The organism is Legionella quateirensis (assembly GCF_001467955.1).
GTDB lineage: Bacteria > Pseudomonadota > Gammaproteobacteria > Legionellales > Legionellaceae > Legionella > Legionella quateirensis.
This window is the reverse complement of sequence record NZ_LNYR01000006.1, coordinates 65,172-180,514: the sequence shown is the minus strand read 5'-3', so window position 1 is coordinate 180,514 and position 115,343 is coordinate 65,172. Positions and strand designations below refer to the sequence as shown.

Below are 115,343 nucleotides of genomic sequence, written 5' to 3'. Positions count from 1 at the left end.
GAATGAGGTTTAAAAAATTGTAACGCAGGTACTGAAAGTACTTTCCAGCATGTAATTTTTGATACTCATCACTAAATTTTGCAAATGCAATCTCTGCCTGCAAGGATGGGGTATTAGCCCAGGTTAAATGTGCAGATTGGTCATTTCTATTGATTAGGTAGCTATCAGGATTTGTATTTCCTAATACCGCTAATTCCACACAAGATATGCGCTCATTTCTTTCTTTAATAATGTTATTGTATGCCTCGATCAACTTTATTTCGTCTTCTGTTTGCTCACTTTTTGATTCTATATTCAAGATATAACTTCTGACCAGTTGTAGCGTCTGTTCCTCGAAGAAGGGGATAGCTTTCCGATCTTCTTGTAACTTTTCATTCATATATTGGATTGCTACTAAAGGATTTCCATGCTCAATTAAGGAATAGTTTAATGCTCTAATCGATTCATTAAGCTTGTTCAAATAACTATCGATTTCCTGTTCTTCTTTAGGAGCATGCTGTTTGTTTGTTCTAACCACCAAGTCACAAATCAATTGAGGAAGAATTTTAAGATAGCCAAAAATGTTCGATTTAATTTGATTTCGCAATTCGGTCTCATCATCTCTATAAGCTAATAATTGATTTAATTTGGTATAATATTCTTCGTTTGGTGTACGATTGGCCTCTGTTTGAACATGTTTTATTGCCTCTGGATCACCTTCTTGAGCTTTTGAAACTACAGCAGCTGCCGAGTAGACCGCTTGTGGGTTGGTAAGAAAAGCATTAGAAGCAGGATTCTCAACTGTATTTTCTGTCCATTGAAACATATGAGCCATTTCTTTTGGTGCCCCCGCGTTTAATATTTTCATCGAGGTTGTGGAGCAGTTCTCTTTAATTAAGTGAAATTCAGATGTGGTGGCAGCGAGCTCACTGGCAGTTTTTAACATGTCTTCAATATTAAAATCATGTAACGTTACATTTCTTGTTGGTGCTCCTCTGATTATTTGATCACTACTTAATTCTTCACCGTTTGATTGTAACTTCATGTCCTCAATTTTTTTAGCAATAAGGCTTACTTGTTCCTCCAGTTTTTTTATATCTTCTTCCATAATGTGAATCATTTGTTCGGCATGAGCGATATTCTTAATGTTCCAACAGTGTTCATTAGAATCCACATACTTTAGATTTCCAAAAGATTCTCTTTCTTCGTCCGTTTTTTGGTGTACTTCTGATGTCGCGTATTTAAAATCAAATGAACTTCCCAACAAATTTTCCTGGAGTTTTCGCTGATCTTCCTTGATAATCTCGATTAATTTACTTAGGTCTTCTTTACTTTTTATAGACCAATGACGTTCACCTCGTGATGGATATATTAAATTTCCATACGTATTTTTTTCTTCATCAGTTTTCGTTCTCTCTTCGATCTTACCATAAGAAAACTCTATCGGTTTAACTTGAAGCTTATCTTGATGTAAGGTTGCAATTAACTCTTTAATGTCCTTGGTGCTAGAGAGTTCCCATATCGTGTCCTTACTGTCTGGAAGAGATTTATTTCCATATCGCGCGATTTCTTCTTCAGTTTTATCTCGGTTATAAATAAATTTTGTTGGTCTTGATAGTTTGCCTTGCTCTGCATTCTTCTTGTCTTCTTTTAAGATATTCAACAGTTCAACCAAATCTTCTTTACTTTGAAGATGCCAAAAGTTTCGTGTATCACCAAATTGTTCTATTTCCTTTTCGGTGCGAGATTTGTGATATTTGTATTCAATATCCATGCCCTCAGTTTCAAAATTGTATTCTTCATTAAATTCATCATAATATTCTAATGCTTCCTCTAATTGTTTTATTGTATCGTCAATCTTAGCGATTTTTTTTCGTTGTCTTTTTTCTACTTTTACAGATATTGATTCAAGTTCATGTATTTTTTTGTTAATTCGTTCTTGAGAAGCTTCTTTGTCGGCATCATACTTTGTTAATAATTTTTCCAGATCTTGAATCTTGTCATGACAATATGCTGCTGATTTGCTAGTCTTTTCTTTTTGATTATCTGTTGTTTGACGAAATTCATTTATTTTTGATTTAACATATTCAATATGAACATTTTTTTCGTCAATTTTCTTGGCATAAATACCTCCTACTTCTTTCTTTGGAGACTTATATATGGCTTGTAGTTTTTCGTCAGCTTTACTGATTTTTTCTCTTAATTCATCTTCGTTGGGAAGATCATCTATCAGTTTTGCAATTTTTAACTCTAATGCATTTATTTTCTTTTGTGGGTCTGGTTGCTCAAGTATTTTTTTTGTTTCCTCCTCAGAAAATTCTTGAGTACTCATCCACTTCTTCAGTTGTCTATCAGATACTTCACCATTATGTTCCTTTTTATATGTTTCAATTTCATTAGATAAGTCCTTCAATTGTTTATGTTCAGCCAAATTTTGACGCCATACTTTAATTTCTTTTTTGAGTTTTTTAATTTCAATTGCTGGTGTATAGATCTCGTTCGATACTCTTTCAATTTCTTTGGATAGTTCAGTTCTTTCTCCCCATTTTTTTTCAAATAATCGTAAAAGCTCGTTATTAATATACTCTGCTTGAGCTCTGGTAATTTTCTTGTCTACCAATATCTGGGCAATCAATTTTTTATCCGACATTTCATTTTTAAATCGTGCCAATAATGTTAGAAAATTTGATGAGGGCTTAATGCTTTTTTCTTCCCACGCCTCTGAGTCAGGGAAAAACTCACAGCCTTTACTAAAATAATTTTTATTTAATATGGCCAGAGCGTGTTGCTCTTCTCTATTTTTGTATCTTGTTAATTTCAAATTTATAAACTCTTGATGCAATTGATCGTAAGATTTTGTTGGTACTAATGGAACAGCGACCGGTGCAAGATTAATTGTATGTTGATTTTGAAATAGATCTTTTGTATTTTTTTGAGATATGTGCCGTTCCTTCAATTCAAGAGGCATACTGTCTAGTACATCAGATTGTGTTTTAAATTCAAAACCGCTGCGCTCATTATCAATATCGTACTTCCGTGTCTGTAATTGATCTGGCCAATAACTCCAATAAATTTCATAGACCAGTCCATTACCTGTACGTTTAATGGAATGAGGTATTTTTAACCCGCCATTCTCATGCAAACAGTATTTTTCAACCAGCGCTTTATTTTCTTCATTGACAGGAATTTTTATCATTAATGAAGCATGACCAATATTTTCTCCTTGAATCTTTTGCCGTATCACATTGCGTAACCCATTACTTAGCTCTTCCCTGGTTCCCCAGGTCCTTAACTCAACGGTACTTTGAGGCACCTCTTTATAAAACTCGCTGCGAAAGGCGGCAAAATCTTCTAGTGATTCTGTAAAGGTTCCTTGCTTAAACTGTTCGATCCACCTCAATGGACAATGTTCAAGAAGACGGTTGGTTAATTTTTCTTTATTGGGAGTGCCATCAGGTAAACTATCAATGCTATCTTTTAACGCAACAATTTGTTTTAAATATTCAAAATTTAATCTGCAAGCTTCTTGCATCGCTTCGGAAGTGTTTTGATTTAGTAAGCTCGTTATCTTTGCTTTTTCTATACCATCGGTAACTAATCGATCAAACTCAGAAATACACTCTTCAATGGTTTGCATTTTCTTTCTCCTGACACATGAAGTACAAAGAAAGGTCTTTGTCTGTTATTTCTTATTCTATTTGTTCAGGATTAATGCTGAGTGACGAATGGAAGTTAATTGATGTATGAGGTATGCACAATGTGTATATCGTTTTTATTTTTTATTCTGCAAAAAGGGTAAAATGCTCTCTTTCTTAATAGCTCTTTGATTTGTTTAAGAAAAATTATTGAGTTCATTCGGGGAGCATAAAAGTTAGAATCGTCTGTACCAATGAGTTGAAACCTAAAGCGGTTTAATCAGAAGAACAGGCTTGAATGATTTAATGTGTTGAGCGAAAGGAGCTTTATCTATTTATTTACTTGAATAAATTAAGATGTATAGAGATACGTACAAGAGTTGATATTCAAAAATAAGGAAAGAGTGCTTCAGCTTGGGATTTTAAGGGGCTGTAAGCATTTTACCTTCTGCCTATGTGCTGTGGGTTTATCTCTGAACGATTATAATCTTTTATATATCACTCTCTGCGCTCCCCTCACTCTCTGCGCTCCCCTCACGCTCTGCGCTTCCTTCACGCTCTGCGCTTCCTTCACGCTCTGCGCTTCCTTCACGCTCTGCGCTTCCTTCACGCTCTGCGCTTCCCTCACTCTCTGCGCTCCTCTCACTCTCTGCGCTTCCCTCACTCTCTGCGGCTCCCTCACTCTCTGCGGCTCCCCTCACTCTCTGCGCTTCCCTCACTCTCTGCGCTTCCCTCACTCTCTGCGGCTCCCGTCACCCTCCGCGGAGGCGGAGGGTCCATGTATGGTAAGTCCGATACTAAAAACCCATAAAAATATATACATATCAGTACATTGCAACTTATAAAGCAGGGAACGTTGTATACTATTGTTCTATTCAAATTGATTAAAAGGGTTTGGGTACACATGAATAGAGCAGTGATGTGAATCACAAACAAAATGATAAAAAATGGACCCTCCGCCTTCGCGGAGGGTGACGATAATGGGGTAGGGACGGTGAAATGTCACCAGCCCCTAGTCTTTATTTTTTTCTATTTGTTCCAATTTGTGACCATCCAGATGTCGTTGGTTGCGTTCATCGTCTTGTTGCTCTATCTGCTTTTCTTTTTTGGTCCTTCCGAATTTAACGCGATTTTCAGAAGCTTTTTTTTCCTTTTTTACTTTATTTTTAGCTTTTCTTTTCTTATTTAGATTAATCACGTCTGCCATAGCATTCTCTATCAAAAGATGTTCATTTTACTATAGCGTATATCCTCCATGCAGTTCACGTACAGTTAATTAATTTTTAAAAGTCTTATATTTGTTTTAATTGATATTTTGCAGATAATTTTTATTGCTGGTTTAATCAATAAAATTTGGTTGCTCTAATTCACTCCCTGGCTCAAGCGATTGATCATGTTTTTCAGGAGATTGTTTTAATATAAATTTCATATAACGATTATTAAAAAATTAACCCCAAACTTAATACTCAGCTCATTTTACTTATATAGAATGAATTAATTAATGAATTTACCTTCGATATTTGATTAACCAGGTCTCCATTTTTTAATCTGGTACTGTACAGAATAAAGTTGAGTTAATCGATTGATAGGAGGTTAAGTAGTTAAAAAATTTTAATCTAGGAGTAAAACATGTTTATGTTTCGAGCTAAAGAAAAGAAGCAAACCGGTATCGAGTATTTGAACTCCTTTAAGGTACGAAATGAAGAACATAAGACCATACAGCCCAAAATTAATCAAGCGGATTTCGACATCTTGGTTTTTAGAGCAACCGCCCATTATTTTCAACGGGAGTTTTCACCAATAACCCATATTTCGACAATAATGCCATTTAGAGATATGTACAAAAAATTAGATATAGCTTCCCCAACCTTAGATTCGATATATGAAGACCTTGAGGAAGATATTGAAGACAACAAATTGTTATCAAATCCTATCGAGAGAATAGTAGCTTTTCAAAAAAGTTTCATAAAGGAAATAAACGCGTTGTTTCAATCAAGTCTATCCTATACCCCTTATACGAAAGAAGTACTTTCCGAAAAAGTTCTCCCACGGCCAGCATCTTATATTGAAATTGCAAATTGCTTCCACAGCGAAGGGCCTTTAAGAGTAGCTCGAGAATTATTAAATGATTACACTAAGGGTGATTCATCTATTGCACGGTTTTTTTCTGGTCATTGGAATAGACACCATACTAAGGAAATTGCAGACGTCGTCAGAGCTATTGATAGCGGCGTTATTAAAGATGTTCCACAATTAATTCAGGTGCTTAAACTTATTCCCCTAGAGAATAACCAGGGTTCTCTTGCCAAAAGAATTAACTTTATTGAAAGAGATATCCTGAGAGAAGCTCTTGATGCACAAAACTCAGCTGCATTAAAAGGGTTTAACCCTATTTAATGTTGGCTCAACAGTACGTTCACAATACCGAGGACGATAGCAACAGCCCAAGTGAGCATGCAGTTAAGGAGCGCCCGATGCCGCAGCAAGAAATATAGTAAATTAAAATTTAAACGATCTCCTGTAAAGCATGAGCAATCGCTTGCGCCAGGGAGTCAATTAGAGCAACCAAATTTTATTGATTAAACCAGCAAAAAAAATTATCTGCAAAATTTCAATTAAAACAGATATATAAGACTTTTAAATTTTAATTTACTATAACTGCATAAGTGAAGCAAAAAATATCCTATGTTATACAATACATATTGACTTAAGTGTCTGTTACCTCAAAAATGATCTTACAATCAGAACATGGGCATATCTTTAACCTGGACGTTGATGGCAAGATCAAAAGGTATCATGCGTTATGTGACTTTAGGGCTTCTGTTATTAAGCGGGTCATTATATGCCTCGTTTATTGAACAAACACTTGGAGCAGCTGTAGTTAAGGACGCTACCGCTGTTTATTTTAATCCGGCAGCTTTAACTGTTATTCCTCATCAGCAACTTATCCTTTTGGGCACACTGGCACGAGCACAATCTCAATTTACCGGGAGCGCTCAACAAGTACCGTTTGGTATTACCGAGTTCGGAACAGTCACGTCAAAATCAAATTTTTCTTTACCTTCCATGTACGTCAGTCTCCCCATAAATGATCAATTCGCTGCAGGTTTTGCTATCGTAGCCAATGATTTTGATCGGGATCTGGATGATCATTCTGTTCTTCGTTACGTTCAGGCACGTAATCAAACTAAAGATGTGGATTTAGTACCGGCGATTGGCATTAAAATCAATGAATTCCTTTCAATAGGAGGAAATCTTAATATTACTCATGCCCACTTAATTCAAGAGCCTGTTTCAGGCGTGACCCGTTTAAATATTCCTGATAGCCGAAGTCTGAATAATAGTAAAGCAAATAGTTTAGGAGGTGATTTGGGGATTTTGATTCAAATGAGTAAAAGTACCACTTTGGGTTTTAATTATCGCAGTGCTATTACTTATCATTTTCATGGTACCAGCACAATAACCAGCCCGCAGTTTATTTCTTCGGATGATTTTCATTTTAAATTCTGGACTCCTGCGAGAAGTGTTCTCTCGCTAAGTCATTTTCTAAATGAAAAACTTGGTTTTATAGGAACCATTCAATACCTCCAGTGGAATATATTTAAAGAGGCTTATATTTATAATTTTGCAACTCAATCGGGACGTCGGGCCTTTATCGTTCCTAAGGCTCGTATAGACTATAATTTTTACAACAGTTGGCTTTTGACCCTGGGAACTATTTATAATTTGTCGTCAAAATGGAAGTTCAGAGTAGCGGGAACCTATAATCAGTCCCCTTCAAACGGGAGGTTTCAAATAGGTACAGGTGATAGTTTGACTGTTGGTTCTTCAGTTGGGTACCAAATTTTGGAAAATCTAAGCATGGATTTCAGTTATGGCCATGCGTTCTACCAGAATGAACTTATTAATATCAAAACAGCGCAGAATATCATAACTGGTGTCAATCATAATACTCATGACGCTGTTTCCTTAAAACTCACATTAACTGCATGATAAATAAGGCTTTTATAATACTTATATCCCTTTTAAAGATTATTTTTTACTTTTTACAATACTCATGGCCGTCGCAACTAATCCTCCCAGATCTGCCAGGTTGCCTGGTAGTATGAGTGTATTGCCCTCTTTTGCAACACGAGCAAAAGCTTCTACATATTGTTCTGCCACTTTGAAATTAACTGCTTCCATACCACCGGTTGATTGTATGGCCTGCGCAATTTGTTGAATGGCTTGGGCATTTGCCGAAGCTACTGCTTTAATGGCCTCAGCCTCACCTTGTGCGCGGTTAATTGCAGATTGTTTCTCACCTTCTGATCTCTGAATAAATGCTTCTCGTTCACCGGTGGCTATGTTAATTTGCTCCTGCTTGCGACCCTCTGAGGCGGCGATTAAGGCTCGCTTCTCACGTTCTGCAGTAATCTGAGCCTGCATTGCGTGTATTATTTCCTTGGGCGGGGTTAAATCTTTAATTTCGTAACGTAATACTTTCACACCCCAGCTCGTAGCTGCTTCATCAAGTGCGGCAACGACAGCTGCATTAATGTGTTCTCGCTCTTCAAATGTTTTATCCAGTTCCATTTTTCCTATCACTGAGCGCAACGTGGTTTGAGCGAGCTGAGTAATCGCCAACACATAATCACTGGTGCCATAAGATGCAAGTTTGGGGTCAGTTACCTGAAAATATAAAATACCGTCTACTTGTAACTGTGTGTTGTCCTTAGTGATGCAAATCTGGCTGGGAACATCCAAAGGGACTTCCTTGAGCATATGTTTGTAGGCGACTCTGTCGATAAACGGGATGACGACATTCAATCCGGGTAATAAGGCCGCATGAAACCTTCCCAGTCGTTCAATTATCCAGGAATTTTGTTGTGGCACAACCTTGAGTGCCGTAACGATAAAAATAACGGCTACAATCAAAATCAACAGTGCAATTTCCATAATGCCTCCATACAGTTAATCAGTAAGTCAAATCGGTTTTCGAATTGATAAAATAAGAACAGAACCTCGTATATCCTTTATATAAAAACCACCTTCATGCCCAATCTCTTTTGTTTCCAGTTCTGCATTCCATTCTGTACCGCGATAAAAGACACGTGCCGTTCCATCATCTTTCCAGGTTAACACTTCTACTGGCTGACCAATGTCCAGGCTTAGAGCTGATGCATCAGAAGTATGTTTGCTCTTCCAGCGGCGCAACACAACGATACCCGCGAAACTTGCCAATCCTGCCAGTGCGAGTTGCGCCGAAAACGTCATACCAAATAAAGCGAAGGTACCACCAACAGCCATCGCAATAGCTACGATTAATAAATAAAACGTTCCAGTTGCCATCTCCAGACCAAGTAGAATCAAAGCCAGCAAAAACCAATATATATATAATGTCATGACGTTCCCCAGAAATAACTTAAACTTGCTCAATCATCATCGCATCGTCAGAGCTAAAAAAATGATATTCAATATACACTTTAATACTATAAGACTTTTGGTCGGCATCCCATCGAAATGGGTCATAAAAGTTGTGTTACATTATGAAATGAGAGCCTCAGGGTTATAATTTATACTGTTCCATTTTATTAAGTTCATGAGTCATCCTTTAGGGTGTGTTGACAATTCATCTATTTATTTCCAACGTCCCGCGACTTGTTCGTGGGATCCAGAGATCAAGTATCATTTACAAACATAATGTATTCATCAAGATCGAACTGGATCCCGCGAACAAGTCGCGGGACGTCGAAATTGAAAATGTCAACAGCCCCTAGTACAACATTAGCATTATTATTGATTATTTGATAGAAATGCTTATCTTGGTTCCTGGATTAGGGTATTATTAGGATTTGTTATTTATTGAACAGTTATACTGTGTCCAATTTTGATTTTGTAAAGGATTGTTATTTTAGATGTTAGTGCTCAGAGTGATACAGCTTATACAGGAATTAGGAGCGTCAGGTACATTAATTCCCTGTGATACCCGATTAAATAAATCCATCATTGCTCAGTTTAAAGATAGAAATCCAGAGGATACTATTAGTACTGCAGATGTCCAGTTTTTATTGAAATCATATAAAGAACGCTGGATCAGTGTAATTGATACTGAAGATGATTATACGTTGAACTGCCAAGGGGTAAATCAGATATGGATTTGTTTTGCCCAGGAGTTAGCTGAGTATACCAAAAAGCACCTTTATCAGATATTGATTCCTTCTATAACTAACTTCAAAGACTTCAACAATTTAACTTTTTTAACTGAAACAACCCGAATGGAAAACTTTTATGTAGGGCATGGAGGAAAAACTCTGTACCGTAAGAGAGGGTTTTGTGAGCATTTGTTAAATAATGGATTAAGGCTGTCTACTTATCGGGATATCTCAAATACCAAATTAAATCTGGTAACCATAGACGAGCTAAGCAGATTAAAATCCTGTAAACAAACTAATGGTGAATTTAAAATCGGCAGTGAAGTATTTGTAAACTTCTGGGATTTTATGAATAGAAAAGTTTTTCCTCATCTTTTGGATAAGGGGGAAATGCCTTTTGAGTTAGTACCGCGTTTATTAGGGTTGGTAGAAAAATATTATATCTTGAAATTTTCCGGGGCAGAGTATGCGACTTTTAAAAAAGCTGCCAAAGATTTTTTTAAGCTCGTATCACACGGCGATTTAAATAATATTAATTATTTTTATGGACAACACATTTCTTTTCAATCGCGGGACTATTATTTACTGGACTTTTTAATCGCTATAAATATGTCTCGTGGTTATGATTTGGATAATTTGCTTGAAGCATTGTTGTTATGGCTATATCGCATGCATCCAGCATTGAAGAGTTCTCTTGGGGTTTTGGAATTTGTATACAGCTCCTTGCCGGATCACCAATCCAGCAGCAGTAGCAGCAGTCAGCCTGTAGCATCTTCTTCTTTACCTTATAATGATCATTTGCATCAATGTTACTGCTTAATTGTATCTTTGATGACTACTGCCTTTGAAATGTGGCCTTTTATCGGAGGGACAATCAGTTTATGGGATCAGGACAATTATGTTTTTCCCGAGGCGAAGGAAATTTATCACTATTTTTTACCTGCACTAACTGAAAACAGAGAGCATGATTTAGAGGGCAACTATTTATTGGTGAAGGAACGTTTTTTTGCTCCGGCTCCTGTAAGAAAGGGTATACTTTCGTGGATTTCACATTTTTATTCTACAACGATGTGGTATGAGTATGTAGGACAAGGAAGATTGGATAAGCTTGATATATTTTGGTATGAACCTGAATTAATGCTGCATGCCTTATTGCATTTTAAGCCGACTAGCCCTGTTATAACGCCGTATATTAATCATTTTCTTGATGATTTAGTCCAGACCTACGCGCAGAATTGCAGTGATTTATTGAAACGCTTTCGTGTGAATATACTTTTTACTAATTTATTGAAGAAATTCGATCCTCAGGATAAAGCCAGTTTGAGAATTTTACTGCAGTTGTATGACTTAACTAGAGCCAGGACTATTTTTCTGGATAATTGTGTTAATCATATTGGAAACAGATTAATTCACATTAATTTGAACCAGCCAGGACGCTCAGTGTTGTTTTATGCGTTTGTTAGTAGGGCAGATAATTCAAAGGTAACCATTTCAATGACTGGTTTAAAACTGGTCAGTAGTATTATCGATGCCTTTAAAGAGGCCTTACATTCTCCTAATCTGAGCTTGAACGAGAGCTCACGTCAATTGATGTTTGAGTATCTGAGAGGTCTGGGTCGCCCTATTTTAACGGTTGGAGAACTAGAGGCGGCTAGAAATAGTGCTGTGTGCTTGGATTATTTGGGTGCTCCAACATAATCTGAACTATAAAATCAGCAATTCATAGTGCAAAGCCGTAACTATTATCAAAACTAACTGAGGGTGGGGAAAAGATTTTTCAGACAGTACTTTAGCGATAAGCTTGTTGATCAATTGTTTTATAGTATCACTAAGGTCAATTTACCGAAAAGAACTTCATCACTTCTTTGGGTTTGTACTAATTTTAGTTTATTTTGTCAATAAAAATGCATTGAGAGCGCAATTTAACCTCAATGCCATCAAAAAACACCCTTTGTCAATGTTTGATTATAAAAAAATCATTATAATACAAGTTAGTATTAATAAAGTAACAACGGATGAATTATGTACAGTAAATCTGAACCAAAAGCAGGTGGCGTGGATGAGACCGCTTCAGCGACACCAGCACAAGGATTTGCTTCAAATTCAAAACCAACGTGTTCATTTTTGCCATCAGCTCAAATGATGTACCAAAAAGGATGGGATTTGGCAAACTTTACTTCACTGGCTTTTTTTACCAGTGCCAGTATTGTTGCAGCACAAGGTCCATTTAAAGCCATGCTACTGAGTCAAGCTAAAAATGGTACGTTAATCCCGCTATACTCTGGTGGTGTTTTCGGATTACTGGGAGCATTATATCGAGGAACTAGCGTGTCACTTTCAGGCTCAGCAGTAAGGACTGTGTATGTAACCGGTGCAAAGAGCTCAAAGCCCATAGAAGAAGGATTGATTAGAGAAGAAGGATTTACAAAGGAAAATAGGGCCCTTATTGAAGAAAATAAGCCTTCGAAATTAATAAATCTTGCTCATGTAATGAGTTTGGCTGCAGGTGAGGTGGTGATAACGCAGATACCGGAGTCACTCTCACAATTGAAAAAGGTGCCAGGCCTTCTTCCTGATGATTTTAAATGGAACACCATTCATAACTCGAGCAGATTGTTGGCCGGTGGGTTTACTCCAAGGTATGCCTTAGGGGTAATTAACTTTGCTTCCTTATGTGTGCTTGAAGATCAAATTGCGAATAAATTACCAATAAAAGATGAGTGTATGCTGCATTTTACTGCGGGTGCTTTAAGTGGCGTATTTGCAGCTGGCCTTACTTTTCCATTAGCGGCATTTAAGGATGGTTTAGCGGTCAGGTCAACTGTTGTGGATGGTAAGCTGTATAATAAAAGCACATTTAGCCTGGTTAAAGAATTTTATTATCGCTTTAATGCGGATCCCAAGCTTGTTTTAAAAGAGTTTGGTAAAAATGCAGCAAAACAATTACCGCTTCGCATGGGACTTAACGCGGTAATCTTTTCGCTAGTTGCCGGGGTTGGGAAAGTGTTGGGCCCTGAACCACTCGAACGTGTTGTACCGAAAAAATATCATCCAAATTCCGTGTCCGACGCACCTCAAAGCTTCTTTAGTTCAGCGAAGGCAAGCAGTCGAGTTTTAGACAGTGAACCAATAAATGATGTTCTGGATAAACCCGATCAAACTGGACCCATATAAGAGCCTCCTTTTATCGGTGAGCCGAAAATGCCTCGTGCACCGAGTCAACCTTTAGGTGCCCCTGACTTCAGAGAAACATCCGCTTCTGAGCCAGCAGAAACATCTCAAATAAATCAAGGGATGTAGGCCCTTCACTTCATACCAGAATCATCTAATTAAATGCATATATAGAATATGCATTTTTTATTTTTATGCTTTATTTATGGCGTTTATCACTCTGATTTGAAGTTGGCTGAACTGCATTTAGAATTTGTTTTTGCTAAATTGAGTACACAGTTTTATGAAGTTTTCATACCGTCTCATAGATACTGTGCCATTCTTTACCGCTTCAATTATGGCGCAGTGAGGGGTATCTATATGGGTACAATTACGAAACTTGCACTGCGACAGGAATGGTTTAAATTCAGTATATCCCTGAGCAAGCAGGGACGTATCTATATCCCAGAGACTAAATTCTCTAACTCCTGGCGAATCGATTAAGGCACCACCACTCGGTAAATGATAGTACCGAGAGTTGCTTGTGGTATGTCGTCCTAATTCACTACCGTCAGAGAGTTCGTTAGTCGCAATGCCTTCTTCATGAGGAAGAATTCTGGAAATTATTGAAGATTTACCTACACCTGATTGCCCTACAAAAACATTAATCTGATGGTTCAGACTTTGTTTAAGCTGTTCAAACCCTATGACGTCTTTTGTATGGGTCATCATTATAGGATAACCCAAGGCTTGATAATCATTGATTAATTGTGATCTCAGATCATCACAGGGGAGATCGGTTTTATTCAGGAGAATAACCGCGTGAAGATGAAGGATTTCGGCCATGATGAGGTAACTGTCGAGCAATGGCCAACTGATTTCAGGTTTAGGAGCAATAACAATGATCAGTTGCGTTATATTTGCTGCCACCGGTTTTTTCAAACCGGTGCTGGTTGGTCTTGCCAGGATACTCCCTCTAGGATACAGGCTAACTACTACGCCCTGTTTCACTCCTTCTGTTTGCCAAACAATGCGATCACCAGCAACCAACGTATCCAGATTGGGTCTGATGGAACAGCGAATTCGATTGCCCTGGTTGTCTTCAATTTCAACATGTCTGCTGAATCGAGTAATAACTAGACCATCAGCCAGAGAGTCAGGATTGTTTTCTTTTTCCTCTTGATAATTTTGCTGTATTTTTTCTATGCGTGCTGATTGTTGTTTATTAATCCGTCTTTTACTCATGGTGTCGATCTATACTATAATTGTTTCGTTTATTAATGATACAGTATGAAGGTAAATCATATTTAATGAAAGTCTACTTGGTGGGTGGTGCCGTTCGGGATCAATTATTGGGTATTCCAGTTAAGGAACGTGATTGGGTTGTTGTTGGTTCAACTCCGGAACAATTGCTCAACAATAAGTTTAGACAGGTGGGTCGTGATTTTCCTGTTTTTTTGCATCCGCAAACCAATGAAGAATATGCTTTGGCAAGAACGGAACGAAAATCTGCTCCAGGGTATTATGGTTTTGATTGTGATTTTAGTACCACAGTAACCCTTGAGGAAGATTTGGCTCGTCGTGATTTAACCATTAATGCGATGGCAATGGATGAACAGGGCAACTTAATTGATCCTTATAATGGACAACAAGATATCAATAACAAAATATTACGCCATGTTTCCCCTGCTTTTATAGAGGATCCGGTACGAGTTCTCAGAGTCGCCCGTTTTGCTTCCCGATTTCATAGTCTTGGTTTTACCCTGGCTAATGAAACGCGGTCGTTAATGTATGCAATGGTTAAACGAGGCGAATTATCCCATTTGGTTCCTGAACGTGTTTGGCAGGAATTTCAGAGGAGCCTTGAAGAAAAGAATCCTGAACAGTTTATTACTACCCTGCGTTCCTGTGGTGCTTTGGAAGTGATTCTTCCTGAAATTAACTCCTTGTTTGGGGTACCCAATCCTTTTCACCATCACCATGAAATTGACAGTGGTGTTCATAGTTTATTGGTCTTGCAGTCTGCTGTAGCCTTAAGCCCGGATCCTGTTATTCGCTTTGCGGCCTTAGTTCATGACTTGGGTAAACTATTGACGCCGATTCGCGAATGGCCAAAACATTATAGACATGAAGACTCTGGGGTGGCGGTTATAGAAGCTTTGTGTACGCGATTGCGAATACCGAATGATTATCGTGTTTTGGCTACGCTTGTATCAAGATATCATCTGATCATCCATCGTTTATTTGAATTACGTGCCAATACCATAGTGGATGTATTGGAGCGTACAGACGCTTTTCGAAGGCCTCATCTGTTTCATAATGTACTTATCGCGTGCCGGGCTGATGCAGAAGGGCGTGGAAAACCCGTAGATTATAAGCAAATGGAATTATGGTCTAAAATTTTAGCCGAATGTGTTAAAGTAAACCCCAAAGAATTAATAGCGCAGGGTTATGAAGGAAAAGCCATAAAAGAGGCTCTGCATGCACGTCGCGTAGCCAGTGTAAAACAATTACTAAATTCCTGGAAATGAAATGAAAAATAATCAAAATTTAATATGGATAGATTTGGAAATGACAGGTTTGGAGCCTGAGCAGGATAGAATTATAGAAATGGCCACTATCGTTACTGATCCTCACCTGAATATTTTGGCAGAGGGGCCTGTTATTGCTGTATCTCAACCTAAAAGCTTAATTGATGGAATGGATGCCTGGAATACGAGGCAACATAATCAGTCGGGCTTGGTTAAACGGGTATTGGAAAGTCAGATTGGTGAAGCGCAGGCAGAGCAATTGACCATTGATTTTTTGAAACAATATCTGGATAAAGGTAAATCACCTATGTGTGGGAATAGTATTTGCCAGGATAGACGATTTTTATATAAATATATGCCTGAGCTTGCTGCTTTTTTTCACTATCGAAATCTGGATGTAAGCACTTTAAAAGAACTGGTTATTCGTTGGAGACCCGAGTTATTGAGTGGACTGGTTAAAGAATCCAAACATCTTGCTTTAGATGATATTAAAGATTCAATTAACGAGTTAGCATATTATCGTCAGCATTTCATCAACATGCCGGAAGTAACAAAATGATACAAAGAGAACGACTGGAGCTGCCTAATGGCGCAAATAAATTATTATTACATTCCTGCTGCGCACCATGCTCTGGAGAGGTAATGGAAGCATTGGTCTTTTCAGAAATTGAATTTGCCATATACTTTTATAATCCCAATATCCATCCGGTACAAGAATATGAAATCAGGAAACAGGAAAATATAAAATTTGCCGAAAAGCATAATATCCCATTTATCGATGCTGATTATGATAAAGATAATTGGTTTGAGCGAGCCAAGGGATTAGAATGGGAGCCGGAGCGCGGTAAACGATGTACTATGTGTTTTGATATGCGTTTTGAACGAACTGCTTTATATGCACATGAGCATGGGTTTCCAGTTATTTGCAGTTCACTGGGGATATCGCGCTGGAAAGATATGAACCAAATTAACGATTGTGGTGTTCGTGCAGCAAGTCATTATCCGGAGCTGGTGTATTGGACTTATAACTGGAGAAAAAATGGCGGATCGGAACGAATGTATGAGATCGCCAAACGGGAAGAGTTTTATAAACAGGAGTATTGTGGTTGTGTGTATTCTTTAAGAGACACCAATGCCTGGCGAAAACAGAAAACTCGTGACAGAATTAAAATAGGGATTAATTATTATACCGATGAGCAGCAACAATAAGGAACATTATGAGTAAGCATTCGCATGAGGGAGCAGATAACCATCATGACCATCATGGTCATAGTCACGGTGAGGTAACTTATAATAAGTCCTTTTTAATTGCGATTATTGCGAATAGTGTCTTTGTGGTGTTACAGATTGTCTATGCGTATATAGCCAATTCGACCAGTTTATTAGCCGATGCGTTTCATAATTTAGGTGACGTACTGGGTTTAATTCTGGCTTGGATTGCTATAGGCCTAATGAGTCTTAAACCGACAAAAAAAGCAACTTATGGTTTGAAGAAAACGTCCATATTGGCCGCTTTGGTTAACGGTGGGTTACTGATTTTTACTTGCGGGATAATTGCCACTGAGGCAGTGTATAAATTAATGTCTCCTACGGAAATTCAAGCGGTGTCCGTAATGATTGTTGCGGGAATTGGAATCATTGTAAATGGTACTACGGCCTTATTATTTTTGCGCGGCTCCGATGATCTCAACATCCGTGGAGCTTATTTGCATTTGTTTTATGATGCCCTGGTTTCTGTTGGCGTAGTTTTTTCTGCTGCATTATTGTATTGGACTGGCTGGTTGTGGATAGATCCGGTTGTGGGCATATTAATTGCCTTGGTCATTCTAAAAGGAACCTGGTCCTTATTTGCTGATAGTTTCAGATTAATTATTGACGGAGTTCCCAGAGCGATTTCCTGGGCTGCGGTAAGCGAGTTCCTGATTTCCTGGCCAGGTGTTCAGAGTATTCATGATTTGCATATCTGGGCTATGAGTACTAAAGAAAATGCTTTGTCAGTACATCTCTATATGCCTAATGATTTTCTAACTGACGAGTCTCGAGCAGAAATGGTTGAGCAGTTGAGAAAACAATTCGGGATACAACATGTGACGATTCAGACCGAAAAGACAGAAAAAGATTGTAATGATGCCTGTCATTCACCAATGTCCTGGATTTAACTGATTCAGGAATTACGAAACACGCCAATCTTTTCGTTAACAGAACTTTATCTTAAGTCCTGGTACAACGTGTCACTGGACAGAATTAGTGAACCGTTGTACTAAGATTGCCTCTTGACACTTTCAGGTTTTGAGGGGGGTGCTTACTCAAGCTTATTTATCGCTAACTCCAATCCCTTTCTGAAACTCTGACATGCCAGAAAAGGGTCGTTCAGTTTTTCGTAAAGTTTACCCAGTTCATTGTAAGCAGAAGGGGTTGGGTTTAATTCATTAGATTGTTCCAGATATTGTTTCGCTTTTCCCCATAAATGTTGGGCTATACAGAGCCGTCCTAAACATAAATACAAGGGAGCTGAATGAGGATTTTTTTTAAGCAATGATTCAGCAAAGGATAATTGATGTTCATCATTATAAAACAAACCGTATAGCTCAATGAGATGAGAATCAAATTCTTTGCGAAGACTACGTCTTAATAAGGCTTCTGCCTGGGCATATTCCTGCTTTCCATATAAGTAGCGGACATATTCAGAAACTATTTCGGAATTATAGGTTAACGATTTGGGGAGTGAATTAAAAAGATTGGATACAGCTTCGGATTGATGCTGTTTGGTTAAATCAATTATTGCTTGCTGATAGGTATTTTTTTGTAATTGATCAAAAGCACTATCGGAAATCACATGATATTTTTTTAAATCGGGTAAAAGTGCTATTAATTGAGGCCAATCCCGGACTTCTTCATAGAGGTTCATTAACAATTTCAAAACATAGGGATGTCGAGGCGCCAAATCTTGTAAATGTCTTAGCGTTGCTAGTGCTTGCTCCCATTGATGATTTGCAAGCTGCAGCTGTGCCTGGGTTAACTCCACAGCAATTTTAGCTTCTGGCATTGATTGTTGGGCTTCACGTAAATAATGGTCTCGTAATTGACTGTCTCCCATCTTTTGCGCGGCTCGTGCAGCCGTTAAATAATTAAGCAGAGGAGTGTCTGTATTGGGTAGGGCCTGGATTAAATGATTTTTTGCTTTTTGCCAATAGCCTTCGCTGTATTCAATTAAGCCTTTTCGGGTTGTCGCCTGGGCTTTTTGAGCTAACCGTCGAGAATTCCATTTGCTCAGAGCCCCAGGGGTTCTTGCAATTTTATGACAAAATTGTAAAAAAATATGCAGTATCATAAATAAGAACAGCAGACCAAATAGCGTTACCCATAAAGTGGTTTCGATAGTCCAGTGATTAATTGCGATCAACACATAGCCTGGATCGTAATTGAGTTGAATTCCCAGATATACCGAACCTAATAAGATAATAAATGCAACGAGAATTCGTATCATTATCAGTTCACTCCCTTCTCGCTGTTATTTATTGGATTGTCCTGTGATTCATTACTTTCAATTATCTGATTAAGCTGAGGCAGGGCAGCACCTGTAACTGGTTTTTCCTGCATTATTTTAATGTGCTGTAATTCTGCTATTTGATTTAACAAGGCAGCAGTATCTTGTGCTTTTTCATCAAATATTCTTTTAATGTTATTACTGGCTTGTGTCAGTGCAAATTGGTAAACAGTCGAGTTGTTATTCAGTAAGGCCCATTGCGCTTCCTGGAGACTCAGTCGAATGTTCTCTTTTAATGCGGATTCGAACAAGGGAGACATGAGTGGTTTGATGTTTTCATCGGTGCGGCGGACAATAACCACTTGTTCTAATAATTTGAGACTGTTTTTTAACCGTGCTTTCCAGCTTGAGGAATCGGATGATTGAGACAATTCCGTCTGGTCAGTTAATTTATTTTTTTCGAGAGGAGATTGGACGGTCAGAGTGTTGACACTGAGTTGTGCTGCATCCAGCTGGCTCAGTAATCCTGGAATATCAACAGTTGGTACAGCTTTTAACTGAGCAATCTCTTTAGCGATTACTTGTCGAATATCAAAAATCTGAGGGTTGTTTACTTGACTTAACAGCTTGTCGGCTTGCTGAAGCAGGGAGATCGATGCGTTATAATTATCGCTCCAATGAGTATTGATTTGCGCTAACTCCAGGTAATATCGTGCTTTGAGAAGGAGCCAATCCTGATTTTGATACAGGCGTTGTTTCATAGCAATTTGCAGCTCTTTATTTAAACCTTCAATTCGGATTTGCAAGTTGTTATGTGCTTGTTGTATTTTATTTTCTTTCTCAGTGAATTGATCCTGGATGTTGGATTGATTTTGCCCTAAATCTTCAACTTGGCTCATCAGGGTCTTATTCTCATCTACTAAATGCGTTTGTAATTTTTTATTGATCTGATTGTTATAAAGATTAATAACTATGGCTACAATGGCAATAATCAGGGCAGAACTTGATAGTAATGAATTGTTTTTGTTATTGGTCAAATTACCGTGTTCTTGTACTGGATTATCAGGCACAGTCTCAGAGTTATGCTGTACTTGAGTTGTTCCTTTTGTTTCTTCTTCATTGCTATTTGCCATGGATTAATCCTTGATAATAATCAAACAATGTACTCATCATCCTGTCAGGATGGCTTATTATAATCTGTGTAATACCACTTAATGCAGCTGAGTTAGCAAGTCGCTCACTTAGAACAATAGTGGGTTTGTTTTTTAACCAGTCATGTGCGTCTTTGCAGAACATCTTAAAAAGGTTATGCATGGACTGTTCACTTGTTAACAGTATAATATCCACTAAATCTTCGCGCCATAACGAATTGATAAATTGATGTTGAACCTCAGGCATTACTCGTTTGTATACTGCCAGGCTGAATAAATTGGCTCCCTTTTCTATTAGCGTTTGTTCAATAAGCGGCCTTCCACCTTCCCCCTTAAATAATAGCACGGTTCGATTTTTTAATTGTTGTAAACAATGGAGTGCTAACAAATGTTCGCTATCTGGAACTTCAGGAATATCATTGATTTCAATATGAAACTTACTTAGCTCTTTTGCACTTCCCTGCCCAATGGCGATGACATTAATATGCTTGGGCCACACGATTTTATGACGTAATAATTGAGTAAAACAATAATGCACCGCGTTAGCGCTTATAAATATAGCATGACTCACGGTTTTTAAATCGGGTAATGAGTTTATCCATTGAACTTCAGATTCAACGATATCCAGAGTAGGGCATGCAATGGCTATTCCACCAGCTTCAATAATTGCGTTATTGAGCGCGTAGGCCTGTTCTTTGGGTCGAGTATTCAAGACGCGAAGCCCATGCAGTGACTGGCTCATTCTGACAGAGTATCCAGTAATGTTGCCGCTCCTCTGTTTAAGAGATTTTGACTGCATTGCATTGCCAATTGATGGGCCTGTTCCATCGTTCCTGTCTGAGTGTTGTCGATGATCTGAGAGCCATTCGGATTTAAAATTTTTGCTCTCAACTGGAGTTGGTTGTTGGAGGTCATTTTACAAAAAACAGCGAGTGGAACATGACAATTACCACCGAGTTGAGCATTGACTGTTCGTTCAGTGTGAACACAAAGTGAAGTAACCGGGTCATTTAAAATGCTAATTATATTTTGAATGTCTTGATCATCGGATCGGCATTCAATACATAAAGCGCCTTGACCGCACGCGGGTAACATGATGTCTTCCGATAGCAGCTCGGTAATCGATTGCTCCAGCCCCATACGCTCAAGTCCGGCTGCTGCCAGGATAATGGCATCATATTCACCCGCTTCGAGTTTGGCAAGTCGGGTATTAATATTTCCACGTAAGGTTTTGATTTGAAGATCTGGTCTGTACGCCAGTAACTGAGATTGACGTCTAAGGCTTGAAGTACCCACAATCGCTTTTAGAGGAAGCGCATCACAATTGGTGAATTTCGGGCTGACCAGGGCATCATAAGGATTGTGTCTTTTACAAATCGCAGCCAGGCTAAGTCCAGAGGGGAGTTCAGCGGGCATGTCCTTTGTAGAATGTACTGCTAAATCCGCTCTCTTATCCAGCAATGCCTCTTCAAGTTCTTTAACAAATAAACCTTTTCCTCCGGCAACTAATAATTTATCTTTAAGAAATTTGTCACCTGAGGTTACCATGGGCAGTAATTCGATATTTAAGGATGGCCATTTCTTTAATAGAGTCTCTCTGACATGATTTGCTTGCCATAAAGCCAGTGGACTTTGACGTGTAGCGATTCGAATGGTTTTTTGCTTCATGGATTATCGGATGCTTGTAAAATAAGCGTTGATAATAGCATTGATTCTTTCATTCTGCTAAGGGAATGGAGTTAAGTCAATTTAGAATTCTGGCCAGACTGGATTGAACAGTTTGTCATGATGAGACAGGATGTTTTGCCAGAATAAATTATTTATTTAGAGCATTGAACCTGGGTTTATTGACACCTCCGTTTAAGACGACCCAGACTTTTTTGCGGAACTAAGGGAATGAATTGTCTACACACTTTTTAAAAGGAAAGGGATTAGGGATGTGGCAAATTAAGAAAATTGTAAGGCATTTAGATGAATCCATGCAGCGAAGCTTATCTAACTCAGCTCATCAATTGGTTGCTGTTGGCGCCATAGCATTTTTGGGATTTCCATTTTTTTATCTGATTTGGGTGTATTGGTTCCCACAAGCATATGAAAGCCTGCTGTTACGTCTTATTGGCAGCTTGTTAGGTCTGGGATTAATGCTGACTCCTTACTGGCCAGCCCCATGGAAGAATTATTTATCCTGGTATTGGTTTTTAACCTTATTGTTTACCTTACCGTTTTTTTTCACTTTTCTTTTTTTGATGAATCAGGCCAGCGTTATCTCAGCAATGTCTTTGCTATGCAGTGTATTTTTGCTGGTGTTGCTCGTCGATTTATTGAGCTTAACCATCGTCTTGAATTTAGGTGTTGGCATGGCTTTAATAGGATATTACTGGCTATCTCCGCACATCTATTTCGGCGAAGAGCACATAGAAATGGCTTTAGTCATCCTCTTTACTATAATAGCAGGCTCTACATTAAATTATAAAACCGCCATGCTGCAACAGCAACGTTTAGCCGGGATGGCAGCTGCTGCTGGAATGATTGCTCATGAATTGAGAACTCCTTTATTGGGAATTAAAAGTGGTGCCCAGGCTCTGGTTCAATATTTACCAGGATTAATTCAAGGTTATCAACATGCGAAAGAACATCAGTTGATACTAACGCCTTTGAAAGAGCGGCGATTGCTGCAACTGGAGGGCGTTAGTGATCGAATTGTAAGTGAGATTGATTACGCGAATACAATTATTGATATGTTATTGGTTAAGGCTGGTCGCGAGAACACCATACAGAATTGTATTATGGAAACGTGCTCCATGGCAGATTGTTTAAATGAAGCAATTTCACGATATCCTTTCTTATCACCACGAGAGCGAACTTTAATTTCCTGGGAAGGGGATTTTCAATTTAAAGGATCAAAGTTGCTCATGCAGCATGTCTTATTTAATTTAATAAAAAATGCACTCTACATGATTGCAACCGCTCAACGCGGCGAGATTCATATTTGGACTGAATATGGTGATAAATTCAATTATTTACATTTTAAAGACACTGCTAAAGGGATGACCAGTCAACAAGTTTCTCGTTTGTTTAATCATTTCTATACCACGACGTTCATGGGTACAGGTATAGGGCTTTCTTTTTGTAAATTAGTGATGAATGGCTTTGGTGGTACTATTACTTGTGAAGCTGAAGAGGGACAATATGCCTTATTCAGCTTGAGTTTTCCAATTATCGATTAATTTTTATACTCAGGGATAGAATAATGAAAGGAACTAAGTTACTCCGTTTAACACACCTGATTTTATTTATGTGTTGCTCCAATCTTCTGTTTTCGGGCTCACAGCCAAAATTTACTATTATCCCTACAGTTGTGAATAGCAATATTGTCCAGGTTTCAAGCATTGGTAAAGCGGATGTAACCTATCTGATTACTAATAAAACCAAATTGCGTCGTGCGCTGGTGATGACGCCTATTACGGGTATTAGCATGATTCGCGGTGGCGTATCGAACTGCGCCGATACTTTCGTGCTTGACCCTCAGCAGTCCTGTGTATTGAAACTTGAAATTAATGGAAGTCAAATACCCGCGAAAGGACATTTTGGTGGGCCGATTATTTGTAAGAGAAATGACAATGGCTCACCCGATCCATTTTTATGTTCAGAACCCTCACAACCCCAGAGTTTGAATATTTCTGTTATTTCGCCTGGATTGGGGCGGTTTGAGTTTCGTCAGAATGGGGTGCCAATTCCTGGAAATACCATAAGACTGGTTTCAATTGATTCAGGAGCTATTGAACTGTTTAATTCAGGAACTGGAATCATTCATAATATAACCCTTTCTTATCCAGCTGGTTATTTTACCAGTACTTGTGGTTCTACTCTTGCTCCCAATCAAGGATGTTTTCTTAATTACACCATTCCTCCCCTTCCACCATCGGAAACCTTGTTCATCATCGCCAATGGTCTCAATGCGAGTAATAGCCCACAATCTTTGAAGGTCGTCGTTAATCCAGGATTTGCTTATATTACTAACTCAAGTAATGGCAGTGTGTCTCAATGTGGTTTTTTACCTGATGGACGATTTAGTATGTGCAATGATTCCGGAGTGGGTAATGCGTTTAATGGCCCAGGTGGAATCGCACTCAATCAGAATCTAAACATCGCTTATGTAGTCAACTCATTCGGAGGAACGGTTTCACGTTGTATGATGAACAGTAATGGAAATTTTGTTTCATGTACTGACTATAATGGAGGGAGTACACCGTTCGTAAGTCCTGAAAGCATCACTTTGAACAATGCGGGTACCCGCGCTTATGTAACTAATGTCAATTATGTATCAGTGTGTTCTCTGGATTCTAATGGGGCGTTTATTGATTGTCTTAATGCGGGAGGAACGGGGGTACCTTTGACCGCTCCATTAGGGATTGTTTTAAACGAGCTGGAAACTTTTGCATATATAAGCTGTTGTGATGAAGTAGTTAAGTGTTTAATAAAATCTGATGGTACGTTTGGACTTTGTACTGATTCAGGACCTGGTAGCATTTTTACCTTGCCTAATGGCATTACCCTTAATAAGCGAAATTTTATTGGCTATGTGGCTAATCAGGGCAGTCCTGGAGAAGGCGTCTCATTATGCGCAGTTTCAGGTGGGAACTTTACGGCATGTACTTTATTCACGTCCTCGTTATTCCAGAATCCAACGTCAATAGAATTAAATAATTCAGAAACTTTTGCTTATGTAACTGATCTGAGTAATGTCGTATTAGTCTGCAGGATGAATGCTAATGGTGGTCTTTTGAGTTGTGTGGATTCAGGAGGTGTCTTTAATGGACCTTTTGGAATTGCATTATCACGTTAACAGTTTAACTTTGGAATGTAACGGCGTCATTCTAGATTGAAATAAAATGACGCCGTTATTTAATTGATCAGTTTTATAATGCTTTTAGGACTGTGAAGCCCGTAGGGATAGGGCAATAAAAATATAGGTCCAGCCATTGACTATCATCTCGATAGCAATAAACAGTCCAATTACCCAGAGACCGCTAATAGGCCATTGCGCTAATATCAGTACCCCAAGAATTATTGCGGTGATACCTGCTAACAATAACCAACCCCAACCTTTGGATTCTCGCAATACTAAAGCCATAATAATACGTGTGAATCCAATAACGATCAGTACAGCAGCTAAAATACCTGTGATTAAGGTTGATGCCAGGAATGGGTCATAAAATACCAGACATCCTGCTGCAATATATAATACTGCAATTAAAGCCTGCCAGATAATCCCTTTCCATTCTTTATGTTTAAATACATCAATAATATGAGTTATACCGGAGACGACTAGAAGTGCACCAAAAAAATACATACTTACCAGGGTCAAGCCAACCACCATACCTAGACCTATACAGCCTAAGAATAGAAAAAGTATTCCCAGTCCTAAAATCCAACCCCAGTTACGCTTCAATTCACCAACTATTGGTTGGTAAACTTCGTTTGAATTAGCCATAAAATATCCTTATTAAATTACACAGATTGTAAGCAGCGATGACTTCGAATTTAAGAAATAAGCAATGAAGTCACTTTAATATAGACTAATTATCAATGAGTTGTCGAATGTTCTCTTTGAGTAAAACCAGGTTTTTGAGTCGGTTGAAATGAGTCGTTAAAGTCGAAACCATTTAAAAACAGGTACTCTACATTGATTTATGCATATAAATCGCAAATGATTTGGCTAAAGTAGTCAATCATGATATTTTATAGACAGGTTTGCAGCTTGTGTGTGGATTTGATTTATAAAGGATTTAGTGCGTTTCAATAGGATTTGTTTTCGTATCGTTTTGCTCAGGAGGAGCTATGCAACATTTCTCTATACCTACCTGTTACTTCCCAAGTACTGCGGTATTTGTAGATGATAGTCGCGATTTCTTGCTCAATTTTGTTCTGCATTTAGATGAGGGATTGGCCTATCGAGTCTTTGATTCTCCATTTAATGCATTGGAATGTATACATAAAAAGCGTTGTGAACTGGAACTATTGAGTCAGCGCTGCATCAGTGAATATACAGAAGCTAAAAATTGTCCTTTGACTAATCATACAATCAATTTGGATTTAGCTGCGATACATGCTGAAGTTTATAATTCGAGAAGATTTTCAGAAATTTCCGTAGTGATTGTCGATTATGCCATGCCGGGAATGGATGGTCTGGAATTTTGCAGACGAATTGAAGATACCAATATAAAAAAGATCCTGTTAACAGGCCAGGCTGATGAAAAACTTGCGATTGAGGCCTTTAATGAGGGATTAATTCATCGATACATCAAAAAAAGCGATCCCGATGTTGCTGGTCTGATAATCAAGAGCATTCATGATTTGCAATTGCAGTACTTTCAAAGTATGTCCGATATGGTTGTTCGTATGCTCTCAGTAACTTCGCCAAGCTGTCTTCATGATAAAAAATTTGCTGAATGGTTTTGGGATTTATGTAAAAAGAAAGGGATAGTGGAATTTTATCTTGCTGATAATTCAGGTAGTTTTTTCATGCTGGATGATGACGCCAATATCAGTTTTTTAATTGTAAAAAATGAAGCCGATATGCGTCTGCATTATGATTTGGCTTTGGATAATGGAGCCAGTGAAGAGGTTTTGGACCAATTACTCAGTGGCGAGAAAATCCCTTGTTTTTGGCAGTCAAATTCGGCTACCCCACAATGGAACGAATGGACCAATTGTTTAGTACCTGCTCATAAATTTGTTTCTGATGAAACCTATTATTATGCTTATGTGCAAGGCGCTGTATTATTTGATGTTCGCCTGGATAAAATTTTATCCTATCACCAATACCTTGAAGAGTTGGATGCGGAGGAAATGTTTCTTACTTAATAGACAGGTGATTTGTTAACGCACTCTATTTAAAACCTGAATATATTAAGAGGTGTTGGTGGTGAATAAATTGATGAATTGTCACCGTCCTCTAGAGCGCCAAATGATTTAAATTGAACAAATTAAATTCGACTCTTAATAAGTCAAAAATAGTAACTCATAATCAATTTCGACGTCCCGTGGTCAAGCCACGGGACGTCGAGACTACGATAGGTGTATGTATTTAAATCATTCGGTGCTCTAGTCGAACGCAGGTTTTATAATCTATTGTGTTGATAATTGAAAAAAGGAATATCTCGTTTATGCTCCGCTAATTTGAGTAAGCAGTCAATAACTCGAATCAAATCCTTTTTTTCGTGATTGGAGCTAATGGATAAACGAATCAATGTTTTATTTTTGGGGGTGGCTGGAGAACAAAATACAGCCCCAAAAATATCTTCTTTTTCCAGTTCATTGCGTAACCAAATCGTATTTGCTTCGTTTCCCGTCATAATTGGAATAATTTGTGATGTACTGTAACCGATATTAAAACCGTGTATTAAGAGGGCTTCTCGTAAAAACGTTGCATTGGCATGTAATTTTTCTCGACGCCACTCTTCTCTCGAGATAATCTCCAGAGAAGATGAAAATCCAGCCAAATCATGAGGAACCAGTGCGGAACTAAATATTGCTGGAAGTGAGGAGTAGCGAACAAATTCAATTAGCCGTTTTTTTCCTGCAATTAATCCACCTCTACCTGAAAAAGCTTTCGCCAAACTTGCCGTTATGACATCAACCTGATCGGATAGACCTAATTCGTTAACCAATCCTTTTCCATATGGACCATATGTTCCAAGTGAGTGCGATTCATCAACAATTAACAAGCAATTGTATTTTTTGGCAATTTTGACAAATTCCAGAAGTGGACTGATTGTTCCCGTTGTACTGTATATGGAGTCAACTGCAATAATACCTGGGCCATGCCGTTCCAATCTTCTGCATAAAGACTCTATTGAATTATGATGAAACGGAATGGGTTTGGCATTAGCTGCCTTTACACCAGCCCAAAACGACATATGTGTATAAAAATCCAAATAAACCGGCGTGTTTCGTTTGGCCAGAGCCTGAATGATACCCACATTGGAACACCATCCTGACTGAGTTAGTAAGCTTGAGGGATAATTTAAAAATGTGCTAAACCGTTTTTCGCAACTATCCAGCAACAAACTGTTATTACTTAAAAATACGGCTGATTGCATTTGGCCATTACCGTGTTTTTGCATGGCGTCCATTTGAGCATTAATTAATTCAGGGTGCTGGCTTATATGTAAATAATCATTACTTGAAAAAATAAGTGCTGTAGGAGTAGGTGTTTTTCCATTAAGAATATGCCTTCCTTGCCAAGATTTTTTCACTCGCTCTTCAAAGTAATGATCCATCGCATCATTGATGAAACCAGGATAGTGTTCTGTTTCTGCTCCAGATTCCCAATTCGATGACTCTGAATTATTAGTTTCTGTGTTGTTCTCTTGAATTCCCATCCCTAACTCAGATTCTTGTCCATTGGCGGCAGTGTAACATGGCTTTATCAGTTCCCCCAATAATCCTGTTCATAGGTAGGTAAAGAGAAGCAAAAATGCTTGAATGCAGGGATACCTCCGTAATGCAAAATCCGCATTTATTTCTATATTATATACAGTGCATTGTTTGATTGGATGGGCTAAAGCAAATGGCAGAATATATGCTGGATACATCGAGTGAATCTTCCTCGTTGATAATTTTCAGAATCTGGTTCCCGGAACACAAGAGTCGCCCTTTATCGATCGTTATAAGCGTGAGTTTTTGAATGATGAACGTGCAATGACTCAAATGAGAAAACAGTCGTTGAATGAGTTTCCTCCTGTTTTGTCATTTAGAACAGTGTACTCTGGATGCGATGGGTAACATCATGTGCTTACATGCCACCGAATGGTTGGCGGCATGTAGATGTAATTACCTTTTAGCCTGCAATCTTCTTATTTATAAGAAATTGGGAAAAGGAACAAAATTATTTAAACACGAACCTGAATACCAATATAAGGCCCATAATAAGTGACATAATTTAATCTTAATGGATCATTCGTACTCGATGCAGCGCGTCTGCCATGGATATCATTGTAATAAATGATTTTAAACCCGCCTGAAATCCCTGCATCATATTTACGAAAAACCGCAGGCATACGGTATAAAAGACCGAGATCGAAAAAGCCGTAAGGCACCAGCCGATCGCGATTAAAACTTTGAAAGTCGACAAAATTGATCGGTTGAACAGGGGCATCATCAATGTCTCCTACCGTTCGCATATCCGATTGGCCGACGAGAAAACCAAGAGTCACATCATTTTTCAGGGTGAGCCTATCCAGTAAAGGATACTGACTTTCAAGACCAACCACAGGGCCAAGCCCTTTAAACTGGCTCGTGAGTCTATGGGTAAAAGAACCACCTACACGATAAAACCGTTGAATCAGTCGATCATTTTCATCAACGTAATGAAGTCCAGTATAGGGTCTTAATCGCCAACCTGTTTGGGTGGCGTTAATTACTGCACCGACGGTTAATTCATAATTATTGAGATCGAAAAGAACGCTTCCAGAAGCCTCATCAAAAAAAGTACCGGAAACAAGGGTGGCGTTGACTACCAACAATGCATTTGGGGCTACAATAGAAGACCCCTTCTCATGATCAAAATGTGTTGTTCTGAATTGAACATCGGTATGTTGGACCGCCAGATCATACTTGATAAATGCTGACCAGGATGGTTCGTAAGAAGCATGAACATAATTCCCACTCGCGGCCACGATAGCGGGGGTTACAAAGACCATTTTCGTCGCGTAATCAATCATCGCACCATCAGGTTTTAAAAATGATAGTTCACCGCCAATGGTCCATCGACATGAGGAACCAGACATGCAATCGTCTTTTTGCAGACCCATTTCTCCAGCAGTCCCGGTCATTATGAAGGACAATAAAAGCATTCCAAGTACATACTGTTTCATCTGTGTTAAAACTCCCTTTTTTTCGTGGTCAAACTTCACATTATTAACTGTCTGTGCAGCATTCTATTTCATTTTGAATGGCTTTTCTAAGCTTATACTGCTTGAAAAGCCATTCAAAATGGCGGGAGAAATACTATCATATACATTAAGTTAAGTCTTGAAACTTGGTTCCAATTATTTTCCTTGTGTTTTGCCATGTAACAATCATCAGAACAGAAATTTTATGAAGAAGAGCCACGAAATCGTCAGCTTTTTTCTGTATACTTCTTTAAATGGTGCTGGAAAAAAACGTCACTTGTCGGTATGATTTTTGAATTGTAATCTTGAGGGCGCATCCATGAGGTTGATTAGCGTAGCGCTGTTAACAGTGTGTTCATTTTCAATTTTTGCTTTGGATGATATAGACAGACAGCAAATACAACAAAGAATTCAACCCATAGGTAAAGTCCGAGTTCAGGATCAGGGTAATGATACTTCTGAAACCGTGACAAAAAATGAATCAACTGCTAAAGTAGAAAACAAAGAGCCTGGTCAGGAGACGTACGAGCAATATTGTATTGTTTGCCATCGTGATGGATTAGCCGGAGCACCCAAATTTCGCGATAAAACCGATTGGGCGCCTCGACTATCAGGTCGAACAATCGATGAGTTGGTCTCCTCAGCAACAAAAGGATTGAATGCTATGCCACCAAAAGGAACTTGCGCTGAATGTACTGAAGGAGATCTTAAAGCGGCTATCCAGTATATGTTGCCAAAATCATGACTAAATTTGCTTATAGAAAAACTCAATCGTTTCTGGCATTAATTACACTTTTTGTATTAATGTCATCCTTTTATTTTCAATATATTATGGGGCTTCAGCCCTGTCCTTTATGTCTCATGCAACGTGTATGTGTTTTTTTGTTATTGGGTATTATGGGACTAAGTCTTGGTACTTTGAAAAAAGCTCATTTTGTTAGTTTTTTGCAGATTATAATAGCCTGTGCCGGCTTGTTTTTTTCTTTAAGGCAACTTTGGTTGCAATCATTACCTGCTGGCCAAGCTCCAGCCTGTATGCCTGGATTGGATATATTAATACGTTATTTTCCCTGGCAAACTGTAGCTAAAGCCTTATTTTGGGGGGCAGGAGATTGCGCGGAAACTACCTGGAGTATGATGGGAATTTCCATGCCGGGTTGGGCCGCCATGTATTTTCTTTTTATGGCCATTACAGGATTATTCTTGTTTTTACGAACGCGATCTTTAATTTATTAACTGGTAATAATGATTTGATTTGGCTATGATTGCTCTTTTTTTGAGTTATCTCTATTTAGATGAATAAATTTTCTTGCGAAGTGCTTTACCGGCATGCCGGCACTAAAGCACGTGTTACCCGCGTTACTAGCCCTCATGGCGAGTTTATTACTCCGGTGTTTATGCCGGTCGGAACTCGTGCGGGAGTAAATAACATGACTCCAAGAGAATTATTATCTGCAGGCAGTCAGATTATTTTAGGTGGGAATACCTATCATATGCTGTGCGCTCCAGGGATGAACGTCATTGAAAAAGCGGGTGGTATGCATCCGTTTATGGGATGGCATGGTCCCATGTTAACCGATAGCGGCGGTTTTCAGGTCTTCAGTTTATCCAAAAATAAAGAGATTTGTACTATTGATGAGGAAGGTGCTCATTTTAAACTTCCTGGCAGCCAGGGTCTGATTCATATGACTCCAGAGATGTCGTTGGAAACACAAAAAATCATTGGCGCAGACATCATCATGGCCTTTGATCAATGCACTCCAGATAGTTGCTCCAAAGACGAAGTCGCTCACATTATGTCACGTACACATCGTTGGTTAAAACAGTCCGTGAATTATCATCTTGAGCATCCAGATTCACGTTATGGGAATCAACAAGCTTTATTTGGTATCGTTCAAGGAGGTATTTTTGAGGATTTACGACGGGAATGTGCTGATTTTGTTGCTTCAATGAATACAGACGGAATTGCAATTGGTGGTGAGACTATAGGTTTTGATATGAAAACCACAGTTGATGTTATCCGTTGGGTTCGCGATTTCTTGCCTGAAAATAAGCCTCGTTACACTATGGGCGTAGGAATGTCGCCACAGGATCTTTTGGATGTAGTTGCAGAGGGAATTGATATGTTTGATTGTGTAGCTCCGACACGCAACGCGAGGCATGGGGCTTTATATTGTGGTGAGTTGGTGCAAGAGGGGAATTGGTTACGTTTTTCCAGTGAATATGAGAATGAACGAATTCAAATTAAAAAATCCTGTTTTTCAGATGATTTGTCCCCTGTAATGGCGAGTTGCTCTTGTTATACCTGCCTCAATTATTCACGATCGTATTTACATCATTTATTTAAAAGAAAAGCCAATTTATTTACGGCTCTTGCCAGTATTCATAATATCCATGTACTTCATGATGTTTGTGCTAAAATGCGGGCTTTGGTAATAAATTCGTAACTTCTCACTAACCCGGGGAATTTCAACATCATGAGCGCCGTGAAGGATCTCCAAATACGGACACCAAGTCGGTTTCAGGAGATCTTGCTTCGTTCTAGATGACATCTATCGGACTTATTGAGACGTTGCATCAATACCTAACAATTTAAGATTTAACAGGAGATATAATGGTTGTAATTAGCACATCTAAAGGTGATATTCATCTACAGTTAGATACAGAGAACACTCCAGGAACAGCAGAAAATTTTCTGAAATACGTTCGAAGCGGTTTTTACAATGATACGATCTTTCATCGGGTTATAGACGGATTTATGATTCAGGGCGGAGGCTTAAATGCGGATATGCAGCAAAAGTCTACAGAGGAACCCATCAAAAATGAAGCCAAAAATGCCAAGCCAAATAAGCGTGGAACTATAGCAATGGCAAGAACTATGGATCCACATTCTGCTACTGCTCAATTTTTTATTAATGTCGCAGATAATGGTTTTCTTAACTACAGTGGCGATCATGCCCAAGGCTTTGGATATTGCGTATTTGGTGAAGTTGTTGAGGGTATGGATGTTGTTGATGCGATTGCGAAGGTAAAAACAGGACAGAAAATGGGGCATGGGGATGTGCCTGTGGAAGAAGTAAGCATTATAGCTATTAAAGAAGTTTAATAGGGGTGATTCCGTAGTAGACAATAAAATTTATTGCAATACCTTCCTTAGGTCCGTTATTGTCTTAAGCAAGTAAAGTGAAGCTTATGCACGCGACGACCTATATATATTGCGTCGCCTTCCGCAACTTCGTCGTTCTCGGCAACTTCGTTGTTCTCCGACAACTCGTCACCCTCCGCGAATGCGGGGGGCCCATGAATTATTATCAGGCTTTGCTATTCCTGGACCCTCCGCATTCGCGGAGGGTGACGAGTTGTTGGAGGGTGACGAGTTGTTGGAAGCTGCTAGCGGAGATTGGAGCTGCAGCAGGGCGAATTTGGTTTGCTACGTCACCTGTCACTACCATTGATTTGGGCTAAAAACGTAGTTCCGGTTATTTCTTTTTCCGCTTTTTTATACTTTCTGAATAATCAAATATGGGTATTTCTATATGAAAGAAAATCGCCAATAACCGCGCAGTAAAAATACTGATTAGAGTAATAATGATATTCAGGTTATGAGGAAACTGAAAATGAGCAAGAGTAATAAACAATACCGCACCAGCGAGAGCAATTACCGCATACAGTTCTTTTCTTAGTACTAATGGAATGTCATTACAAAGAATATCTCGCAACATTCCTCCACAAATACCCGTCAACATCCCACTGATTACTGCTACGCTGGGTGGCATTCCGTGAGAAAGGACTTTTTGCGTTCCAATGATAACGAAAGCGGATAGACCAAGGGCATCAAGAATTAAAAATACTTTCATTATTCTGACGAGGGAATGAGCAATAAATATGGTCAGAAATGCACATATTGAGGTATATAATAAATATTCTGGATGAGCGACCCAAGTGGTAGGGTAGGTATTAAATAACGCATCTCTTACTGTGCCGCCACCTAAAGCGGTAATACAAGCTATAAGCATCACACCAAAAAAGTCCATTTTTTTTCGTCCGGCAGCTAATGCACCAGTTATAGCTTCTACACAAATGCCCAAGAGGAACAGGTAATGAAGTAGCATAGGATTCACTGTTATTAAAAAAAACAATGATAACACTATTAAAACAAATGGCGAAATACTGTACTTCAACTAGAATTATACATAAAGAGAATTATTTTCTACACGGAGCACATTGATGGAACCCGATACTCAAATTGAAGCACCAGTGACTCACTCAACACCTGGTGAAACCATACCCGAGAACATTATTAATCTTGAGCGGAATTTAAGGGGGCTGCGTGCAGAAATTGATGTAAAAATCCATAATTTTTCTGCTTATGAGGGCGAGAATCGAGTCGCCTATTTAACCAGCCTGGACGCCATTGCAAAAGAACTGGACAGTGCTTTAGAGGGTTTAGACACTCTTGTTAGCCTGGTGAGTATTCAAAGCCATGAGGAACAACAAGCATTTTATCAAAGTGAAACCATGCAGAAATTTTATGGGATAGTAACTGAGCAATTAGATGAAATGTCGCAATTAAGGAAGAAGCTCTAATTCTTCAGGTGTGTTAACTATTTATCATCTTTTCATTTAGATGGCGAGACAGACCAATTCAGGACTTACGAAAAACGCCCAAACACTTTGTTAATCCAATCTTTCCTTGACTATAGAGTTTTTCATAAGTTCTTTTGTTCGTTCATATAAGATTTTTTATGTCGATTTTTGATACTGAACAGTAAAAACAGGCTTTTCAGAATCCATCTGCGCAATCTGATAAGTGTTGATGCCTTTTCGATAACGACGAGCCAGAAAACGAACATTAATAAGGACTGTAGTAGCCAGTACCATTATAATAATGCCTGGGGAACTGGGCATATGAGTTGTTCTCGCCAGATAATCAGCCAATAGAGGTGGTAATCCAGCTGCCAGACTCGCTGCAACTGAATAGACAATAGAAAGAGCCGTGCAACGTATTTGCAAGGGGAACAACTCAGTTAAGAGTACTGTCGATACACTGTAATAACATGCACAGGGAATGGAAATAATTAATTGCATTAAAAAGAAGTACCCTGTATTGCCATAATTGATTATATGCATAAAAGGGTAGGTCATAATAAGTAATCCACTGCTGGCAAAAATCAACATTTTTAATCGGTCGTGTTTATCTGATAACCAACCAAATAGTGGAATAAGCATTGTGACACACAGTAAAGAGAGAATGTTGGACATCATGATCAGGTTGCGCGGTATATGGGCATACTGAATGGCGTGCAACGGAATATACAAATAGAAGAAAAATCCTGTTGTAACGGATAAAAACACAGAAAAAAATGCAAAATAAAACATAAAGGGGTATTTTTTTACAAAATCCAGTGATTGTTTATAGATATCGCGTGTTGAGGGTTTTTTTCTGTTTGCATAATAAATAATGTAGGCCAGGCTTTCCGGCATTTTTGCTCGGATATAGAAACCAATCAGGGTCGTTATTAATGCAAATAAAAAGGGGATTCGCCATAGATTATTGAATTCCGGATTGGTTTTTGAAAAGTAATGAAAAAGCTCTGCAACCAGGCAGGCTACTAAATATCCAGCCTTTACTCCAACTGATGACCAGCACCCTCTAAAACCTCGTTGACTGGTATCTCCACTTTCAACCAGTAACGAAGATGAATTTAAAAACTCAGAGCCAAGCGCCATGCTCTGAATTATTCTAAAGGCTAATAAACAACCGGCAGCAAGTATGCCAATCTTATCATAAGCGGGTATTATGCCTATTAGGGAGGTGGATACACCCATGATTACAATTGAAGCCATAAGGACATTTTTTCGACCATATAAGTCAGAGAGTAGCCCCAGGAAAAATGCACCTATTGGTTTTGCCAGATATGCGATAAAAATAAGGGATAGCATTACTGTTGGTTTCCCTCGGGTATCGCCTAACAGGTTACGGGATAGTTCTGCTGATAAAAAATAACAGATGGACATATCGTAAGCTTCTACAACATTTCCCATCAGTCCGCCTAATATTACTTTATTTTGATGTTTCATAATGAACCTGTAGCGGTAAATTCTGCGCAGACACAGCGTCGCAATAGTTAAATAGAGGATTAAGCATATTCGAACAGTATTGACCAATTTTATAAAAGTCATCGTGCTGACTAGTGAACAGTTCCTGGGTGTGAGGGCATGATTTACGGCTTGCCAAAGAATAGATCACGTAATCGTTATCTATTTTAGCCGCCATTGATAACCCCAGCGGGAAAGCGTGTTTAATCTGCTTGAGGTAATAAAGCTCGTCATAACGCTCTGGATTGTATAAATTTTGCCAGAAAGCCTGCCCTCCCAATTTAAACCATTGAGGATTGTAGGTTTGATCAAATTGCCATAGGGAGCTGCTGAATAAATTAAATTCCATCGAGGGGGTGGATGATAAAGACACCAGTTCATTATGTTCATTGATGCGTGTTAAGGCAATATGATGAATTTCATGTATCCCCAATACATCCCTGAATACGTTTGAAAGTTTACTTTTAAAAGCAAATAGAACTTCCAGATGCTGTGGGTGCAGCATCAGTTTACGGCTATTTTCCATGAATACTTCTCTACGTTCCATGCGGATGGCTAAAATGCTTCACTGAAGCTAAAGCCAGGTCAATAATTTTTTTTGACTGCTCTTCGTTGGCGTTGATCAAACTGACGTCGTTAATCAATTCCATCAAAAAATCAGGCACTTCATGTTCCATTAAATCGCCATTATATAGACATGCTGCTCTTGTGAAAATATAGTGAAGCAAATTCCTGCTGATTGTTAATTTATCTTTCGATAAGCTGGAGTCATTATGAGCATCTCCAAACAAGAGCCAGCCAGGGGAAACGTGTAGTTTCGCGGCTATTTCAACAAGTTTCACTGGCTCTGGTATGGCTTCTCCACGCAGATATTTTCGACAAATTTGAACGGAGTAACCGGTGATTTCAGCTAATTTGTGTATGCATACTCCAGATGTTGAGCGTTGTGAATTAAATCCGGCTGCAATCATTGCATCACGTAAGCGGTAAGCAAACTGTTTTGTTAAGTTAACTTTTTCCATGGGGAGGCAATGTTCCTGATCTCTTTATGCTGAGTAGAGTGTAACAAAGGGTAATAAAACCTGCAAATAGAGAAATATATGGAAACTTTGAGTTTCGTTTCGAAATTAATTGTTGACAAAGGAAATCAAATGATTATAATGACCGACGAAACGCATGGAAACAGTTTCAATAGTCCAAACATGGAAGCACGTGATACCGGATGGAACCGGTATCACACCAACGTCCAATTTTGATGGAACAGTGGTATAACCATAGCGGTTAACCTCGCAAACTAATGGCTTGAATGGCTCCCTTCCATTCAGGCCTTTCTATTTTTTGACAGGAAGTTTGAGTTCATTTATCAATCGAATTAAATTATCTGAGAGCGGAACCTTCACTTGTTTATGGCGACTCCCTTCCCCTCGGATTAATTTGCAATGAGACTTGGGTAATTTGAATAGCTTCGCTACAAATTTTATAAGTTCCTTATTCGCTTCACCATCTTGTGGTTTGGCATGTAGTGCTATATGCAAGGCATCATCGGTAATGGCCTGCAACGCTGATTGTTTTGCATTGGGTTTGGCATAGATTGATAGAGCCACATAATCATTTTCTATTTTAAACCACATCGATTATTCTGCCTGTTATCTGAATGTTAATCTGTGTTACTTATTAGTATAACGAAATCACTTAGAAGTAGTTTGAAGTTGTAGATAAAATGATTTGCTTTATAATACATCTTTATTATATAATTCAAACCTATTTGAATACAGGTCGAATTCTAGGCACGTAGCTCAGTGGTAGAGCACCACCTTGACATGGTGGTGGTCGGTGGTTCGATCCCACTCGTGCCTACCAAGTAACTCGAAAGATACAGTAGAATCTACTTAAAGAGCATCTGCTGCACTGAATATTAAAGTTTTAACCCTGCTCTGCAGGGTTTTTTTTTGAAGTGATGTGCTTGACGGACGGAATGACGGACAGAACTATGCCAAACATTAAATTGCCTGATGGAAGTGTGAAACATTTTGAAGCCCCTTTGACTATTTACGATGTAGCACACAATATTAGTCCCGGATTAGCGAAGGCTGCGCTGGCCGGTCGTGTTGATGGCCGTTTGGTTGATACCAGCTATCTGATTCAGGACGACTGTTCTTTGGTTATAATCACCGAAAAACAGGATGAAAGCCTGGAAGTCATAAGACATTCTACAGCACATTTATTGGCTCAGGCCGTTAAGGCATTATTCCCAAAAGCTCAAGTGACTATAGGCCCTGTAATTGAAGATGGGTTTTATTACGATTTTGCCTTTGAGCGACCTTTTACGCCGGAAGATCTTGAGTTAATTGAAGCAAAAATGCAGGAGTTGGCGAAAGCAAATTATCCTGTTACTCGCAGAGAACTACCTCGTGACGAAGCAATCCAGTATTTTAAAAATATAGGCGAGGATTATAAAGCCAAAATTATTGCGGATATTCCCGCAGGTGAAGTGCTTTCATTATACCGACAAGGTGATTTTGAAGATCTGTGTCGTGGCCCACATGTTCCATCTACAGGATTTTTAAAAGCGTTTAAACTGACCAAATTGGCTGGTGCTTACTGGCGCGGTGATTCCAATAATGAAATGCTGCAGCGTATTTATGGCACAGCCTGGGCTGATAAAAAATCATTAGCTGAATATTTGTTTCGCCTGGAAGAAGCCGAAAAGCGTGATCATCGTAAATTGGGAAAAGCACTCGGATTATTTCATTTTCAAGATATTGCCCCTGGCATGGTTTTCTGGCATCCCAACGGCTGGATTATTTATCAGGAGTTAGAACGCTATATGCGTATGCGTTTGGCTGATTTTGGATATCAGGAAATTAAAACGCCTCAGTTAGTAGATAAAGTATTATGGGAAAAATCGGGTCACTGGGAAAATTTCAGAGATGAGATGTTTGTCACTGAGACAGAAAATCGTCATTATGCCGTAAAACCGATGAATTGCCCCTGTCATGTTCAAGTATATAATCAAGGTCTGAAAAGCTATAGAGATTTGCCCTTAAGGCTCTCTGAGTTCGGTAATTGTCATCGATGTGAACCCTCCGGTTCGTTACATGGATTGATGCGAGTACGGAATATGGTGCAGGATGATGCACATATATTTTGTACAGAAGATCAAATTCAATCTGAAGTTGCGATGATGTTGGAGTTGGTTCAATCTGTATATACAGATTTTGGTTTTAAAGAAATTAAATACCGCCTTGCTTTACGTCCCGAAAAACGTGTCGGTTCTGATGATGTATGGGATAAAGCGGAGAATGCATTAAAACAAGCTATGCAGGGTAGAGGTATTGAATGGATGGATGCTCCAGGTGAAGGTGCATTTTATGGTCCAAAAATTGAGTGTTCTTTATCTGATTGTCTGGGTAGAATTTGGCAATGTGGTACAATTCAGGTAGATTTTTCTATGCCTGCTCGTTTGGAAGCAAGTTATATTGCTGAAGATGGCAGCAAACAGACGCCTGTCATGTTGCATCGTGCGATTTTAGGTTCCTTTGAGCGGTTTATGGGAATTTTAATAGAACACTATGCTGGAAAATTGCCACTTTGGTTATCTCCAGTACAGGCGGTAGTGCTTACAATAAGTGAAAAACAGAACGCATATGCGGAAAAAGTCACACGAATTTTACAAAAAAGTGGTGTTCGGGCACATTTAGACTTGAGAAATGAGAAAATTGGCTTTAAAATCCGCGAACATACTTTACAAAAAGTGCCTTATTTACTAGTTATAGGCGATAAAGAGGTTGAAAAAGGTCTGGTAGCCGTTCGTTCACGTGAAGGTGTGGACTTGGGCGTGATGACAATAGATACAATTTGTGATACCTTGACGCAAGAAATTGTCCGTAAAGGATCTCTGTAAATAACGAACTGGAGGAATAAACCATTAGTGCACCAACTAAGCGTGAAAGTGATCGCGCACGAATTAATGAACAGATCAATGTACCTGAGGTACGCTTAATTGATGTCGATGGTAACCAGGCAGGAATTGTATCAACACGCGAAGCCCTTCGGGCTGCGGAAGAAGGTGGACTGGATTTGGTGGAGATATCTCCAACAGCCAAGCCTCCTGTATGTCGCATTATGGATTATGGTAAATTTCTTTTTGAACTGAGCAAAAAACAAGCTGAAGCAAAGAAAAAGCAAAAGCAAATTCAGGTCAAAGAGTTGAAATTCCGTCCTACGACGGAAGATGGAGATTATCAGGTCAAGCTACGCAACCTGATCCGTTTCCTGAATCATGGTGATAAGGTCAAAATCACGCTTCGATTTCGTGGTCGTGAAATGGCTCATCAAGAACTCGGTATGAAAATTCTGGAGCGCATCCAGCTGGATACAGCTGATGTAGCAGTTGTAGAACAACATGCAAAACGCGAAGGAAGACAATTACTGATGGTTTTATCACCCAAAAAAACTAAGTAACAAATGCGGAGTATATTGTTATGCCGAAGTTAAAGTCACATCGCGGAGCATGTAAACGCTTCCGCAAGACAGCAAGTGGTGCGATTAAACGTCGCGGCGCTTACAGGAATCATATCCTCACCAAGAAGTCTACTAAGCAAAAACGCCATTTACGCGTAGGTGCCAGTACTTTGAAGCCATGCGATGCGCGTTTGGCAGAGCGTATGTTGCACGGTAGTTAAGGGGAGATTGAGATATGCCAAGAGTAAAACGTGGTGTGACCGCTAAAGCGCGTCACAAGAAAATATTAGATCAAGCAAAAGGTTATTACGGCGCACGAAGCCGGACCTATCGCGTAGCAAAGCAGGCTGTAATCAAAGCCGGCCAATATGCTTATCGTGATAGACGTCAGAAAAAACGACAGTTCCGTGCTTTATGGATAGTTCGTATTAATGCACAGGCTCGTGAGTGTGGTTTGTCATACAGCCGTTTGATTGATGGTTTGAAAAAAGCTTCAATTGAACTGGATAGAAAAATATTAGCTGATATGGCAATTCATGACAAAGTAGCTTTTGCTGCCGTTGCTGAACAAGCTAAAGCTGCATTAGCAGGCTAAGCAGTCTTTTTCTATCGATGCAATGAGAATGTACTAATAAAATTATTTAGGAGGCTGCGGCCTCCTTTTTACTTGTGGGTATAAAAATGCAGGATATCATCACCATACAAGAACAAGCCTCTGAAGCAATTAACCAGGCGTCTGACATTGCCGCACTTGAGTTAATTAGGGTCGATTTTTTGGGAAAAAAAGGTAAACTGACTGATATTTTAAAAGGCCTCGCGAATTTATCCGCTGAAGAAAAACCCAAAATGGGTCAATTGGTTAATCAGGCAAAGCGTGAAATCAGTATGTTGATTGAAACGAAAATGCTTGAATTAAAAGAAAAACAATTGCTGGAAAAATTATCTGCAGAACAAATTGACGTAACACTTCCAGGTCGTAATCGAGAATCGGGTTCGTTACATCCAGTTACTCAGGTAAAACATATAATTAATGAATTTTTTAGCCGTCTGGGCTTTGATATAGTTGATGGTCCTGAAATTGAAACAGAATTTTATAATTTTGAAGCTTTGAATATTCCTGGTCACCATCCAGCGCGTGCAATGCACGATACCTTTTATTTTGGTGATGGCAGACTTCTAAGAACACATACTTCTCCGGTACAAATTCGTACTATGGAGCAACGTAAACCACCTTTTCGCTTAATCGCTCCAGGTCGAGTATATCGATGTGATTCTGACGTGACTCATACACCCATGTTTCATCAGGTTGAAGGTTTATTAATTGATAAACAGGCTACTCTGGCTGGTTTGAAGGGGTTGCTTCATGATTTTTTTGCTCATTTTTTTGGGCGCGAATTGGCTCTTAGATTCCGGCCATCCTACTTTCCGTTTACCGAACCCTCTGCCGAAGTAGATATTGAATGTACTCAATGCAGTGGAAAAGGGTGTCGATCCTGCAAATTTACCGGATGGTTAGAAGTTCTAGGCTGTGGCATGGTTCATCCTAATGTTCTCAAAGCAGTAAATATTTCTCCTGATGAGTATCAGGGATGGGCATTTGGTATGGGGATGGACAGGCTGGCCATGTTGTATTATGGAATAGATGATTTGCGCATGATGTTTGAAAATGATTTAACATTTTTAAATCAATTTTAATCATTTAATACCGGTCATTTCTCTCTCTTACTATGAGGTCGCTGCGGATTATATCTTACAATCCTGAATTGTAGTCCGTATGGGACGTAAGGCATGGGCATGAGAGGCTACAATTGAATTATGGGGACTATAGATGAAATTAAGTAAGTTATGGTTACGTGAATGGGTTAACTTCTCATTAACAGAACAAGAGTTAGCCGATCAATTGACTATGGCTGGTTTGGAAGTAGATGCAGTTAACCCTGTTGCAGGTGAATTTTCTCATGTGGTTGTTGCAGAAGTTATCAGTACGAAACCTCATCCTGATGCGGATAAATTGACTTTATGTGAGGTCAATGTAGCTGCTGATAAACCATTAAAAATTGTTTGTGGTGCAGCGAATGTCAGAGCCGGGTTAAAAGTTGCATTGGCGATGATTGGTGCCAAATTACCAGGTGGTCTCCAAATCAAGGAGTCCAAACTACGAGGAGAGTTATCTCAGGGAATGCTATGCTCCGTTACTGAGTTAGGCCTTGCAGAACATTCTGAAGGCATTATGGAGTTAGAGGAGGATGCCCCTGTAGGTATGGATTTACGTGAGTATCTCACCCTTGATGATCATGTGTTTGATGTGGATTTAACACCTAATCGAGCTGATTGCTTTAGTGTTCTGGGTATAGCTCGGGAAGTTGCGGTATTAAATAAACTACCTTTGATAGAACAACCCGTTGCGACGATTACTCCAACTATAGATGATGTACTAGGGATTCATTTAACCAATTCCGAGGCATGTTCCAGATATTGTGGTCGAATCATACGAAACATCGATACTCAGGCCAAAACGCCTTTATGGATGAGTGAGCGCTTACGTCGGGGTGGAATCAGAATACTTCATCCAGTAGTTGATGTCATGAACTACGTCATGCTCGAACTAGGGCAACCTATGCATGCATTTGATCTGACTAAAATTAATGGTGAAATTAATGTCCGTTTTAGTAATGATTCGGAGCAATTAAAATTATTGGACGGTCAGGATGTCTGCTTGACCGACAAGGTTCTGGTGATAGCGGATAAGGAAAAGCCTCTGGCTATGGCAGGTATCATGGGCGGTGCTGATAGTGCGGTTCAAGCACATACAACGGATGTGTTTCTGGAAAGTGCCTTCTTTAATCCGGTTACCATTGCCGGTGTTGCCAGAAAATATGGTTTATTCAGTGATTCATCTCAACGATATGAGCGAGGAGTTGATCCTTATCTGCAATTGAAAGCCCTCGAACGAGCAACTTCGTTAATTTTATCTATTGCAGGTGGAACAGCGGGACCAATTATTGAATCCTGTGATACGACGCATTTACCGAAACGAATCCAATTTACTTTTGATACTACAAAAGTGAAGCAGCTGACCGGATTGACCATATCGCTACAGGAAATGAGAAGTTTACTGGAGGGATTAGGTATCGTTATTACTCATGAAGCCAATACAAAATTTGATGTTACTGTTCCTTCACATCGATTTGATATACAGCAAGATGTTGATTTGGTTGAAGAAATCATTCGTTTATATGGCTATGACAATTTAAAAGCTGAACCGATGAATACTGTAGTACAGGCAGGTTCTACCAGTTCTAATGAACGAATTGCTGCCCAATTGTCACACTGGTTCAGAGGCAAAGGATACCATGAGACCATCAGCTATAGTTTTGTGGATCCAGAGATTCAGGAAGCTCTTTATCCTCAGAAAGAGTTTATGCAGTTACTCAATCCAATTTCATCAGAATTATCGCAGATGAGAGTTGGGATGTGGCCAGGATTAATTGCTTCAATGATTTATAATGTCCACAGACAACAAAACGCGATTAAGTTTTTTGAAATAGGGGTCGTGTTTGATGTTGAGAAACAGAATTTAACAGAGCGTTCCTGTATTGCCGGTTTATTGATGGGGGAACAGGGTGGTCTGAATTGGAATGAAACCAAGCGATGTTTTGATTTTTATGATTTGAAAGGTGATCTGGAGTCGCTATTTTCATTATTAAAATTAAATAATGCGGCGTTTATCCCTGCAGTTAATGATGCTTTGCACCCAGGTCAATCAGCACAAATCACAATAGATGGCCAGCATGCAGGATGGATTGGGGTATTACATCCACGATTGACAGATGCCTTAGATATTTTTCAAGATGTCTTATTATTTGAATTAAATTTGGATGTATTGAAGAATCCAGTTTCGCCATTGTATAAGACGATTTCAAAATACCCACAAATAAGAAGAGATCTGTCCTTTTTGGTTGATGATAAGATAAATGCAATGCAGATTGAACATGCTGTCAGATCAGCAATAAAAGAAGATTGGTTAAAATCTTTTGATGTCTTTGATGTTTATGTAGGTAAAGGAGTTCCAGAGGGAAAGAAAAGTCTTGCTGTTGCAATGACCTTACAGGATGATACAAGAACATTAGTTGATTCTGAGATCAATTTATTAATTGATGCTATAATCAAAACACTGGAAAATGAATTTTCAATCATATTGAGGGACTAATCATGAACGCACTAAGCAAAGCAATAATGGCTGAATCCTTGTGTGATGATTTAAAGCTTTCTAAACCTGTAGCCAAGGAAATGGTAGAAAATTTTTTTGAAGAACTACGTCATGCTCTTGAGCATGGTCAGCATGTGAAATTATCCGGATTCGGTAATTTTACGTTAAGAGACAAGCCTCAAAGACCAGGTAGAAACCCAAAGACCGGGGAAGAGATTCCGGTGGTTGCCCGAAGAGTGGTAACATTTAAACCCGGTTTGAAATTAAAAACAAAGATAGAAGCAATAGGAAAGTAAATCCTTGACTTATTATACCAAGCACATAATGATATGTACCAATCAAAAGGCTGCAGGCAAACAATGCTGCGCCAATAGTGGTGGCGAAGAATATTTTGACTATCTGAAGTCACGCTTGCTGGAACTGGACATGCATGGCCCCGGAAAGTATCGTGTGAGCAAGTCTGGTTGTCTTGGGCGTTGCAGTTCTGGTCCTTGCATAGTGATTTATCCTGAAGGTGTGTGGTATTCTTATGCTTCTTTTGCGGATATTGATCAAATCATTGAAAGCCATTTAATTGCGGGAGAAACCGCAGAACAGCTTTTAATTGATAAGTAAGTTATTTATTTTGGATGTAGAACAGTTGTAGTTAAATCACAGGAATTATTTCACATATTCATGTGAAATTTGATGTTTTTATATGGATTTAAGTAATTGTTAATAAATTTTTATCCTTTTTACTTGTAGGATGTTTCTGTTTTGGTTAAAATCGCCCGTCCATGATAGAAAGATTACCAATTTAGGCGGTTCGGAGTTTATTTAATGAAGACAATTAGTGCCAAAGGCCATGAAGTCAAACGTGACTGGTTAGTGGTCGATGCCAGCAATAAGGTTTTGGGTCGCTTAGCTACTGAGATTGCCCGTCGTTTGCGTGGCAAACATAAAGCTGAGTATACACCCCATGTTGATACTGGTGACTACATCATTGTTACTAACGCGGAGAAAGTCACAGTGACTGGCCGTAAATTTAAAGACAAGATGTATCATCGTCACACTGGTTTTCCTGGTGGTATCAAATCGGTTACTTTCGAAAAAATGCAGGCAAACAATCCTGTAAAAATTATCGAGCTTGCTGTAAAAGGCATGTTACCAAAAAATCCATTGGGTAGAGAGATGTATCGCAAACTGAAAGTATATGTTGGTAGCGAGCATCCGCATACTGCACAGCAACCCAAGCAACTTGAGATTGAGGAATAAGTATTATGGCTGAAATGAAGCAATACTATGGCACCGGCCGTAGAAAAAGTTCAACAGCTCGTGTGTTTTTACGTCCTGGTAAAGGTGAGATTAAAGTTAATAATCGCACTCTGAAAGAATATTTTTGTCGAGAAACTTCTTGTATGGTTGTAATGCAGCCTTTAGAAACTGTTGACCTTCTTGATAAATTTGATATTTACATCACTGTAGTTGGTGGTGGTGTTTCTGGTCAGGCAGGTGCTGTTCGTTTAGGAATAGCCAGAGCATTAGTTGCTTATGATGAGCATGGACTGGCAGAAGATGCTGAGCCAAACCCTGATTCATTCCGTAGAAAGCTTCGTGCTCGTGGTTTGTTAACTCGCGACTCACGTCGTGTGGAAAGAAAGAAAGTGGGTCTGCACAAAGCACGTCGAGCTACTCAGTACTCCAAACGTTAATTATTTCTTTTTTAAAAAAACCCGCTTTATGCGGGTTTTTTTTTATTTCTATCAAAATTGTCCATCAATCCGTTTGAAAATGTGTATTTCTTTGTTATAAATAAGTTTATCTTAAATCAGGACGACATGACGGTGAGTGAAACTACTGATCTGAACCAGGAAGTGGATAAGAAACCAGAAAATCCATTAGATGAAGAACGACGTCGATTTTTGTTAACTTCTACCTGTGTTTTGGGCGGCGTTGGCGCCGTTTGTGCTCTAACTCCTTTTGTGTCTTCCTGGTTGCCTAGTGCTAAAGCACAAGCAGCAGGCGCACCTATACAGGTTGATTTGTCTAAAATGGAACCTGGGGAGCAAGCCATTGTTGAATGGCGGGGAAAGCCAGTCTGGATTATCAGGCGAACGAAAGAAATGCTCCAACACTTAAATGGCGATGACACACGATTGCGCGATCCCGAGTCTTTAGTAGAACAGCAACCTGAATATGCTAAAAATAAATACCGATCAATTAATCCTGAGTATTTGGTTTTAATCGGTATTTGTACCCATCTGGGGTGTTCTCCTAAATATAAACCTGATTTGGGCGAGCTGGGACCTGATTGGCCAGGAGGCTTTTTTTGTCCATGTCATGGATCCACTTTTGATCTTTCGGGCAGGGTTTTCAAAGGTGTACCTGCACCTATAAACTTGGAAGTACCTCCATATCACTTTATCAATGAACATACGATAGTGATCGGTGAGGAAGCAAAATAAGGATTGAACCATGAGTGGGCTGGTCAACTGGTTAGATGCGCGTTTTCCCCTGTTAAGCACCTGGAAAAGTCATTTTAGTACTTATTATGTCCCGAAAAATTTGAACTTTTTTTATTTTTTTGGTTCCTTGGCCTTAGTGGTTTTGGTCAATCAATTGGTAACCGGCTTATGGCTTACCATGTTCTATACCCCCAGTGCGGATCAAGCGTTTTCTTCTGTTGAATATATTATGCGTGATGTTAATTATGGTTGGTTATTACGCTATATGCATTCAACCGGAGCGTCTGCCTTTTTTATCGTGATCTATCTCCATATGTTTCGTGGTTTGCTTTATGGATCCTACCAAAAACCAAGAGAATTAGTATGGCTATTAGGCATGTTTTTATATTTATTGCTCTTGGCCGAAGCATTTTTTGGCTATTTATTACCTTGGGGGCAAATGTCCTATTGGGGGGCAGAAGTCATTACATCGTTATTCGGTGCAATACCCTACATCGGTAAAAGTTTGGCTGTTTGGTTAAGGGGCGATTTTTCTGTTGCAAACGCTACCTTGCAACGTTTTTTTGCCTTACATGTCATTGGTATTCCTATTTTAATGTTAATTCTGGTGTTTATGCATATAGTAGCCCTGCATAAAGTAGGTTCAAATAATCCTGAGGGAATTGAAATCAAACACAGTGTCGATGACCAAGGAATCCCATTGGATGGAATCCCTTTACATCCCTATTATTCAGTTAAGGATTTTTCTGGAATTATTGTGTTTTTAATCGCGTTTTTTGCGGTTGTATTCTTTGCCCCTGAGATGGGCGGATATTTTTTAGAGCACGCGAATTTTGTTCCAGCGAATCCTATGGTAACCCCTGAGCATATTGCTCCAGTCTGGTATATGGCTCCGTTTTATGCAATTTTAAGAGCGATTCCAGATAAACTCTGGGGTATTACCTGCATGCAATCAGCCATATTCATTTTATTTTTCATTCCGTGGCTGGATCGAAGCAGAGTTCGTTCCATGCGATATAAGGGAATGTTTTCCCGAGTGAGCCTTGCTGTCTTTATCTTGAGTGTTTTGCTTTTGGGATATTTAGGAACAGCTCCGGTTACTCCGGTTCGGTTATTGTTGGCCAGAATGGGAACGGTTATATATTTCTCTTATTTTATTTTCATGCCATTGTATAGTCGATTGGAGTCAACGAAACCCGTTCCTTCCCGAATAGGTGAATCATGATAAAACATATATCCTTAGTGATTGTCTTTATCCTTTTGTTCAATATGGCTCCGATGGCAAAGGCAGAAGATAGGCCAATGCAATCCGTGACAATAGACTTAAAAGACAGAGAGAGCTTGCAACGAGGCGCAAAGCTGTTTATGAATTATTGTTCCGGTTGTCATTCATTAAAATACATGCGTTACAATCGAATGGCGACTGAATTAGGCTTGACGACTTTTGATGGCGCTCTTGATGAAGACCTGTTAAAAAATAATTTGATTTTTACTGAGGCAACGATTTATGACCCCATCCGTATTGCTATGCCTCCTGAGGATGCAAAGCAATGGTTTGGTATGGTTCCTCCTGATTTATCTTTAAGTGCTCGCGATAGAGGTCCTGAGTGGATTTACACTTATTTAAAGAGTTTTTATTACGATGACTCGAGACCTTTTCGTACAAATAATCTACTTATTCCTGATGTTGCCATGCCCAACATTTTAGAGCCATTGATAGGAACTGTAATATTGAAGAAAAATTCAGCATCACATTCCTCGGATTTAATACTTCTGGAACCGGGTGAAATGTATCAGGCAGAATTTGATAGTGCGGTAAAAGATTTAGTTACCTTTCTGGTATACGTCGGTGAGCCAGCTAAAATGGTTCGCTATAAGATAGGTGTATTTGTCATACTGTTTTTATGTGTTCTTTTTATTTTTGCGTATCGTTTAAAGAAGATTTACTGGAAAAGAATAAAGTAAAATGCGTTCATGGTTATATTCTGATTAGAATAATATATTTGCAAAAATGAATTAGATTTTGGCATAAAGTCACCCAGAAGGGTAAAAATGTGGTAGAATGTTGCTCTTTGAACTGTAAAATACGGAAGCTATTTTTCGGGCTTTCATGAATCGATAGGAGTTGCTAATGGCAATTGTTGCAAAGCGCACCATAATGTCTTTATTTTCTGATGTTGACGATGTTTATAGTCATCAGGTACGGATAGTTTTAGCTGAAAAAGGCGTTAATGTAGAAATTCTTGCAGTAAATCAGAACGAGCCAGGTTCAGATCTATTAGCGATTAATCCATATGGGACAGTTCCTACATTAATTGATAGAGAGTTGGTTCTTTATGAAGCGCGAATTATCATGGAATATCTGGACGAGCGTTTTCCTCATCCTCCATTGCTTCCTGTTTATCCAGTTGCCCGTGCAGAAACACGTAAAATGATGCATCGGATTGAGCAAGACTGGTATTATTTAATGAATTACATTTTAAAAGATGAAAATGCCGAGCAGGCTCGAGCCAATTTGCTCGAGAGCTTAACCAGCCTGGATCCGGTATTCGCTGATAAGCCTTATTTTTTAAGTGATGAGTTTTCTTTACTGGATTGCGCTTTAGCTCCATTATTATGGCGTTTACCAAAATTAGGTTTGGAACTTGCCCCCCAATTTAAAGGAATAATCTCTTACATGCAGCGTGTATTCAAACGTGATTCGTTTCAAACGAGTTTGACCGATGCCGAGAGACAAATAAGAGCCGCATAACATGCCAATGACACCAAATAAACCCTATCTGATTCGCGCTTTTTACGATTGGATTGTAGATAATGAGTTGACACCTTATATTCTGGTTGATGCGACTTATCCTAATGTTCAAGTTCCCAAGGAACATGTTCGTCATGAGCGAATTGTATTAAATATTTCACCATCTGCTACTCGCGGTCTTTTATTGGAAAACGATCGTATAGTATTTACCGCTCGATTTTCTGGTCAAACGGAACAGATATTTGTAGTTCCGAACGCGGTATTGGAAATTTATGCTAAAGAGAATGGTCGAGGCATTGCTTTTGCAATTGAAGAAGGTGAAGAGCCCCAACCACCCGCAAGCCCACCGGATTCAGAAGCTGCCGCAAGAAAAAAACCATCATTAAAATTAGTAGAGTAAGTTATCCGGGTTTCTGAGCAATGAGGAACCCGAAGCTTCCTGATATGTTGTGATATTGGATTTCTTCAAGGTAAAAATTCACCATCTTATAGTTTTCAGGTGAATAAGTACTCTTCAAGTATAGATTTCGGAGCAACAGGTGACCAAGCCAGAAAATGCCCTTTATCGTTGTGAGCACATAAGAGCCTGCGAACAGCAAGCCATGCATTTATATCAATTGGATGAACATGAATTAATGTCCCAGGCTGGAGCTGAGGCATTTATGTTCGTTCAGGGGCATTTTCCTCATATTCGTCATATAGCCGTATTTTGTGGCTCAGGAAATAATGCGGGCGATGGGTACGTATTTGCCAGGTTAGCCCACGAGCATGGATTATCGGTAGTTGTTTATCAATGTAAAGCCATAGCCGATTTACCGCCTGCAGCCAAAAATGCTGCAAATAAAGCCATAGATGCAGGTGTCGATTGCCAGTCTGCAGATGAGCCTTTGGATAGCGAAGTTGAATTAATCGTCGATGCACTTTTGGGGATCGGATTAAATGGTCCCGTTCATGGTGTTATTGCCACCGCCATAAATCAAATCAATTCCAGCGGATTACCCGTTGTATCTTTAGACATTCCCTCTGGATTAAATGCAGATACCGGGCAAGTAGAGAATTTCTGTGTGCAAGCAACTGCAACACTTACTTTTATTGCGCTTAAATCAGGAATGTATACTCTGGATGGGCCTGATTATTGTGGTGACATTTATTGCAGCACTTTAAATCTTGAATCTTTAGTTGAGAAATTTCCTCCCTATGCAACTCTGTTAAGTGAATCGATAGTGCCTTTGCCATTACAACCGAGAAAAAGAAATTCTCATAAAGGTGATTACGGTCATGTTTTGGTTATAGGTGGTGGACCGGGTATGCCGGGGGCTATCAGTCTGACTGCAAAAGCAGCCTTGCGAATTGGTGCTGGAGCCGTAACCATTGCTACCTGGCCTGATTACGCAAAAACTGTTTTACCTATGATACCGGAAGCCATGATTTGGGGGGTAAAATCAGCACATGATTTAACTCCTTTAATAGATAAAGCCAGCGTCTGTGTTATTGGGCCAGGGCTTGGAGAAAGTGACTGGGCAAAAAACCTGTTTTTAGCTGCAATTACTTCACAATTACCCATGGTTATAGATGCATCGGCATTACGTTTACTTTCAGAACATCCTCAAGTGGATGATAATTGGGTGTTAACACCTCATCCTGGCGAGGCAGGAAGTTTACTTTCCTGTTCAACTAAAGAAATTCAAAAGGACAGATATCAGTCCGCGATGACAATACAACAACAGTATGGTGGCGTTGTTGTATTAAAAGGGACAGGTACAGTAATCCAATCGGCTGAAGGACATCGTTTTATTTGCCCTAAGGGGAACCCTGGTATGGCTACTGCTGGAATGGGAGACGTATTGAGTGGTATTATTGCTGGACTGTGTGCTCAAGGATTGTCACTAATTGATTCGGCAAAGCTGGGCGTCTGGATTCATGCTGATGCTGGAGATCATTGCGCAAAAAGCAAGGGTGAGGCAGGTCTCCTGGCAAGTGATTTGCTGCATGTCCTCCCCAATATATTGAATTGTATTAAGCCATGATAAATAACGATATAGATAAAATAATGATACTGGATTTGCCCGACGAACAGGCTAGTGTGCGTTTTGCAAATCAATTGGCCTCATGTTTGGCTCCTCCATTAACACTGTGTTTTAGTGGGGAAATAGGTACTGGCAAGACAACAATAATTCGAGCAATGCTAAAAAGGCTGGGAATACAGTCTGCGATTAAAAGCCCTACTTTTTCATTGGTAGAAAGTTATTTATGTGATGATGTTCCTGTGCATCATTTTGATCTGTATCGTATACACCATGAAGATGAATTAGAGTATTTGGGATTCCGCGATTATTTTTCCAGAGACAGTATTTGTTGTATCGAATGGGCAGAACATGCTGGAAATGCATTGCCACAGGTTGATATTCGTTTTAAATTAGTTATTAAAGGGGCTGGTCGCGAAATGCAAGCCGTTGCATCAAGCGTAGCTGGTAAAAGAGTTTTAGCTTGCCTGGCAGGTGAATAATGAATATGCGAGCATGGGTTTTTGGTTGGCTATTGTGTATAAGCTCTGCTTCAGTTTGTGCCGCACAATTAAACAATATTACGGTATCACCACAAGCTGGAAAAACGTCACTGTTTATTACAGTGAATGGTCCGTTTACTCATCGGCTGTTTACCCTAACTAGTCCAAACCGTGTTGTATTGGATATGAATTCGACACGTCTGGAGTTTAATCTGAAGCAACTCGGATTAAACGGAACACTTATTAAACAGATTCGCAGTGGACTATCTGATTCTAAAACTTTAAGATTGGTTTTTGATGTAAATCAAAATGTTCAGGTAAGGTCTGTGCCCTGGGAAAATAAGGGAATTCGCATTGATATAATAGCCTCAGGCACTTCTCCTGTTGTACATCAGACCATGCCGAATAAGCCTGTTAAACCCACAGTGAAACCCGCATTGGCGAATAATACAGCCCCGATTACAAACACTCCTCAAGTCGTGAGCTCCAATCAACCAGCAATAATGCATACTCAACCTATAAAAGTCCCTCACAGCCCATCAAATAAATATTTAAGAGATGTTGTGGTGGTTCTTGATGCCGGACACGGAGGTAAAGATCCTGGTGCACGAGGTCCTGGTCGGAGCAGAGAAAAGGATGTTGTTTTGGCAATTACGCTCAAATTAAAACAATTAATCGACAGACAACCAGGAATGAGAGCGGTATTGACCCGTTCTGGCGATTATTATGTCGGGCTTAGACAGCGATTGGATATTGCCAGAAAATATAATGGAGATGTGTTTGTATCCATTCATGCCGATGCGTTTAACAATCCTCATTCTAATGGAGCGTCAGTATTTGCTTTATCTCAGCGAGGAGCAACCAGTGAGGCTGCGCGATGGCTTGCAGAAAAGGAGAACTATTCTGAGCTGGGAGGAGTCAATCTTGGGGAGCTGGATGATTCAAACGGAGTCGTTCGTTCTGTATTAATTGATTTATCTCAAACAGCAACAATTAACTCAGGTCTGCAAATGGGTGGCAGGGTATTGAATCAATTGGATAATTTTACTAACTTGCATAATAACAAAGTAGAGCAGGCGGGTTTTGTTGTCCTTAAATCAACTGATATACCTTCAATTCTGGTAGAAACAGGATTTATTTCAAATCCCAGAGAAGAACGTAATCTGACCAGTTCCGCCTATCAATCTCGTTTAAGTCAGGCGATTTTTCAAGGTATTAAAGGGTATTTTTGGGATAACCCACCTCATGGCACTCGTATAGAGGCAATGACTTCAACTCATTATCACATCGTCAGATCTGGGGATACTTTGCCGGGGATTGCTTCTCGCTACCATGTAACGGTTGAGGCACTGCAAGCAATGAACGGTATTTCAGGTAAATCAGCCCTTAGACCAGGTCAAAAATTAGTGATTCCTTCTGCATGGGTATGAGAATACATCAATTACCTGCGGTAATTGCAAATCAGATTGCCGCCGGAGAGGTTATCGAACGACCCGCATCAGTAGTTAAAGAATTGCTGGAGAACTCATTAGATGCAGGTGCCAACAGCATCATTATAGAGATCGGATATGGCGGCTTGAATCAAATTAAAATCAGCGATAATGGCACTGGTATAGTCGCAGAAGATTTGCCTTTGGCTGTAGCGGCACATGCAACCAGTAAAATTACAAAACTTGATGATTTATATGCCATTGACAGCATGGGGTTCCGAGGAGAGGCTCTGGCCAGTATATCCTCTGTAGCTAAAGTCACTATAAGTTCAAGACCTGCTCATCAAGAGCACGCTATGATGCTGCGGATTCAAGGCACCGATATCAGTGTATCCCCATGTGCGCGAAATGTAGGAACTACTATAGATGTTGTTGATTTATTTTTTAATGCTCCGGTACGAAAAAAATTCTTGAAGGGAGAAAAACTGGAGTTTCAGGCCATAGAAATGGTGGTTAAGCGTTTCGCATTAAGTGCTCCAGCTATTGCCATAACTTTGAAACATAACAATAAACAGGTCTTGTCTTTAGCTCCAGCATTAAATGAGCAGGCAAAAGTAAACCGGATGACAAAAATATTTGGCTCTGCTTTTATGAACGATGCTCTTTATCTTAATGTCGAAATGGCCGGAATGAGTCTCCAGGGCTGGATAAGTGGCCCTGGATATCAACGCAGTCAGAATGACAGGCAATGGGTGTATATTAATCAACGAATGGTTAAGGATAAATTAATCAATCACGCACTTAAACAGGCTTATGATGGTCTTTTGCATCCAGGCCGGTTTCCTGCTTGTTTATTGTATTTTGATCTGGGTAGTGCTGAAGTAGATGTGAATGTACACCCAACAAAACATGAAGTACGATTTCAACAACCGCGTTTAATTCATGATTTCTTTGTTTCCCAGTTGCGCAAAGCTTTAGGTACAGCTGCTGTAACCAGTCATGTAGAATATGAGCATATTACTGAGTCGAATACAGTCCAGATGCCAGGTATTTCTGAACCGGTTTCCTATATAACTGAGCCGAGAAGAAACACGACTGTGCCTAATTTTTCTGCTTTAAGCGAGTTAAATTCCGAGCCTGTTTTCACTCCATCTCGAAATGGCAGAACCACTGTATTGGGAGCTTCATCTGAACTTGAAGCCTCCTGGGTTATTTTAAATAATCAATACATTCTGGTCTTATTAAAACAGCAACCCTATATTGTTGATATCGTGGCCTTTCATCAGAAATGGGTCCAAAGTCAGTTAGGTCATGCAACGTTACCCTTAGAGAGCAGACCATTATTAGTGCCAGTTACCTGTTCAGTACCGAAACAGCCTAGCCTGGGAATGGATGAGTTAAAATATTACCTGGCTCAATTGGGAATTCAGATGGAACTCTTTAAAGAGAACAGTATACTCATTCGGACAGTACCCATTAAATTACCTTATTTAGATCTGAATATGTTTATTCATTCGTTTTTTGAATTGAACGAGATTCATTTTAATACATTGCTTGAACTTTTGAGCAAGAGTCAGATTTTTGATCCAAAGTATTTTAGCCTGGAAGAGCGCATGGAATTAAATAACCTGTTGCTGCACGCTCAACATCAGGAAATAAAATATCAGGATGCCTTTAAAGCCTTAACTATTGAGGATTGTCGGATGTTGTTGCATGACTAATTTGATTTTTTGTTTGATGGGACCAACTGCTTCAGGAAAAACGGGTTTAGCCTGCGAACTGGTGCAGCATCTCCCCTTTGAAATTATCAGTGTTGATTCAGCCATGATATACAGGGAGATGAATATTGGCACCGCGAAACCGTCAAACCATGAGTTGCTACGTGCGCCTCATCATTTAATTGATATTAAGGATCCTGTTGAATCGTATTCAGCCGCTCAATTTTGCACTGATGCGACAACCCTTTGTGAGTCAATCATCAAAAAAGGCAAAATACCCTTACTTGTGGGTGGAACCATGATGTATTTTAATGCGTTGCAAAAAGGTTTATCACAGTTGCCTGAAGCTGATGAATCCATGCGGAAGCAATTAGAGGATGAGGCTGCCCATAAAGGATGGGGCGCTCTTCATCAAAAACTGCAGGAACTGGATCCGGAAACTGCACGTCGTATTCATGCTCATGATGCACAACGTATCCAAAGAGCGTTGGAAGTTTATTATCTATCCGGGGTTCCACTATCTCGTTTTCTTGCTCAAGAGAAGACGCAAACAAAATTTCGTTTTGTTAATTTTGTTCTGTTTCCTGAACAAAGAACCTGGCTGCATGAGCGAATCGCTTTGCGTTTCAAGCAAATGTTACAGGATGGGTTGGTTGAGGAAGTACAACAGCTGCAAAGTCGTTGGAATCTGGATCACGATTTACCATCCATGCGTTGCGTTGGTTATCGGCAGGTGCTTGAATATCTGCAAGGTGACTTTGATTATTCGTCTCTGGGCGAAAAAGGTATTGCTGCAACCAGACAATTAGCTAAACGACAACTTACCTGGTTGAGACATTGGGAAGATGTCCTTCGTTATGATCCGCAAAATATGACTTTTAGCGATGAGATTCTAGCGAAAACAAGGGAAATATTAGATAATGAGTTTTCTTAATTTATATCATGCCGCAAAGGAACAACATGTCAAAATCAACTAAAGAACCGGCAAGCACCAAAAAAAATTATGTCGTACATCGTAGTGAGTTACCACTAAGTTGTCCAACGGATGAAATGGAGTTATGGAACGCGCATCCCAAGGTGTATTTACCGATTGAAAAAACCGGGGTAGAAGTATGTCCTTATTGCGGTTCCCGATTTGTGTTACAAAATGATTAAGTCCATTTGTATTGTCAGGCTCTCTGCTTTGGGAGATGTCCTGATGCTGGTTCCATTAATCAGAACTCTGCAAGCCAGTTTTCCAGATACTCAATTAACCTGGATTATTTCCCGACCAGCTTATGATCTAGTAGAAGGCATGGAGGGTGTTGAGTTTATCGTTATTAATAAACCCCAAAAAATTGCGGATTACTGGCAATTTAAAAAACAGATGAGTGGACGTCAATTTGACATTTTATTAGCGCCACAAGCAAGTCTCCGAACCAATTTACTTTATCCTTTAATCAAAGCAAAACGTAAGATTGGTTATGATTCTCATCGTGCCAATGATGCACATGGATGGTTTGTGAAAGAGCGAATCAGTCCAGGGCAGGAACATACATTAGAGGGGTTTTTAAAGTTTGCGGAACCTTTGGGTATTCAGGAAAAAGTAATTCGTTGGGATTTACCTGTTTCTGCCGCTGATTATGAGTGGGCGCAAAATCATGTGCCATTGAAAGATCCCATCCTGGTTGTTAATCCTGCTGCCAGTAAACCAGAGCGAAGTTGGCCAGTAGATCGGTACATCGCACTTTTACAACAGGCTATAGAGCGATGGCAGGTTCAAATAGTGCTGACAGGGGGACCAGGAGAATACGACCGTTTGTTGGCTGATCAGATACTTCAAGTCATCCCAGCGACAAATCTGGTTGGAAAAACCAAACCCAAGCAATTACTGGCGGTTATCAGTTCAGCAAAGGCCGTTCTTTGTCCAGATACCGGTCCATCACATATGTCTGCTGCTGTAAATACACCTGTTGTTGCTTTGCACGCAGTCACCAATCCGTTAATTTCAGGACCATATACATTTCAGCATTTGGTTGTTAATCGATATCCACAGGCAGTGGAGACCGTTTTGGGGTGTTCTCTTGCTCAGAATGTATGGGGTACACAAGTGCATGGAGATGAAGCCATGAAACTCATTACTGTGGATGATGTGATGGAACAATTAGCCCGAATTTTTTAACCACTTTATAGAGAAAGGTGACTTTTCTCTATGATCTGATTTCTCAGGAGCTTAGGATGCAGCTTTCTAATGATCAATGTGATTTCTTTTTCACTAATGGCTATTTGGTAATTCAAGATTTTTTTACAAAAGAAGACTGTGATATTTTGCAGGATAGAATAAAGACCCTTATCCAGAATAATCAAGATGAAATTCCCAAAACAGTGTTTTCGACTCAAACTAACGAGCATGCTAAAAAACAGTATTTTTTAGATTCAGGCGATAAAATCCATTATTTTTTTGAAGCGGGCGCTTTTGATGAGCAGGGAGTTCAAACACGTCCTTTCGAGCAATCAATTAATAAAATCGGTCATGCCTTGCATGAGCTCGATCCGATTTTTAGACAGTACTCTCGTGATGAACGGATTAAAAATATTGGCCATCAACTCGGTTTGAAGACGGTAGGATTGGTTCAGTCCATGTATATTTTCAAACAACCAGGGATAGGAGCAGAGGTCCTTTGTCATCAAGACAGTACTTATATTTACGGGCAAAATAGTGATGCTCTTGGGTTCTGGTTCGCTCTTGAGGATGCCACTTTGGAAAACGGTTGTCTTGAAGTGATCCCAAGTCCTGATAATACTCCCTTAAAGCAACGCATGTTTCGTCAGGACAATGATATTTACTTTGAAGAGTATGATGAGTCGCCCTGGCCTGAAAATAACAGTATTCCCTTACCTGTTGCAAAAGGAACATTGATTTTATTGCATGGAAGAGTTCCTCATAAAAGTAAGGCAAATTTATCAGCGCTATCAAGGCATGCTTATACTCTGCATTTGGTTGATTTAGCTTTGCCTTACCCCGAGCACAATTGGTTGCAGTGGCCAAATGGAATTCCAACTTTATAGTATGAGTGTAAGATTAAATGGAGCCTTGCTCTGGCTCCTTGCATACTGATAAACGGGAATTGTCTGAGTTGTTATCGTTAATTCCAATTAGTACTTGGAACCGGATGTTTGACTTGTGTTGTTTCAATTAGGGCTTGGTGATGTCCTTCGCAAATGTTTATTGTTTTCACAAAATAGCATGGTACTTCCAATAACTGCTGCAGGCATGACCAGGATATTTACTATCGGTATAAAACTGACCAGATTGATACATGTCCCAAAGCCTAATGAACGCATTTTATTATTTTTTACATTCTGTTTCAGGTCTTGAAAACTCACTAAATTATTATCCATAGCGAAGTCTTGATATTGGACACTGATCATCCATGAGGTGAACAAAAACCATAAGAAAGGATACACAGGTTGGATAAAGGGTACGAAAAATAAAAGACAGATACCGAAAAAACGTAGTAAATAGAATTTTAAAAACTCTCCTTGACGTTTCATTGTACGAAGTGCCATTTTAAAAAAAGGAAGTGATGGCGGCCTACTGTTGTAAAGAATAATTTGGGTTTTTTCTGCTAATAAGCCATTAAAAGGAGCCGCTATTACATTAAATACTACCGTAAACAAGGAGAAAAACAGTAAGAAAAAACTGATTATAAAAATAATAAAAAATATCCCACTGAGAACGCTTAGCCAGGAGGGTAACTTGTCCAGATAGTAGGATGTGAAAGAGAACACATAATGATAAGTAAAATAAAATAATCCCGCGAACAAGATAAAATTTAAGGCCATTGGCACGATTATAAATCGCTTCAGACCATGAGTGAGAAGATGCTGAAAACCTTGTAGTAAATAGAGCATGCCATGAAAAAATTGATTCATTATAACTCCTGAAATTTGTGATTATTCTAAACTATTTAAAACAATTTAATACTGAGGAAGAAATTGAATACTGAATTTAGTCAGGCCTTGGTGCAAAATACTGTTATCTGAACTACACTAAACAATATAATTTTTTCAAGGATGATTACAATGGCCTCTACAAAATCAAAAGTTGATATTAAAAATAGAAATACCAATAGTTCTCATGTTGCTGCAGCTGCAGAAGATTTAATTAACGAAGGCAAAAAATTTGCTAACGAAGTGTATCAAGAAGGCGTTCATAAAGTATCTGATGCTGAAGAAGTCGTTAAAGAGTACTCAGATAAACTAGTACAGAAAATTCAAGAAAAACCGCTTACTTCAGTACTCGTTGCTGCAGGAGTAGGAGTGTTATTGGCTGCATTATTAAGAAAATGATCAAAGTATTGGAGCATTTAGAAGGTTATATTTCTGAATATTTAAATCTTTATAAGACTTTTTTAGCATTACTAAAATGTGAGGCCAGACTGGCAGGGCAGAGTATTTATCCCTTAGTTTTAACTATTTGTATGATATTCGTTATCCTTCTTTCAGTATGGTTTTCAACAATGATATTGTCAGGATATTATTTATTTAGAGTACTGGGAAGTTTTGCTCTAACCTGTTCTTTAATATTGGTTGTCAATGTCATCATCTTATTCGTTTTAATGAAATACTTAAGTATTCATTTAAAAAATATGAGTTTTGTAAATACCAGAGAATTTTTTTCTAATAAAGAGCCTAATACACATGAACTCACGGAAGAAAACGAAACTAGAGATAATGCTAATAACAAATCGATTAAAAAATCACCAACATCGATTACAAATGCATAAAGTGTATTTAAGAAATGTCATTCATCAATACGGTGTTCTTATCGCCGTAGTTTTAAGTCCAACTATTTTTATTGCAATTAAATATCGTAAATCAGGACGCTTCTTCAGTGTGTTATTTAATACACTTGCTGTAACGGCACCTCGTTTGTTGGTAAAAAATCTTGGGAAAGCGAATACTGTGCCCATTATTTTAATTCAAACATTGGTTACCGCTGGATTTACGTTCCTATCGAATAAAATAAAGCGATAATGTGATCCTGGAGAACTGTTTATGGGCGTTTTAAGACAGAATTACTCTCAACTTCATTCAAATCAATAGTCAGATGATCGGATACAGAGGGTATAAAACAATGTGCTAACCCTCTCGCAGCAGGTTTCGCCAGACACATTCCAACGCACAGACTCACGAAAAAGGTAACCGGTATGGTGCAGATAAATGTTAATTGAGTAGAGGGGGTTGTTTCGGCCGCTTTAAGAATAAAATAGGTTCCTACATGTAAACCACTGAACATCATAGAAAAAGTACATGATGAGACTTTTACGAAGCATTCACTTGAAGAGAGCCTCTCGGTACAATCATCAATATTATCATGGCGTTCTTGTTTTTTTTCTTTATAAACAGTTACTTGCTCATCGACCTTTTGCTGTATGGTTGCATTAACATAATCATCGTGTATTTCAGGTGGCATACCTTTGTTGTGCAGGGTAAAAAATAAACTGGGGTTTGTTTTTGCGATTGCATTGGCTGACAGAATTTTTAAACTTTGAATTCCAGGTTTTTCTTCTGCGGTTACTAACTGATTCACTACTTCTGCTGGCATTAAAATCAACCTCGTCTATTTTTTGCCTTATTGTCACTTTTTTGATATCGAATTGCAATGATGTACAGTAATTGATTAAGATGTCTTCTGTGGTTTATCAATGGTGCGGTTTATTCAACTTGCCATCCCTGACACGCGTTATAAAATGCATGGTTCTGTTTGAGCTTAATTAAGTTTGGATTCACTCATATCAGATATTACATTCTAAACCAGATCTATCTTCTGTATTTTGTTGCACTTTATTCGCTTCAGATTGAGGCGCTGATACAATCTTCCATAGATACCCCGAATTGAGGGGGGGGGAGTTAGCCTCAGTGCTATTAAGTGTCTCAAAGTATTCATTAGATGCTGTGATCTGATGGACTGGTGAGTGTTTCTTTATCACTTGATGAGATGAGCCAAATACCTCTTGAGGCTGTTGTGTTTCCTGAAGTTGTTTGACCGGTTGTTCTTTAAAACGATAGACATTGAGCAGAATGAGACTGGCTTGAATTGCCATTAATGCGACCCCAACTGCTGGATTCAGGGTAATTCCAACAGCTACCAGTAACCCTCCAGCGACCAGTACCGCGGCTATATTATAGCCAAGACTAAAAAGTAAATTCTCTTTTATATTCGATACCGTTTGTTGAGAAACAGCAAAGGTACTAATTATAGGCAATAAGGTGCCATTTTGGATTACTGCACCAGCATGTTGTTGGGTTAATTCATCACTATCCTGAGAGAGCACGGCAATGCCCAGATCACTGGCGGCTATGGCTCGGGCATCATTGGCGGCATCTCCCACCATGGCTACTTTATGTCCTTTGAGCTGTAAGCCTTTTATGTAAGCAGGTTTGGATTTATCGCCATTTTCCAGATCAGTAGCAACAGCGTTTGCATGGATGTTGGTTATGCCTAAGGCCTTGGCATAGCGTAATGCCGTTTTTTCGTCGGCTCCGGTACATAGATGTACTACCTTGCCCATGTCAGTCAATGTTTTGATGGTTTTAAATGCATCTTTTCGTAGGGGATCGGTAATAATAATATATCCAATCAGATTCTTTTCTTCAGCCATAAATACAAGGCTATCTCCAGCTTCCAACTCAAGATTTGCTTCTATGGATGTTGTTGAAATACCAATCTCATTCATTAGAGAAGGACTGCCTATGGTGTAATCTTTGCCATTGATGCATCCAAAGATGCCTGAATGATGTGAGTCATTGGGTTTTGTAACAGAAAATGTTCGAGAACTGTTTTTATTGCAATAAGCATGGATTGATTTACCTACGGGATGTGTTGAGCTTTCTTCCAGTGCGGAGCACAGAGCCAGAAAATCATCGGGAGAGATATTGGCGTTATTAATAACAGAATAACGTTTTACTATTGGAACTCCTGTAGTTAATGTACCATTCAGATCAAATACTATGGTATCTATTTGCTCCGCTTCTTGCAGAATTTTAGAATTTTTAAAGTGTACTCCATGCTCTGCTGCTTTATGAATTCCAGTTTTTACTGCCAGAGGGATAATTAAGCCTAAGGTGCAAGGACATGCTGAAACCAGGACAGATATGGCACATTGTATTGCGATTGCAGCAGGGAAGAATATACCTATTATAATACCGGAGGTAATGGCCAAGGTGATGACCGCAGGAATAAAATAGGCAAGAAGTTTTCCTGTTTTTATCTCCAGTGGTGCTTTTTCATTGATGGATTGTTCGATACCCTCATCAAGTCGTGCAAGATAGGATTGTTTTGCTGGTCTCAGCACGCGAATTTTTAAAGAAGGAACCTCATCTGCCAGCCGCATACCCGCAAGTACTTTTTCTCCCGCACGAAAATGTCTGGGCAAAATTGCGCCGGTAATGATCGTGGTATAAATAATACTTTCATTTTCACAAAGTCCGTCCATTGGGATAATTTCACCTGGAAATAGTACAATGAAGTCATCCTTCTTAATTTGATGCAAATCCATATCTTGCGTACCGTCAGGCAATGACAATCTCACTTGTTTTGGGGCTCTGTCTTGAAACTGTGCTGAACTGATTTTTTCTTTGATAGTTTCTTCTATAGCAATCCCAATATGTCTAAAGCCATAAATAAGCAATCCTGCTTCAAACATCATAGGAAGCCATGGTATAAAAAATGAAGTAAGGGATACCACAATCACAGAAATGGTGCTTATGGCAAATAGAGTGTCCATGGTTAAGGTTTGGGTAGTAACGAATTTTTTCCATGCTTCAGAATAGGAACGCGCTCCAAGCAGCAGTGTTAACACGATACTTAGGCCAGCAAGCGGGAGCATGGCAAGTAATGGTAATCCTCCCATGGTCAGAGACAGTACCAGTAACGCTATTCCGGAAATACATCCTGATGCCCCGAGAAACCAATGAGACGCAAGAATTTTTTTTCCCAAATCAAATAGCGTGTTGGAGGATTCTTTTTTTGGATTGGTATTTTGTTCTAGTTCTGGAGTGGTCGTTTTTTCCTGGGCATTATGTTTGTTATTTGGACTGTAGTTATATGTTTCGCACTTGTACCCAATATCTTCAATATGGCCTTTAATATCGTTCCAAATGCGTTGGTGATTTTCTTTAGCAGGGTCAATCTCGGGGTTTTTAAGTATTATCGTCGTTTTTTTGGGATCCTGAGTTGAGAAATCAACATGAAAGGAGTCAATTTCCGGGATTTTAGTTGCTTTTAGATAAGCTTCAATTCCGTTACTGCAACTCGCGCAGCTCATCCCACTGATATAAAAAACATAGGGTTTGGACATAACTGCTCACTGATATAAGGGTTAACTCATCCTGAGATTAATTATTCCTTTGCAGGTAATTTCAATATTCGTTTAAAATTTTGATTGGAATAATACCATATCAGCTATTTTTTGCACCTCTGTTTTACTGATTTTCATTAAAGTGAATCAATTAATGCACATTCAGAAGAAAATCAATTTGGAGAATTTTTCTTGTTCAGCAACAAAAAAATGCTATCCTGGCAATTTAATGCAACCATTGCTTAGGAAATCCGATGTGACTTTCAAGTGACATACATCGGTTTTTTGCAGATTTAAGCGTTTTGATTCGATTATTGTGTACGCTAAAATTGTTTTGGATGAATAAGCTCCTGGATTGTTCCAGGAGCTTCAATGAGGATATTATTCACTGGTATCTGAAGTAGTGGACTCAGCATCACTACCTTGAGTGCTAAAATCGGCAGATGGTTCACTTGCTTTTAAATTCTGCATCAACATGATTGTATTCGTTAATAGAATTCGCTCCTGCAATTGACGATCCAAATACATTTGATAGTTAATTTCTGCCAGTAATACGGCAATTTCTTTTTGAATTGTCGCTGAGGAAGCTGTATCCAGCTGCTGCATCCACTGTGTTGGGAGTCCATCTTTGCCAGTTTGTGCTTTAGGATTCAATATTCGCCATGTTGCCATATTAAATTCACTTAATGCCTGCGATACCACTGGTGAGCTATTGCCGCCTGGAGAGGGTTGTTCTTGAGGCAATCGTTTGGACATTATATAGTATAAATTGCTAATACCAACGGAGCTTTGCGCAGCGTACACTCTCAGGTTGTTAAAGTAGCTGCTCAATGTGGCTTGGGCTTGCATTTGCTGAGCATCAGGAGGATTGGCTCCAGCGTTTTTGGTTGCCAATATATATAAATCGCCATAGTCCTTCAATTTGGGCAAAGAGGATGGTGATACCATTCCAGAAGCATAGCGTATGAAGTTATTTGCTATCTGAGCTTGATTTTGTGCAGTTAAACCTGGAGATGACCCTGGTTTTGACACGGATTGCATTGCATCTGAGGAGGGAATTTGATCGTTTGAATAGAGTAATGGGGCTATCAATGAGTTGCTATTAAGTTGATTGATGAATTTTTGATTGTAGCCATAACTAAAGAACTCTGTTGCTTGAGGAATATAGCCAGCCGTATTATAGATTACTTTATCTTGATACTTATACTGACAATCTCCTTTATTCCAGGCAGAAGCATCATTATTCATACAATAAGAAAAATCAGGGGTGCCTAAAATATTAAAAATTGCCTGACTTACCGGGTCTGGTAAGAATGAACCTTTATTTGAGGTTGGCTGATCAAGCAAAGGAGAAGCAGTAACATTATTATTGTTTGAGGAGGAGTCGCCAGCATAATTCTTGAACGTTGTATTGGCAAGATCGTTTAAACCCTTGGCACCAGGAGTAGCGGTTGGTACAAATTGTTTTACTACTTGATTCATCGCGTTTACAGGAAGAGCCCCAAAAAAGGTACTAAATAGATAATTTTGAAAGAGACTGGCATCGACTTCGTTTAGTAATGCTGCAGTATAATTTTCTGGAGGGGTTGGAGGATTTTTAGTTGTTAAGTCAAAGCCCAGATAGTTTCCCAGATTTTTTAAATACGTGGTCAAATCACTGTTATTTGTGGTTGGAATTGGATCGTCCATAATATTCCCTGTAGCAGTAACAACTACAGAATAACTGGTAAGGCAAAACAACGTAACTAGTGAACATTTTGACATTAACTTCATTATTCATCCCCTTCAAGTGCGCGTAAAACGAGTTTCAGGCGGTATTGACAAAAAACTCGCGACAATAAACGTAAACGTTCAAATACTATATTTCTTTTCAGGAAAAAGCCGGCAGGATCATGACTGCCAATACTGGTTTCCTCGGCATGAATTAATACCCTGGAAGCACTTCCGGGGTGAACAGTATCTATTGCCTGAAGTAAGCGTAGTCCTCTACCTGATTTAATGTTTCCTACAATACGGATAAATTTTTCTTCTTCAGCCATTATTCCCAGGTCAATTTTTTCGATATCATCCAGTTCTTTACCCAACTGAGTCATTGCTTCTTCAAACTCAGGATTTCCATCAAGAGTCCAGTCTTCAACACTTTCCATAAAGGTAATTACTCTGTAAATCATGGGGTCTAAATATTCAAACCAGTATTTAGCAGATGCTTCGTGACTGAGATCAGGCATTTTTTACTCTTTTTTTACTGTGATAAGTTGATGGACGAATCCACTACATACTACTATAGTATATTATGAAGGGTAAAAGTCCATTATTAAAAAAGTAAAAAATATGAAAAAGAAATCAGGTACTAGGATTGGTAGTATTTTCAAGCGAATCATCAACATTCGCGCATGGTCTGATTGGGACAGAATGAAGGCATTTACCCTTTATCTTCTAAATGGATTCAAGCGTTTATTCGTAACTCAGAAGGAAGTTGAAGTTGAATCTTTTGATTCGGCTGTAGATAAGCTGAAATTATCTGATGCTGACTTGGTAATAAAACAAAATGCATTATTGCGTTTAAGCATTGTTATGTTAGCAGCTGCCTTTATGATTTTTATTTATATGGGATATCAATTATTTTACGGATCGTTTAAAGCCACAATTGTGAGTCTGGTTGTTATGCTGATCGCACTGGTTTTGGCATTTCGTTATCATTTTTGGTATTTCCAAATTAAACACAGAAAATTGGGTTGTACTATTAAAGAATGGTACAGGCAAGGTATATTGGGGGAGAAAGAATGAATAAACTGGTTTTAACTGTTCTCCTGACCTTGTGTCCCGCTTTGCTTTTCGCTGCCGACTCCGCTGCTTTGAGTTTTGCTCCTCCGGCAAGTGATCTTTCCGTCATTTTTCTGGGTAATCTATTTGGTGTGGTTGACGGCGTGCTGCATGGCACAGGAAGCCAGATTATGGGCACCATGTTTGGCGTATTCAACTCCGCAGTATTAGCATTGGGTGGAATCATCATAATGTACACCCTCCTGGTGTCTACTATGAATACTGCCCATGAAGGGCAGATGCTTGGACAAAAATGGTCTTCAATATGGATCCCTTTGCGTTCCACTATGGGATTGGCTTTATTAATTCCCAAAGCCTCTGGCTATTGCTTAATGCAGATTTTTGTCATGTGGGTCATTGTACAGGGGATTGGTGCAGCAGATAAGGTATGGGAAGCTGCTTTGGGTTATTTAAATCGGGGAGGGGTCATCATCCAGGCGCAGACGAATCCAGCAGATGCGTTGACCGCGTCATCGACTGGTGGTGTTTCCGATGGGGCAATGACTATTCTTGCGGGCCAAGTGTGTATGTTAGGCTTGCAAAATAAAATAGAAGCACAAAGGAAAAGTTATCTGGAGTCGCAAGCGAGTGATGTAGGCCCTTGCTCAGGAAATCCTACTACCGCCATGGATAATTTTTGCAAAACATCAGTTCAAGATTTTTTAGGAACAGTTAATGCGGTGATGACACAGAGTAATAATAAAGGAGCTAACAGTTTTACGCTTCCAATGCCCAATTTTGATTCCACTTCACCTTTGTATTTTTTAAATGGGATTTGCGGAACCCTTAAATGGAACACGATAAGTGATTTGGTCGATCCGAATAAAAGCTCGAGTTCTACCAGCCCTAATCTTTATAAGCAACTTACAGCCTCTCAACTTGAAACAGCGCAAATGTCGAGAGCGATTGCAATTCAGCAAATGTATATAAGTTTATCTACCGTGGCTCAGGTTATCGTTAATAATGATCCTGACTTAGCCAGTACGAATCCTGGAACTACATCAACAAATTTCTCAAAGGTTGCCAAACAACAATTCGGTGTACCTTATACCGCTCAAGGTCAAATATGTACTGATTATTCACAAAATTGCGAGATTTGGGGGCCAGTACCGACGCCAACAGGTACCAATTCAGGCGTACTGTTTAACGGAACGGAATTTTTAGGTGCGATTACTGATTATAACGCCATAATGATGCCAACGCTTAATCTTATAAAGCAGGCAAATGATGTAAACAATGATAATTCTTCACGTGATTTTATCAATAAAGCGACAAATCAAGGTTGGATTCTGGCCGGCTCTTATTTTTTCGATTTGGTGAAATTAAATGGTAATGCAATAACTGGCTCCAATCAATTCGATACTAATACGGGTTTGGATACGAGTACTTTTGATCCTACAAATTTGGTTTCGAGCTTTGGTGAAAAGAATAGCTGCTCTGGACCCTATGCTTTATTATGTACCTGGTTTGCAGGTGATAAGTCTCCTTTGGATAAAGTACAGGCAGTAATTAATGGGTCTACGATAGGTGATTTAGTTCAGAAACCCAGTTTGAAGGATGATGCTCAACGTAAGGTAATCGGCAATCTGCAGTCATCAACTGTTTATGGGTTCGTTAATAACTCTGTGATGGTTCGATTACCAGGGCAACCAGGGATAGCACCTCTTCAATTTGCCAATATGATGAAGTTCAGCATATCTACTGAACAATATTATTTGCCAAAAGGTGATTTTGATTGCGGTCGAGTTAGAATATTGTTCTTCTCCTTTTGTTTAGGAAGGATGTTTGGAAATTTATTTTATAATGCCATTTTCAGAAACTTATATAATATGCTTTTGAAAATGTTTTCTGACATTATTAACCAGGTGGTTATGGCCTTCTTGATGGTTCCTTTGGAAGGAATGAAGGAAATATTTAAAGCGGGATTGATGAAGGTTTCCGAGCCGGGGATAAACCCGATCGTTGCTCTGTCGAATATGGGAATCTACTACATTAATTTCTCGGCTAATCTATGGCTTATGCTAGTTAATATAGCCGTAAGTAGTGCTATCTTGTTTCCTTTTGGATTGTTTATATTTGCGTTAATCGGATTAGCCATGCCACTGTTACTGGCATGGGTTGGAACCATGGTTTCGGTAGGATTTGTTACCGCTTATTATATTCCGGTCTTGCCCTACATGATTTTTACATTTGGAACGATTGCCTGGCTCATTGCGGTGATCGAGGCCATGGTCGCGGCGCCTATCGTTGCTTTAGGGGTTACTCATCCCGAAGGTCATGATGCATTTGGTAAAGGTGAAGCAGCCATTATGATTTTGATGAATGTGTTTTTAAGACCCTCCATGATGATCATTGGATATATTTCAGCAATTGCATTGTCCTATGTAGGCATTTGGATACTGAACGCAGGATTCGATCATGCGATATCGTTTATTCAAACAGGTAATTATGACTTGGATAAATCCGGTACCAAATACGGGGGTTTCCAATTGCCGGGTAAGGAAAATTTTGATACTGGTGGTTCCGGTACAGGAGGTTATGGTTCAATCGGTTATACTGATTGGGCAGGTGTTTATGCGTATTTCTTCTCTATACTGATATATACCACCACATACCTTATTATTGTTCAAAAAGCATTTACTCTGATTTCATATTTGCCAGACAAGGTATTAAGATGGATAGGCGGTACGCCAGAAAGTTTGGGGCAGGAAGCCGCTGGTTGGGGTGATGAGTTGAAAGCCGGGGTAAAAGCAGGTGCTGAACAGACTCAAGGCGCACAAGCACAAATGGGACAAAAAATGGGGGCTATTGCCGATAAGAAACTTGGCATAAACAGTCAAGCTCTTTCTGGAGGGGGCGATGCGTCTGCTTCAGGTAGCAGCTCTTCATCTGGTGGTGGAGGCGGCGGCGGTGGCGGCGGTGGTGGCGGCGGACCTGCGAAAATGCCAGGCGGTGGAGCTGGTGCCGAATAATATCAAATCAATTTATAAGGCAATCGGTCACATGGATCGATTGCATTCTTACCAGTAATTGCTTCCTGCATCCGATGAATAATAAAACTTGTATCTGTATATTCTATTCTATATAGTTTGTTTTTTTATTCTTAAGAATCAACGTGATAGTAACAAATGAAATAGAATATATGGACGGTAAGACCGTATGTCGAGGCTTTATTGCTTACGATAGCAATTTGACTCAACCTCTTTCTGCTGTGATGGTAGTTCATGATTGGGTTGGTCGTAGTGAAACTTTTTGTAATAAAGCCAGACAACTTGCGGCATTAGGATATGTCGGTTTTGCAGTAGATATGTATGGGCAAGCCCGAACAGGAGCTGATAAAACAGAAAGAAGAGCCTTAATGGCTCCTTTGATGCAGGATAGATCTAAATTAGCCGCACGTATAAACGCAGCGGTTGATGTATTGACTCAATTACCTTGTGTAGATAAAACAAACATTGCGGCCATAGGTTATTGTTTTGGCGGGTTATGTGTGTTGGATTTGGCTCGTTCACAGGCAGATGTTAAAGGCGTTGTCTGTTTTCATGGCTTGCTTACTTCCCCTGAACATTCGAACTATCAACCGATTAACAGTAAAATACTCATTTTACATGGTTATGATGATCCCTTGGTTAAGCCCGATCAAATAAGTCATATCGCAGGTGAAATGAATGAAAGAAAAGCCGATTGGCAAATTCATATGTATGGGCACACGCAACATTCGTTTACTAATCCTGAGGCCAATGATGATGAGATGGGATTGCATTATAACGAGAGTGCTGATCATCGTTCCTGGATAACTACACTGGATTTTTTACGTGAGCTCTTTCTTTGATCTTATGAATTCGCCGTGGGTTTAAAATAGTTCAAGAGAGATGGTTGTGTTACCTGGTTTTGAACCGTATTAGATCATAACTTCAGAATATTTAGTGCATTAAGAGATAGAAGTTCTTTTTTTCGTTGCTCCGATAATTTCAATTCAGAGAACACGTGTTCTGAATAATCAATCCAATGTTTAATATCCATTTGATCGGTTTGTCCAAGATCTGAACTGTATATGACTCGTGGCAACGAGCTGAGTACTTCACCAAAATCTTCTTTAGTTTGATGCTCTAATACATAGGTCAACAGAGTTTGCTCTATCCAGATGAATTCGTGTTTGGCTAATTCTTTTAATTGTGTGGCATTTAAATTGGTGAGCGGGTTTGCTGGTTGATTAAGCAATAAAGACCTTACATTGTATTGGATACAGGCATCTACCAATTGATAGAGTTCATCAGCTGATGCATGCCCGGTAGAAAGGACAATGGGATAATCTTTTGCCATCTTTAATACATCAATTACTTCATCCCGCAGTTGGTAGTGATCATTAAAAAGTGTTTCATGTCTCAGACTATACGGGGCTAATTCCGGATGAGTCACTGTTCGAGACAATCGTGATTTGATTTTTCGTCCCGTTATCGTGGGGAAATGTACAATCATTCGGGCAGGTATTAGGGGTTGATATTCATTCAGCGCCTGGAGAACCGCCCTAAAATTTATTCCACCTGCGATGTGATTTAATACTAATGAGGGCAAGACAGGTAACCCTATTCTTTGAGCCAGAGTCGCCTGAATACTGGTTGCTCCCAGATGACTTTTTAAAACGACAGCTCCATTGATGCTTTGATAGATTTTACCTGCTTCAAGAGCATCCCAACGGCGCAGATAAAGATCGGGATTGGCATGATAGTGAATATCAATCAACTTATAATCATCAAGAGCCTGCAAGATAATTCCTTATTTTTTATCATCTAACCAAGGTTGATCGTAGTGAAACCTGGTTCTGGCCTGTTTAAGAGTACTGCCCGATTTAACTGCAGATTTTATCTTGTCTTCGGTTGATTTAATATTTTGCACCTTATCGATAACTTCTGCTAACCATTGTAAGGGAATTACAATGACTCCATTATCATCTGCAACTATCATATCGCCAGGATTGATGGGTACTTTATTAATGTTTAATGAACATTGTTCCCCTGTTTTGTGAACACGATTTTTACCTGAGCGCATAGAAACATCAGTACAAAATAAGGGATATGTAACAGTGCGAATATTTTTTACATCACGAACTGCTCCATGAACTACAGTACCTGCAATATGATTTTGCAGAGCAACCTGTGTCAGAATATCACCCCAAACAGTACAGTCATTTTGACCATGATTATCGATTACAATTACAGAATGAGGGGGGACTTTATCGATATAATTCGCAGCATTTTTGAAAGTTGATGATTTGTTTTTATTCGGTTTATACAGGACAGTATAAGCGGGTCCAACAAGCTTCAATCCAGGTGTTAAGGGTTTAATATGCAGTAATGCGCCTTCAATACCACAGGAATCAAGCGCGTCTGATATCTCTGAAGTACTGTATTCTTTTAGTTTCTGGATGGTGGTGGATAATGAATCCTTCTCCTTGAGAGTAAATGAAGCGTCTCCACGTTCGACTTGTATTTGCGTATAGTGATCAATAATTGCCTTAGCCATATCCTTCGTCGTGCTAAAGCCTCCCAAATCATAGGTAATAAAACGTCCTTCACGGACAACCGCGGCTACCGAATCACTAATTTTTTTTGCTTGCACATTAAAACCAAAATGATTCAGGAGCATAGAAATTGTCAAGAACATTGCACTTGGATTGGCACTGTGAGTTTTCATTTGTGGTCCACTACCATGAACCGGCTCAAAGTAACTGCTTTTTTCGCCAATATTGGCGCTGGGCGCAAAGCCTAAGCCTCCCATAACGCCAGCCCCAACGTCAGATAATATATCGCCAAACATGTTTTCGGCAACTATTACTCCAAATTCTTCTGGTCGTTTAATCAACCATAAAGCTACTGCATCCACATTTAATATGTCTGCATTGATGTGAGGATAGTGACTGGCAATATCCTCAAATAATTCTCGGGCAAAATTACTGCTTTGGCGCAAGACATTGGGTTTATCTGCAAAGGTAACCCGATTAATGCCTTGAGTTGATGCGTAGTCAAAGGCAAATTGAAATAATCGGATTAATCCCGATTTTGTTTGTAATCTTAAAGTACAGCTGATCTCATTTGCTGGAATAGTGCGCCAGCGTTCGTTTTCATAGATTAAATCATTGATTGATTCAGGCAAAGGATAATAATCAAAGCCCGAATAAAGGCCTTCTGTATTTTCACGGATAATGCAAAAATTAAATTCTCTTTTTTCGTCTTTAATAGAAAAACATGGTCTGATATTGGCAAACAGATCCAGCTTTTGTCTTAATTGAATAATAGGTGAAAGATAATTGAGTTTGTCATACTGAAATTGAGTTGCCAGTTCTTTGATAGCCTCTCTTTGAGGTTTACTGGTGATTGCTCCTAATAATGTGGTATCTGAATTAGATATGAGTTGCCAGGTTCTCGCGGGGATTGGCGTGCCTTCCGATTTCCAATAGGACCATCCGATGTCCCCAAAACTCAGACGTATAGGGAGTTGCAATCGTTCAAATATAGGAATTGCTGCGTGGGTCACTTCTGCGCCGATTCCATCACCAGGTAACACTGCAATGTTTAAGTGCTTATTAGCGTTAAGCATTCAAAGCCTCCCATAGTGCTGTTTGACAATAATGGGGGTTATCTCTTAATACTCTCATTCCTGCTTTGGGAACCTGAAGTACGGTGCCTGTTTTAGGTTCAACTACATTGTCCTTGTTTACTAAATGAGATTGCTCTCCGATTAAATGCAGATGATTGACGGTACATGATGTAACTATAGACGTTGAATCACTTTCCAAAACTCGATTTAATCCATAGATCACGCGATTTGCCGATGCTGGATTGTTTAAGGATTCATGGGATTGTTGGGGGGCGTCATTGGGATAATAAACGTGTTGATAAAGCCTTTGGAGCGCCAGATCAACCTGATTGTTTTTACACAGTGCAATGACCTCTTCAAGTTTGTTTCTGAGGGGAAGATCAGCATACGTTGGCGTTGAAAACAACACTATGGGTTTTCCAGTGTTAGCGAATAAAGAAAAGCACTGTTGAATAATGACTCCACCAAATGAAAATCCAAAAAAAGCATCATATTGAGGAATGTACTCGTTTAGTTTTTGCGCCCATAACTGGTAAAAGGATGATTTGGGAACGTCTTCCATAATACACAGTGAGTCAATGGGGTGAATACTGTATTCACTCTCAAGAAAGGTTAGTGGGTTGACAACTAATTCAATGTACGATGGGTCAGGAGTATCCGGGGTCAGGACCAGTATTTTCTTTTTTTTCATTATTATCTCATGTGCAAATCCAGAAAAGGTTAATTTCCAGGAATAAGTTTTTGCGTCAATGATTTAAGATCGGCGGTTGAAAAATCGGAAATTCCTCTGATAAACTCATCCATTTCAATAGCCTCATGACCAATATTAAGTGCATCCCGTACGTAGTTTGATGCAGTTAACACCGCTTGTAAATCATATTTTTTAATATTATTGGCATGCAGGTAGGCAATGAAAAACTCTGTTTTAAGGTTTCCTGTTCCTTTGCCCATACCGGCAAGAGAGGCATCAATAAATTGAACTCCTGAACTTAGTGCCGCCAATGCATTTGATTGGGCTAAACCAATATTATCATGGGCATGAAACCCAAAGGGAATTGAGTAATTCGAAGTATAGCGCTCATAAATTGCTTTGATCCGCTGAGGTAAAATGCTGCCATTTGAATCTGCAAAATATATTATATCGGGTTTGTAGTGACTGACCTGCTCAACCACTTCATCTAATTCGTCATCTGTATAGTAGGTCATATGGATGAAATTCACCGAAATCAGTAATTTCAATTTTTGCGCCAGTTGAATTACAGGAAAGGCTTCAGCTAATTTATTTTTGGCAATACAAATTCTCAACAATCCCACACCGCACTCTTTAAGCTCTAACAAATCGTCTTCAGAAACATTATTGGGATGTGCCATGACGGCGATCGTTGAATTTTTAATTAACGATTGGCAAAAGAGGAGATAATCTCTGTCCGTTACTCCAGCCCTGCCTATATTTTCTATAGGATGCAAAGAGCCATTGCGGTAACCAATTTCAATGAATTCTACACCAGAATTATCAAGTGGCAGCAAAATACCGCGCAATTCATCATCAGAAAAATGGAAGTTAGTTCGATGTCCTCCGTCTCTTAAGGATGCATCTAATAGCTGGACTGAGTTCATTGATTACCTCTATTACACCATGGAGTATTTCGTAAGATCCGTATATTTTAATTATAGTACTTATGCATTTAATAATCTTGGAAAACAGGATATAAAATACGGGTATTTAGCTGTGACAAACAGCTTGGAGCAAAGGTATCAAACTGCTAACCAATACAATACGCCCAAAATGACACTTACTGTAAAGGCTCTCATATAAAAAGCCGTTGGTCTATGTGTATAGAGGGCATATAAATAACTGAATGGGTGGCGGTAGATAAAAGAACGCATGATAGTTTTGGTTACGAGATGCGGTTTACCCGTTAACGGAAGTTCGTGAATACGAATACTGGGTCTATGATTGACTTCAATTATTACGCCATGGGATTGGCTTATTGGAATATTGATATCAGTACATTCTACGTCAATACCGGCAAGGCCCAGATTTAATATTGAAGCAACCCTGCTCATTAGTTTACGATTTTCCTTGCACATCTGATTCCCCAAAGACTCATAGGTACCTCCTCTGGTTGCATTGGAGGTGTATGCCAGTATTACACGCTCTCCTACAGACGGAACATAATCGGTACTTTTTCCTAGATCGTTCAGTTTGATTTTACCCTCATCATCAATAACAATCGGTCCTAAAAAGTCATTAATTATTTTTCGTTGTTTATTAGTCAGTTCAACCAGTTCTTCGATATTATGTGTTCCATCACCAGTAACGAAGGCGGGATATCTTTGGACAACTCCTATTACCCGTCTGTTAAATACCAGAACTCGATATGAATTTAAATTTCCGTGAAACTCTTCGATCATTAAAAATTCATAAATGGAAAAATAGTGATTTAAAAAATATATGAGCTGGTCGATAGACTGAATATTGCAAAGTACATCTTTGCCTTTAGAACCATCTAATAAGGGTTTTAAAACTAAAGGGAATTTTAGGCCGGCAACAAGTTCCTTAGTTTTATTTTGTCGAAAGTCATCAACATGCATAGCGACAGCATTAGGTACAGGAATGCCTGCTTTTTCCAGTAATTTGCTCGTACAATATTTATTAGCTGCTATGTTTGAACTGCTGATGTTATTAAATGGGGTTTCACTCTCTCGAAACAGATAGTGACGAGATCCCAGTTTTAGCTCAAAACCATTAATTTCAACTACTGGTTTTACCGGCAGAAATAAAGCCTTAGAGCTTTTATAATAACGTTCAGCGTTCCTGTCTATGGTGATTTCTCAGTGATGATTTAGTCAGTTTTTACGAGAAACACTCAATCTCTTCGTTAAAAGGAATTTAAATTCGGTCATTTTGTTTGTCTAAGCTCCCTTATTAAAAACTCCTTTTGCCTCGGTCTTGGGGTTTTTCGTAAATCCTGATAGTTCATAGGTATAATAATCTTATCATAATTATTAAATCCCAGTAGTGGGAAGATTGGTATATCCATTGATAAAATAAGTAAAATTAGGATTTGGTGACAACACACTCTCTGTTTCAGATGAAATAACCAATGTGTTTTTTGCTTTATTGAATCTGCTGATCCTACTCATCCTACCTGCACAGGCAGGATGAGTTATTAAGTTCAGGGTTAGTGGTTTTGAATTATGAAACTCTTTGTATTCTACCTTCTATGGTTGCAGTGAATGGTTGCGGTAATTTTTTAATATAATTCATGACGGTATCCTGATCGCTTTCACCTACCTTGATAATTGTTCCTCGTGCCATTACTGAAAATACACCGCCTCCAGTAGCCAGAAAATTATTAGTGGCGATTGTATAGGTTTTACTCTTAATCAGTGGTTTATTTTGATGGTGTATGGTGATGACTTTATGTCCTACAGGTTTTGCTGGGTCATAACTATAAGTCAGTCCTGAAATTTGCAGCATGTTATCATAGGGACCCATCCATTGTTGCTCAAAGAGATCATAGAGATCCTGCCCTGTTAACGTAACATTGACTATAGTATTGCCAAAGGGCAGAACGGCATATACATGCCCCCAGTTAACAATGCCGGATTTTATATCATCGCGCATACTACTCGGATTAGTCATGCCTATATCGGCATCCATTTCTGCTTTAAATGCATCAGCTACAAGATTGCCCAGGTTTGATTCACCTTCATTATTTTGTTTTCTTGATAAAGTATTTTGTGCTGTTCCTATATAGCTGTTTATTATGGGTTCTACTGTGTCTTCTGCTAATTTAACCAACTGCAGTGCTTTTTCATCGGGTTGTGTTCCAGGCCCACGGTTGGCATAAGTTGTGATAATTCGAGCAGATTTTTGTTTCACTTTATGGCTCTTAGCATCGACTTTCAAGGTTACTTCTGCAATAGCGGCACTGTAACTGTATGCCTGGGTAACCAGAATATTGACCCCATGATGATTGGGAATATAGGCATTCAAAAATTGATGGGTATGACCGGCCATCACCACATCCACATCATCGTCTAATTGTTCGATTACTTCATTAATTCCACCTTCAACATGAGAGTTGGTCTTGGTATCTCCTTCATAGGGAGCCTGATTGCCTCCTTCGTGGATTAGCACAATAATGATTTGAGCTCCTTGCGCTTTCATTTTCGGAACATACTGATTAATGGTTCTGGCTTCATCCAAAAATTTAACCCCTTTGGCATTATCAGGGAACATTGAACCCGCTGCATTCTTTAATACAGCACCGATAAATGCTACTGGCACACCATGTATCGTTTTAATGACATAGGGTGGGAACAGTGGTTTTTCGGTTTTTTCATCAACTATATTTGCAGAAATAAACGGATAGGCGGCTCCCGGATAATTCGGCAAAGAAATCCAGTTATCTGTTGGTGGGTTATCCGTGCCATAAATCAAATCAAACATGGCTTTTTGACCTTTATCGAATTCATGATTCCCAACTGTTGCAACTATATTACATTGGGGATTCATCCGAGCTTCTGTACTGCAGTGTGTATTGCCCAGGCTGTTAGTAAACAGAATACTTGGTTCATCATGAAGTATTCCGGAAGAAGGAGGGGAAGCTCCTACCTGATCTCCCATGATGGTGATTATCGTCCGATCTTCCATACCGGCTTGTGCCTGCTTAATGTATGCCGCGAGAACAGCAGCTCCTCCGACCGGCTCATTTTTAACCATTCTGCCCGTACTGATTTGACCATGAAAATCATTAATTCCCAATATTTTTATATCAATCAATGGGGGATTAATGGTGGAAGGAATGTCTGCAGCATTAAGAACAGCGAATGGTATTACACTAAATATTAAAGTCAGGGCACTGACTAATTGTTTCAACTTATTATTATAAAACATGATATTTCATATCCTTGAAAATATAGAGCAGGCAGTTATTTTTAAAAAAAACAGGATGAGCGGTATTGTTTACAATTCTTTCAGACCATCCTGAACGCGAAGAATAGTATCAGTCTTGACCTAAAATAAACAGAGAGCTGATTGAGATAACAGTGATAGTAAAAGGACACCAATAGGGGGGCGGCTAAGTAATCCCTCCTAATATGGAACAGGGATTAAGTGCTTATGCAACAAACAAATTGAGTTATCAAAGGCCATAATTGCGAGCCGAGGTATCCCCCATCATTCTAGTGAGGATAATTATTTACTATTCAGTAGAAATGTTCGTCTTTGCGAGCAACGCGAAGCAATCCAGAACACATATCCAATAAGGCTCCGTTGTGGATTGCTTCGCGTTGCTCGCAAAGACGGGTATTTATATGATCATTAAGGTATAAATAAATATATTCTCGGTGTTATAAATTAAGGTATCCCCTCATAATTCTAGTGAGGATAATGATATACGATTCAGTATAAACGTTCGTCTTTGCGAGCAATTCGAAGATCGATCTGTTATTACGCATGCCATACACAAAATTGTCTGTTCAAAATGTGTGGGGATTTCTAAAGGGTGATGTTATCGATTACCTTGAAGCGAAAATTAGTGTTGAGAGTGTGTAAAAAGGGTAGGTCTGAAAGAAAAACGGTAGGATTCACAAAACAGCAGCCTGTTGCTATTGCTGATAATCTTTGGCTCCGGCAATAATGAGCTTGTATACACGTTCACTAATAATACCTTGCTCAAATTTTGCTTTAGCGTCCCAAGTCATTAATTGACCTTTTTGGCGTACTAATTTACGAGTAGCAGAAGTGACATCATTAGGATCTCCCTCAAGAAGAATGTCTCTGACTTCTTCATCAAAAACCAGATATTCTCGTAATGCAACTCGTTTTTCGTCAACAGTAGGAACCAATTTTTGCCAGATACACAGCCTTATGGTTTCCAGAATATCAATGGTTCTTCCCAAGCGCTCTTCGCCTGAAAAGGAGGTAACCAATCGACGCATGGTTTCCGCAACTCCTGATGTATGCAGTGTTGTATACACAGGATGTCCTGTTAGAGCAGCCTCAAGCGCCGCGCTTATTGTTTCAGCATCCCGGCACTCCCCGACCATAATCAAACGGGGTTTTCTTCTTAAAGCATTTCGTACTCCATCTGCGAAGCTGGGCAGATGACGGGGAATTTCAGATTGGCTGACCACAGAAGAAATGGTTTCAATTTCATCATAAACGAATTCTATAGGTGATTCATAAGTTAACACTTTTCGGTTGGAATCAGCAGTTTCAATTAATTCTCGAATGATGGATGCCAGAAGAGTTGATTTACCCGAACCCGTTGCTCCTGTGATGAATACAATACCTTCCTGAGGCGCAATGGCTTCAAGTATGTTATCTGGTAAATTCATACTACTGAGATGAGGAGGAGTGGTTGGGATGGTTCTGAGTGTCAGCTGAATGGCATCATGTCCCTCAACCAGACAGGCTGTACCGTTGACCCTGTATCGATAACGAACACCACGATTTGGACGAAACTCGTAGTGAGTATCGATGTCTTTTCCTGATAAGAGTTGTGTGGTTGCATTGGGGCCATAGATTGCGTTGATCAAATCGCCCAATTCGGTATTAGATAATCGTCGATTGGTTATTTTCAGTAATTTGCCGTAGACCTCTGCATAAATGGGTTCACCGGTCTGTATGGTAATATCCGATGCATTCAAACTTTCCGCATGCTCCAGCATTCTATCCATAAACACTGGAGTAAATCGTGTAGGTTCATCAGGCATTAAATTAATATTACTCATAAGTCATCATTAATTTACTGGAGCTATGGTGGGCTGCCAAGATTTATTCGTTATGATAATTTTAGACTGATTCGCGAGTTTTTCCATGTTTTTAAACTGTTCCAAAGCATTTTCGTCTTTGGCAACAGCGGCTTTCCATTCACTACTGTTAATATTCAGTGCTGGCAATGCAGTAATTCGCAGGACTCTGTCATCAATATGGATTTCAGAACCATCTCCTGTGACACCCAGATCTGTATGAGAGACGTAAGGCGGAGTTACCATATTCATGGCCAGCAATTTTCTGTAGAGAATCATTCCACCGAAGTCTTCTTTAATACGGGATATGCTTTCTTCAAGGATGGTGTTCGCTTGTTCTATACCATTCTTCCAACCTTTTGCCGTATATATGCACCATAACTCTCTTTCTGCTTTGGTTTTAGGGAGCAAGGTGGAGTTGGGGGCTTCCGGTTTGACATAGTCCATCCATAAGTATTGACGCCAGGTGGGTGGAGTAGTAATAAAATGTGCCTGTTTTGCAACTTTATAAGTGCGATCCGATACGCGTATACTCTGAGCATCAGCCAGATTCAGTGTGTTTCTGCCTTCGAGTAATACTGGAGGTAATATATTATGTTCCAGAACCAGAGAATTAAAATCGTAAATCGTATCCAGATTTCTAGCCTGTTTTGTTAAATCCTGGTCAATGATTTTTGCTCGCCATGCTAATCCAGCCTGAGCACCTAAACTTAAAGCAATATCCTTCAATGCCATTTCGCGAATCTTGCTCATTTTTTTCTTGGATTGAACTCGGGTGTACTTGGAATTAGCCATTGATTGAATGCCAGCCAATGAGCCAGTATCTCCCAGATTTCCGCGGGAAGAGGAACAGGCTATCAGCAAGGCCGACAGAATAATGGTTAAACTAGGAATAAATTTTGGCATAGCGCAATTCAACAACCTGACTGTTAGGGTATACATGAATATTGGCTTTTTTACCTGCCTGGTAGTCAATATCACGAAGTAATTCTGCCAAGCTCACGTCTTTTAAGCTCAGGCTTATTAAAACAGGTACCGCAGGAACTTGTCCGAGGACACGCAGTTTAAAATGAGCTGCCTTGGCAATGCGGGCTGTAAGTTCTTCAATGGGACCTGACCAGTCAACACTGGCTCTTGCCTGCATGTTATAAGCATTGGGTATTGTTAGTGTATTGTCTTTGCTTGGTGGCAAAATCACTTTCTCAATTCGAGCCATTTCAAGCATAGAATCACTTACTGATACAGCCGCTTCTGCCAGTTTGATCGTAGCATCGTCACTGGGATTATTGACGGGTGGTTTTCTAAATGTACCAGTACAGCCAACAAGCATGGCTGATACAATAAACATTATGACAATCTTGTTGTTCATTCAATGTTCTTTAGTGTCTAGGAGTATTAGTTTGATTGAAACAGGAGCAAGGCTCCTTGTCAAGATATTGTTGTTCAGAGTTTTTGAAATAGGCCAAATATAACTTGACCAGCTTGTTTTAATTTTAACTGCTGCCAGTGTTGTTCATCCAATTCGATAGTTGTTGGAGATTCAATATAGACAAGACCTCCCTGAGGCAGAAGCTGTTTTTGGTTAATGATATCGATGCATTGAGGTATATAGTTTTTTGCAAATGGCGGGTCTAAAAAAATTATATCAAACTGGTCGGTACATTTTTGTAGATAAGATAAAGTATCCGCTTTGACCAGCTTTAAAGCCGTTTGGTTAAATTGAGAAATAATGTGGCGTAGACTGGCATGAGCGAGCGGAGACTGTTCAAGAAATACCACTTGTGTTGCTCCACGTGAAAAGGCTTCAAGACCCAAAGCACCACTACCTGCAAAAGCATCCAGGCAGCGGGCTTCTTTAATGTCCTTCATTAACCAGTTGAAGAGGGTTTCCCGGACTCGATCAGGAGTTGGTCGTAAACCTTCTACTTCGGGGAACTGAATTTTTTTCCCTCTGAACTGGCCACCAATAATTCGAATACTCTGTTTCAAGATTGTCCTACGGTTACAAGTAATAATTTATCGGGATTGACTTGTTCTTTGAACGCCTGCTTTATTTCATCATGAGTGACCGCATTGATTCGCTGAACGTAAGTATCTAAATAATTTTCGGGTAAGTGATAAAATGCCATACGCAGTAATAATCCTGCAATATTACGGTTACTGGCTAATGACAGTGGGAAGCTACCAGTCAAGTATTGTTTTGCGGAATCCAGTTCTTCTTTACTGGGGCCATTGGAGATAAAACGATTCAAGGTGTTATGAGTAATGTCCAGCGCATTCGTCGCTTGATCGTTTTTGGTCGATAAACTGATGATAAAGGGTCCTTCTCCGGGCATGGGAACAAATTGACTGTCCACACCATAAGTTAAACCTCGTTTCTCTCTTACTTCTACCGCTAATCTAGAAACCAGGGCGCCACCACCTAAAATATAATTCCCTACGATCAGGGGAAAATAATTAGGGTTATGGTGATCAATTCCGACTTGACCCAACCGGACTACAGTTTGTGAGGAAGGGAACGGAATATTGATTCGCTCTGCATTGCTTAATTGATTGGCCTTTGGAATGGGGCCTGCTGATGTACCTTTTGGCAGCTCCTGAGTTAATTGTTCCGCCAATTGATGTGCTTGTTTGTTGTCAAGGGCTCCGACCATGACCAGAACCGCATTGTTGCTGACATAATAGTGTTTGTAGAACTCAACAACCTGTTTTTTCGTAATGTCGCTTAATGTTGGAATTGTGCCATTAACCGGATGAGCATAGGGATGCTCCTGGTATAAAGTCTGGAAAAAGTTAAGACTTGCTACATCATCGGGAGATTCATCAACTTGCTCTACAGCCATCAGTTGTTGCTGTTTTTCATTTTCAAATGCTTCATCAGGAAAATCGGGATGATTAATTATTTGGTTAAATACTTGGGTTGATTGTTCAAGCGCGTCTTTACTGGTCAGAGTTCTTAAACTAAAAACCGTCATATCTCTGCTGGTTTCTGTATCAAACTGGGCTCCTGTATCAGCCAGAGCTTCGGCTACAGCAGTCGCATCCTTACCCCCGTTGCCTTGATTCATCAAATGCGCCGTTAACGCGCTGAGGCCATATTGAGTCCCATCATAGGCAGAACCCGCAGCAAAGGCCATGCTTATGTCCAGCATGGGTACTTCCATGGCTTGATAGAATACAACCTGTACTCCATTTTTGGTTAGCCATTTTTCTGTTTTAAATGTATTTGCACTTACATGTTGTGAGCAGAGTACAATCAGAGCTGTAATTATTGCATAGAACTTTCTCATGATTTTACCTCATTATTTTTCGTTGGTTTTAATTCTGCCTCAGTCATATTCGACTCCTGAAAATATCGCTGAGCAGTTTGCTGAATTTGTTCTGGTGTGATGCTGTTAATTGCCTGGGCATAATTGTTGGTATTTCTCCAGCCAATACCTACTGATTCTAACAAACCTAACTCCATGGCTTGTCCAAAAATAGAATCTTTTTCAAATGTTTTCTGAGCAATGATTTGATTTTTTATCCGTTTCAGTTCCTTTTCACCCACTGGAGTTGTCTTCAACGAGTTTAATTCGGCAAGGAGTCCTTTTTTCAGATCAGCCACCTGAGCATTTTGACTGGGTGCACCATACATAATGAATTGAGTCTGATATCGTGCATATAAATTGTAATAAACGTCTGCTCCAGTCGCTACATGACTTCCTCTAATCAGATTTTTGGCAAAACGTGCACTTTCTCCTGAGTCCAGGATGCCTGCAATGAGTTCTAATGCATAAGGTTCCCATGAGTTCTGTGCTGTTTTAACACTGGGGACTGTATAACCAATCATGAACAGGGGTAATTTTGCTGGCGCTTCTATGATTATCGATTTTTTGCCTAAAGCAGGTGGTTCAATTTGTGGTTTTCTTTCGACAACCGCTTTTTTTGCAATTGATCCAAAATACTGTTGGGCAAGGGCATGCACTTTTTCAGGATTCACATCGCCAACGACCACCAGGGTAGCATTGTTGGGTGCATAATAATTTTGGTACCATTTTTTAAGATCTTCTACTTTCATTTGTTGCAATATATTCATCCATCCAATAACTGGATGGTTGTACGGTGCTGATAAATGAGCAGTAGCCAGAAAACGTTCAAAGGCTAATGCCTGTGGATTGTTATCGGTGCGCATACGACGCTCTTCCTGGATTACTTTGATTTCTTTGGCAAATTCATCGGCATCAAGGAGTAAATTGTTCATTCTATCTGCTTCCAGTTCGAAGCTGGTTGCTAATCTGGACGCATCGATTTTTTCAAAGTAGGCTGTAAAATCATTATTGGTGAATGCATTTTCCTGACCGCCCTGTGCAGCAATCGTTTTGGAAAATACTCCCAGAGGGAATTTTTTAGTTCCTTTGAACATCATATGTTCGATAGCATGTGAAACACCGGTCAGTTCACCTGGCTCATCTGCTGAACCTATGTTATACCAGATCATGGAAACAGCTATAGGCGCGCGGTGATCTTCTTTAACCAATACTTTTAATCCATTATTCAAGATATACTCTTGTACTTGGCTAAAGGTCTGGCAAGATAGTAACATAAACAGGGTGATGAGTATTTTGCGCATAAATTAACCTCAAAGCAAAAAAGCTGATAGAATTTCATATTTCTCGGGAATTGTACACTAAAATGATTAAATGGTTTAAACGAAATCAAGGTTCAGCACCTGTTGAGGTCGCTGAACATCAAAATATTCCAGCAGAAGACAGCATGGAAACCCTACCTGATTCAGATATTGAAGAGGTGGGAGCCGAAACGCTGCAGCCCAAAGAGGGACTATTTGCACGCCTGAAACGAGGCTTAAGCAAAACACGTCATCAACTTGGTGATGGTATAGGTCGACTGTTGCTTGGCAAAAAAGAAATAAACCAGGATTTATTGGAAGAATTGGAAACTTTGTTAATCAGCGCCGATTTGGGGATAGATACAACCCAGGCCGTTTTGAAACAAATTACTGATGGTTTGGAACGAAAACAATTATCCGATGGTGATGCGATTTATGAGGCATTGAAACTTCATTTACAGAACATTTTAGGGCAAGAAAAACAGCCGCTGTCATTGGAAACGCCAGATCATTCTCCTTTTGTCCTGTTAATGGTTGGTGTGAATGGAGCAGGTAAAACAACGACTATAGGCAAACTGGCAAAACAATTCCAAAAACAGGGTAAAAAAGTGATGTTGGCTGCTGGCGATACGTTCAGAGCCGCTGCAGTGGAGCAATTGCATGTTTGGGGGGAGCGGAATGACATTCCTGTTATTGCACAGCATACCGGTGCTGATAGCGCTTCGGTAATTTTTGATGCGCTTCAGGCTGCGAAGGCTCGAAAAATCGATGTGTTAATTGCGGATACCGCAGGTCGTTTGCATACTCAAAATAATTTGATGGAAGAATTGAAGAAGGTAAAACGAGTATTGCAGAAAATAGATCCTAAGGCGCCACATGAAACGATGTTGGTCCTGGATGCGAGTATAGGACAAAATGCCCTGAATCAGGCTCGTCAATTTCATGAGGCGGTAAATTTAACCGGGATTACCATGACCAAACTTGATGGAACAGCCAAAGGTGGAATATTATTTGCCATAGCTAATGATTTGGGGATACCATTTCGTTATCTGGGAGTCGGTGAGGGCATAGAAGATTTACGGCCCTTTGATGCAGCGCAATTCGTCGGTGCAATATTCAATGATGATCACATTTGACCAAGTTAGTAAACGTTATCCTGGTGGCTTCGAAGCATTAAGTCAGGTCAGTTTTTCCATGCAAAAAGGCGAAATGGCTTTTCTTACCGGCCATTCTGGCGCTGGAAAAAGTACGTTCCTTAAATTAATTGCTTTATTGGAGTGGCCGACATCAGGTCAATTAATTGTGAATGGCCTGAAATTAAATCATCTTAAAAAAAGAGATGTTGCCGCACATAGAAGTCATTTGGGAATTACTTTTCAATCCCCTCATTTACTTAATGATCGCACCGTATTTGATAATGTCGCCCTTCCATTACAGATTCAGGGATTATCTTATCCCATGATTGCCAAGAGAGTACATGCCGCCCTGGATATGGTCGGATTGTTGAGTAAAGAAAAAATGTTGCCCTTGCATCTTTCCGGAGGAGAACAACAACGTGTAGGGATCGCTCGTGCCGTGGTTCATAAACCGGCATTGTTATTGGCGGATGAGCCAACAGGAAATCTGGATCCCAAATTGTCTTCTGAAATCATGACCATATTTGAACAATTTAATCAGGTTGGTGTAAGCATCTTGATTGCTACACATGATTTAGCTCTGATTGCCAGAATGAAGCATCGTATTGTGATGTTAAAGGGAGGACGCCTGTGTTAAAAAGGACGCAATCACTGTTCGTGTACCACGTTCAGGCTGCTACTCAAAGCTTCAATTTATTATGCCGTAAACCTCTGGGAACGATGATGACGGTAATCGTTATTGCCATTGCGTTAGCTTTACCCGCTCTTTTTTGGGTTTTTACTGATAATCTTGGGAATTTGACCATTGGATGGCAACGTGGCGGTCATATCTCATTGTATTTGAAACCTTCCCTGACTCAGGCCGAGCAAGTGAAACTATTGGAGAAAGTACGCAGTACCGAGGGTACTGGGCAGGCTACATTAAAATCATCTGAGGATGGATTGGCTGAATTGACTCAACAGGAAGGCATGCATGACATTATGCGTTATCTTCCTGAAAATCCTTTACCTTCCGTCATTGAGATTGTTCCCGCACTGATTATCGATTCACCAGCAAAACTGGATTTGCTCTCAAGGCAATTAAAAGCTTTGCCGGAGGTGGAGCAAGTCAAGCTGGATATGGAGTGGATTAGTCGATTGCATGCCATACTGGGCTTTGCAGCTAATTTGGCTAATGCGCTTATGGCCTTATTAGCCTTGGCTGTCGTTTTAATTATTGGTAATACCTTACGTTTGGCCATTCGTAACAGGCAGGAAGAAATCCAGATTTTAAAATTAATTGGCGCTACCGATGCGTTTATCCTGAGACCCTTTTTATATTCTGGTATTTGGTACGGGATGGCAGGGGCAATTTTTGCCGTTTTTTTAGTGAATATATTTATTTTGAGTTTAGGTGTTGTCGTTAACCAATTGGCAGTTGCTTATCAAATGCACTATCCGTTAGCAGGTCTGTCAATAAGACAAATCTTGCTACTTGTGATTTTTGCGATTATACTCGGGTGGCTTGGAGCCAGATTGTCTGTGAAAAGGCAATTGGCTTCTATAGAACCCTATAATTAATGTATAATATATTTACTAATAGTTACTTTAGTGTTGATAGCTGGAGGAAGTAGTATGAGTCAACAGTTGCAACTTGCTGCAATGAATCTACCCGTTGGTAGTCTTGATTCCTATATTCATCGGGTAAATCAAATTCCAATGCTGACTTTGGAAGAGGAAATTGCTTGTGCTGAGCGTTTTCATGCTGAAGGAGATATTGAAGCTGCGAGACGTCTGGTACTTGCTCATTTACGTTATGTGGTTCGTGTCGCACGAGGTTATTTAGGTTATGGTTTGCCTTTGAATGATTTAATTCAGGAAGGCAATGTCGGCTTGATGAAGGCTGTAAAACGTTTTGATCCTAAAATGGGTGTCCGACTGGTTTCTTTTGCGGTTCACTGGATCAAAGCAGAAATTCATGAATTTGTTTTGCGTAATTGGCGTATTGTCAAAATCGCTACAACCAAAGCACAGCGCAAATTGTTTTTTAATCTACGCCAAATGAAAAATCGTTTAGGCTGGTTTAGCAATGAGGAAGTGGACGCTGTAGCGAAAGATTTGGGCGTGAGCCGTGAAGATGTATTAGTGATGGAGCAACGTTTAAACGTTATGGACTCGCCTTATGATGCTCCTGAAGCTGATGATAATGATGACGCCTATAAAGCGCCTGAGCGTTATTTATTTAATGTTAATGATGATCCTGCTTTAATGCTGGAAAAAGAAGATACTGGTGATCAGGGGCGTGAGCAATTGATGTGTGCCATGGAACAGCTTGATGCACGCAGTCAGGATATTCTGCAGCAACGCTGGTTAGCTGAAGAAAAATTAACCTTACATGATTTAGCGGACAAATATGGTGTATCTGCAGAACGTGTCAGGCAGCTTGAAAAAAATGCCATGAAGAAAATCCGTCAATATATGGAAGGTTAAGCACGGTTTAATTGTTCGAATTTAAAAAATCACAAACCAGCTGTTCCACGCGTTCATCCATTAATACGCTTACATGATCTGCGTCAGGCAACAGCGACAGGTGTGCATTTTTATACTCTCTGCAAAAGATAATCGATTCTTTCGGTTTGACAGTTATGTCGTTCTTTCCATGAATGCATAAAAAGGGGGTATCAGGGGTTTGAGAAGTAAAATATTTTAAACGAATAAGTTTGGGATCAATTTCTGCCTGCTGACGGATTAACTGGCGTAGCTGTAAATAACCAGTTCCACTGAGTTTCAAGCGTCTTGCAATGGTGTTTACTGGACTGCGCATTTGAGTCGGCGAAGCGATTAATACAACACGGTCCGGCTTGGAATTCAACTGCCATTCGGGAAGTTGACCCGCTAAATTTAAAGTACTTAATAACATCGATCCACCAAATGAATGGCCTATTACGCCGTGAAATGGACCATATTGATTGATGGTTTCTTTTAAAATTGCTATAGCATCTGTCCAGGGAAGTTGTAACCCGCGGGCTTCTCCATGTGCTGGAAAATCCAGGGCATAAACATCATAACCTTGCAGATGCAGATGTCTGATCAATCGCACCATATAGGCTGCACGCGACATCCAACCATGGGAAATCAGAATTTTCTTGCCATTGGGGTTTTTAGCAGGAGCAAATCGGTGGATTACATGATGACGAGGAGTTTCTTTATGAATGACTTCACTCCGTTTACCTTCTACATATTCACAAGCCATTTTGGCAAAATCCCGATACTTTTTTTCTAGCGGAAAATGGATGGGTGTTATGAATAATTGGTAACAGAGTTGCGCATGAATAAAATCCCGGATGTATGTGAGTGAATTGGTCATCATGATGATATTTCCCTCAGGGTTTACTTTAAGTTTAGACCAAAACTGAAAGAGATCAGATAGTTTCTTAATTTTTCGCACCATTGCGACACCTAGACCTCATGATTCATTACGTGTCACATTGATGAATAGATGATTGTGAAATGATTGTTTTTGAACTACATGAGAAAGGCAATCCTACTATCTGGGTTCTAAATTGGTTCGGAAACTCTGTCTAAATATTCAAAGATCTTTTTGAAATGAACAATTAAGTTTATGAACAAACTGATCCGTTTGAGTTGGGTATGCATGATTGAATTAAGGACTCCCCTCCAGCGGAAAAAAACTTTAAAAGGTTACAATGGAAATTAATTCAGTTAAAGTAAAAAAGTAGTCTATTCACATCTCACTCATAAATGGATTTAGGAGCGTATATGTATAATGAACTAATAAAAGCATCTAGCAATACATCTTTAGACCATACAGTCCTCAGTGCAAGTGAACCACCAAATACTGTTGAGCAACCTGATAATGATTTACTCTATGAAGCCATTCGTAAGGGAGATCTGGAGCGTACTCAACTTCTGATAGAAGAGGGTCTGGTTCTGCATAGTGATCAATATACGCCCTTAATGTTGGCATGTTTTTATGGTCATTTAGAACTGGCTAAATTGTTTTATAAAGATAACGCCATAAATGAGCGGGATGTATACGGAAACACAGCACTAATTCATGCAGCATGGAATGGCCACACGGAAGTTGTTCAATGGCTTATTAGTGCAGGAGCAGACATTAACGCAGTGAATATCAGTGCTGACTCAGCCTTGTTAGTGGCGTTGCGATTTGAACATCCTGAAACCGCAAGATACCTGCTTACTCAGGACACAATTCAAACAGATGTACCTAATTCCTTAAGTTATGAACCATTGGTTATTGCACTTGTTCATGGATACCTCGATATTGTAGAACGCTTATATAACAATCATGTCGATTTAAATAAGCAGTACACTGAAAATAATACTCTGTTGCATATGTGCGCAATGGTTAATAACTTACCCTCAATGCACTGGTTGCTTGAACATGGTGCCAATCCATGGGTGAGCAACGGAAATCATATGACCCCTGTACGAATTGCCGCATCTCGAGGATACACAGAGATGGTGAGTTCTTTGATTGCCAAAATGAAAAATCATCATCATTTTTCAGAGGAATTGGATTACATACTGTTAGGGGCTGCTTGCCAAGGCTATGGAGAGATCATTGATTTAGTATTAGCTCATAAACATCATTTTCCAAACATCATGATGCAAGTAGCTTTACTTCAAGCCACAGTAACCAATAATTGGACTATGGTTGCCAAGCTGTTAGATATCAACCCAGGTAAAGCTTTAAAACGAATCAATAAGCATTATGATTATGGTGATTTTGAGTACAATTACGGCAATACGTTATTGCATTCAGCGGCAGTGAACGGGCACTTGCAGATGGTGCAAAACCTGATAGCTCATGGTGCTAAAGCGAGTGCCAGGAATTACAATAATGATACAGTTTTGCATTGTGCTGTTCGAAGCGGAAACATCGATTTGGTTCGATGGTTGTGTAACCAATATATGCCGGTTAACCAGCAAAATGAACAGGGCAATACTCCACTTCACTTAGCAGTTAAATTGAACAACTTGCCTATGGTACGTTGTTTATTGCTCCATGGATCCAGCTATAAAATTGAAAACAAACAAAAAAACAGTGCTGAATTTTTAGCGAAAAGAAATCCTGAATTAGATCAATTATTTCAAGAAATGAGAGCTAAAGATCTGAAGCATTTTGGTATAAACGATCTTCATCTTGCTGCCGCAACTCATGAAGAAAAAGCGTTATTACAGATTTTGCCCCTTCATCATGATTTTAGTTTGAAATCGGAGGATGGACTTACCCCAATTCAGATTGCTGCGCATATGGGAAATTCTGGCACACTGGCTATCATGTTGTTATGGGAAGCAAAAGGAGATAAAAAAGCGGCCAGGATTTTAGCTAAAGAACTGAAAGAACACTATGAGGCTAAATCATCCGCGTACTTAGGTATAACTAATGCGATTAAGTCAATCGATAGCTTTCCAGCTCATCGCCTGGACGCATTAATTAAGCTGTACAATTCTTGCCAATATCCAAATGTTGAAAATAAGCCAGTGCACGATGAAAGAACAGTTCAAAATTCATCACCACGCTGGAGGGGGTTTTTCTGCGTTGATAACCGTTCCTCCAGTTCAATTACAGAGGAAATTGAGGAGGATTCTGAGAATGAAATTAAATCTGTTGCAAGCCAGAATCATTAAATAAAATACGCTGGGGTTGTAACACGTTGAATGCAGTGATGCTATGTGATCAGTTCTCTTAAAATGAAGATAGTGTTATTCCTCCAACAATAAGTACAGGAGTCCTCGTATGAACTTGAGAACTATCTTAAGTTCATTCGAGAGCTCAACTTATCGGTGGTTAGTCGATCCAGGACTAGTCTTTTTTTTGTCAACAAGCCATCATGTTGTCCTGTTCTTTATCAGGGGTCTGATACCGGAGCTAAGGGCGTCAATACGGGCATTAGCATCAATATCAACGAGTAGGCAATCAGGAGGTACATTCCGTACTCCATTGTACATGATGAAGTTTGACACTTTAATCAAAAAGCCCTTTTTATTGACAAATAGGTCATAAAAATGATTAAATTGATTCTATTTTAAACTACATGGGGGCTTATAGTGATCACAACCTATTCAAGTAAAATAAAGGCTTTTAAATTAATTGCAAGTCATTTGGCGCTGCACGATGAAGTATTTAAACTGGATCAGTTACGCAAACATTCCGACGTAATGGAACTGATTGGACACCCTAAAAATCCTAGTCTTTTTAATATTATGGACAAAGCCAAAACGCTTTTTTCAACGTTCCGTAGACAAATGGAACAAGTGGAGATGACAATTTTGACGGCAGTTCAATCGCGGTCCGATTTAGATACAGCACAAGCAGTAGCAGCGATTTGTCTTAGTGAGCAAAATGATGAATGCAAATTGGCTGAATTATCATCATATCTTGAAACTAAGGTACAAAAAGCAGACTGTGAATACAAACCCGGGTTTTAAACTTTGGGGATTGGTATACAGCGCCCTAATTAAATGATTTTAAACGGAACTCGTTTAGGCGGAATTATAGAGTGAGAATTACTGGACTTTTATTCTATTTGCCCTAGACTGTTTTTATCATTATTTTTAAGGACAGCTTATGTATGAAGCAAATTATATCTATCAACATGGTGCGCAGGAACTTCATGGATTTTTAGCTTTTGATGAACAGATTCGCACTCCTCGTCCAGCAGTGATAGTTGCTCATGATTGGACGGGTCGTAATGATTTTGCTTGTCAAAAAGCCAGAATGCTCGCTGAAATGGGGTATGTCGGATTCGCTTCAGATGTATACGGTCAGGGTCGTCTGGGATCAACCAATGATGAAAAAATGGCTTTAATGCACCCTTTGGTCAGTGATCGTTCCTTGTTACGGGATCGTTTGAGAGTGGCATATGAAACAGTGGCGGCCATGCCTGAAGTAGATAAAAACCGGATCGCTGTAATAGGTTTTTGCTTTGGTGGCTTATGCGCCCTTGATTTGGCACGTAGTGGCGTAGATCTTAAAGGCGCAGTGAGTTTTCATGGTTTATTAAATAAACCCGAACATCTTGAATCAGAACACATAAAAGCGAAGATTTTGGTGTTACATGGTTATGATGATCCTATGGTCAAACCCGAACAAGTACATGCTTTTTGTCAGGAAATGAGTGATGCTAAAGCCGATTGGCAAGTTCATATGTACGGCCATGTTCAACATGCATTTACCAATCCTCAGGCACATGATGTGCAATTGGGATTAGTGTTTAATTCCCTTGCTGAACACCGTTCATGGTTGGCCATGCGTCATTTTCTGCACGAGATTTTCTAATGGATTGTTTTTAAGGGACTAAATGTTTAAAAAAATTCTAATAGCAAATCGAGGTGAAATCGCATTGCGTATCGTGCGAGCCTGCAAGGAGTTAGGCATTTCGGCTGTGACTATCCATAGTGAAGCGGATCGTTATGCCTTACATGTAAAAAGAGCATCTCATTCTCATTGCTTAAGTAAACAACCGCTTGAAGCCTATCTGAATGGCCGGCGGATTATTGAATGCGCGAAGGCTTCAGGGTGTGAAGCCATCCATCCTGGATATGGTTTTTTATCTGAAAATGCAGAGTTTGCTAAAGAGTGTGAAGCTGCAGGAATTGTATTTATCGGGCCAACTTCTTCTGTAATTGCAACGATGGGATCGAAAATTGCTGCCCGCGATGCGGTACGAAAAGCAGGTATACCTACCATTCCTGGTAGTGAAGGGAATCTGGAATCTATTGATGATGCTCTGGCGTGCGCAAAAAAATTGGGGTATCCAGTAATGCTCAAGGCTACTTTCGGTGGAGGTGGGCGTGGGATCCGATTATGTCACGATGCGAGTCAGGTCAAACAACAATTTGAACGGGTGCAATCAGAAGCACAGAAATCCTTTGGTGATGCTCACGTTTATATGGAACGATTTATTAATAATCCGCGGCATATAGAAGTTCAAATCCTGGCAGACCATTATGGAAAGGTACTGCACCTATTTGAACGAGATTGTTCAGTGCAACGCCGCCATCAAAAACTGGTAGAAATAGCGCCTTCCCCACATCTGGATCAGCAAACCCGGGAACTCCTTTTTAGCTATGCAGTTAAAGCAGCACGAGAAGTAGGATATACCAATGCAGGTACTGTAGAATTTATTTTGGATGAAGCGAATAATGCGTATTTTCTGGAAATGAATACTCGTTTGCAGGTTGAACATCCCGTTACAGAACAAATTACTGGTATTGATATTGTACAAGAACAAATTCGCATTGCGGCAGGCGAGCCATTGTCAATGAATCAGGAAGACATTACCTCTAGAGGATATGCTATAGAATTTCGTATAAACGCAGAAGATCCTCAAAATGATTTTTTACCCAGTTTTGGCCGCATAACCCGATATTATGCTCCAGGTGGCCCGGGTGTGCGTACAGACAGTGCGATCTATACTGGATATACCATTCCTCCTGATTATGATTCTTTATGTGCCAAATTGACCGTTTGGGCTCTTGATTGGTCCTCAGTATTGCGTCGATCGCGCCGTGCTTTGGAGGAAATGCGCATGTTTGGCGTTAAGACGACCATTCCTTATTATCTGGAAATGATTCAATCAACTGAATTTAAGGAAGGACGATTGACGACCAATCTCATTGAATCTCACCCTGAATGGTTAAAATATTCAAACAAATCATTACCTCACCATAAAGCAGCAGTTATTGCGGCAGCTATAGCAATGTACAGTCAAAAATCATAAATCCGGTTTTTTGTTTTATTGTTGCTTATAAATGGTTGTACTAGCTATTCTGTATATGGGACAAAATAATGTCCATGCGTTGTTCAATGGACACCGCAGGCAGTTCAATCAGTTCATAGCCTAAATGATCATAAGCGGTGTAGATGAATTCACCTATTTTTTTTGCGCTCGAATTATCTTCTACACGGACTGAATCATGTTCCAAAGGTAACTGATGGCAGTAAAACAGTTTTTTATAACGAATGCGCTGACAGGAGTGAATCAGCTGATCGGCATTGATATTATAATAGCGAAAATAACCAAGACTATCGGGGGTTCCTCGATCAAAAAAAATGAGTTGATTCGCCTGTAAACGCCGCTCTCTTTTTAGAGCGATTGCCAGTATTCCTCTTTGAAGACGCAAATTATCCTGTTTTATATCATCCAGAGTAAGATTGGATTTCAACAAGCCCTCGATGTAGTCTCTCGCAACTTCAGGAGCAATAGCATAGCCAGCAGAGCTTAATTGGTTAATTAAGGTCGTTTTACCCGAAGAAGGCGCGCCTGTAATGACATACCAATTAGTCTGGATCATCAGATTTGATAATTATCGATTAAACGTATTTCACCAATCATCACTGCGGCAAATTTTCTGCCAAGATATTCTTCAATGTATTCCACAGCGATTCCCTTTGCTTGTAACTCTTCACTTATCATTACACAAGGTTTGTTCTGATGGAATATGTTTGCAAACTCTTCAGCACGTTTTTTTTGTTCGATAGTTAATCGGTTATTTCGAGAACTGTAGGCCAAACCGCTGCTTTCTCTAATCGTTGGACAGGGTATAACTTCAACATTCATGAACAGGGCCTTGACCATACCTTGAATTAATAGATATTGTTGATAATCTTTTTCACCAAAATAGGCTCTGTTGGGTCGGGTTATATTGAGTAATTTCATGACCACCGTTAATACACCATTAAAATGGCCTGGTCGATGTTTCCCTTCCATTAGTTGGCACAGTTGATGTTCCTGAACCTGATAAGCATAACCATCTGGATACATTTCTTTATCAGTGGGTAAAATACAATAATCCACCCCGGATTGTGCCATTAATTCCAGATCTGCATCCAGTGTTCTTGGATAATGAGTGAAATCATCAGGGTTGTTAAATTGAGTGGGGTTAATAAATAGACTGGATACAGTGCGGTCATTTTCATCCTTACTTTTGGTAAATAAGGATGCATGACCAGCATGCAGGTTGCCCATAGTGGGGGCGAAACCCAAGCTAAGTTCTGTGGATAAAGTGTTTCTAAAGTTTATCCACTCATCAAGATTATGAAAAATGTGCATGAAGTACTCTCTTAAAATGCATATTCAGGAGTTGGAAAATTAGCATGCTGTACTTGTTGTGCGTATGCATTGATCGCTTCAAGAAATATATCCTTGCCCTGAGTATATTTTTTTGCAAACTTGGGCGTAAATGTGGATTGCAATCCCAGCATGTCATGCCACACAAGTACTTGTCCATCGGTCTCGGAACCTGCACCTATTCCTATGGTCGGGATATCTAGTGAATTTGTTATTGTTTTGGCAAGGTTTTGGGGAACGCATTCAATGACTAAAGCAAAACAGCCACATTGTTCCAACGCAAATGCCTGTTGCAATAAACGATCGGCCTGCTCCTGATTTTTTCCCTGAACTTTATAACCACCCAGTTGGTGAATAGATTGGGGAGTCAGGCCAATATGCCCCATCACAGGAATACCTGCTTTGACCAGATAGGAAATGGTTTTACAGGTATCGTCATCGGCTCCTTCTATCTTTATGGCATGGGCTCCAGCCTGTAACAGACGTTTAACCTGCTCAATAGTTTGGGATAGAGAGAGTTTATGGCTTAAAAAGGGAAGATCAGTGATTAAAAACTGTTGATTCAAACCACGGGCAACCGCTTTGGTATGCAGTTCCATCATCTCGATGGTAGCCATAATCGTCGTGTCATACCCATGAACGGTCATCGCTACGGAATCACCAACTAAAACGCAATCGATATTCGATTCAGCGATGATCCGAGCTGAAGGATAATCATAACAGGTCAGCATGGAGATTTTTTTGCGGGCTTGTTTGTTAATTTTAAAATCATGAATTTTCATACAATTCTCCTAGGATGGATAAATTGTAGGTTTTGAATCGAGTTGAAAAGCATTACATCAGGTACCTGTCTCATGGATCAAGTCCTCCAAAATAATTAATAAAGTCACTGCCCTAAGGGTCAGTGCATCCGGCTAATCTTATAGCGTATTGAGAAGAAATTGAATATCTAACCTGTAATTCTTTAAAAAATCAGGCCGATGCATGGTTTAAAACCTGCAACTTAGGGGATTTTTACTGCATGCGTGTTACGTCTAATTATACGCCAACGCTAATATTCAGATAATTAGAGTCAATAATTATTAAAAAATAATATAACGGTTATTAATTATTTAACGTCATTATTAATTATTTCTTAATTAACGACATGTACAGTTTATGGTCAACTGTGGCCATTAATTACATTCAAGAGATGCAAAAATCTCCCTCAACTTTCGAATAGAACTATTAAAGTACCATGCGTTTAGTCTGGGAGGATTTTGCCTTTAGTGCTGGCTGATTTAATAACATGTCGTGAGTTTAAATATGAGCATACCTGGGGATTTTTATTATGTGTTGTCGCAGACAAAACCTGATTATACGTATACTCCAACAGATCTTTTAGATATCAATAAATTAATTCAGTCTAAAGCTCCCTGGATTTTACCAACCAGTTTGATACAGAAACCAAAAAAGCTAATTTTGAATGATTGGACTGCAGAAAATTGGTCCCATGATAAAATTAAAGCCGTTCAGCAAGCATTGTTTCAATTACTGAAAAAGGGTTTTATTTTATATATTCAACAACATGAACAGATTATCCCCTTATTAGCAGATGATGTAGCGAAACTCGATCGATCAGAAATCCGCTCTGCTATCAGACTTGCACATCCTAAAGACATTAGCATTAAGGCAACGACTCAACATCGATTGACTAAAGATGAAACGTTCATTCTTGATGATTATTGGATCGATCGCTTGATTGGCAGGAAAGAACATAATGCTCCTCGATCTCTTAATCAAAGTGATTATATGGGACTTAATCAAAGGGAAACCGTATTGCTCAAGGAATTTCTTGAACAGTTGAATCCCCCATTAGAATTGCTTATTCTGGACGAATTTTCAGATGACTCAGTTAAGAACGCTGAAGAATTTAAGCAGGCGTTTCCCAGTATTAATGCGATCCAGCGGTTACAAAAAATTATTGCTCCTCAAAAGGGATTTTCCAAAGAGCGGTGGCAGAAATTACTATCGAGCGCACCATTTTTACACGATCTTAAATTCGCAGTAATTGACGAGACGTTCAAGCCCGCTGAATCCAGTTTGACGAACTTGCTCCGTTTAGAATTATCTTCAATGGAACCTTTGGCTGATTTCATGATCGCTGCTCCTAATCTTAAAGAACTGTCAATAAATATAGTATGGAAAGATTCGAAACAAAATACTCAAGCGCTTCAGTTGGAATTCCTGAAATTAAATTCTTCATCGCTCGATTTAAACCAATTGCTTCAATTGTTGAATGAACAAGCACAATCCATCCAATTTTTTTCTCTGACCAATAGCAATGTGAACGATGATGACCACATTGATGTATCGATTTTATTGGAAATCCCTCAATATTTACACCTGAAAGAAATCGACTTGACTGAATCTTATCTAACTCTCCCATCTTTGAATATCATACTCTCTAAAACTCCAAATTTAAAAAGGCTCACATTCGGAGGAGAAGTATTTTTGGAAATGGAGTCCTCTATTGAACTCGATGAAATCAATGAGGATGTATTGGGGCAGCTTGAGTATCTTTGTTTATCATTTATGACCTGGGATGATAATAAATTTAATTTGTTGAGTAATAAATTAACAAATATTAAATGTCTTCATCTTATGGATTTTGAATTTAAAACACTTCCAGATCACAATGTATTTCGAATGGAGAAGCTTGAAGAGTTATGTCTTACGAATTGTTATTTTGAACATGAAGAGGACTTAAAGAAGTTACTTCAATTTTTTCCTAATATTAAAAGACTTCGATTCATCAATGGTTCAGGTGTTAAGGACTCTGACCTTATATTTGATGTTTCTATTTGTAAGAAGCTTGAAGTGATTGATTTGAGTGATCAGGATGGGATGATTAATGATCAATCCCTAATAGACTTGATAAACAGTTCGACACATCTCAAATCACTGAATCTGATTAATTGTTGTAATATTGCTAAACATTTTAAAAAAGATTTATCCAGGGAATTTCCACAGATTCATGTGTACTGGCGATGGGATGATATTGAAACAACGGATGTTGAGGATGATCCGCTTTGTAGTGATGACGAGCAGGATTGGGAACATAATCCTGATGACTACAATGATTTTAAACCAACACCAGATGATTTTAAATTTCAATTTAAAGGCAAGAGTAAATCAATAAATCAAGCCATGATTATTGAAAAACTCTCTCAGTACTTCAGCTTAAATAAAACCAACGTACAATACATACCTAAAATTCAGGATGGTATTTGTTATGCCTTAAGTCAGTTATTTAAAAGAAGCACCATTGATGAGTGGAATGATTTCATTTTCAGAGTGAAGACATGGAATGGCACATTAAACACACTTAATGAGGGATTGAAGAATGATTTTAAGATGCTTTGGAATTGTATCAAGAGTTACCAATTTAGCACCATTAGGAATTTTCAATTTATAGGAGATAATCTGGAGCAATTTCTCTTCATCAATTCGAAACAAGATAGTGTCCAGGATGCTTATCTCAGGATTAATGAAGAGGAAATCGATGACTGGATTTCATTTCTACTCACTCCTGGTTCTTCAGTAGATCCCTCTCAAACCAGTACGTCAAGCAATACGATCATTAATCCTCGGAGAGTCAAACTCCAACAAGGTTGTATTTTATCCAGTTCCTGGCATGCGATCTGCATCCGATTAATCGATGATGATCTTTGGCAGGTTTATAATCCCAATTGTAAGGATGGGGTCAAATCCGTTTCAACAACGGAGTTAATCCACTATATTCATACTGCTTTAGGTAGATTAGTCAGTATTGAAATGGAGGATGAATCTATAGTCCCCGAGATTCATAATCCCGATATGTTCATTCAACTCGGGGGGTTGTTCAATTTAATCGAGGATGTGAATTCGGATAAGCTGACAGGCATCATTCCCCTAGATTATCAATTCAGTGCTCGAGCACTTAAAGGCGTGTTATTACAAAATACTGAAGGGGTTCCTGCATGGTTCTGTGGTATAAGTTGCCCTCATACACTTCAGTTTACATATAATTTATTGGATCAATTGAGTAGCTTATATCCAACTGATTTCTCTTCAATGTTGATAAATAGTATTAAACGACTCACTCCTGAACAAAAACTGAAGTGTATCGGTGTACTTATCAAATCTGGACCAAAAAACAATTCTTCATCTATTGAGTTATTTAGTTGTCCAATAGAGTCGCAGCCTTCAGAGTTGACAACAGTATTAATAGAAATCCTGAAAAATACATCCGACATCAAATATTTTGAGCAGGAATTAAAAACATGGCATAAATCTTCGGCACTATTTGATACTTTGGAAGCATATTGTCAACATGTGATGGAACATGACGTTGCTAAAAATCATTTGATTGAACTCGACTCCATCGAGTCGGTGCAAGCATTACGCCTTGCATTACAAAGACAATGCTACACCAGCAATAGACCAGTTTATTACATTCACTCCCCTGACGATTTGATTTGTTCGGCATCATTTATTGAACGCGATCTCAATAATCAAGGTATTTTACGAAAGGGTCCCGGTGGTCCTCTTCATGATTTTTTAACTGCAGATCATGGATTACAATCACCGATACTTCTTGTCAATTATGAGCAATTTTCGGCGGAAGATATAGCCCGGTTTAATGCGCTTCTTGATGAGAACAGGTTTGCCGACGGAACGCCAGTACCTGGAAACGTCCAGATCATCGGTTTGTACAATACCAGTAAACCTGATTGCTATCAGGGCGATGATTTTTATTCCCGATTTAATAAGAAGGAACAATGTCCGCTTTCTGCTAAAAAATTAAAAAAATCGGTACCTCCTTTACCTCTAGTCACCGAAGAGAAAGCAGAGGGTGTTGTGATCAATTTATATAATGCTAGTGATTGGAAAGAGCGCTTGTTAGGACGCTGGGAACTGGATGGAAGCATTTTGAAGTTTCAGGAAGGTGCCTTGTCCGGGTTGCAAGGAAAAACCATTACTGTTCAAAATGGTCCCTGGGATGATGAAGACTTTAATCTCTTTTGGACTGAAGCCTGCTATCCAGGAACTCAATATTTCCCGGGTAGTTCTATTCCTGTACCAGCTGATATTCAATTGAATAAAAAAACGGGATATGCGCTGAATGATTTAAAAGAATGGTTGCAGGTACAGTATTTATCCGATGATTGTATGAGCGCAGAAGATCTTCCCCATGTTCTGAATCCTCATTGTATAGCCAATTATTTTCATAATTATCGCTATGAGGAGAGCGATCACAGCTTACAAAAAGAGCCGGGTCTAATTGAAAAAGCACAGAACAATTCTCTCGATGTTACATTAACTCGCTCCATTTCATTAGATGACTGGGCCAGGATTTTAACAGAATGTCAGAAGTATCAGGTTAAATTAAGAGTAAAACCTGCCCCTGAAGCTTCTTTTCCCGCTCAATTTGGACTTGATCTCCTACCGTGCCATATGGAACAGACGAATTGGCACCCGCCTGTTCTTGCCAGAACTGAAGTGATTAAATCTACCGATATTGATGCTACGATTACTCTGTTGAGTGCTGTTCAACAGGATAGACACGTTATTGACGTATCAGAATTATTTGCTTCTGATTTGTTGCTGCGTGTTGATGGTAAACTTAATGAAGAACTGCTTCAGTTTGAATTTCATCAACGATCATCCTGGCTGCTTGCAGCTTTAGCCGAAGGCAAGAACATTATCTTAAAAGGACATTGCTCCAAAGAGATGGAGGATCAATTATCCTCTTTATTAATGCAGCGAATAAACACAGGAGTTGAACCTGGGACATTACTTTTGATAACTGAAGATTCAGACAGTTTTCAATGCCTTTCAACAAAAGTTCATGAGGTAAGTGAACAGGATAAAAGAACCTGTCTTGGTGAGCTTCCTTATGATCTGGAGCAGTTTATTGCAGCTGAGTCACTCAGTAAATTAAAAGCCAGAACAACTTATTTGCAGGCATTTCCTGAATGTCATAAATCTGAAGCGGCATGGTCGGGAATGTCTCATCATTCTGCGGTGATAAAGCCTCTTGTTGCGTTCAATCCAGTGACAGCAAAGCAAGAAGCCGAAGAATTTACCCATGCTCGACTCACTTTAGTACGTCGAATGCTCGATGTGGCGCCTTATGTTTTTCTTTCCGGAATGTCTGGAGTAGGAAAAACTACTTTAGTTACCAAAGAACTGGTACAAGACGGGGAGCAACTGCATCAAGGCATAGAAGAAATAAAAGCTTGGGCAATGGATACCCGCTCTGGTCGAAAATATCTTTTTTTGGATGAAGCTACCTTAAGTTCTGGAAATTGGTCTGTATTTGAAGGCTTATTTAATAATCCTCCAAGTATTTTTTATGATGGTCATTATTATCCTTTAAGTGCGGAACATAAAGTCATTTTTGCTGGAAATCCAGTGAGCTATGGTGACGAAAGGCATTTGGCGACATTTTTTGAACGTCATGGAAATGCAGTGGAATTAGAACCCTTACCCACAGGGGTTCTTTATGAAAAGATATTAAAACCTGCTCTGGAAAATCAAGGATTAAATGACGATGAAGTGCCTCAACTGTCTTCAATTTTTCTTGATGTCTACCGATTTATGGTGGCCTGCTCAACCACCGATGTGTTGATTACCCCCAGGGAATTAGAAATGATGGCTCTTTTGACAAACAGCTATTGTCGAAATAATCCTTTGGCTGATCGTCTGGATGTTGCTGCTCATTATGCGTTTAAGATAGCGCTTAATCTTGTTCCAAATTCAAAAAAAGATTTGTTTATCAAGGAGTTTCAACCCAAAAATCCACTTCTGATCACAGCATCAGATGAATCAAAGGAATTCTTTCTCACTAAATCTCGTCTGAGCAGTCAGCAACTTCTGGAGGATGTTTTAGATTTAAGAGAATGGCGGCAACAGTTTGCCGTAAACGATGTACAACGGTATGGCGGTTTGGGTGGTTTAACCTTTGAAGGAGATCCGGGTATTGGTAAGTCTGAGCAAATAATGCAAACTTTGCTTGTACGTGGCTTTAAACCAATGTCCAGAAATTCGGTGCCCCAGCCTGGCGATAAACCCATGTACTTAATCCCGGTCAGTATGTCTTATACTGATAAAGAAGCGCTCTTACTTAAGGCTTTTCACGAGGGGGCGGTTGTTGTAATTGATGAGATTAATAGTTCTCCCATGATGGAGAAGTTACTTAACAGTCTTCTTATGGGTAAAACACTTCAAGGTGGTACCCCTAAAAAGCCCGGGTTTCTGGTTATTGGAACGCAAAATCCTATATCCCTCTGTGGTCGACGTGCACCGAGCAATGCCTTATCCCGGCGAATGATTACGGAACAATTACCACTCTATCCCCAAAATGAAATGCGGAGTATTTTAATGCAGAAGGGCGTGGATAAGTACATCGCTCAGGATATGATTAAGGCATTTTTGAAAAATAAACAAAAAGCTGAAAATAAACGGCTTTCTCCCGGCCCAACGTTCCGAGATTTGCTCCGGCTTGCCGATGGTTATACTAATAAACATAATAAAGCTCAAAAGCGCGAACGGCTTGATAATTACTGTGAAGAGGCTGAAAAAGATCTGAAATTCGCACGGAATTTGCGTAGTCGAAAATACTCATCAACGGGGATTCCAAATAATACTTCCAGTTCAAGCTCCAGCTTTTTTTACTCATCTAAACCTTTAGAGAGAAAATATGGGCATAGTGGACTTCAAATACAGAGGAGTAGAGGATTTTAAATGTGTCACAGTTCAAATTCTGGCAATTTGCCTGAGAGGTCATTATTTGTTTTAGCAACAACGGCTTTCAATAAAAAAAGTAATGGAAGAGCACAGAGCACCAACCACATCATAAAGCGAAAATCCTGCAAATAAGCCAAAGTGGCGGCCTGACGCGTTACTTCGGCATTCAGTGACGCTAATCCCTGAACCGTCTTTATATTCATTGCTCCCAATTCGCCAGCATGTTTTAAGCTTTGATTGAAGGGGGTAATGAAATTGGCAAATGCTGCATAACTGATTTTAATGCATGAGAGTCACTATTCATTCTGGGTATTCAGGTCATTAAGTAACGGATGGTTATTTAAAAAACGAATAATCGTTATTAATTATTTACTGCCATTATTAAGTATTTCTTAACTTATTTTATGTAGTATTTATAATCAGATGGTATAAATTTAATGCAGCAAGGGGGCGCAAAGATCGCTCTTTTTTTAGAGTAAAACGTTTAAGAAGAGTAAGGATTCATCCGTTTAGATAAGAAGAGCAGTGCTTATTGAGATGGTTATTTTATTGATACATTGTGAGATTAAATATGAGTATACCTGGTGATTTTTATTGTTTGTTGTCACAGACAAAACCTGCTTATACCTATGCTCCAACAGAAAATCTGGATATCAATAAATTGATTCAGTCTAAAGCACCATGGATTTTACCAGCCAGTCTGGTACAGAAACCTAAAAAGCTCATTCTGAGTGATTGGACCGCAAAAAATTGGTCCTATCATAAAATGTACGTTGTGCAGGACGCATTATTCGACTTGGTGAATCAAGGTTTTTCTTTATATATTCAACAATATGGCGATATAGTCCCTTTATTAATTGATGGTATAACGAATTTGATACGGCCGGATATCCGAGCTGCGATCCGACCTGTTCAATCTGGGAGACTCATTACTAAGGCAACCACTCAATATCGTATGTCTAAAGATGAAACGTTCATTCTTGATGATTATTGGATCGATCGTTTGATAGGCAATATAGAGCATAATGCCCCCCGTACTCTGAATCAAAGTGATTACATGGGGCTTAATCGAGAGGAAATCAGGATACTAGAGAAATCTCTTGATCAATTAAATCCACCCTTACAACTGCTTATTCAGGATGAATTGTCCGATGAATCCATTAAGAGATTTGGGGCATTTAAGAACTCGTTTCCTACCATCAATTCTATACAAAGAATAAGAAAAATGAGCGAACCTTCCACAAAATCTTCTAAAGAGCAGTGGCTGGAATTATTATCGAATGGATCATGTTTACAAGAACTTATTTATCCTGCAGCCAACGACAGGTTTAAACCTGATGAATCCAGTTTGATGAATCTGACCTATTTAGATTGTGATAGTTCCTTGATTGAAAACTTAGCTGATTTATTCGTATTCGTTCCCAATCTTAAAGAACTTTCAATCCGTAGGTTCGATGCATCATCAAAGCTTAATACACACGTGCTTCAATTGATGTTCTTGAAATTAAATTTTTCAAATCTTCATTTCAAACAATTGCTTCAATTGTTGAATGAGCAAGCACAGTCCATACAATTTCTTTCTCTGGCGAACAGCATAGTGAACGATGATGACTTGATTGAAGAGTCGATGTTATTAGAACCACCTCAATGTGTACACTTGAGAGAAATTAACTTAACTGAATCTTATTTAACCACCAAATCATTAAATTTGTTATTGTCGAGAGCTCCTAATTTAAAAAGACTGACCCTCGGAGGTACTATATTTGAGGATAGGGAGAGTTTTATCGATTTGAATGAAATTAATAAGGATGTATTGAGTCGGCTTGAGTCTCTTTGTTTATTATCTTTAACCTGGGATGATGATGTATTTAATTTATTGAGTAATAAATTAACAAATCTTAAGTGTCTTCATCTGATGAGTTTTACGTTTGACAATCTTCCAGAGCAGAATGTATGTCGAATGGAGCAAGTCGAGGAGTTAATTATTACTGTTTCAGAATTTGAAGAAGAAGAGGACTTAACGAAGTTACTTCAATGTTTTCCTAATCTTAAAAGACTTCAATTTATCAATAATTCATATACTGGTATCAACGATCTGATATTTGATGTTGCTTCATGCAAGAAGGTTAAAGTGATTGATTTGAGCGATCACTTTGCGTTTATTGATGAAAACACAGTAATGGATGTGATAAATACTGCACCAAATCTCGAAACCCTGAATCTGATTAATTGCAACAATATTTCTGCCCGAGAATGGAACAAATTATCCGTTGAATTACCTCATCTTAATGTATGCTGGCACTGGGATGATGGTGATGAAGAACAGGAAGATGAGGATTATCAGCTTTGTAGTGATGATGCTGAGCATCAGGAACATAATCTTGCCGACTATAGGGACTTTGAACCGACACCAGAAGATTTTAAATTTCAATTTAAAGGCAGAAGTGTATCAATAGATCAAAATATGATTATTGAAAAACTCTCTCAATACTTTAGTTTAAATCAAATCAAGACACAGTACATACCCAAACTCCAGGATGGTATTTGTTATGCTTTAAGTCAGTTGTTTAAAAAATGCACCACCGAGGAGTGGAATCAGTTTATTCACAGAATGAATGCATGGGATGGCCAGTTAACTACGGTTAATGAGGAATTAAAAAATGATTTTAAGATGCTTTGGAAGGTTATCAAGCAGTACCAGTTTAACCAAAAGAGGAATGTTCAATATATTGGAGATAATCTGGAGCATTTTCTTTCCATCAATTCAATATTAAATAGTACCTCTGCCGGTCAGCTCAAGATTCATGATGATGACGTCGATGATTGGATAGGGTCTATACTTACTCCTGATTCTTCAGAAGAATCCATTCAAACCAGAACAGAGAGCAATACGATCTTGAATCCCCGGAAAATCAAGCTACAACAAGGATGCATTTTGTCCAATTTCTGGCATGCGATCTGTATCCGCTTAATCGCTGATGATCAGTGGCTGGTTTATGATCCTAATTATAAAGACGGGGTTAAGACCGTTTCAACCACAGAGCTATGCCACCTTATTCATACTGCTCTGGGTAGACTGGTTAGTATTGAAATGGAAGATGAATCAATAGTCCCCGAGATTTATAATCCTGATCAGTTCATTCAACTTGGGGGGCTGTTCCATTTAATCCATGATGTGAATTCGAACGCATTGGCAGGACTCCTCCCCATGGAATATCAATTCAGTGCTCAGGCGCTAGAAGGCGTGTTATTAAAAGATTTGAAGGGCGTTCCTGCATGGTTTAGTGGTATTAGTAGCCCTCACACGCGGCAGTTTACCTGTAAATTACTGGAGCAATTGTATCGATTAAACCCTGGGTCTTGCTCCAGCACTTTGAAAAAAAGTATTCAACTCCTTACTCCGGAACAAAAGAAGAAATGTATCGTTGAACTCATCAGAACAGGCTCTAAAACGCCGTCTTCTTCATTTGATATATTGAGTTGTTCGGCGCCGGCGTTACCCTCAGAACTGACCACAGCACTAATAGACACTCTAAGAAATAGTTCGGATATAAATTATTTTGAGAAGGTATTGAAAACCTGGCATAAACCCTCAAACTCATTTGATACTTTGGATGAGTATTGTCAATATGTGTTACATCCTGAGGGTTATAAAAAGCATTTGATTGAGCTTGATTCTACAACATCAGTGCAAGCACTACGTCTTGCGTTAAAAAGACAATGCTACTTCACTAATAGACCAGTCTATTACATTCATTCCCCTGACGATTTGATCTGTTCCGCATCATTTATTCAACGTGATCACAATAATCATGGCATTTTAAGAAAAGGGCCGGGTGGTCCACTTCATGATTTTTTAACCGCTGATCATGGTGATCAATCACCGGTACTCCTTGTCAATTATGAGCAATTTTCTGCTGAAGATATCGTCAGGTTTAATGCGCTTCTTGATGAGAAAGGTTTTGCAGACGGAACACCAGTACCTGAAAACGTCCAGATTATCGGTTTGTACAATACCAGTAAACCGGATTGCTATCAGGGCGATGATTTTTATTCCAGGTTTAACAAGAAAGAACAATGCCCAATTTCCGCAAAAAAATTAATAAAATCGGTACCTCCTTTACCTATTGATTCGGAGGAGGAAGCAGCTCAAGGTGTTGTGATCAATTTATTTAATGCCAGTGATTGGAAAGAACGGTTGTTAGGCCGTTGGGAATTGGATGGAACTAATTTGACGTTTCGGGAAGGTGCCTTGTCCAAACTGCAAGGAACACTCATTACCATTGAAAATGGTCCCTGGGATGATGAGGATTTTAATCTGTTTTGGACTGAAGCCTGTTATCCTGGAACTCAATATTTTCCCGGTAGCTCTATTCCTGTACCAAGCACTATCCAACTGAATAAAAAAACGGGATATGCATTGAATGAGTTAAAGGAATGGCTGCAGGTTCAGAATTTATCCGATGATTGTATGAACTCAAAAGATCATCCCCATGTTCTGAATCCACATCGTATAGCCGATTATTTTCATAATTATCGCTATGAAGAGAGCGATCACAGTCTAAGAAAAGAGCCTGGTTTGATAGAACAGGCGCAAAACAGTACCTTGGATGTTTCATTCACTCGTTCCATTTCATTAGATGACTGGGCCAGGATTTTAACTGAATGCCAGAAGTATCAGGTTAGATTAAGAGTCAATCCTGCCCCTGGAGTTTCATTTCCTGATTCCTTTGAATTCAATGCACTAGATAATCGTTTGGAGCAGACCAATTGGCATCCAACGGGTCTTTGCAAAACTGAAGTGATAAAAACAACGGATAGTGACGCGACGATATCTATGCTGGCTACATCTCAATCGGATTGGCACGTTATTGATGTTTCAGAATTAGATGCTTCTGATTTATTGAGACGTATTGATGGTCAATTGAATAAAGAATTGCTTCAGTTTAAATTTCATCAAAGATCATCCTGGTTACTTGCTGCTTTAGCCGCAGGCAAGAATGTTGTCCTGAAGGGACATTTTTCCAAAGAGTTGGAAGATCAATTAGCTTCATTATTAGTGCAGCGGATGAACACTGGAGTAGAACCTGGAACATTAATATTGATAACAGAAGATTCAGACAGTTTTCACTATGTTACCAATAAAGTGCATGAGGTCTGTGAGCAAGATAAAAGAACGTGTCTTGGTGAATTTCCTCATGAACTGGAGCCGTTTATCGCTTCTGAGTCACTCAGTAAATTAAAAGCCAGATCAACTTATTTGCAGGCATTTCCTGAATGTTCTAAACGTGATGCGGCATGGTCAGGCATGTCTTGTCATACTGCAGAGATAACGCCTCTGGCTTCGTTCAATCCTCTAACAGCAAAGCAAGAAGCAGACGAATTTACATCAGCGCGACTCTCTTTAGTACGAAGAATGCTGAATGTAGCTCCTTATGTTTTTCTTTCGGGATTGTCTGGGGTAGGAAAAACTACATTGGTTACCAAAGAGTTGGTGCAAGATGGAGAGCAACTGCATCAGGGGATAGACAAAATAAAAGCTTGGGCATTGGATACCAGCCCAGGTCGAAAATATCTTTTTCTGGATGAAGCTACCTTAAGTTGTGGTAATTGGTCTGTATTTGAAGGCTTATTTAATAATCCTCCCAGTATTTTTTATGATGGTCAGTACTATCCCTTAAGTGCAGAACATAAAGTCATTTTTGCTGGAAACCCAGTGAGTTATGGTGATGAGCGACGACTGGCAACACTTTTTGAGCGCCATGGAAATGCGGTGGAGTTTGAACTTTTGCCCACTGCCGTTTTATATGAAAAGATTTTAAAGCCAGCTTTTGTACAGCAATGCCTGGATGACGACGTGCCTCAATTGTCTTCAGTTTTTCTTGATGTTTATCGATTTATGGTGAGCTGCTCAACCACAGACGTGTTAATTACTCCCCGGGAATTAGAGATGATGGCTCTTTTGACAAACAGTTATTGTCAAAAAAATCCCTCGGTTGATCGCTTGGATGTTGCCGCACATTATGCATTCAAAATAGCGATTAATCTGGTTCCAAAATCAAAAAAGGCACTGTTTATTGAGCGGTTTAAACCACAATACCCACTTCCGACCACGGTATCTGATGATCATACAGAATTCCTTCTCACTCAATCTCGGATGGACAGTCAGCAGCTTCTGGACGATCTTTTAGATTTAAGAGAATGGCGTCAAACCTTTGCCGTAAATGACACACAACGGTATGGTGGTTTGGGTGGTTTAACCTTTGAGGGTGAGCCTGGTATTGGGAAATCCGAACAAATTAAACAAACGTTACTCGCACGTGGGTTTAAACCGATGTCCATAAATTCAGTACCGAAACCCGGCGATAAACCTATGTACCTAATCCCGGTTAGCATGTCTTATACTGACAAAGAGGCGCTCTTGCTTAAGGCGTTTCACGAAGGAGCTGTTGTTGTAATTGATGAGATCAATAGTTCGCCTATGATGGAGAAGTTGCTTAACAGTCTTCTTATGGGTAAAACACCACAAGGCAATAAACCCAATATCCCAGGTTTTCTGATTATTGGAACGCAAAATCCTGTTACCCTGTCCGGGCGACGTGCTCCGAGTAATGCTTTATCCCGGAGAATTATCACTGAACAATTGCCGCTTTATTCCAAATCTGAAATGCTGGATATTTTAATGAAGGAGGGAGTGCAAGAGATCATTGCTCGCGATATGATTGCAGCGTTTATAAACAACAGACAAAGAGCTGAAAAAGAACATCTTTCTCCTGGGCCAACATTCAGAGATTTGTTACATCTCGGGCAATGTTCTAGAAATAAAAATGTTAAAAAGCGTGAACGAGTTGATAACTGCATTGAGCGGGTTGCAAATGAAACGAAACAGGCACGGACTGTAGTGGGTAGAAAACACTCATCAAGCGTCAGCACACATTTTTCTTCCAGTTCAAGCCCCTGTTTTTATAACCCATCGAAACGTTCTGAGAGAGGATTTGGGCATAGTGAACTTCTAACAAAAAGGATGAGGGGATTTTAAATGCATGTCACATTTCAAATTCAGGCATTTTGCCTGAGAGGTCATCCTTCGTTTTATTAATAACTGGCTTCAATAAAAAAAGTAAAGGCAGCGCACAGAGTACCAACCACATCATAAAGCGAAAATCTTGCAAATAAGCCAAAGTAGCGGCCTGACGTGTTACCTCAGCATTGAGTGAGGCTAATCCCTGAACCGTCTTTATATTCATTGCTCCTAATTCCCCTGCGTGTTTTAAGCTTTGATTGAAGGGGGTAATAAAATTGGCAAATGCCGCATGATTGGCTTGAATATTTTGAGCTAATTTAGTCATTACGATTGAAATTCCAATACTGCTGCCTATATTTCTAAGTAAACTGAATAATGGCGTTCCATCATTGCGGTATTGTTCAGGCAAAGTCGCAAAGGCAAGTGTTGATAAAGGAACAAAAATAAATCCCAGTCCAAATCCTTGTATTACACCCGTATAAACAATAGTGCCGGCGGTTATGTCTGTAGTGAATAAAGTCATTAGCCATAATGAATAGCTGGTTAATATCAGGCCAACAAAGATTTGATATCGAGAGTCCACTTTGCCAGATAATTTCCCTACTATCATCATGGCGACCATGGTTCCTATTCCCCTTGGTGCCATGACCATTCCTATATCGATGATGGGATAACCCATCAAGCTTTGTAAAAAGGGCGGAAGTAATGCCATTGTCGCGAGTAGAATAATGCCAATTATAAAAATGAAGATGAGCCCAACACTGAAATTACGATCTTTGAACATTCCTGGATCAAGAAAAGGATTCTTAGATGTTAAAATGTGCGTAATGAACAAGTAGAGGCATAGTGTGGATAAAATACCTTCAATTATGATTTCATTACTGTTTAACCAATCCAGTGATTGCCCCCTGTCCAGGAATAACTGTAATGAACCAATTGCTATAGCTAAAAAAGTAAATCCCATCAAATCAAAATGAGTACCACGGATTAATTTATTTTCTTGAAGAAAGGTAGCCAATCCCAGCCATGCCAGCAAACCTATTGGCAGATTAATATAGAATACCCAGCGCCAGTTATAATATTCAGTGAGCCATCCACCCAAAGATGGACCCAGTATGGGACCTATCATGACCCCCATACCCCAGATGGCCATGGCAGCGCCGTGTTGCTCCGGAGGGTAGGTATCTAATAATACCGATTGTGACATAGGAACCAGGCTGGCACCAAAAGCGCCCTGGAGCAATCGAAATAACACAATTTGGGTCAAGCTCTGAGCTGCTCCGCAAAGCATGGACGCAATTGTAAATCCTACTACTGCCCAGATAAAAATTCGTTTACGACCAAATTTATTGCTTAAAAATCCAGTCAGAGGCATAAAAATAGCAGCCGCTACAATATAGGAAGTAAGCACCCAGGAAATTTGTTCTTGAGTAGCGCCCATACCTCCTTGCATATGAGGTAAGGCAACATTCGCTATGGTTGTATCCAATGCCTGCATAATAGTAGCAAGCATGACGAACAAGGTAATAAACACTCTTCGTGACGGAGTATGTGATTGATATGTCTTTAAAATATGGGACATAATTATTTACTCAGGCTGATTTTTTCATTGAATGCGAGTTGTCCTGGGTATCAATTTTCACCCATGAACTCAAACCAGAACGGAGTTGTGGGCTTTCTGGTGCTGCAATTAATTTAATACGAACAGCGATTCTTTGCGCCACCTTAACCCAGTTTCCTGTAGCATTCTGAGCAGGAATAATTGAAAATTCGGAACCAGTGGCAGGACTTATGCTCTCAACGATTCCTTTCCATTTTATCTTGGGATAGATGTCTATGGTTGCTGTAACGGATTGTCCTGGGTGGATGTTCGTGAGTTCCTTTTCCGTGAAGTTTGCTTCGATCCATGGACGGTCATTGGTGACCAGCGTCATTGTAATCGCGCCAGCAGCAACGAATTGACCCGGTTTAGGTGGGGAGTTGATGGTACCAGACATCGGAGCCCGAATTTCTGTATGCAAGAGATCCAGTTTTGCTTGATCCAGTTCCGCTTTCGCCATCAGGAATGTTGGATGTTTTTCAACCGGTTCATTGACACTGCCTGCAAGTGACTCAGCCAGTCGTTCCAGATCATGTTCCACGGTTATGACTTGTTGCGCCGCGATTTCAGCGCCTTCTTTCGCTTCATCAAGGCTTGACGCTGAAGTGAAATGTTTTGCGGCAAGATCTGATTGACGTCTTTTATTGCGTAATGAAAAATTATATTTGGTTCGTGCTAAAGCAATCTCCGCCTGTTTTGCATGATAGCCTGCTTTTAGAGCGAGAATATCTATTCGAACCTGGGCTAACCGGGACTCTGCCCTGGCTAATGCAACTTTATAAGATGCAGGATCCAGACGATAGAGCAATTGATCTTTAACTACATGTTGGTTCTCATGAGTTAACGTCTCTTTAACCACTCCAGATACTTGTGCGCTAATTGGAATCTTATCGGCTTTGACATACGCATTTTCTGTTTCGACATAGCGTCCGCTCATGAAATATAAAATAACGGCAATGAGTAAAAATAACGAAGGTATTAATACTAAAAGAATGAATCGTTTTGAATGAGCGTGTTCAACTGGCTCTCTTATTGCTGGCAGGGCTGAGTCTTCTTTTTGAGTGTCTTGCAGTTCATTCATTGGTCGTGATCCTTAATTCCGCGCTAGTTCTATATTCCTGACTCACAGTAATCAACAGTTAAATCTATTTTGAATCTGAGGTATCATTTATGGATTTTATAATAACAGGTTTTTTATGCAATTCATTGATAAATTAAATACTCCCGGTGAGCATTCTTTACTCCTTGAAGGATTGGCGGGACAAATTGAAGCAGTATTAACAGTCCCTGAGACTATTAATTCTCATTATGTTGCATTTTTAGGACACCCTCATTCTTTGCAGGGGGGGACTATGAATAATAAAGTAGTGACCACTATGTCACGAGTTTTTAAAGAATTAGGCATCCCTTCGCTACGTTTTAATTTCAGAGGGGTTGGTCAGTCCCTTGGTGTTTATAATGATGGCCTTGGCGAGAGTAATGATATGCTTGAACTGGTCCAAATATGGCGAAAAGAGCAACCGCAGATAAAGTTGATTTTTGCGGGTTTTTCTTTTGGATCGTATGTTTGTTACCGAGCCGCAGCCCAGTCGAGGCTCAGTATTTTGATCACTATCGCCCCTCCAGTCCATCATTATGATTATCGAGAGTTTGAACCACAACCTGAGTCCTGGCTGATTGTGCAGGGTGATGTTGATGAAGTAGTTCCCAGTACTTTGGTGATTGATTTTGCCAAAGAATCCCATCCCATCCTCCCTGTGATTGAATTTCCTGAAACAGGACATTTTTTTCACGGAAAATTAATGGATCTTAAAATGAAGCTGCTCGACTACCTCCGGGACAGGGTTCAATGACCATGAATTTAATGAAGCAATACGATGCCGCCATACAACGGGGTGAAATAGAGGATGATCTCAATCAAAGAGAGATTTTAGTCCATATGCAAAGGCTTGCAGATGAATTAACTCAATACTCTCAATCCTGGTTTCAATGGCTGCATAAAAAATCAATTAAGGGATTATATATCTACGGCCCAGTTGGGGTTGGAAAAACTTATTTGGTTGATTTGTTTTACCAGCATATTGAGGAAGAGAAAAAGGCTCGCTTTCATTTTCACCATTTCATGCAACAAATAGATTATAAATTAAGGCAATTGCAGGGGCGAAAAGATCCTTTACGTCAAATTGCCAAAGAGATTGCCAAATCGACGCGTTTATTATGTTTTGATGAGTTTTTGGTCCATGATGTCGCCTACGCGATGATTCTTGCAGAGTTGTTTCAAGCATTGAATACACATGGTGTTATCCTGGTGATTTCTTCTAATACCCGTCCCGATGATTTATATCTGGATGGAGTACATCGTGAGCGATTTTTACCTGCGATAGACATCATTAAAAATGACTGCGAAGTATTAAAACTCCCGGAAAAGAAAGATTATCGTATGGGACATCAGCCTTTGTTAGATGCTTATTTGTATCCGTTAAACGACCAAACTGAGCGGGATATGGAACAACAGTTTCAATTATTGGCCAAGGATTTCAAGAGCAGCGGGTCAATAGTCATACAGAGCAGGGAAATTCCTTATATTAAATACAGTTCGCAAACAATTTGGTTTTCTTTTGATGTGATTTGTAATTTACCTCGAAGTCAACTGGATTATCTTGAACTGGCCGATCGTTTTAACACTATTTTTGTTAGTGGTATTCCTTGCTTAACTGTGAATCATACGTTGCAAGCCATAATGTTCATACATTTTATTGACGTCATGTATGATAGGGGTATCAATATTATTATTTCTGCAGAAGTTCCTGTTGACGAACTTTATGTACAAGGCGAAATGAAAGACACTTTTAAGCGTACTTTAAGTCGATTGATGGAAATGCAATCGGTTGATTACCTGGGCAGACATCCTCGTCGTATAGTGCAAAATATGGTATAAATGTTATTTATTCAGTTCTTTTCTCTAGGGTCTGTTGGCAATTC

99 protein-coding genes and 1 tRNA gene (1 of these 100 only partly in view) are annotated in these 115,343 nt (G+C 39.4%); 58 read left to right on the top strand and 42 right to left on the bottom strand.

Annotated features, from left to right (window positions below; translation table 11 throughout):
• From Lqua_RS03295 to Lqua_RS03285, 3 genes are all read right to left on the bottom strand, one after another.
• Positions 1-3,616, bottom strand: the 5' portion of a protein-coding gene (locus tag Lqua_RS03295; protein WP_058472858.1) for a hypothetical protein. Its footprint begins 290 nt before the window's first position; the window shows 3,616 of its 3,906 coding nt (coding positions 1-3,616); its start codon is at positions 3,614-3,616; its stop codon lies beyond the left edge, outside the window.
• 489 nt (positions 3,617-4,105) lie between these two features.
• A complete protein-coding gene (locus Lqua_RS03290; RefSeq protein WP_133141080.1) occupies positions 4,106-4,333 on the bottom strand; it encodes a hypothetical protein in 228 nt (75 codons plus the stop codon).
• Between the two features lie 293 nt (positions 4,334-4,626).
• On the bottom strand, positions 4,627-4,821 hold the full coding sequence (locus tag Lqua_RS03285) for a DUF4169 family protein (RefSeq protein WP_058472856.1): 195 nt from the start codon (positions 4,819-4,821) through the stop codon (positions 4,627-4,629).
• 422 nt (positions 4,822-5,243) lie between these two features.
• Here Lqua_RS03285 and Lqua_RS03280 point away from each other — a divergent pair, with 422 nt between their 5' ends.
• Positions 5,244-6,011, top strand: coding sequence for a DUF5617 domain-containing protein (locus Lqua_RS03280; protein ID WP_058472855.1), 768 nt, complete (start codon positions 5,244-5,246; stop codon positions 6,009-6,011).
• 378 nt (positions 6,012-6,389) lie between these two features.
• Positions 6,390-7,607 carry an OmpP1/FadL family transporter gene (locus tag Lqua_RS03275; RefSeq protein ID WP_083501252.1) on the top strand — a complete coding sequence of 406 codons (1,218 nt, stop codon included), beginning with the start codon at positions 6,390-6,392 and terminating at the stop codon, positions 7,605-7,607.
• A gap of 39 nt (positions 7,608-7,646) precedes the next feature.
• Here Lqua_RS03275 and Lqua_RS03270 read toward each other — a convergent pair whose 3' ends face one another.
• Both Lqua_RS03270 and Lqua_RS03265 read right to left on the bottom strand, forming a co-directional pair.
• A complete protein-coding gene (locus tag Lqua_RS03270) occupies positions 7,647-8,552 on the bottom strand; it encodes an SPFH domain-containing protein (RefSeq protein ID WP_058472854.1) in 906 nt (301 codons plus the stop codon).
• Between the two features lie 27 nt (positions 8,553-8,579).
• Positions 8,580-8,999 carry an NfeD family protein gene (locus tag Lqua_RS03265; RefSeq protein WP_058472853.1) on the bottom strand — a complete coding sequence of 140 codons (420 nt, stop codon included), beginning with the start codon at positions 8,997-8,999 and terminating at the stop codon, positions 8,580-8,582.
• A 512-nt stretch (positions 9,000-9,511) separates the two neighbouring features.
• Between Lqua_RS03265 and Lqua_RS03260 the strand changes: the two genes are divergently transcribed.
• Complete coding sequence (locus Lqua_RS03260) at positions 9,512-11,446, top strand: hypothetical protein (protein WP_058472852.1); 1,935 nt, start codon at positions 9,512-9,514, stop codon at positions 11,444-11,446.
• Positions 11,447-11,770: 324 nt separating this feature from the next.
• On the top strand, positions 11,771-12,922 hold the full coding sequence (locus tag Lqua_RS03255; RefSeq protein WP_058472851.1) for a hypothetical protein: 1,152 nt from the start codon (positions 11,771-11,773) through the stop codon (positions 12,920-12,922).
• 243 nt (positions 12,923-13,165) lie between these two features.
• On the opposite strand, the gene rsgA is transcribed toward Lqua_RS03255, so the two are convergent.
• Complete coding sequence (gene rsgA, locus Lqua_RS03250; RefSeq protein WP_058472850.1) at positions 13,166-14,143, bottom strand: ribosome small subunit-dependent GTPase A; 978 nt, start codon at positions 14,141-14,143, stop codon at positions 13,166-13,168.
• Positions 14,144-14,208: 65 nt separating this feature from the next.
• Here rsgA and Lqua_RS03245 point away from each other — a divergent pair, with 65 nt between their 5' ends.
• The 4 genes from Lqua_RS03245 to Lqua_RS03230 are packed head-to-tail and all read left to right on the top strand — an operon-like array spanning position 14,209 to position 17,588.
• Positions 14,209-15,429 (top strand): multifunctional CCA addition/repair protein, encoded by a 1,221-nt coding sequence (locus tag Lqua_RS03245; protein ID WP_058473072.1) that lies wholly within the window; start codon positions 14,209-14,211, stop codon positions 15,427-15,429.
• Position 15,430: 1 nt separating this feature from the next.
• The gene (gene orn, locus Lqua_RS03240; protein ID WP_058472849.1) at positions 15,431-15,988 is read left to right on the top strand and encodes an oligoribonuclease; all 558 of its coding nucleotides are present in this window, start codon (positions 15,431-15,433) and stop codon (positions 15,986-15,988) included.
• On the top strand, positions 15,985-16,638 hold the full coding sequence (locus Lqua_RS03235) for an epoxyqueuosine reductase QueH (protein WP_058472848.1): 654 nt from the start codon (positions 15,985-15,987) through the stop codon (positions 16,636-16,638). Before orn ends, Lqua_RS03235 begins: the two co-directional genes overlap by 4 nt.
• An 8-nt stretch (positions 16,639-16,646) precedes the next feature.
• On the top strand, positions 16,647-17,588 hold the full coding sequence (locus Lqua_RS03230) for a cation diffusion facilitator family transporter (RefSeq protein WP_058472847.1): 942 nt from the start codon (positions 16,647-16,649) through the stop codon (positions 17,586-17,588).
• Positions 17,589-17,731: 143 nt separating this feature from the next.
• Here Lqua_RS03230 and Lqua_RS03225 read toward each other — a convergent pair whose 3' ends face one another.
• The 4 genes from Lqua_RS03225 to hemC are packed head-to-tail and all read right to left on the bottom strand — an operon-like array spanning position 17,732 to position 21,735.
• On the bottom strand, positions 17,732-18,916 hold the full coding sequence (locus Lqua_RS03225) for a heme biosynthesis HemY N-terminal domain-containing protein (RefSeq protein ID WP_058472846.1): 1,185 nt from the start codon (positions 18,914-18,916) through the stop codon (positions 17,732-17,734).
• Between the two features lie 2 nt (positions 18,917-18,918).
• Positions 18,919-20,049 carry a uroporphyrinogen-III C-methyltransferase gene (locus Lqua_RS03220; protein ID WP_058472845.1) on the bottom strand — a complete coding sequence of 377 codons (1,131 nt, stop codon included), beginning with the start codon at positions 20,047-20,049 and terminating at the stop codon, positions 18,919-18,921.
• A complete protein-coding gene (locus tag Lqua_RS03215) occupies positions 20,039-20,809 on the bottom strand; it encodes a uroporphyrinogen-III synthase (RefSeq protein WP_058472844.1) in 771 nt (256 codons plus the stop codon). The genes Lqua_RS03220 and Lqua_RS03215 overlap by 11 nt, the downstream gene beginning before the upstream one ends.
• Positions 20,806-21,735, bottom strand: coding sequence for a hydroxymethylbilane synthase (hemC, locus tag Lqua_RS03210; protein ID WP_058472843.1), 930 nt, complete (start codon positions 21,733-21,735; stop codon positions 20,806-20,808). The genes Lqua_RS03215 and hemC overlap by 4 nt, the downstream gene beginning before the upstream one ends.
• Before the next feature lie 269 nt (positions 21,736-22,004).
• On the opposite strand from hemC, the gene Lqua_RS03205 reads away from it, so the two are divergent.
• Together Lqua_RS03205 and Lqua_RS03200 are read left to right on the top strand one after the other, a co-directional pair.
• On the top strand, positions 22,005-23,294 hold the full coding sequence (locus Lqua_RS03205; RefSeq protein ID WP_058472842.1) for a sensor histidine kinase: 1,290 nt from the start codon (positions 22,005-22,007) through the stop codon (positions 23,292-23,294).
• A 23-nt stretch (positions 23,295-23,317) separates the two neighbouring features.
• Positions 23,318-24,913, top strand: coding sequence for an NHL repeat-containing protein (locus Lqua_RS03200; RefSeq protein ID WP_058472841.1), 1,596 nt, complete (start codon positions 23,318-23,320; stop codon positions 24,911-24,913).
• A gap of 84 nt (positions 24,914-24,997) precedes the next feature.
• On the opposite strand, the gene Lqua_RS03195 is transcribed toward Lqua_RS03200, so the two are convergent.
• Positions 24,998-25,561 (bottom strand): HdeD family acid-resistance protein, encoded by a 564-nt coding sequence (locus Lqua_RS03195; protein ID WP_058472840.1) that lies wholly within the window; start codon positions 25,559-25,561, stop codon positions 24,998-25,000.
• 347 nt (positions 25,562-25,908) lie between these two features.
• On the opposite strand from Lqua_RS03195, the gene Lqua_RS03190 reads away from it, so the two are divergent.
• Positions 25,909-26,934, top strand: coding sequence for a response regulator (locus Lqua_RS03190; protein WP_058472839.1), 1,026 nt, complete (start codon positions 25,909-25,911; stop codon positions 26,932-26,934).
• A gap of 257 nt (positions 26,935-27,191) precedes the next feature.
• On the opposite strand, the gene cqsA is transcribed toward Lqua_RS03190, so the two are convergent.
• Together cqsA and Lqua_RS03180 are read right to left on the bottom strand one after the other, a co-directional pair.
• A complete protein-coding gene (gene cqsA, locus Lqua_RS03185; RefSeq protein WP_238585519.1) occupies positions 27,192-28,514 on the bottom strand; it encodes an alpha-hydroxyketone-type quorum-sensing autoinducer synthase in 1,323 nt (440 codons plus the stop codon).
• Between the two features lie 450 nt (positions 28,515-28,964).
• Complete coding sequence (locus Lqua_RS03180) at positions 28,965-29,948, bottom strand: Lpg1974 family pore-forming outer membrane protein (protein ID WP_058472838.1); 984 nt, start codon at positions 29,946-29,948, stop codon at positions 28,965-28,967.
• A gap of 337 nt (positions 29,949-30,285) precedes the next feature.
• Between Lqua_RS03180 and Lqua_RS03175 the strand changes: the two genes are divergently transcribed.
• The 4 genes from Lqua_RS03175 to Lqua_RS03160 all read left to right on the top strand — a co-directional run bounded on the left by Lqua_RS03175 (position 30,286) and on the right by Lqua_RS03160 (position 33,072).
• Positions 30,286-30,711, top strand: a complete 426-nt coding sequence (locus Lqua_RS03175) for a c-type cytochrome (RefSeq protein WP_058472837.1) — start codon at positions 30,286-30,288, stop codon at positions 30,709-30,711.
• Entirely contained in the window at positions 30,708-31,202 is a 495-nt protein-coding gene (locus tag Lqua_RS03170; protein ID WP_058472836.1) for a disulfide bond formation protein B, read from the top strand. The genes Lqua_RS03175 and Lqua_RS03170 overlap by 4 nt, the downstream gene beginning before the upstream one ends.
• 59 nt (positions 31,203-31,261) lie before the next feature.
• A complete protein-coding gene (gene tgt, locus Lqua_RS03165; protein WP_058472835.1) occupies positions 31,262-32,413 on the top strand; it encodes a tRNA guanosine(34) transglycosylase Tgt in 1,152 nt (383 codons plus the stop codon).
• 167 nt (positions 32,414-32,580) lie between these two features.
• A complete protein-coding gene (locus Lqua_RS03160) occupies positions 32,581-33,072 on the top strand; it encodes a peptidylprolyl isomerase (protein ID WP_058472834.1) in 492 nt (163 codons plus the stop codon).
• A gap of 373 nt (positions 33,073-33,445) precedes the next feature.
• Here the strand turns inward: Lqua_RS03160 and Lqua_RS03155 are convergent, their stop codons facing one another.
• Positions 33,446-34,078 carry a trimeric intracellular cation channel family protein gene (locus Lqua_RS03155; RefSeq protein ID WP_058472833.1) on the bottom strand — a complete coding sequence of 211 codons (633 nt, stop codon included), beginning with the start codon at positions 34,076-34,078 and terminating at the stop codon, positions 33,446-33,448.
• A gap of 115 nt (positions 34,079-34,193) precedes the next feature.
• Here Lqua_RS03155 and Lqua_RS03150 point away from each other — a divergent pair, with 115 nt between their 5' ends.
• The gene (locus Lqua_RS03150; protein WP_058472832.1) at positions 34,194-34,553 is read left to right on the top strand and encodes a hypothetical protein; all 360 of its coding nucleotides are present in this window, start codon (positions 34,194-34,196) and stop codon (positions 34,551-34,553) included.
• A 156-nt stretch (positions 34,554-34,709) separates the two neighbouring features.
• Here the strand turns inward: Lqua_RS03150 and Lqua_RS03145 are convergent, their stop codons facing one another.
• From Lqua_RS03145 to Lqua_RS03130, 4 genes are all read right to left on the bottom strand, one after another.
• Positions 34,710-36,047 carry an MFS transporter gene (locus Lqua_RS03145; RefSeq protein WP_058472831.1) on the bottom strand — a complete coding sequence of 446 codons (1,338 nt, stop codon included), beginning with the start codon at positions 36,045-36,047 and terminating at the stop codon, positions 34,710-34,712.
• Positions 36,031-36,591 (bottom strand): hypothetical protein, encoded by a 561-nt coding sequence (locus Lqua_RS03140; protein WP_058472830.1) that lies wholly within the window; start codon positions 36,589-36,591, stop codon positions 36,031-36,033. The genes Lqua_RS03145 and Lqua_RS03140 overlap by 17 nt, the downstream gene beginning before the upstream one ends.
• Positions 36,592-36,601: 10 nt before the next feature.
• The gene (locus Lqua_RS03135; RefSeq protein WP_058472829.1) at positions 36,602-37,087 is read right to left on the bottom strand and encodes a helix-turn-helix domain-containing protein; all 486 of its coding nucleotides are present in this window, start codon (positions 37,085-37,087) and stop codon (positions 36,602-36,604) included.
• Positions 37,088-37,396: 309 nt separating this feature from the next.
• Positions 37,397-37,696, bottom strand: coding sequence for a DUF167 domain-containing protein (locus tag Lqua_RS03130; RefSeq protein ID WP_058472828.1), 300 nt, complete (start codon positions 37,694-37,696; stop codon positions 37,397-37,399).
• A gap of 154 nt (positions 37,697-37,850) precedes the next feature.
• Between Lqua_RS03130 and Lqua_RS03125 the strand changes: the two genes are divergently transcribed.
• The 24 genes from Lqua_RS03125 (at position 37,851) to Lqua_RS03015 (ending at position 58,637) form a co-directional block, all read left to right on the top strand.
• Positions 37,851-37,925: transfer RNA gene (locus tag Lqua_RS03125), tRNA-Val, on the top strand.
• Between the two features lie 130 nt (positions 37,926-38,055).
• Complete coding sequence (gene thrS, locus Lqua_RS03120; protein ID WP_058472827.1) at positions 38,056-39,969, top strand: threonine--tRNA ligase; 1,914 nt, start codon at positions 38,056-38,058, stop codon at positions 39,967-39,969.
• Positions 39,970-39,992: 23 nt separating this feature from the next.
• On the top strand, positions 39,993-40,529 hold the full coding sequence (gene infC, locus Lqua_RS03115; protein WP_058472826.1) for a translation initiation factor IF-3: 537 nt from the start codon (positions 39,993-39,995) through the stop codon (positions 40,527-40,529).
• Positions 40,530-40,549: 20 nt separating this feature from the next.
• Positions 40,550-40,750 (top strand): 50S ribosomal protein L35, encoded by a 201-nt coding sequence (gene rpmI, locus Lqua_RS17810; RefSeq protein ID WP_083501239.1) that lies wholly within the window; start codon positions 40,550-40,552, stop codon positions 40,748-40,750.
• Between the two features lie 14 nt (positions 40,751-40,764).
• A complete protein-coding gene (rplT, locus tag Lqua_RS03110; RefSeq protein WP_058472825.1) occupies positions 40,765-41,124 on the top strand; it encodes a 50S ribosomal protein L20 in 360 nt (119 codons plus the stop codon).
• An 86-nt stretch (positions 41,125-41,210) separates the two neighbouring features.
• The gene (gene pheS, locus Lqua_RS03105) at positions 41,211-42,224 is read left to right on the top strand and encodes a phenylalanine--tRNA ligase subunit alpha (RefSeq protein WP_058472824.1); all 1,014 of its coding nucleotides are present in this window, start codon (positions 41,211-41,213) and stop codon (positions 42,222-42,224) included.
• A 133-nt stretch (positions 42,225-42,357) separates the two neighbouring features.
• Positions 42,358-44,739, top strand: a complete 2,382-nt coding sequence (pheT, locus tag Lqua_RS03100; protein ID WP_058472823.1) for a phenylalanine--tRNA ligase subunit beta — start codon at positions 42,358-42,360, stop codon at positions 44,737-44,739.
• Between the two features lie 2 nt (positions 44,740-44,741).
• Complete coding sequence (locus Lqua_RS03095) at positions 44,742-45,035, top strand: integration host factor subunit alpha (RefSeq protein ID WP_058472822.1); 294 nt, start codon at positions 44,742-44,744, stop codon at positions 45,033-45,035.
• Positions 45,036-45,039: 4 nt separating this feature from the next.
• Positions 45,040-45,354 carry a (2Fe-2S) ferredoxin domain-containing protein gene (locus tag Lqua_RS03090; RefSeq protein ID WP_058472821.1) on the top strand — a complete coding sequence of 105 codons (315 nt, stop codon included), beginning with the start codon at positions 45,040-45,042 and terminating at the stop codon, positions 45,352-45,354.
• A 204-nt stretch (positions 45,355-45,558) separates the two neighbouring features.
• Entirely contained in the window at positions 45,559-45,993 is a 435-nt protein-coding gene (gene rplM / locus Lqua_RS03085) for a 50S ribosomal protein L13 (protein WP_058472820.1), read from the top strand.
• Between the two features lie 5 nt (positions 45,994-45,998).
• Complete coding sequence (gene rpsI, locus Lqua_RS03080) at positions 45,999-46,430, top strand: 30S ribosomal protein S9 (protein WP_058472819.1); 432 nt, start codon at positions 45,999-46,001, stop codon at positions 46,428-46,430.
• 126 nt (positions 46,431-46,556) lie between these two features.
• The gene (petA, locus tag Lqua_RS03075) at positions 46,557-47,183 is read left to right on the top strand and encodes a ubiquinol-cytochrome c reductase iron-sulfur subunit (protein WP_058472818.1); all 627 of its coding nucleotides are present in this window, start codon (positions 46,557-46,559) and stop codon (positions 47,181-47,183) included.
• 10 nt (positions 47,184-47,193) lie between these two features.
• Positions 47,194-48,408, top strand: a complete 1,215-nt coding sequence (locus tag Lqua_RS03070) for a cytochrome b (RefSeq protein ID WP_058472817.1) — start codon at positions 47,194-47,196, stop codon at positions 48,406-48,408.
• Positions 48,409-48,452: 44 nt separating this feature from the next.
• A complete protein-coding gene (locus tag Lqua_RS03065; protein WP_420798050.1) occupies positions 48,453-49,148 on the top strand; it encodes a cytochrome c1 in 696 nt (231 codons plus the stop codon).
• Between the two features lie 166 nt (positions 49,149-49,314).
• Positions 49,315-49,935, top strand: coding sequence for a stringent starvation protein SspA (sspA, locus tag Lqua_RS03060; RefSeq protein ID WP_058472815.1), 621 nt, complete (start codon positions 49,315-49,317; stop codon positions 49,933-49,935).
• A gap of 1 nt (position 49,936) precedes the next feature.
• Positions 49,937-50,335, top strand: a complete 399-nt coding sequence (locus tag Lqua_RS03055) for a ClpXP protease specificity-enhancing factor (RefSeq protein WP_058472814.1) — start codon at positions 49,937-49,939, stop codon at positions 50,333-50,335.
• A gap of 139 nt (positions 50,336-50,474) precedes the next feature.
• Positions 50,475-51,962, top strand: a complete 1,488-nt coding sequence (locus Lqua_RS03050; RefSeq protein ID WP_083501238.1) for an NAD(P)H-hydrate dehydratase — start codon at positions 50,475-50,477, stop codon at positions 51,960-51,962.
• A complete protein-coding gene (gene tsaE, locus Lqua_RS03045) occupies positions 51,959-52,441 on the top strand; it encodes a tRNA (adenosine(37)-N6)-threonylcarbamoyltransferase complex ATPase subunit type 1 TsaE (RefSeq protein ID WP_058472813.1) in 483 nt (160 codons plus the stop codon). The genes Lqua_RS03050 and tsaE overlap by 4 nt, the downstream gene beginning before the upstream one ends.
• Positions 52,441-53,871 (top strand): N-acetylmuramoyl-L-alanine amidase, encoded by a 1,431-nt coding sequence (locus tag Lqua_RS03040; RefSeq protein WP_058472812.1) that lies wholly within the window; start codon positions 52,441-52,443, stop codon positions 53,869-53,871. Before tsaE ends, Lqua_RS03040 begins: the two co-directional genes overlap by 1 nt.
• Positions 53,862-55,592, top strand: a complete 1,731-nt coding sequence (mutL, locus tag Lqua_RS03035; protein WP_058472811.1) for a DNA mismatch repair endonuclease MutL — start codon at positions 53,862-53,864, stop codon at positions 55,590-55,592. Before Lqua_RS03040 ends, mutL begins: the two co-directional genes overlap by 10 nt.
• The gene (gene miaA, locus Lqua_RS03030; RefSeq protein ID WP_058472810.1) at positions 55,585-56,523 is read left to right on the top strand and encodes a tRNA (adenosine(37)-N6)-dimethylallyltransferase MiaA; all 939 of its coding nucleotides are present in this window, start codon (positions 55,585-55,587) and stop codon (positions 56,521-56,523) included. The genes mutL and miaA overlap by 8 nt, the downstream gene beginning before the upstream one ends.
• A gap of 26 nt (positions 56,524-56,549) precedes the next feature.
• The gene (locus tag Lqua_RS03025) at positions 56,550-56,744 is read left to right on the top strand and encodes a zinc-finger domain-containing protein (protein ID WP_058472809.1); all 195 of its coding nucleotides are present in this window, start codon (positions 56,550-56,552) and stop codon (positions 56,742-56,744) included.
• Positions 56,737-57,750, top strand: coding sequence for a glycosyltransferase family 9 protein (locus tag Lqua_RS03020; protein ID WP_058472808.1), 1,014 nt, complete (start codon positions 56,737-56,739; stop codon positions 57,748-57,750). Before Lqua_RS03025 ends, Lqua_RS03020 begins: the two co-directional genes overlap by 8 nt.
• 56 nt (positions 57,751-57,806) lie before the next feature.
• Positions 57,807-58,637, top strand: coding sequence for a phytanoyl-CoA dioxygenase family protein (locus Lqua_RS03015; RefSeq protein WP_058472807.1), 831 nt, complete (start codon positions 57,807-57,809; stop codon positions 58,635-58,637).
• A gap of 123 nt (positions 58,638-58,760) precedes the next feature.
• Here Lqua_RS03015 and cysZ read toward each other — a convergent pair whose 3' ends face one another.
• Positions 58,761-59,504: a sulfate transporter CysZ gene (gene cysZ, locus Lqua_RS03010; protein ID WP_058472806.1), complete on the bottom strand. Its 744-nt coding sequence runs from the start codon at positions 59,502-59,504 to the stop codon at positions 58,761-58,763.
• A 150-nt stretch (positions 59,505-59,654) separates the two neighbouring features.
• On the opposite strand from cysZ, the gene Lqua_RS03005 reads away from it, so the two are divergent.
• From Lqua_RS03005 to Lqua_RS02995, 3 genes are read left to right on the top strand one after another with little or no spacing between them, the layout of a single operon-like run.
• Positions 59,655-59,921 carry a DUF883 C-terminal domain-containing protein gene (locus tag Lqua_RS03005; RefSeq protein WP_058472805.1) on the top strand — a complete coding sequence of 89 codons (267 nt, stop codon included), beginning with the start codon at positions 59,655-59,657 and terminating at the stop codon, positions 59,919-59,921.
• An 8-nt stretch (positions 59,922-59,929) separates the two neighbouring features.
• Entirely contained in the window at positions 59,930-60,358 is a 429-nt protein-coding gene (locus Lqua_RS03000; RefSeq protein WP_133141078.1) for a hypothetical protein, read from the top strand.
• Complete coding sequence (locus tag Lqua_RS02995) at positions 60,351-60,608, top strand: hypothetical protein (protein ID WP_058472803.1); 258 nt, start codon at positions 60,351-60,353, stop codon at positions 60,606-60,608. Before Lqua_RS03000 ends, Lqua_RS02995 begins: the two co-directional genes overlap by 8 nt.
• A gap of 19 nt (positions 60,609-60,627) precedes the next feature.
• On the opposite strand, the gene Lqua_RS02990 is transcribed toward Lqua_RS02995, so the two are convergent.
• From Lqua_RS02990 to icmW, 4 genes are all read right to left on the bottom strand, one after another.
• Positions 60,628-61,179 carry a hypothetical protein gene (locus Lqua_RS02990; protein ID WP_058472802.1) on the bottom strand — a complete coding sequence of 184 codons (552 nt, stop codon included), beginning with the start codon at positions 61,177-61,179 and terminating at the stop codon, positions 60,628-60,630.
• Positions 61,180-61,369: 190 nt separating this feature from the next.
• Positions 61,370-63,934, bottom strand: a complete 2,565-nt coding sequence (locus Lqua_RS02985; RefSeq protein ID WP_058472801.1) for a heavy metal translocating P-type ATPase — start codon at positions 63,932-63,934, stop codon at positions 61,370-61,372.
• Between the two features lie 381 nt (positions 63,935-64,315).
• Entirely contained in the window at positions 64,316-65,707 is a 1,392-nt protein-coding gene (gene icmX / locus Lqua_RS02980) for a type IVB secretion system protein IcmX (protein WP_058472800.1), read from the bottom strand.
• A complete protein-coding gene (icmW, locus tag Lqua_RS02975) occupies positions 65,707-66,162 on the bottom strand; it encodes a type IVB secretion system protein IcmW (RefSeq protein WP_058472799.1) in 456 nt (151 codons plus the stop codon). Before icmW ends, icmX begins: the two co-directional genes overlap by 1 nt.
• Positions 66,163-66,265: 103 nt before the next feature.
• On the opposite strand from icmW, the gene icmV reads away from it, so the two are divergent.
• From icmV to Lqua_RS02960, 3 genes are all read left to right on the top strand, one after another.
• A complete protein-coding gene (gene icmV / locus Lqua_RS02970) occupies positions 66,266-66,721 on the top strand; it encodes a type IVB secretion system protein IcmV (protein WP_058472798.1) in 456 nt (151 codons plus the stop codon).
• Complete coding sequence (dotA, locus tag Lqua_RS02965) at positions 66,718-69,729, top strand: type IVB secretion system protein DotA (RefSeq protein ID WP_058472797.1); 3,012 nt, start codon at positions 66,718-66,720, stop codon at positions 69,727-69,729. The genes icmV and dotA overlap by 4 nt, the downstream gene beginning before the upstream one ends.
• A 143-nt stretch (positions 69,730-69,872) precedes the next feature.
• The gene (locus Lqua_RS02960) at positions 69,873-70,589 is read left to right on the top strand and encodes a dienelactone hydrolase family protein (RefSeq protein ID WP_083501237.1); all 717 of its coding nucleotides are present in this window, start codon (positions 69,873-69,875) and stop codon (positions 70,587-70,589) included.
• A 74-nt stretch (positions 70,590-70,663) separates the two neighbouring features.
• Here Lqua_RS02960 and Lqua_RS02955 read toward each other — a convergent pair whose 3' ends face one another.
• The 12 genes from Lqua_RS02955 to Lqua_RS02900 all read right to left on the bottom strand — a co-directional run bounded on the left by Lqua_RS02955 (position 70,664) and on the right by Lqua_RS02900 (position 84,731).
• On the bottom strand, positions 70,664-71,524 hold the full coding sequence (locus Lqua_RS02955) for a DUF6282 family protein (protein ID WP_058472796.1): 861 nt from the start codon (positions 71,522-71,524) through the stop codon (positions 70,664-70,666).
• Positions 71,525-71,533: 9 nt separating this feature from the next.
• On the bottom strand, positions 71,534-73,354 hold the full coding sequence (locus Lqua_RS02950) for an isocitrate/isopropylmalate family dehydrogenase (RefSeq protein WP_058472795.1): 1,821 nt from the start codon (positions 73,352-73,354) through the stop codon (positions 71,534-71,536).
• Complete coding sequence (locus Lqua_RS02945; protein ID WP_058472794.1) at positions 73,347-74,045, bottom strand: hypothetical protein; 699 nt, start codon at positions 74,043-74,045, stop codon at positions 73,347-73,349. Before Lqua_RS02945 ends, Lqua_RS02950 begins: the two co-directional genes overlap by 8 nt.
• 29 nt (positions 74,046-74,074) lie before the next feature.
• Positions 74,075-74,971, bottom strand: a complete 897-nt coding sequence (locus Lqua_RS02940; protein ID WP_058472793.1) for a beta/alpha barrel domain-containing protein — start codon at positions 74,969-74,971, stop codon at positions 74,075-74,077.
• 138 nt (positions 74,972-75,109) lie between these two features.
• Positions 75,110-76,087 (bottom strand): UDP-N-acetylmuramyl peptide synthase, encoded by a 978-nt coding sequence (locus Lqua_RS02935; RefSeq protein ID WP_274519349.1) that lies wholly within the window; start codon positions 76,085-76,087, stop codon positions 75,110-75,112.
• A 466-nt stretch (positions 76,088-76,553) separates the two neighbouring features.
• Positions 76,554-78,260, bottom strand: a complete 1,707-nt coding sequence (locus tag Lqua_RS02930) for a bifunctional metallophosphatase/5'-nucleotidase (protein ID WP_058472791.1) — start codon at positions 78,258-78,260, stop codon at positions 76,554-76,556.
• 713 nt (positions 78,261-78,973) lie between these two features.
• Positions 78,974-80,083, bottom strand: a complete 1,110-nt coding sequence (gene dotB / locus Lqua_RS02925; RefSeq protein ID WP_058473068.1) for a Dot/Icm type IV secretion system ATPase DotB — start codon at positions 80,081-80,083, stop codon at positions 78,974-78,976.
• 27 nt (positions 80,084-80,110) lie between these two features.
• Positions 80,111-81,025 carry a type IV secretion system DotC family protein gene (locus tag Lqua_RS02920; RefSeq protein ID WP_058472790.1) on the bottom strand — a complete coding sequence of 305 codons (915 nt, stop codon included), beginning with the start codon at positions 81,023-81,025 and terminating at the stop codon, positions 80,111-80,113.
• Positions 81,006-81,488 (bottom strand): type IVB secretion system lipoprotein DotD, encoded by a 483-nt coding sequence (gene dotD / locus Lqua_RS02915; RefSeq protein ID WP_058472789.1) that lies wholly within the window; start codon positions 81,486-81,488, stop codon positions 81,006-81,008. The genes Lqua_RS02920 and dotD overlap by 20 nt, the downstream gene beginning before the upstream one ends.
• 74 nt (positions 81,489-81,562) lie before the next feature.
• Positions 81,563-82,108: a 16S rRNA (guanine(966)-N(2))-methyltransferase RsmD gene (gene rsmD, locus Lqua_RS02910; protein WP_058472788.1), complete on the bottom strand. Its 546-nt coding sequence runs from the start codon at positions 82,106-82,108 to the stop codon at positions 81,563-81,565.
• Positions 82,105-83,409: a M16 family metallopeptidase gene (locus Lqua_RS02905; protein WP_058472787.1), complete on the bottom strand. Its 1,305-nt coding sequence runs from the start codon at positions 83,407-83,409 to the stop codon at positions 82,105-82,107. The genes rsmD and Lqua_RS02905 overlap by 4 nt, the downstream gene beginning before the upstream one ends.
• Positions 83,406-84,731, bottom strand: a complete 1,326-nt coding sequence (locus Lqua_RS02900; RefSeq protein WP_058472786.1) for a M16 family metallopeptidase — start codon at positions 84,729-84,731, stop codon at positions 83,406-83,408. Before Lqua_RS02900 ends, Lqua_RS02905 begins: the two co-directional genes overlap by 4 nt.
• Before the next feature lie 62 nt (positions 84,732-84,793).
• On the opposite strand from Lqua_RS02900, the gene ftsY reads away from it, so the two are divergent.
• The 4 genes from ftsY to rpoH are packed head-to-tail and all read left to right on the top strand — an operon-like array spanning position 84,794 to position 88,333.
• On the top strand, positions 84,794-85,864 hold the full coding sequence (ftsY, locus tag Lqua_RS02895; RefSeq protein ID WP_058472785.1) for a signal recognition particle-docking protein FtsY: 1,071 nt from the start codon (positions 84,794-84,796) through the stop codon (positions 85,862-85,864).
• On the top strand, positions 85,851-86,501 hold the full coding sequence (gene ftsE / locus Lqua_RS02890) for a cell division ATP-binding protein FtsE (RefSeq protein ID WP_058473067.1): 651 nt from the start codon (positions 85,851-85,853) through the stop codon (positions 86,499-86,501). Before ftsY ends, ftsE begins: the two co-directional genes overlap by 14 nt.
• Positions 86,495-87,424: a permease-like cell division protein FtsX gene (gene ftsX, locus Lqua_RS02885; protein ID WP_058472784.1), complete on the top strand. Its 930-nt coding sequence runs from the start codon at positions 86,495-86,497 to the stop codon at positions 87,422-87,424. The genes ftsE and ftsX overlap by 7 nt, the downstream gene beginning before the upstream one ends.
• Positions 87,425-87,478: 54 nt before the next feature.
• On the top strand, positions 87,479-88,333 hold the full coding sequence (gene rpoH, locus Lqua_RS02880; protein WP_058472783.1) for an RNA polymerase sigma factor RpoH: 855 nt from the start codon (positions 87,479-87,481) through the stop codon (positions 88,331-88,333).
• Between the two features lie 7 nt (positions 88,334-88,340).
• Here rpoH and Lqua_RS02875 read toward each other — a convergent pair whose 3' ends face one another.
• Positions 88,341-89,213: an alpha/beta hydrolase gene (locus Lqua_RS02875; protein WP_058473066.1), complete on the bottom strand. Its 873-nt coding sequence runs from the start codon at positions 89,211-89,213 to the stop codon at positions 88,341-88,343.
• Between the two features lie 410 nt (positions 89,214-89,623).
• Here Lqua_RS02875 and Lqua_RS02870 point away from each other — a divergent pair, with 410 nt between their 5' ends.
• From Lqua_RS02870 to Lqua_RS02855, 4 genes are all read left to right on the top strand, one after another.
• Positions 89,624-91,519: an ankyrin repeat domain-containing protein gene (locus tag Lqua_RS02870; RefSeq protein WP_058472782.1), complete on the top strand. Its 1,896-nt coding sequence runs from the start codon at positions 89,624-89,626 to the stop codon at positions 91,517-91,519.
• Positions 91,520-91,939: 420 nt separating this feature from the next.
• A complete protein-coding gene (locus tag Lqua_RS02865) occupies positions 91,940-92,320 on the top strand; it encodes a hypothetical protein (protein WP_058472781.1) in 381 nt (126 codons plus the stop codon).
• Between the two features lie 139 nt (positions 92,321-92,459).
• Positions 92,460-93,170, top strand: a complete 711-nt coding sequence (locus Lqua_RS02860; RefSeq protein ID WP_058472780.1) for a dienelactone hydrolase family protein — start codon at positions 92,460-92,462, stop codon at positions 93,168-93,170.
• 22 nt (positions 93,171-93,192) lie between these two features.
• Positions 93,193-94,614, top strand: coding sequence for an acetyl-CoA carboxylase biotin carboxylase subunit (locus tag Lqua_RS02855; protein ID WP_058472779.1), 1,422 nt, complete (start codon positions 93,193-93,195; stop codon positions 94,612-94,614).
• Between the two features lie 40 nt (positions 94,615-94,654).
• Here the strand turns inward: Lqua_RS02855 and Lqua_RS02850 are convergent, their stop codons facing one another.
• The 3 genes from Lqua_RS02850 to panB are packed head-to-tail and all read right to left on the bottom strand — an operon-like array spanning position 94,655 to position 96,746.
• Entirely contained in the window at positions 94,655-95,188 is a 534-nt protein-coding gene (locus Lqua_RS02850; protein WP_058472778.1) for an AAA family ATPase, read from the bottom strand.
• Entirely contained in the window at positions 95,188-95,946 is a 759-nt protein-coding gene (gene panC / locus Lqua_RS02845) for a pantoate--beta-alanine ligase (protein WP_058472777.1), read from the bottom strand. The genes Lqua_RS02850 and panC overlap by 1 nt, the downstream gene beginning before the upstream one ends.
• A gap of 11 nt (positions 95,947-95,957) precedes the next feature.
• Positions 95,958-96,746 carry a 3-methyl-2-oxobutanoate hydroxymethyltransferase gene (gene panB, locus Lqua_RS02840; RefSeq protein WP_058472776.1) on the bottom strand — a complete coding sequence of 263 codons (789 nt, stop codon included), beginning with the start codon at positions 96,744-96,746 and terminating at the stop codon, positions 95,958-95,960.
• Between the two features lie 523 nt (positions 96,747-97,269).
• Here panB and Lqua_RS02835 point away from each other — a divergent pair.
• Entirely contained in the window at positions 97,270-103,734 is a 6,465-nt protein-coding gene (locus Lqua_RS02835) for a hypothetical protein (protein WP_058472775.1), read from the top strand.
• Between the two features lie 5 nt (positions 103,735-103,739).
• Here Lqua_RS02835 and Lqua_RS02830 read toward each other — a convergent pair whose 3' ends face one another.
• On the bottom strand, positions 103,740-103,940 hold the full coding sequence (locus Lqua_RS02830) for a hypothetical protein (RefSeq protein ID WP_058472774.1): 201 nt from the start codon (positions 103,938-103,940) through the stop codon (positions 103,740-103,742).
• Between the two features lie 368 nt (positions 103,941-104,308).
• Between Lqua_RS02830 and Lqua_RS02825 the strand changes: the two genes are divergently transcribed.
• Positions 104,309-110,776 carry a P-loop NTPase family protein gene (locus Lqua_RS02825; protein ID WP_058472773.1) on the top strand — a complete coding sequence of 2,156 codons (6,468 nt, stop codon included), beginning with the start codon at positions 104,309-104,311 and terminating at the stop codon, positions 110,774-110,776.
• A gap of 7 nt (positions 110,777-110,783) precedes the next feature.
• Here Lqua_RS02825 and Lqua_RS02820 read toward each other — a convergent pair whose 3' ends face one another.
• On the bottom strand, positions 110,784-112,343 hold the full coding sequence (locus Lqua_RS02820) for a DHA2 family efflux MFS transporter permease subunit (protein WP_172459540.1): 1,560 nt from the start codon (positions 112,341-112,343) through the stop codon (positions 110,784-110,786).
• Positions 112,344-112,353: 10 nt separating this feature from the next.
• Entirely contained in the window at positions 112,354-113,442 is a 1,089-nt protein-coding gene (locus Lqua_RS02815) for an HlyD family secretion protein (protein ID WP_058472772.1), read from the bottom strand.
• Positions 113,443-113,557: 115 nt separating this feature from the next.
• On the opposite strand from Lqua_RS02815, the gene Lqua_RS02810 reads away from it, so the two are divergent.
• Positions 113,558-114,214: an alpha/beta hydrolase gene (locus tag Lqua_RS02810; RefSeq protein ID WP_058472771.1), complete on the top strand. Its 657-nt coding sequence runs from the start codon at positions 113,558-113,560 to the stop codon at positions 114,212-114,214.
• Between the two features lie 2 nt (positions 114,215-114,216).
• Positions 114,217-115,299, top strand: a complete 1,083-nt coding sequence (zapE, locus tag Lqua_RS02805) for a cell division protein ZapE (RefSeq protein ID WP_058473064.1) — start codon at positions 114,217-114,219, stop codon at positions 115,297-115,299.
• Positions 115,300-115,343: the final 44 nt, after the last annotated feature.

Bases quoted from the DNA above. Each gene is read 5' to 3' on its own strand.
- Lqua_RS03285 (WP_058472856.1), bottom strand. From the start codon at position 4,821: ATGGCAGACGTGATTAATCTAAATAAGAAAAGAAAAGCTAAAAATAAA.
- Lqua_RS03280 (WP_058472855.1), top strand. From the start codon at position 5,244: ATGTTTATGTTTCGAGCTAAAGAAAAGAAGCAAACCGGTATCGAGTAT.
- Lqua_RS03275 (WP_083501252.1), top strand. From the start codon at position 6,390: ATGGCAAGATCAAAAGGTATCATGCGTTATGTGACTTTAGGGCTTCTG.
- Lqua_RS03270 (WP_058472854.1), bottom strand. From the start codon at position 8,552: ATGGAAATTGCACTGTTGATTTTGATTGTAGCCGTTATTTTTATCGTT.
- Lqua_RS03265 (WP_058472853.1), bottom strand. From the start codon at position 8,999: ATGACATTATATATATATTGGTTTTTGCTGGCTTTGATTCTACTTGGT.
- Lqua_RS03260 (WP_058472852.1), top strand. From the start codon at position 9,512: ATGTTAGTGCTCAGAGTGATACAGCTTATACAGGAATTAGGAGCGTCA.
- Lqua_RS03255 (WP_058472851.1), top strand. From the start codon at position 11,771: ATGTACAGTAAATCTGAACCAAAAGCAGGTGGCGTGGATGAGACCGCT.
- rsgA (WP_058472850.1), bottom strand. From the start codon at position 14,143: ATGAGTAAAAGACGGATTAATAAACAACAATCAGCACGCATAGAAAAA.
- Lqua_RS03245 (WP_058473072.1), top strand. From the start codon at position 14,209: ATGAAAGTCTACTTGGTGGGTGGTGCCGTTCGGGATCAATTATTGGGT.
- orn (WP_058472849.1), top strand. From the start codon at position 15,431: ATGAAAAATAATCAAAATTTAATATGGATAGATTTGGAAATGACAGGT.
- Lqua_RS03235 (WP_058472848.1), top strand. From the start codon at position 15,985: ATGATACAAAGAGAACGACTGGAGCTGCCTAATGGCGCAAATAAATTA.
- Lqua_RS03230 (WP_058472847.1), top strand. From the start codon at position 16,647: ATGAGTAAGCATTCGCATGAGGGAGCAGATAACCATCATGACCATCAT.
- Lqua_RS03225 (WP_058472846.1), bottom strand. From the start codon at position 18,916: ATGATACGAATTCTCGTTGCATTTATTATCTTATTAGGTTCGGTATAT.
- Lqua_RS03220 (WP_058472845.1), bottom strand. From the start codon at position 20,049: ATGGCAAATAGCAATGAAGAAGAAACAAAAGGAACAACTCAAGTACAG.
- Lqua_RS03215 (WP_058472844.1), bottom strand. From the start codon at position 20,809: ATGAGCCAGTCACTGCATGGGCTTCGCGTCTTGAATACTCGACCCAAA.
- hemC (WP_058472843.1), bottom strand. From the start codon at position 21,735: ATGAAGCAAAAAACCATTCGAATCGCTACACGTCAAAGTCCACTGGCT.
- Lqua_RS03205 (WP_058472842.1), top strand. From the start codon at position 22,005: ATGTGGCAAATTAAGAAAATTGTAAGGCATTTAGATGAATCCATGCAG.
- Lqua_RS03200 (WP_058472841.1), top strand. From the start codon at position 23,318: ATGAAAGGAACTAAGTTACTCCGTTTAACACACCTGATTTTATTTATG.
- Lqua_RS03195 (WP_058472840.1), bottom strand. From the start codon at position 25,561: ATGGCTAATTCAAACGAAGTTTACCAACCAATAGTTGGTGAATTGAAG.
- Lqua_RS03190 (WP_058472839.1), top strand. From the start codon at position 25,909: ATGCAACATTTCTCTATACCTACCTGTTACTTCCCAAGTACTGCGGTA.
- Lqua_RS03180 (WP_058472838.1), bottom strand. From the start codon at position 29,948: ATGAAACAGTATGTACTTGGAATGCTTTTATTGTCCTTCATAATGACC.
- Lqua_RS03175 (WP_058472837.1), top strand. From the start codon at position 30,286: ATGAGGTTGATTAGCGTAGCGCTGTTAACAGTGTGTTCATTTTCAATT.
- Lqua_RS03170 (WP_058472836.1), top strand. From the start codon at position 30,708: ATGACTAAATTTGCTTATAGAAAAACTCAATCGTTTCTGGCATTAATT.
- tgt (WP_058472835.1), top strand. From the start codon at position 31,262: ATGAATAAATTTTCTTGCGAAGTGCTTTACCGGCATGCCGGCACTAAA.
- Lqua_RS03160 (WP_058472834.1), top strand. From the start codon at position 32,581: ATGGTTGTAATTAGCACATCTAAAGGTGATATTCATCTACAGTTAGAT.
- Lqua_RS03155 (WP_058472833.1), bottom strand. From the start codon at position 34,078: ATGCTACTTCATTACCTGTTCCTCTTGGGCATTTGTGTAGAAGCTATA.
- Lqua_RS03150 (WP_058472832.1), top strand. From the start codon at position 34,194: ATGGAACCCGATACTCAAATTGAAGCACCAGTGACTCACTCAACACCT.
- Lqua_RS03145 (WP_058472831.1), bottom strand. From the start codon at position 36,047: ATGAAACATCAAAATAAAGTAATATTAGGCGGACTGATGGGAAATGTT.
- Lqua_RS03140 (WP_058472830.1), bottom strand. From the start codon at position 36,591: ATGGAAAATAGCCGTAAACTGATGCTGCACCCACAGCATCTGGAAGTT.
- Lqua_RS03135 (WP_058472829.1), bottom strand. From the start codon at position 37,087: ATGGAAAAAGTTAACTTAACAAAACAGTTTGCTTACCGCTTACGTGAT.
- Lqua_RS03130 (WP_058472828.1), bottom strand. From the start codon at position 37,696: ATGTGGTTTAAAATAGAAAATGATTATGTGGCTCTATCAATCTATGCC.
- thrS (WP_058472827.1), top strand. From the start codon at position 38,056: ATGCCAAACATTAAATTGCCTGATGGAAGTGTGAAACATTTTGAAGCC.
- rpmI (WP_083501239.1), top strand. From the start codon at position 40,550: ATGCCGAAGTTAAAGTCACATCGCGGAGCATGTAAACGCTTCCGCAAG.
- rplT (WP_058472825.1), top strand. From the start codon at position 40,765: ATGCCAAGAGTAAAACGTGGTGTGACCGCTAAAGCGCGTCACAAGAAA.
- pheS (WP_058472824.1), top strand. From the start codon at position 41,211: ATGCAGGATATCATCACCATACAAGAACAAGCCTCTGAAGCAATTAAC.
- pheT (WP_058472823.1), top strand. From the start codon at position 42,358: ATGAAATTAAGTAAGTTATGGTTACGTGAATGGGTTAACTTCTCATTA.
- Lqua_RS03095 (WP_058472822.1), top strand. From the start codon at position 44,742: ATGAACGCACTAAGCAAAGCAATAATGGCTGAATCCTTGTGTGATGAT.
- rplM (WP_058472820.1), top strand. From the start codon at position 45,559: ATGAAGACAATTAGTGCCAAAGGCCATGAAGTCAAACGTGACTGGTTA.
- rpsI (WP_058472819.1), top strand. From the start codon at position 45,999: ATGGCTGAAATGAAGCAATACTATGGCACCGGCCGTAGAAAAAGTTCA.
- petA (WP_058472818.1), top strand. From the start codon at position 46,557: ATGACGGTGAGTGAAACTACTGATCTGAACCAGGAAGTGGATAAGAAA.
- Lqua_RS03070 (WP_058472817.1), top strand. From the start codon at position 47,194: ATGAGTGGGCTGGTCAACTGGTTAGATGCGCGTTTTCCCCTGTTAAGC.
- Lqua_RS03065 (WP_420798050.1), top strand. From the start codon at position 48,453: ATGGCTCCGATGGCAAAGGCAGAAGATAGGCCAATGCAATCCGTGACA.
- sspA (WP_058472815.1), top strand. From the start codon at position 49,315: ATGGCAATTGTTGCAAAGCGCACCATAATGTCTTTATTTTCTGATGTT.
- Lqua_RS03055 (WP_058472814.1), top strand. From the start codon at position 49,937: ATGCCAATGACACCAAATAAACCCTATCTGATTCGCGCTTTTTACGAT.
- tsaE (WP_058472813.1), top strand. From the start codon at position 51,959: ATGATAAATAACGATATAGATAAAATAATGATACTGGATTTGCCCGAC.
- Lqua_RS03040 (WP_058472812.1), top strand. From the start codon at position 52,441: ATGAATATGCGAGCATGGGTTTTTGGTTGGCTATTGTGTATAAGCTCT.
- mutL (WP_058472811.1), top strand. From the start codon at position 53,862: ATGGGTATGAGAATACATCAATTACCTGCGGTAATTGCAAATCAGATT.
- miaA (WP_058472810.1), top strand. From the start codon at position 55,585: ATGACTAATTTGATTTTTTGTTTGATGGGACCAACTGCTTCAGGAAAA.
- Lqua_RS03025 (WP_058472809.1), top strand. From the start codon at position 56,550: ATGTCAAAATCAACTAAAGAACCGGCAAGCACCAAAAAAAATTATGTC.
- Lqua_RS03020 (WP_058472808.1), top strand. From the start codon at position 56,737: ATGATTAAGTCCATTTGTATTGTCAGGCTCTCTGCTTTGGGAGATGTC.
- Lqua_RS03015 (WP_058472807.1), top strand. From the start codon at position 57,807: ATGCAGCTTTCTAATGATCAATGTGATTTCTTTTTCACTAATGGCTAT.
- cysZ (WP_058472806.1), bottom strand. From the start codon at position 59,504: ATGAATCAATTTTTTCATGGCATGCTCTATTTACTACAAGGTTTTCAG.
- Lqua_RS03005 (WP_058472805.1), top strand. From the start codon at position 59,655: ATGGCCTCTACAAAATCAAAAGTTGATATTAAAAATAGAAATACCAAT.
- Lqua_RS02995 (WP_058472803.1), top strand. From the start codon at position 60,351: ATGCATAAAGTGTATTTAAGAAATGTCATTCATCAATACGGTGTTCTT.
- Lqua_RS02990 (WP_058472802.1), bottom strand. From the start codon at position 61,179: ATGCCAGCAGAAGTAGTGAATCAGTTAGTAACCGCAGAAGAAAAACCT.
- Lqua_RS02985 (WP_058472801.1), bottom strand. From the start codon at position 63,934: ATGTCCAAACCCTATGTTTTTTATATCAGTGGGATGAGCTGCGCGAGT.
- icmX (WP_058472800.1), bottom strand. From the start codon at position 65,707: ATGAAGTTAATGTCAAAATGTTCACTAGTTACGTTGTTTTGCCTTACC.
- icmW (WP_058472799.1), bottom strand. From the start codon at position 66,162: ATGCCTGATCTCAGTCACGAAGCATCTGCTAAATACTGGTTTGAATAT.
- icmV (WP_058472798.1), top strand. From the start codon at position 66,266: ATGAAAAAGAAATCAGGTACTAGGATTGGTAGTATTTTCAAGCGAATC.
- dotA (WP_058472797.1), top strand. From the start codon at position 66,718: ATGAATAAACTGGTTTTAACTGTTCTCCTGACCTTGTGTCCCGCTTTG.
- Lqua_RS02950 (WP_058472795.1), bottom strand. From the start codon at position 73,354: ATGCTTAACGCTAATAAGCACTTAAACATTGCAGTGTTACCTGGTGAT.
- Lqua_RS02945 (WP_058472794.1), bottom strand. From the start codon at position 74,045: ATGAAAAAAAAGAAAATACTGGTCCTGACCCCGGATACTCCTGACCCA.
- Lqua_RS02940 (WP_058472793.1), bottom strand. From the start codon at position 74,971: ATGAACTCAGTCCAGCTATTAGATGCATCCTTAAGAGACGGAGGACAT.
- Lqua_RS02930 (WP_058472791.1), bottom strand. From the start codon at position 78,260: ATGTTTTATAATAATAAGTTGAAACAATTAGTCAGTGCCCTGACTTTA.
- dotB (WP_058473068.1), bottom strand. From the start codon at position 80,083: ATGCCTGATGAACCTACACGATTTACTCCAGTGTTTATGGATAGAATG.
- Lqua_RS02920 (WP_058472790.1), bottom strand. From the start codon at position 81,025: ATGCCAAAATTTATTCCTAGTTTAACCATTATTCTGTCGGCCTTGCTG.
- dotD (WP_058472789.1), bottom strand. From the start codon at position 81,488: ATGAACAACAAGATTGTCATAATGTTTATTGTATCAGCCATGCTTGTT.
- Lqua_RS02905 (WP_058472787.1), bottom strand. From the start codon at position 83,409: ATGAGAAAGTTCTATGCAATAATTACAGCTCTGATTGTACTCTGCTCA.
- Lqua_RS02900 (WP_058472786.1), bottom strand. From the start codon at position 84,731: ATGCGCAAAATACTCATCACCCTGTTTATGTTACTATCTTGCCAGACC.
- ftsY (WP_058472785.1), top strand. From the start codon at position 84,794: ATGATTAAATGGTTTAAACGAAATCAAGGTTCAGCACCTGTTGAGGTC.
- ftsE (WP_058473067.1), top strand. From the start codon at position 85,851: ATGATCACATTTGACCAAGTTAGTAAACGTTATCCTGGTGGCTTCGAA.
- rpoH (WP_058472783.1), top strand. From the start codon at position 87,479: ATGAGTCAACAGTTGCAACTTGCTGCAATGAATCTACCCGTTGGTAGT.
- Lqua_RS02875 (WP_058473066.1), bottom strand. From the start codon at position 89,213: ATGATGACCAATTCACTCACATACATCCGGGATTTTATTCATGCGCAA.
- Lqua_RS02870 (WP_058472782.1), top strand. From the start codon at position 89,624: ATGTATAATGAACTAATAAAAGCATCTAGCAATACATCTTTAGACCAT.
- Lqua_RS02860 (WP_058472780.1), top strand. From the start codon at position 92,460: ATGTATGAAGCAAATTATATCTATCAACATGGTGCGCAGGAACTTCAT.
- Lqua_RS02855 (WP_058472779.1), top strand. From the start codon at position 93,193: ATGTTTAAAAAAATTCTAATAGCAAATCGAGGTGAAATCGCATTGCGT.
- Lqua_RS02850 (WP_058472778.1), bottom strand. From the start codon at position 95,188: ATGATCCAGACTAATTGGTATGTCATTACAGGCGCGCCTTCTTCGGGT.
- panC (WP_058472777.1), bottom strand. From the start codon at position 95,946: ATGCACATTTTTCATAATCTTGATGAGTGGATAAACTTTAGAAACACT.
- panB (WP_058472776.1), bottom strand. From the start codon at position 96,746: ATGAAAATTCATGATTTTAAAATTAACAAACAAGCCCGCAAAAAAATC.
- Lqua_RS02835 (WP_058472775.1), top strand. From the start codon at position 97,270: ATGAGCATACCTGGGGATTTTTATTATGTGTTGTCGCAGACAAAACCT.
- Lqua_RS02830 (WP_058472774.1), bottom strand. From the start codon at position 103,940: ATGAATATAAAGACGGTTCAGGGATTAGCGTCACTGAATGCCGAAGTA.
- Lqua_RS02825 (WP_058472773.1), top strand. From the start codon at position 104,309: ATGAGTATACCTGGTGATTTTTATTGTTTGTTGTCACAGACAAAACCT.
- Lqua_RS02820 (WP_172459540.1), bottom strand. From the start codon at position 112,343: ATGTCCCATATTTTAAAGACATATCAATCACATACTCCGTCACGAAGA.
- Lqua_RS02815 (WP_058472772.1), bottom strand. From the start codon at position 113,442: ATGAATGAACTGCAAGACACTCAAAAAGAAGACTCAGCCCTGCCAGCA.
- Lqua_RS02810 (WP_058472771.1), top strand. From the start codon at position 113,558: ATGCAATTCATTGATAAATTAAATACTCCCGGTGAGCATTCTTTACTC.
- zapE (WP_058473064.1), top strand. From the start codon at position 114,217: ATGAATTTAATGAAGCAATACGATGCCGCCATACAACGGGGTGAAATA.